The sequence below is a fragment of the Tenacibaculum litoreum genome (assembly GCF_964513915.1).
In the GTDB taxonomy this organism is placed as follows: Bacteria; Bacteroidota; Bacteroidia; order Flavobacteriales; family Flavobacteriaceae; genus Polaribacter; species Polaribacter litoreum.
This window is the reverse complement of the sequence record NZ_CAZEQS010000002.1, coordinates 807,401-922,743: the sequence shown is the minus strand read 5'-3', so window position 1 is coordinate 922,743 and position 115,343 is coordinate 807,401. Positions and strand designations below refer to the sequence as shown.

Annotated in this window: 114 protein-coding genes and 1 pseudogene (1 of these 115 cut by a window edge); 73 read left to right on the top strand and 42 right to left on the bottom strand. The window is 31.7% G+C overall.

From position 1 onward, the window contains the following. The 6 genes from ACKTTR_RS05710 to ACKTTR_RS05685 form a co-directional block, all read left to right on the top strand. Positions 1-260, top strand: the 3' portion of a protein-coding gene (locus ACKTTR_RS05710; RefSeq protein WP_408026915.1) for an acyl-CoA thioesterase. It extends 160 nt beyond the left edge of the window; only the last 260 of its 420 coding nucleotides appear in the window; the start codon falls outside the window, past its left edge; its stop codon occupies positions 258-260. 6 nt (positions 261-266) lie between these two features. Next, a complete protein-coding gene (locus ACKTTR_RS05705) occupies positions 267-839 on the top strand; it encodes a cob(I)yrinic acid a,c-diamide adenosyltransferase (protein WP_408026914.1) in 573 nt (190 codons plus the stop codon). Positions 840-939: 100 nt separating this feature from the next. Beyond that, positions 940-1,161: a DUF2795 domain-containing protein gene (locus tag ACKTTR_RS05700; RefSeq protein WP_047789198.1), complete on the top strand. Its 222-nt coding sequence runs from the start codon at positions 940-942 to the stop codon at positions 1,159-1,161. A gap of 127 nt (positions 1,162-1,288) precedes the next feature. Further along, positions 1,289-4,639, top strand: a complete 3,351-nt coding sequence (gene secA, locus ACKTTR_RS05695) for a preprotein translocase subunit SecA (protein WP_408026913.1) — start codon at positions 1,289-1,291, stop codon at positions 4,637-4,639. A 167-nt stretch (positions 4,640-4,806) separates the two neighbouring features. Then, a complete protein-coding gene (locus tag ACKTTR_RS05690; protein ID WP_408026912.1) occupies positions 4,807-5,679 on the top strand; it encodes a UDP-2,3-diacylglucosamine diphosphatase in 873 nt (290 codons plus the stop codon). A 97-nt stretch (positions 5,680-5,776) separates the two neighbouring features. Continuing rightward, complete coding sequence (locus tag ACKTTR_RS05685) at positions 5,777-6,793, top strand: glycosyltransferase family protein (protein WP_408026911.1); 1,017 nt, start codon at positions 5,777-5,779, stop codon at positions 6,791-6,793. On the opposite strand, the gene ACKTTR_RS05680 is transcribed toward ACKTTR_RS05685, so the two are convergent. Continuing rightward, on the bottom strand, positions 6,780-7,445 hold the full coding sequence (locus ACKTTR_RS05680) for a uracil-DNA glycosylase (protein WP_408026910.1): 666 nt from the start codon (positions 7,443-7,445) through the stop codon (positions 6,780-6,782). The genes ACKTTR_RS05685 and ACKTTR_RS05680 overlap by 14 nt on opposite strands. A gap of 37 nt (positions 7,446-7,482) precedes the next feature. Here ACKTTR_RS05680 and ACKTTR_RS05675 point away from each other — a divergent pair, with 37 nt between their 5' ends. Both ACKTTR_RS05675 and ACKTTR_RS05670 read left to right on the top strand, forming a co-directional pair. Then, positions 7,483-9,690, top strand: coding sequence for an endonuclease MutS2 (locus ACKTTR_RS05675; protein WP_408026909.1), 2,208 nt, complete (start codon positions 7,483-7,485; stop codon positions 9,688-9,690). Positions 9,691-9,786: 96 nt separating this feature from the next. Then, entirely contained in the window at positions 9,787-10,131 is a 345-nt protein-coding gene (locus tag ACKTTR_RS05670) for a 5-carboxymethyl-2-hydroxymuconate Delta-isomerase (protein WP_408026908.1), read from the top strand. 69 nt (positions 10,132-10,200) lie between these two features. Here the strand turns inward: ACKTTR_RS05670 and hutH are convergent, their stop codons facing one another. Further along, positions 10,201-11,706: a histidine ammonia-lyase gene (gene hutH, locus ACKTTR_RS05665; protein ID WP_408026907.1), complete on the bottom strand. Its 1,506-nt coding sequence runs from the start codon at positions 11,704-11,706 to the stop codon at positions 10,201-10,203. Between the two features lie 168 nt (positions 11,707-11,874). Between hutH and ACKTTR_RS05660 the strand changes: the two genes are divergently transcribed. After that, the gene (locus ACKTTR_RS05660; RefSeq protein WP_408026906.1) at positions 11,875-13,263 is read left to right on the top strand and encodes a TlpA family protein disulfide reductase; all 1,389 of its coding nucleotides are present in this window, start codon (positions 11,875-11,877) and stop codon (positions 13,261-13,263) included. Between the two features lie 70 nt (positions 13,264-13,333). Here the strand turns inward: ACKTTR_RS05660 and ACKTTR_RS05655 are convergent, their stop codons facing one another. After that, positions 13,334-14,134 carry a TIGR00266 family protein gene (locus ACKTTR_RS05655; RefSeq protein WP_408026905.1) on the bottom strand — a complete coding sequence of 267 codons (801 nt, stop codon included), beginning with the start codon at positions 14,132-14,134 and terminating at the stop codon, positions 13,334-13,336. Positions 14,135-14,178: 44 nt separating this feature from the next. After that, a complete protein-coding gene (locus ACKTTR_RS05650) occupies positions 14,179-14,634 on the bottom strand; it encodes a DUF4442 domain-containing protein (RefSeq protein WP_408026904.1) in 456 nt (151 codons plus the stop codon). Positions 14,635-14,788: 154 nt separating this feature from the next. Between ACKTTR_RS05650 and ACKTTR_RS05645 the strand changes: the two genes are divergently transcribed. From ACKTTR_RS05645 to ACKTTR_RS05525, 25 genes are all read left to right on the top strand, one after another. After that, positions 14,789-15,217, top strand: coding sequence for a DUF4870 domain-containing protein (locus ACKTTR_RS05645; protein ID WP_047789418.1), 429 nt, complete (start codon positions 14,789-14,791; stop codon positions 15,215-15,217). A 17-nt stretch (positions 15,218-15,234) separates the two neighbouring features. Then, positions 15,235-15,579: a PadR family transcriptional regulator gene (locus ACKTTR_RS05640; protein WP_028890785.1), complete on the top strand. Its 345-nt coding sequence runs from the start codon at positions 15,235-15,237 to the stop codon at positions 15,577-15,579. Beyond that, positions 15,572-17,545 (top strand): PspC domain-containing protein, encoded by a 1,974-nt coding sequence (locus ACKTTR_RS05635; protein WP_408026903.1) that lies wholly within the window; start codon positions 15,572-15,574, stop codon positions 17,543-17,545. The genes ACKTTR_RS05640 and ACKTTR_RS05635 overlap by 8 nt, the downstream gene beginning before the upstream one ends. 19 nt (positions 17,546-17,564) lie before the next feature. Continuing rightward, positions 17,565-18,071, top strand: a complete 507-nt coding sequence (locus tag ACKTTR_RS05630) for a nuclear transport factor 2 family protein (protein ID WP_408026902.1) — start codon at positions 17,565-17,567, stop codon at positions 18,069-18,071. Between the two features lie 169 nt (positions 18,072-18,240). Then, entirely contained in the window at positions 18,241-18,858 is a 618-nt protein-coding gene (locus ACKTTR_RS05625) for a MarC family protein (protein ID WP_408026901.1), read from the top strand. 55 nt (positions 18,859-18,913) lie between these two features. Next, the gene (locus ACKTTR_RS05620; protein ID WP_408026900.1) at positions 18,914-19,342 is read left to right on the top strand and encodes a GNAT family N-acetyltransferase; all 429 of its coding nucleotides are present in this window, start codon (positions 18,914-18,916) and stop codon (positions 19,340-19,342) included. A 125-nt stretch (positions 19,343-19,467) separates the two neighbouring features. Further along, positions 19,468-20,760, top strand: a complete 1,293-nt coding sequence (locus ACKTTR_RS05615; protein WP_408026899.1) for a short-chain dehydrogenase — start codon at positions 19,468-19,470, stop codon at positions 20,758-20,760. A gap of 62 nt (positions 20,761-20,822) precedes the next feature. Further along, a complete protein-coding gene (locus ACKTTR_RS05610; protein ID WP_408026898.1) occupies positions 20,823-21,224 on the top strand; it encodes a hypothetical protein in 402 nt (133 codons plus the stop codon). Between the two features lie 50 nt (positions 21,225-21,274). Then, complete coding sequence (locus tag ACKTTR_RS05605; protein WP_408026897.1) at positions 21,275-22,225, top strand: hypothetical protein; 951 nt, start codon at positions 21,275-21,277, stop codon at positions 22,223-22,225. Continuing rightward, entirely contained in the window at positions 22,225-22,800 is a 576-nt protein-coding gene (locus tag ACKTTR_RS05600; RefSeq protein ID WP_408026896.1) for a Crp/Fnr family transcriptional regulator, read from the top strand. The genes ACKTTR_RS05605 and ACKTTR_RS05600 overlap by 1 nt, the downstream gene beginning before the upstream one ends. Before the next feature lie 61 nt (positions 22,801-22,861). Next, positions 22,862-23,632, top strand: coding sequence for an MBL fold metallo-hydrolase (locus ACKTTR_RS05595; RefSeq protein WP_408026895.1), 771 nt, complete (start codon positions 22,862-22,864; stop codon positions 23,630-23,632). Between the two features lie 49 nt (positions 23,633-23,681). Next, a complete protein-coding gene (locus ACKTTR_RS05590) occupies positions 23,682-24,509 on the top strand; it encodes an alpha/beta hydrolase (protein WP_408026894.1) in 828 nt (275 codons plus the stop codon). Positions 24,510-24,538: 29 nt separating this feature from the next. Further along, positions 24,539-24,883, top strand: coding sequence for a nuclear transport factor 2-like protein (locus ACKTTR_RS05585; RefSeq protein WP_408026893.1), 345 nt, complete (start codon positions 24,539-24,541; stop codon positions 24,881-24,883). A 175-nt stretch (positions 24,884-25,058) separates the two neighbouring features. Continuing rightward, complete coding sequence (locus ACKTTR_RS05580) at positions 25,059-25,826, top strand: hypothetical protein (protein WP_408026892.1); 768 nt, start codon at positions 25,059-25,061, stop codon at positions 25,824-25,826. Positions 25,827-25,885: 59 nt separating this feature from the next. Then, positions 25,886-26,452, top strand: coding sequence for a cysteine hydrolase family protein (locus ACKTTR_RS05575; RefSeq protein WP_408026891.1), 567 nt, complete (start codon positions 25,886-25,888; stop codon positions 26,450-26,452). Between the two features lie 128 nt (positions 26,453-26,580). Beyond that, entirely contained in the window at positions 26,581-26,754 is a 174-nt protein-coding gene (locus ACKTTR_RS05570; RefSeq protein WP_408027000.1) for a YciI family protein, read from the top strand. A gap of 231 nt (positions 26,755-26,985) precedes the next feature. Continuing rightward, a complete protein-coding gene (locus tag ACKTTR_RS05565; RefSeq protein WP_408026890.1) occupies positions 26,986-27,717 on the top strand; it encodes a helix-turn-helix domain-containing protein in 732 nt (243 codons plus the stop codon). A 98-nt stretch (positions 27,718-27,815) separates the two neighbouring features. Then, positions 27,816-28,472, top strand: a complete 657-nt coding sequence (locus ACKTTR_RS05560) for a peroxiredoxin-like family protein (RefSeq protein ID WP_408026889.1) — start codon at positions 27,816-27,818, stop codon at positions 28,470-28,472. Positions 28,473-28,790: 318 nt separating this feature from the next. After that, positions 28,791-29,495 (top strand): hypothetical protein, encoded by a 705-nt coding sequence (locus ACKTTR_RS05555; RefSeq protein ID WP_408026888.1) that lies wholly within the window; start codon positions 28,791-28,793, stop codon positions 29,493-29,495. A gap of 643 nt (positions 29,496-30,138) precedes the next feature. Then, a complete protein-coding gene (locus tag ACKTTR_RS05550; protein WP_408026887.1) occupies positions 30,139-31,299 on the top strand; it encodes a YCF48-related protein in 1,161 nt (386 codons plus the stop codon). A 421-nt stretch (positions 31,300-31,720) separates the two neighbouring features. Beyond that, positions 31,721-32,419, top strand: a complete 699-nt coding sequence (locus ACKTTR_RS05545; protein ID WP_408026886.1) for a hypothetical protein — start codon at positions 31,721-31,723, stop codon at positions 32,417-32,419. 538 nt (positions 32,420-32,957) lie between these two features. Further along, complete coding sequence (gene hglS / locus ACKTTR_RS05540) at positions 32,958-34,388, top strand: 2-oxoadipate dioxygenase/decarboxylase HglS (protein WP_408026885.1); 1,431 nt, start codon at positions 32,958-32,960, stop codon at positions 34,386-34,388. A gap of 122 nt (positions 34,389-34,510) precedes the next feature. Continuing rightward, on the top strand, positions 34,511-34,969 hold the full coding sequence (locus ACKTTR_RS05535; RefSeq protein ID WP_231128388.1) for an Lrp/AsnC family transcriptional regulator: 459 nt from the start codon (positions 34,511-34,513) through the stop codon (positions 34,967-34,969). A gap of 37 nt (positions 34,970-35,006) precedes the next feature. Beyond that, entirely contained in the window at positions 35,007-37,904 is a 2,898-nt protein-coding gene (locus ACKTTR_RS05530) for an FAD-binding and (Fe-S)-binding domain-containing protein (RefSeq protein ID WP_408026884.1), read from the top strand. 63 nt (positions 37,905-37,967) lie between these two features. Next, positions 37,968-38,420: a hypothetical protein gene (locus tag ACKTTR_RS05525; protein ID WP_377475811.1), complete on the top strand. Its 453-nt coding sequence runs from the start codon at positions 37,968-37,970 to the stop codon at positions 38,418-38,420. Here the strand turns inward: ACKTTR_RS05525 and ctlX are convergent. Beyond that, positions 38,417-39,352 (bottom strand): citrulline utilization hydrolase CtlX, encoded by a 936-nt coding sequence (gene ctlX / locus ACKTTR_RS05520; RefSeq protein ID WP_408026883.1) that lies wholly within the window; start codon positions 39,350-39,352, stop codon positions 38,417-38,419. The two genes, ACKTTR_RS05525 and ctlX, sit on opposite strands and share 4 nt — an antisense overlap. 147 nt (positions 39,353-39,499) lie before the next feature. On the opposite strand from ctlX, the gene ACKTTR_RS05515 reads away from it, so the two are divergent. Continuing rightward, complete coding sequence (locus tag ACKTTR_RS05515; protein ID WP_408026882.1) at positions 39,500-39,985, top strand: DUF2938 domain-containing protein; 486 nt, start codon at positions 39,500-39,502, stop codon at positions 39,983-39,985. 96 nt (positions 39,986-40,081) lie between these two features. Here ACKTTR_RS05515 and ACKTTR_RS05510 read toward each other — a convergent pair whose 3' ends face one another. After that, the gene (locus tag ACKTTR_RS05510) at positions 40,082-41,125 is read right to left on the bottom strand and encodes a flavin-containing monooxygenase (RefSeq protein WP_408026881.1); all 1,044 of its coding nucleotides are present in this window, start codon (positions 41,123-41,125) and stop codon (positions 40,082-40,084) included. 330 nt (positions 41,126-41,455) lie between these two features. On the opposite strand from ACKTTR_RS05510, the gene ACKTTR_RS05505 reads away from it, so the two are divergent. The 7 genes from ACKTTR_RS05505 to ACKTTR_RS05475 all read left to right on the top strand — a co-directional run bounded on the left by ACKTTR_RS05505 (position 41,456) and on the right by ACKTTR_RS05475 (position 47,429). Continuing rightward, the gene (locus tag ACKTTR_RS05505) at positions 41,456-42,184 is read left to right on the top strand and encodes a DUF4272 domain-containing protein (protein ID WP_408026880.1); all 729 of its coding nucleotides are present in this window, start codon (positions 41,456-41,458) and stop codon (positions 42,182-42,184) included. Between the two features lie 67 nt (positions 42,185-42,251). Next, complete coding sequence (locus tag ACKTTR_RS05500; RefSeq protein ID WP_408026879.1) at positions 42,252-42,830, top strand: Lcl C-terminal domain-containing protein; 579 nt, start codon at positions 42,252-42,254, stop codon at positions 42,828-42,830. A 10-nt stretch (positions 42,831-42,840) separates the two neighbouring features. After that, positions 42,841-43,395, top strand: a complete 555-nt coding sequence (locus ACKTTR_RS05495) for a GNAT family N-acetyltransferase (RefSeq protein ID WP_408026878.1) — start codon at positions 42,841-42,843, stop codon at positions 43,393-43,395. Positions 43,396-43,949: 554 nt separating this feature from the next. After that, the gene (locus ACKTTR_RS05490; RefSeq protein ID WP_408026877.1) at positions 43,950-44,966 is read left to right on the top strand and encodes a TQO small subunit DoxD; all 1,017 of its coding nucleotides are present in this window, start codon (positions 43,950-43,952) and stop codon (positions 44,964-44,966) included. A 194-nt stretch (positions 44,967-45,160) separates the two neighbouring features. Further along, a complete protein-coding gene (locus tag ACKTTR_RS05485; RefSeq protein WP_408026876.1) occupies positions 45,161-45,604 on the top strand; it encodes a DUF6892 domain-containing protein in 444 nt (147 codons plus the stop codon). Between the two features lie 35 nt (positions 45,605-45,639). Beyond that, positions 45,640-46,902 (top strand): hypothetical protein, encoded by a 1,263-nt coding sequence (locus ACKTTR_RS05480; protein WP_408026875.1) that lies wholly within the window; start codon positions 45,640-45,642, stop codon positions 46,900-46,902. Positions 46,903-46,916: 14 nt separating this feature from the next. Beyond that, entirely contained in the window at positions 46,917-47,429 is a 513-nt protein-coding gene (locus ACKTTR_RS05475; RefSeq protein WP_408026874.1) for a M23 family metallopeptidase, read from the top strand. 3 nt (positions 47,430-47,432) lie between these two features. On the opposite strand, the gene ACKTTR_RS05470 is transcribed toward ACKTTR_RS05475, so the two are convergent. The 3 genes from ACKTTR_RS05470 to ACKTTR_RS05460 form a co-directional block, all read right to left on the bottom strand. Continuing rightward, complete coding sequence (locus tag ACKTTR_RS05470) at positions 47,433-47,657, bottom strand: hypothetical protein (protein WP_099216474.1); 225 nt, start codon at positions 47,655-47,657, stop codon at positions 47,433-47,435. Then, positions 47,644-49,032 (bottom strand): MATE family efflux transporter, encoded by a 1,389-nt coding sequence (locus tag ACKTTR_RS05465; RefSeq protein ID WP_408026873.1) that lies wholly within the window; start codon positions 49,030-49,032, stop codon positions 47,644-47,646. The genes ACKTTR_RS05470 and ACKTTR_RS05465 overlap by 14 nt, the downstream gene beginning before the upstream one ends. A gap of 127 nt (positions 49,033-49,159) precedes the next feature. Then, the gene (locus ACKTTR_RS05460; protein WP_408026872.1) at positions 49,160-49,723 is read right to left on the bottom strand and encodes a fasciclin domain-containing protein; all 564 of its coding nucleotides are present in this window, start codon (positions 49,721-49,723) and stop codon (positions 49,160-49,162) included. Between the two features lie 157 nt (positions 49,724-49,880). Here ACKTTR_RS05460 and tpx point away from each other — a divergent pair, with 157 nt between their 5' ends. From tpx to ribB, 6 genes are all read left to right on the top strand, one after another. Next, on the top strand, positions 49,881-50,378 hold the full coding sequence (gene tpx, locus ACKTTR_RS05455) for a thiol peroxidase (protein WP_408026871.1): 498 nt from the start codon (positions 49,881-49,883) through the stop codon (positions 50,376-50,378). A 6-nt stretch (positions 50,379-50,384) separates the two neighbouring features. Continuing rightward, complete coding sequence (locus ACKTTR_RS05450; RefSeq protein ID WP_408026870.1) at positions 50,385-50,765, top strand: diacylglycerol kinase family protein; 381 nt, start codon at positions 50,385-50,387, stop codon at positions 50,763-50,765. 27 nt (positions 50,766-50,792) lie between these two features. Continuing rightward, positions 50,793-53,261, top strand: coding sequence for a DNA translocase FtsK (locus tag ACKTTR_RS05445; protein WP_408026869.1), 2,469 nt, complete (start codon positions 50,793-50,795; stop codon positions 53,259-53,261). Between the two features lie 39 nt (positions 53,262-53,300). Then, on the top strand, positions 53,301-53,954 hold the full coding sequence (locus ACKTTR_RS05440; RefSeq protein ID WP_408026868.1) for a LolA family protein: 654 nt from the start codon (positions 53,301-53,303) through the stop codon (positions 53,952-53,954). Between the two features lie 93 nt (positions 53,955-54,047). After that, complete coding sequence (locus tag ACKTTR_RS05435) at positions 54,048-55,520, top strand: LptF/LptG family permease (RefSeq protein ID WP_408026867.1); 1,473 nt, start codon at positions 54,048-54,050, stop codon at positions 55,518-55,520. Then, positions 55,498-56,640, top strand: a complete 1,143-nt coding sequence (ribB, locus tag ACKTTR_RS05430) for a 3,4-dihydroxy-2-butanone-4-phosphate synthase (RefSeq protein WP_408026866.1) — start codon at positions 55,498-55,500, stop codon at positions 56,638-56,640. Before ACKTTR_RS05435 ends, ribB begins: the two co-directional genes overlap by 23 nt. A 95-nt stretch (positions 56,641-56,735) precedes the next feature. Here ribB and ACKTTR_RS05425 read toward each other — a convergent pair whose 3' ends face one another. Beyond that, positions 56,736-56,918, bottom strand: coding sequence for a hypothetical protein (locus ACKTTR_RS05425; RefSeq protein WP_408026865.1), 183 nt, complete (start codon positions 56,916-56,918; stop codon positions 56,736-56,738). A 577-nt stretch (positions 56,919-57,495) separates the two neighbouring features. Between ACKTTR_RS05425 and ACKTTR_RS05420 the strand changes: the two genes are divergently transcribed. After that, complete coding sequence (locus tag ACKTTR_RS05420; RefSeq protein ID WP_408026864.1) at positions 57,496-57,771, top strand: hypothetical protein; 276 nt, start codon at positions 57,496-57,498, stop codon at positions 57,769-57,771. A gap of 89 nt (positions 57,772-57,860) precedes the next feature. Here ACKTTR_RS05420 and ACKTTR_RS05415 read toward each other — a convergent pair whose 3' ends face one another. From ACKTTR_RS05415 to ACKTTR_RS05400, 4 genes are all read right to left on the bottom strand, one after another. Next, positions 57,861-58,784, bottom strand: a complete 924-nt coding sequence (locus tag ACKTTR_RS05415) for an AraC family transcriptional regulator (RefSeq protein WP_408026863.1) — start codon at positions 58,782-58,784, stop codon at positions 57,861-57,863. Next, positions 58,771-59,304, bottom strand: a complete 534-nt coding sequence (locus ACKTTR_RS05410) for an alpha/beta hydrolase (protein ID WP_408026862.1) — start codon at positions 59,302-59,304, stop codon at positions 58,771-58,773. Before ACKTTR_RS05410 ends, ACKTTR_RS05415 begins: the two co-directional genes overlap by 14 nt. 360 nt (positions 59,305-59,664) lie before the next feature. Continuing rightward, on the bottom strand, positions 59,665-59,973 hold the full coding sequence (locus ACKTTR_RS05405; RefSeq protein ID WP_408026861.1) for a hypothetical protein: 309 nt from the start codon (positions 59,971-59,973) through the stop codon (positions 59,665-59,667). Further along, positions 59,960-61,273 (bottom strand): NAD(P)/FAD-dependent oxidoreductase, encoded by a 1,314-nt coding sequence (locus tag ACKTTR_RS05400; protein WP_408026860.1) that lies wholly within the window; start codon positions 61,271-61,273, stop codon positions 59,960-59,962. Before ACKTTR_RS05400 ends, ACKTTR_RS05405 begins: the two co-directional genes overlap by 14 nt. Before the next feature lie 114 nt (positions 61,274-61,387). On the opposite strand from ACKTTR_RS05400, the gene ACKTTR_RS05395 reads away from it, so the two are divergent. Next, positions 61,388-61,822 carry a DUF7738 domain-containing protein gene (locus tag ACKTTR_RS05395; RefSeq protein WP_408026859.1) on the top strand — a complete coding sequence of 145 codons (435 nt, stop codon included), beginning with the start codon at positions 61,388-61,390 and terminating at the stop codon, positions 61,820-61,822. Here ACKTTR_RS05395 and ACKTTR_RS05390 read toward each other — a convergent pair. The 4 genes from ACKTTR_RS05390 to ACKTTR_RS05375 all read right to left on the bottom strand — a co-directional run bounded on the left by ACKTTR_RS05390 (position 61,817) and on the right by ACKTTR_RS05375 (position 65,495). Beyond that, complete coding sequence (locus ACKTTR_RS05390) at positions 61,817-62,344, bottom strand: hypothetical protein (RefSeq protein ID WP_408026858.1); 528 nt, start codon at positions 62,342-62,344, stop codon at positions 61,817-61,819. The two genes, ACKTTR_RS05395 and ACKTTR_RS05390, sit on opposite strands and share 6 nt — an antisense overlap. Continuing rightward, on the bottom strand, positions 62,345-62,767 hold the full coding sequence (locus tag ACKTTR_RS05385) for a secondary thiamine-phosphate synthase enzyme YjbQ (RefSeq protein ID WP_408026857.1): 423 nt from the start codon (positions 62,765-62,767) through the stop codon (positions 62,345-62,347). Between the two features lie 78 nt (positions 62,768-62,845). Next, on the bottom strand, positions 62,846-64,753 hold the full coding sequence (dnaK, locus tag ACKTTR_RS05380) for a molecular chaperone DnaK (protein ID WP_408026856.1): 1,908 nt from the start codon (positions 64,751-64,753) through the stop codon (positions 62,846-62,848). 136 nt (positions 64,754-64,889) lie between these two features. Then, positions 64,890-65,495 (bottom strand): NUDIX hydrolase, encoded by a 606-nt coding sequence (locus tag ACKTTR_RS05375; protein ID WP_408026855.1) that lies wholly within the window; start codon positions 65,493-65,495, stop codon positions 64,890-64,892. A gap of 7 nt (positions 65,496-65,502) precedes the next feature. Here ACKTTR_RS05375 and pyrE point away from each other — a divergent pair, with 7 nt between their 5' ends. Further along, the gene (gene pyrE / locus ACKTTR_RS05370; protein WP_408026854.1) at positions 65,503-66,153 is read left to right on the top strand and encodes an orotate phosphoribosyltransferase; all 651 of its coding nucleotides are present in this window, start codon (positions 65,503-65,505) and stop codon (positions 66,151-66,153) included. A gap of 10 nt (positions 66,154-66,163) precedes the next feature. After that, positions 66,164-66,553, top strand: a complete 390-nt coding sequence (locus ACKTTR_RS05365; protein WP_408026853.1) for an SRPBCC family protein — start codon at positions 66,164-66,166, stop codon at positions 66,551-66,553. Here the strand turns inward: ACKTTR_RS05365 and ACKTTR_RS05360 are convergent. Continuing rightward, on the bottom strand, positions 66,548-67,285 hold the full coding sequence (locus tag ACKTTR_RS05360) for a biotin--[acetyl-CoA-carboxylase] ligase (protein WP_408026852.1): 738 nt from the start codon (positions 67,283-67,285) through the stop codon (positions 66,548-66,550). The genes ACKTTR_RS05365 and ACKTTR_RS05360 overlap by 6 nt on opposite strands. A gap of 86 nt (positions 67,286-67,371) precedes the next feature. Here ACKTTR_RS05360 and rsfS point away from each other — a divergent pair, with 86 nt between their 5' ends. Genes rsfS through ACKTTR_RS05330 form a run of 6 tightly spaced genes read left to right on the top strand, consistent with a single transcriptional unit; the run spans position 67,372 to position 72,014 of the window. Further along, positions 67,372-67,740, top strand: coding sequence for a ribosome silencing factor (gene rsfS / locus ACKTTR_RS05355; protein WP_047789323.1), 369 nt, complete (start codon positions 67,372-67,374; stop codon positions 67,738-67,740). A 25-nt stretch (positions 67,741-67,765) separates the two neighbouring features. Further along, complete coding sequence (gene ftsH / locus ACKTTR_RS05350; RefSeq protein WP_408026851.1) at positions 67,766-69,691, top strand: ATP-dependent zinc metalloprotease FtsH; 1,926 nt, start codon at positions 67,766-67,768, stop codon at positions 69,689-69,691. 10 nt (positions 69,692-69,701) lie between these two features. After that, on the top strand, positions 69,702-70,292 hold the full coding sequence (locus ACKTTR_RS05345; RefSeq protein WP_408026850.1) for a hypothetical protein: 591 nt from the start codon (positions 69,702-69,704) through the stop codon (positions 70,290-70,292). Between the two features lie 3 nt (positions 70,293-70,295). Further along, positions 70,296-71,090, top strand: a complete 795-nt coding sequence (locus tag ACKTTR_RS05340; protein WP_408026849.1) for a phosphatidate cytidylyltransferase — start codon at positions 70,296-70,298, stop codon at positions 71,088-71,090. A 28-nt stretch (positions 71,091-71,118) separates the two neighbouring features. Beyond that, complete coding sequence (locus ACKTTR_RS05335; protein ID WP_408026848.1) at positions 71,119-71,376, top strand: acyl-CoA-binding protein; 258 nt, start codon at positions 71,119-71,121, stop codon at positions 71,374-71,376. A 5-nt stretch (positions 71,377-71,381) separates the two neighbouring features. Continuing rightward, the gene (locus tag ACKTTR_RS05330; RefSeq protein ID WP_408026847.1) at positions 71,382-72,014 is read left to right on the top strand and encodes a YceI family protein; all 633 of its coding nucleotides are present in this window, start codon (positions 71,382-71,384) and stop codon (positions 72,012-72,014) included. 57 nt (positions 72,015-72,071) lie between these two features. Here the strand turns inward: ACKTTR_RS05330 and ACKTTR_RS05325 are convergent, their stop codons facing one another. After that, positions 72,072-73,619, bottom strand: coding sequence for a peptide MFS transporter (locus tag ACKTTR_RS05325; RefSeq protein WP_408026846.1), 1,548 nt, complete (start codon positions 73,617-73,619; stop codon positions 72,072-72,074). Between the two features lie 188 nt (positions 73,620-73,807). Here ACKTTR_RS05325 and ACKTTR_RS05320 point away from each other — a divergent pair, with 188 nt between their 5' ends. Genes ACKTTR_RS05320 through ACKTTR_RS05305 form a run of 4 tightly spaced genes read left to right on the top strand, consistent with a single transcriptional unit; the run spans position 73,808 to position 78,937 of the window. Continuing rightward, a complete protein-coding gene (locus ACKTTR_RS05320; RefSeq protein ID WP_125068018.1) occupies positions 73,808-74,494 on the top strand; it encodes a TetR/AcrR family transcriptional regulator in 687 nt (228 codons plus the stop codon). Continuing rightward, entirely contained in the window at positions 74,478-76,148 is a 1,671-nt protein-coding gene (locus ACKTTR_RS05315; protein WP_408026845.1) for a peptidase domain-containing ABC transporter, read from the top strand. The genes ACKTTR_RS05320 and ACKTTR_RS05315 overlap by 17 nt, the downstream gene beginning before the upstream one ends. Before the next feature lie 6 nt (positions 76,149-76,154). Beyond that, positions 76,155-77,516, top strand: a complete 1,362-nt coding sequence (locus ACKTTR_RS05310; RefSeq protein WP_408026844.1) for an HlyD family secretion protein — start codon at positions 76,155-76,157, stop codon at positions 77,514-77,516. Positions 77,517-77,539: 23 nt separating this feature from the next. After that, positions 77,540-78,937 carry a TolC family protein gene (locus tag ACKTTR_RS05305; RefSeq protein ID WP_408026843.1) on the top strand — a complete coding sequence of 466 codons (1,398 nt, stop codon included), beginning with the start codon at positions 77,540-77,542 and terminating at the stop codon, positions 78,935-78,937. Here the strand turns inward: ACKTTR_RS05305 and ACKTTR_RS05300 are convergent. The 12 genes from ACKTTR_RS05300 to kynU form a co-directional block, all read right to left on the bottom strand. Further along, positions 78,932-80,035 (bottom strand): hypothetical protein, encoded by a 1,104-nt coding sequence (locus tag ACKTTR_RS05300; protein WP_408026842.1) that lies wholly within the window; start codon positions 80,033-80,035, stop codon positions 78,932-78,934. The two genes, ACKTTR_RS05305 and ACKTTR_RS05300, sit on opposite strands and share 6 nt — an antisense overlap. Then, positions 80,036-81,121: an amidohydrolase family protein gene (locus ACKTTR_RS05295; RefSeq protein WP_408026841.1), complete on the bottom strand. Its 1,086-nt coding sequence runs from the start codon at positions 81,119-81,121 to the stop codon at positions 80,036-80,038. Positions 81,122-81,246: 125 nt separating this feature from the next. Next, positions 81,247-81,777: a 3-hydroxyanthranilate 3,4-dioxygenase gene (locus ACKTTR_RS05290; protein WP_408026840.1), complete on the bottom strand. Its 531-nt coding sequence runs from the start codon at positions 81,775-81,777 to the stop codon at positions 81,247-81,249. Positions 81,778-81,919: 142 nt separating this feature from the next. After that, positions 81,920-82,696 carry an SDR family oxidoreductase gene (locus ACKTTR_RS05285; protein WP_408026839.1) on the bottom strand — a complete coding sequence of 259 codons (777 nt, stop codon included), beginning with the start codon at positions 82,694-82,696 and terminating at the stop codon, positions 81,920-81,922. A gap of 18 nt (positions 82,697-82,714) precedes the next feature. Beyond that, the gene (locus ACKTTR_RS05280) at positions 82,715-82,915 is read right to left on the bottom strand and encodes a DUF6500 family protein (protein ID WP_408026838.1); all 201 of its coding nucleotides are present in this window, start codon (positions 82,913-82,915) and stop codon (positions 82,715-82,717) included. Beyond that, positions 82,908-84,350 (bottom strand): aldehyde dehydrogenase, encoded by a 1,443-nt coding sequence (locus ACKTTR_RS05275; RefSeq protein ID WP_408026837.1) that lies wholly within the window; start codon positions 84,348-84,350, stop codon positions 82,908-82,910. The genes ACKTTR_RS05280 and ACKTTR_RS05275 overlap by 8 nt, the downstream gene beginning before the upstream one ends. 80 nt (positions 84,351-84,430) lie before the next feature. Then, positions 84,431-85,087 carry a hypothetical protein gene (locus ACKTTR_RS05270; protein ID WP_408026836.1) on the bottom strand — a complete coding sequence of 219 codons (657 nt, stop codon included), beginning with the start codon at positions 85,085-85,087 and terminating at the stop codon, positions 84,431-84,433. Positions 85,088-85,111: 24 nt separating this feature from the next. After that, entirely contained in the window at positions 85,112-85,522 is a 411-nt protein-coding gene (locus ACKTTR_RS05265; RefSeq protein WP_408026835.1) for a RidA family protein, read from the bottom strand. A gap of 64 nt (positions 85,523-85,586) precedes the next feature. After that, on the bottom strand, positions 85,587-86,108 hold the full coding sequence (locus ACKTTR_RS05260; RefSeq protein WP_408026834.1) for a DUF1697 domain-containing protein: 522 nt from the start codon (positions 86,106-86,108) through the stop codon (positions 85,587-85,589). Then, positions 86,109-87,503, bottom strand: a complete 1,395-nt coding sequence (locus tag ACKTTR_RS05255; protein WP_408026833.1) for an FAD-dependent oxidoreductase — start codon at positions 87,501-87,503, stop codon at positions 86,109-86,111. Next, positions 87,496-88,695: a S41 family peptidase gene (locus tag ACKTTR_RS05250; protein ID WP_408026832.1), complete on the bottom strand. Its 1,200-nt coding sequence runs from the start codon at positions 88,693-88,695 to the stop codon at positions 87,496-87,498. Before ACKTTR_RS05250 ends, ACKTTR_RS05255 begins: the two co-directional genes overlap by 8 nt. Then, a complete protein-coding gene (gene kynU / locus ACKTTR_RS05245) occupies positions 88,696-89,955 on the bottom strand; it encodes a kynureninase (RefSeq protein ID WP_408026831.1) in 1,260 nt (419 codons plus the stop codon). 147 nt (positions 89,956-90,102) lie between these two features. Between kynU and ACKTTR_RS05240 the strand changes: the two genes are divergently transcribed. Genes ACKTTR_RS05240 through ACKTTR_RS05230 form a run of 3 tightly spaced genes read left to right on the top strand, consistent with a single transcriptional unit; the run spans position 90,103 to position 91,984 of the window. Then, positions 90,103-90,879: an IclR family transcriptional regulator gene (locus ACKTTR_RS05240; protein ID WP_408026830.1), complete on the top strand. Its 777-nt coding sequence runs from the start codon at positions 90,103-90,105 to the stop codon at positions 90,877-90,879. A gap of 3 nt (positions 90,880-90,882) precedes the next feature. Then, a complete protein-coding gene (locus tag ACKTTR_RS05235) occupies positions 90,883-91,449 on the top strand; it encodes a Crp/Fnr family transcriptional regulator (protein WP_408026829.1) in 567 nt (188 codons plus the stop codon). Between the two features lie 58 nt (positions 91,450-91,507). Next, positions 91,508-91,984: a DoxX family protein gene (locus ACKTTR_RS05230; protein WP_408026828.1), complete on the top strand. Its 477-nt coding sequence runs from the start codon at positions 91,508-91,510 to the stop codon at positions 91,982-91,984. Positions 91,985-92,045: 61 nt separating this feature from the next. Here ACKTTR_RS05230 and serA read toward each other — a convergent pair whose 3' ends face one another. Next, positions 92,046-93,938 (bottom strand): phosphoglycerate dehydrogenase, encoded by a 1,893-nt coding sequence (serA, locus tag ACKTTR_RS05225; protein WP_408026827.1) that lies wholly within the window; start codon positions 93,936-93,938, stop codon positions 92,046-92,048. A 169-nt stretch (positions 93,939-94,107) separates the two neighbouring features. After that, positions 94,108-94,917: a UbiA prenyltransferase family protein gene (locus ACKTTR_RS05220; protein ID WP_408026826.1), complete on the bottom strand. Its 810-nt coding sequence runs from the start codon at positions 94,915-94,917 to the stop codon at positions 94,108-94,110. A 131-nt stretch (positions 94,918-95,048) separates the two neighbouring features. On the opposite strand from ACKTTR_RS05220, the gene gcvP reads away from it, so the two are divergent. Next, positions 95,049-97,904: an aminomethyl-transferring glycine dehydrogenase gene (gcvP, locus tag ACKTTR_RS05215; RefSeq protein WP_408026825.1), complete on the top strand. Its 2,856-nt coding sequence runs from the start codon at positions 95,049-95,051 to the stop codon at positions 97,902-97,904. Positions 97,905-97,946: 42 nt separating this feature from the next. Here the strand turns inward: gcvP and ACKTTR_RS05210 are convergent, their stop codons facing one another. After that, on the bottom strand, positions 97,947-98,234 hold the full coding sequence (locus tag ACKTTR_RS05210) for a hypothetical protein (RefSeq protein WP_408026824.1): 288 nt from the start codon (positions 98,232-98,234) through the stop codon (positions 97,947-97,949). 909 nt (positions 98,235-99,143) lie between these two features. Between ACKTTR_RS05210 and ACKTTR_RS05205 the strand changes: the two genes are divergently transcribed. Both ACKTTR_RS05205 and ACKTTR_RS05200 read left to right on the top strand, forming a co-directional pair. Further along, positions 99,144-99,521 carry a DoxX family protein gene (locus ACKTTR_RS05205; protein WP_408026823.1) on the top strand — a complete coding sequence of 126 codons (378 nt, stop codon included), beginning with the start codon at positions 99,144-99,146 and terminating at the stop codon, positions 99,519-99,521. Between the two features lie 631 nt (positions 99,522-100,152). Continuing rightward, entirely contained in the window at positions 100,153-101,022 is an 870-nt protein-coding gene (locus tag ACKTTR_RS05200; protein WP_408026822.1) for a zinc-dependent peptidase, read from the top strand. Between the two features lie 308 nt (positions 101,023-101,330). Here ACKTTR_RS05200 and ACKTTR_RS05195 read toward each other — a convergent pair whose 3' ends face one another. Then, a complete protein-coding gene (locus ACKTTR_RS05195; protein WP_408026821.1) occupies positions 101,331-102,962 on the bottom strand; it encodes an ABC-F family ATP-binding cassette domain-containing protein in 1,632 nt (543 codons plus the stop codon). Between the two features lie 711 nt (positions 102,963-103,673). Between ACKTTR_RS05195 and ACKTTR_RS05190 the strand changes: the two genes are divergently transcribed. Next, positions 103,674-105,677 (top strand): ATP-dependent nuclease, encoded by a 2,004-nt coding sequence (locus ACKTTR_RS05190; RefSeq protein WP_408026820.1) that lies wholly within the window; start codon positions 103,674-103,676, stop codon positions 105,675-105,677. Beyond that, positions 105,670-107,517: a UvrD-helicase domain-containing protein gene (locus ACKTTR_RS05185; RefSeq protein ID WP_408026819.1), complete on the top strand. Its 1,848-nt coding sequence runs from the start codon at positions 105,670-105,672 to the stop codon at positions 107,515-107,517. Before ACKTTR_RS05190 ends, ACKTTR_RS05185 begins: the two co-directional genes overlap by 8 nt. Positions 107,518-107,581: 64 nt before the next feature. Here the strand turns inward: ACKTTR_RS05185 and ACKTTR_RS05180 are convergent. The 6 genes and pseudogenes from ACKTTR_RS05180 to holA form a co-directional block, all read right to left on the bottom strand. Next, positions 107,582-107,806 (bottom strand): annotated as a pseudogene (locus tag ACKTTR_RS05180) (DNA polymerase III subunit delta); the annotation flags it as partial. Then, entirely contained in the window at positions 107,807-108,169 is a 363-nt protein-coding gene (locus tag ACKTTR_RS05175; RefSeq protein WP_408026818.1) for a hypothetical protein, read from the bottom strand. A gap of 138 nt (positions 108,170-108,307) precedes the next feature. Then, complete coding sequence (locus ACKTTR_RS05170; RefSeq protein ID WP_408026817.1) at positions 108,308-108,952, bottom strand: hypothetical protein; 645 nt, start codon at positions 108,950-108,952, stop codon at positions 108,308-108,310. Positions 108,953-108,955: 3 nt separating this feature from the next. After that, positions 108,956-109,534: a hypothetical protein gene (locus ACKTTR_RS05165; protein ID WP_408026816.1), complete on the bottom strand. Its 579-nt coding sequence runs from the start codon at positions 109,532-109,534 to the stop codon at positions 108,956-108,958. A 6-nt stretch (positions 109,535-109,540) separates the two neighbouring features. Continuing rightward, a complete protein-coding gene (gene tssD, locus ACKTTR_RS05160; RefSeq protein WP_408026815.1) occupies positions 109,541-111,421 on the bottom strand; it encodes a type VI secretion system tube protein TssD in 1,881 nt (626 codons plus the stop codon). Positions 111,422-111,782: 361 nt separating this feature from the next. Then, a complete protein-coding gene (gene holA, locus ACKTTR_RS05155; protein WP_408026814.1) occupies positions 111,783-112,784 on the bottom strand; it encodes a DNA polymerase III subunit delta in 1,002 nt (333 codons plus the stop codon). 364 nt (positions 112,785-113,148) lie between these two features. Here holA and ACKTTR_RS05150 point away from each other — a divergent pair, with 364 nt between their 5' ends. The 3 genes from ACKTTR_RS05150 to ACKTTR_RS05140 all read left to right on the top strand — a co-directional run bounded on the left by ACKTTR_RS05150 (position 113,149) and on the right by ACKTTR_RS05140 (position 115,194). Continuing rightward, on the top strand, positions 113,149-113,592 hold the full coding sequence (locus ACKTTR_RS05150; RefSeq protein WP_408026813.1) for a type I restriction enzyme HsdR N-terminal domain-containing protein: 444 nt from the start codon (positions 113,149-113,151) through the stop codon (positions 113,590-113,592). Positions 113,593-113,597: 5 nt separating this feature from the next. Then, positions 113,598-114,146, top strand: a complete 549-nt coding sequence (locus tag ACKTTR_RS05145) for a nucleotidyltransferase family protein (protein ID WP_408026812.1) — start codon at positions 113,598-113,600, stop codon at positions 114,144-114,146. A gap of 418 nt (positions 114,147-114,564) precedes the next feature. Continuing rightward, entirely contained in the window at positions 114,565-115,194 is a 630-nt protein-coding gene (locus tag ACKTTR_RS05140; RefSeq protein ID WP_408026811.1) for a hypothetical protein, read from the top strand. The last annotated feature ends 149 nt before the right edge of the window (positions 115,195-115,343 follow it).

Genomic DNA, 115,343 nt, shown 5'->3' with positions numbered 1-115,343 from the left:
TGTTGCCTGTTATTTCTTTATCTTGTAACTTTAAAAAATCGGCATTATACGACGATGAATTAACCATTACAACCATTTTAAAAAAAACACCTTCGGTAAAAATTGAATTCGACTATGAAATCACCAATCAAAATAACGAACTAATTTCAACTGGAAATACTGTTTTAGCATTTATTAACAAAAAAACAAAAAAACCTATGCGTTGTCCTGATTATATTTTAGATAAATTAGCTATCTTAAATAGTCAATCAAACAAGTAAAAACATATGAAGATATACACTAAAACAGGTGACAAAGGTACCACTGCCTTATTTGGTGGTACTCGAGTACCTAAACACCATTTAAGAATAGAAAGCTATGGAACTGTTGACGAACTTAACTCTTACATCGGATTAATTAGAGATCAAAACATTGATGATACTTTAAAAAAGAAATTAACAAAAATTCAAAGCGATTTATTCACATTAGGTGCCATGTTAGCTACACCACCTGAAAAGGAAACTTTAAAAAGTGGTAAAGAACGCTTAAACATCCCTAAAATTAATGAAGAGTCAATTAAGTTTTTAGAAGACGAAATTGACCTTATGAATAAGGACCTACCCCAAATGACACACTTTGTATTACCAGGCGGTCATCAAACCGTGTCATTTTGTCACATAGCACGCTGCGTATGCCGTAGATCGGAACGATTAGCTGTGGCTTTAAACGAAGAAGAAACAATTAGCGATACTGTTTTAAAGTATTTAAACCGACTTTCTGACTACCTTTTTGTGTTGGCACGGAAGTTGACCCAAGACTTACAAGCTGAGGAAATTAAATGGATTCCTGAAAAGCTTTAACTAAGTTCTTTAATTATTGATTTCACATTTTTTAAAAAAAACTTGACTTTTTACAAAAAAAAATTATTTTTGCGGAAAATCTTATTAAACAGATAAAGAAATGTATTGGACACTTGAATTAGCATCTTATTTAGCAGATGCACCCTGGCCTGCAACTAAAGACGAATTAATTGATTACGCTATTCGTACTGGAGCACCGTTAGAAGTGGTAGAAAACTTACAAGATATCGAAGATGAAGGTGAGGCATACGATTCTATTATTGAAATCTGGCCAGATTACCCTACAGAAGAAGATTATCTTTGGAATGAAGATGAATACTAGAAAAAATAAATCATAAAAAGTCTCTTTTACAGAGGCTTTTTTTTTGCTTACTTTTAAGCATTCAATAAAAAACACAAAAAACGCTAATTAAAAACAACTTAATTAGCTATAAAACAATATTTTACAAATGAGCGTTTTAAATTCGATTATAAAACTATTTGTTGGAGACAAACAACAAAAGGATCTAAAATCACTACAACCGATCGTTGAAAAGGTACGATCTTTTGAAAATTCATTAAGCAGTTTATCAAATGATGAATTACGGGCAAAAACAATTGAATTTAAATCGAAAATTAAAGACGCTACAAAATCTTTTAACGATAAAATAACTGAGCTTGAGGAAGAAGCTAAAAAAGCAGACATCGATCGTCAAGAAGAAATTTATACTGAAATTGACAAATTAAAAGACGAAGCTTACGAAGCGTCTGAAGCTGTTTTGTTAGACATTATGCCAGAGGCTTTTGCTGTTGTAAAAGAAACTGCTAAACGTTTTACTAACAATACAGAAATAGAGGTAACTGCGACTCCTTTTGATAGAGAATTATCTGCTACTAGAGAACACATTACTTTAGAAGATGACAAAGCTTTTTGGGCTAACTCATGGGATGCGGCTGGTAAAGAGGTAATTTGGGACATGATTCATTACGATGTACAGTTAATCGGTGGATCTGTATTACACCAAGGTAAAATTGCCGAAATGATGACTGGTGAAGGTAAAACCTTAGTTTCTACACTTCCTGTATACTTAAATGCCTTAACTGGTAATGGAGTTCACGTTGTTACTGTAAACGACTACTTAGCAAAACGTGACCGTGCGTGGATGGCTCCTATTTTTGAGTTTCACGGATTGAGCACTGACTGTATTGATTTCCATCAACCAAATTCAGAAGCACGTAGAGAAGCTTATAATGCTGATATCACCTACGGAACTAACAATGAGTTTGGTTTCGATTACTTACGTGATAACATGGCTAACTCTAAGAAAGATTTAGTACAACGTGCACCAAACTATGCTATTATTGATGAGGTGGATTCTGTTTTAATTGATGACGCTCGTACGCCATTAATTATTTCTGGACCAGTACCACAAGGAGGTGATCATGAATTTAATGAATTAAAACCTCTAGTTGCTGATTTAGTTTCACTTCAAAATAAATATTTAGTAGGTGTTTTAGCTGAAGCTAAACGTTTAATTAAAGAAGGAGACACTAAAGAAGGTGGTTTCTTGTTATTAAGAGTTTACAGAGGTCTTCCTAAAAACAAAGCCTTAATTAAGTTTTTATCTCAAGAAGGAGTTAAACAAATCCTTCAAAAAACTGAAAACTTTTACATGCAAGACAACAACAAGCTAATGCCTGAAGTTGATGCTGAATTATGGTTTACTATTGAAGAAAAAAACAATCAAATTGATTTAACTGATAAAGGTATTGCACACCTTTCTGATATCACAAAAAATGAAACATTCTTCGTTTTACCTGATATTAGTGTAAAAGTTGGTCAAATAGATAATAGCAATGCTACTCCTGAAGAGAAAGCTGACCAAAAAGAAGAATTATACCGTGAATTTAGTATAAAGAGTGAGCGTATTCATACCATGAATCAACTTTTAAAAGCATACACTGTTTTTGAAAAAGATGTGGAGTATGTGGTTATGGATAACAAAGTGATGATTGTAGATGAGCAAACAGGTCGTATTATGGACGGTCGTCGTTACTCTGACGGGCTACACCAAGCAATCGAAGCTAAAGAAAATGTGAAGATTGAAGACGCAACACAAACTTTTGCAACTGTTACTTTGCAAAATTATTTTAGAATGTATCGCAAATTATCTGGTATGACAGGTACAGCGATTACAGAAGCAGGTGAGTTCTGGGAAATCTATAAATTAGATGTAGTTGAAATTCCAACGAACAAACCAATTCAAAGAGACGATAAGCAAGATTTAGTATATAAAACTACTCGTGAAAAATATAATGCAGTAATTGAAGATATCGTTAAATTAGTTGGAGAAGGAAGACCTGTATTAGTAGGTACCACTTCTGTTGAAATCTCTGAATTATTAGGAAGAATGTTACAAATTCGTAAGATTCCTCACAATATCTTAAATGCAAAATTACACAAGAAAGAAGCTGATGTTGTTGCTGAAGCAGGTAAACCAGGAGTTGTTACTATTGCAACAAACATGGCTGGTCGTGGTACAGATATTAAATTATCTAACGAAGTTAAAACAGCAGGTGGTTTAGCCATTATTGGTACAGAACGTCATGATTCTCGTCGTGTAGACCGTCAGTTACGTGGTCGTGCAGGACGTCAAGGAGATGTAGGTTCTTCTCAATTCTATGTGGCTTTAGACGATAACTTAATGCGTTTATTCGGTTCAGAAAGAATTGCGAAAATGATGGATAGAATGGGATTAAAAGAAGGTGAAGTAATTCAACATTCTATGATTTCTAAATCTATTGAAAGAGCTCAGAAAAAAGTAGAAGAAAACAACTTCGGTATCCGTAAGCGTTTATTAGAATACGATGATATTATGAACGCTCAACGTGAGTTTGTATACAAGCGTCGTCGTCATGCTTTAGACGGAAAGCGTTTACAGATTGATATCGCAAACATGATTTACGATACTTGCGATTCAATTGTAAGACAAAACAAGGATGCTAAAGACTTCCAAAATTTCGAGTTTGAATTAATTCGTTTCTCTGCAATGACCTCTCCTTTTTCTGAAGAAGAGTTCAATAAAACATCAGAACAAGAATTAATTGACAAATTATACAAAATAGTAACTGAACACTATAAAAACGATGCAGAAAGAAATGCAGAAAATGCATTCCCTGTAATTAAAAATGTTTTTGAAAATGAAGGTGACCGTTACGAGCGCATTGTAGTTCCTTTTACTGATGGTACTAAAACACTACAAGTAGTTACCAACTTAAAAGAAGCTTACGAAAGTGAAGGAAAATCATTAGTTAACGACTTTGAGAAAAACATCACTTTAGCAATTATTGATGAGAACTGGAAAGATCATTTACGTAAAATGGACGAGTTAAAACAAACCGTTCAAAATGCTACGTATGAGCAAAAAGATCCGTTATTAGTTTATAAGTTTGAAGCTTTCGAATTATTCCAAGAAACCATTGATAAGATTAACAAAGAGGTGTTATCATTCTTGTTTAAAGGAAAGTTACCTAGTCAAGAAGCTTCACAAGTATCGGAAGCTCGTGAACAACAACGTGAGCAATTAGATTTACGTAAAGACGAAGTTCAAAACTCAACACAGCAAGCCATTAGCAATGCACGTAATCAACAAACACAAGAACAACAAGCTGTAGAGACTATTGTGCGTGAACAACCAAAAATTGGTCGTAACGAAAAAGTTACCATCAAGAATGTAATGTCTGGTGAAGAGAAAGAAGTTAAGTACAAGCAAGCCATTCCTTTATTAGAAAAAGGAGAATGGGTACTTTACAATAAGTAATCTTGAAACAAATTATATAAAAAAGCTCGGTTTTTACCGAGCTTTTTACTTTTACATAACCTTTACCACACTTTTTAGTAAAGATTTTATTACCAATAATTTATAATTACTTCACTTTATAAAAACATTCAAAAAGTAACTTTGATAAACATCGAAGTATACTTAGAATGAAAAAACACAAAAAACGTAAATTAGATATTGCTGTAATATCAGATGTACATTTAGGAACTTTTGGTTGCAGAGCTACCGAGCTTAACAATTACCTAAAAACCATCAATCCTAAAATATTAATTTTAAACGGAGATATTATTGATATTTGGCAATTTAACAAACGTTACTTTCCTAAACCACATATGAAAGTCATCAAGCAACTGATGAATTTTATCACTTCTGGAACAAAAGTTTACTACATCACAGGAAATCACGATGAAATGTTACGTAGGTTTAAAGGTTTTCGCTTAGGAAGCTTTGAAATCGTAAACAAAGTAGTACTAGATATTGACGGTAAGAAAGGATGGTTTTTTCACGGAGATGTTTTCGATGTCACCATGCAACACTCTAAATGGCTTGCTAAACTAGGTGGAATGGGCTATGATTTTTTGATTTTAATCAATACGATTGTAAACTGGGTAAGTCATAAACTAGGATACGGCAGACTATCCTTCTCCAAGAAAATTAAAAACAGCGTAAAAAGTGCCATTAAGTTTATTAATAATTTTGAAACTACTGCTGCTGACATTGCAATTGATGAAAGGTACGACTATGTAGTATGTGGACATATTCATCAACCAGAAATAAGAACTATCGAAACTGAAAAAGGAAGCACTGTATACTTAAACTCTGGCGATTGGATAGAAAACTTAACTGCTCTGGAATACAAAAACAAAACGTGGTCTTTATACGAATATGAAAAAGATGAGATCGCAAAAAACATTCATTTAGAATATCCTGTAAAAGATTTAGAACTCATCAGTTCTGAACACAATAATAGCGAGCTTTTTACAGAGTTACTTAAAGAATTTAATATTAAAACCCAATAATGATGAAAGCCCATAATGGGCATTTAGCTAGGAAATAGTCAACACCTATTTACATGGTAAAATTTCTAAAAACAAACAATTACGAAAATTTAAAAAGATGAAAATATTATATGCTTTTCAAGGAACAGGAAACGGTCATGCTAGCAGAGCATTAGAAATTATTCCACATTTACAAAGGCGTGGTGATGTAGATGTATTGGTTAGTGGTTCACAATACGAAATAGGACTTCCTTTCGATATAAAATACAAATTACATGGTTTGGGATTCGTTTTTGGTAAAAAGGGAGGAATCGATCTAATTAGTAGCTTAAAAGACTTAAACCTGAAGAAAGTTTACAAAGAAATTAAAACACTTCCTGTAAAAGAATACGATTTGGTTATTAACGATTTTGAACCTATTTCTGCTTGGGCATGTTTATTTAGAAATATTCCTATTATTTCTTTAAGTAACCAAAATGCTTTATTAAACGAGAAAAACTCTGCCTTTAAAAGGTTTAGATTAGAGCGTTTAATTATTAAATACTACGCACCTGCAAAAAACAAATTCGGATTTCACTTTAAAACACATTCCTCTTCTACTTTCTTACCTATTATTCGTAAAGAAATTCGTTATCGAAACATTACAAATAAAGGTCATTACACTGTGTATTTACCATCTTATAGTGACGAAAAAATAATCAAAGTACTTTCAAGCATAAAAGATATAAAATGGCAAGTCTTTTCTAAAAAAACTAAAGAACATCAATTCTTCCATAACATTACCATCTTACCAATTAACGACGATGCTTTTATCCGTAGCATGGCTTCTGCTAAAGGAATAGTTTGTGGTGCTGGTTTTGCAACACCTACCGAAGCTTTGTATTTACGTAAAAAATTATTGGTTATTCCTATGAAAAATCAATACGAACAACAATGTAACGCTGTTACCTTAAAAGAAATGGGAGTTACAGTCGTAAAAAAACTAAGCAAAAAACAGCTTCCTAAAATCGAAAAATGGATACACTCTAACAAAATAGTTGAAGTTCACTACCCTGACGTTACAGAAGATATGTTAGATGCAATTATTTTACCCTATTACAACAAAACCATTTTACCAGAAATTACCATTGAATAGTCTTTGAACCTATACTTTGTAAAAAATCGTTGGTTTTAGAAAAATGTTTGTTCTCAAACCAATAACCACGATTGGCACTTAACGGTGATGGATGCCCTGAAGTTAAAATGTGATGTTTGTTTTTATTAATAAGCTTTGCTTTTTTCTTGGCAAAACCACCCCAAAGTAAAAACACTACATCTTCTTTTTCTTCGGATATTTTCTGAATTACAGCATCAGTAAATTGTTCCCAACCTTGTTTTTGATGGCTTCCAGCCTCTCCTGCTCTAACAGTTAAAGTAGCATTTAACAGTAATACTCCTTGTTTTGCCCAACGAGATAAATCGCCATTTTTAGGATAAGGAATATTTATATCTTTTTCTATTTCTTTAAAAATATTAATAAGTGATGGCGGATGCGCAATACCATCATGTACCGAAAAACACAATCCGTTAGCCTGCCCTACTCCATGATATGGGTCTTGGCCTAAAATTACCACTTTTAAATCATCCAACGCACAAAAATCAAACGCAGCAAAAATGTCTGTTCCTTTTGGATAACAAGTATGTTTTGAATATTCATTTTTAACAAAACTGGTAAGATTTTCAAAATACGGTTTCTCAAATTCAGGTTGTAAAATATTTTTCCAGCTATCATTAATTTTTACTTGCATTGTTTGTTATTTTTGTCGTGGTTTCAAATATACTATTTTGACTAAAAATATTACAGAAAAAACACTTCAAGATTTAGAATTCACAACGGTTTTAGAACAAGTTGCAACGCACTGTATCTCTAATTTAGGAAAAGAGAAAACAATGCTAATTCAACCTATTTCAAACAAGAAAAAATTATTTTTTGAGTTGAATATGGTAAACGAATATGTAGCCTCTTTTGAAAATGAAAATCGAATTCCGAATCATTATTTTGAAGATATTTCTGAAGAAAGTAAGCGACTTACTATTGAGAATAGTTTTTTAGAAACAGACGGTTTCTTAAAAGTTTCAGCTGTTTCAGAAACTGTAAATGAACAAAAGAAGTTTTTAAAAAAGTTTCAAACCTACTACCCTACGCTATTTGCTCTGAGTGATGAAATTGAGTTTACAACAATAATTGTAGATAGTATAAAGAAAATAATTACTCCTTATGGTGAAGTTGCAGACAATGCCTCTAGTGCATTAAAACAAATACGAAAGGAAATTGGCTCTGTACGAGGTAAAATTTCTGAAAGTTTTTCTCGTGCATTGAGTAAAAATATAGCTAGCGGATATTTAGATGATATAAAAGAAACAGTAGTAGATAACCAACGGGTACTAGCTGTTTTGGCAATGCACCGTCGTAAAATTAAAGGGAGTTTATTAGGATCATCAAAATCAGGAAATATTGTATATATCGCTCCGCAAGCTACGTTAGCTTATAGTAGAGAGTTACAAAACCTGCTGTATGAAGAAAAACAAGAAGTTGTACGTATATTACGAGCTTTAGCTACTGAAATAAGACCTTTCACTCCGTTACTAACTGAATACATCTCTTTTCTAACACACTTAGATATGGTAGGTGCCAAAGCAAAATATGCTAAAAGCATTAACGGGCTACTACCTAAAATTACTAAAGAGAAAAAAATATTTTTAAAAAATGCGTTTCACCCTATTTTATGGCAAAAAAACAAGGCTAAGAATATTGAAACCATTCCGCAGACTATTCAGTTAAGTGAAGAACAACAAATTATTGTTATTTCTGGTCCGAATGCTGGAGGGAAAAGTATTACCTTAAAAACCATTGGTTTGTTACAGGTTATGCTTCAAAGCGGATTGTTAATACCTGTACACGAACGTAGTGAAACTACACTTTTTAATACGATTTTAACAGATATTGGCGATAACCAATCTATCGAAAACCAATTAAGTACCTATAGTTATCGATTAAAAAACATGCGCTACTTTTTAAGAAAGTGTAATGACAATACATTGTTTTTAATTGATGAATTTGGTACAGGTTCTGACCCTGAGTTAGGAGGTGCTTTGGCTGAAATTTTCTTAGAAGAATTTTACGAGAAAAAAGCCTTTGGAATTATTACCACACACTACGCAAACCTAAAAGTATTGGCAGATGAATTAGATAATGTTACTAATGCCAATATGCAATTTGATGAACGTACTTTAGAACCGCTTTATAAACTATACATTGGACAAGCTGGAAGCTCTTTTACTTTTGAAGTAGCACAAAAAAACGGAATTCCGTATAGCTTAATCAATCGTGCTAAAAAACGTGTTGAAACTGAAAAAATTCGTTTAGATAAAACGATTTCCAAACTTCAAAAAGAAAGAAATCGATTGCAAAAAACTTCTGAAAGTTTAAATAAACAAAAATCTAAAGGACAAGAACACATTGAAAACTTACAGGAAAAAGAGCTTAAAATACGTGAAAAGCTAGAAGGTTTTCAAGAATTATACGATAACAACCAACGTATGTTATCTTTAGGAAGGAGTATTAATGAAATGCTTAATAAATACTTCCAAACAAATAATAAAAAAGAACTTTCTACTAGTTTTTTTAAATGGGCAATGGCAGAAAAGACCAAGTACATAAAGAAAAACCCACCTAAAAAGAAAACAAAAATAGAAAAGAAACAAGATAAAGTTGAGGCTCAAAAACAACAAGAAGCTATAAAAAAAGTAGAGAAAGAAGTGCTTCAAAAGGTTGTAAAGGTTCGTGAAGAAAAGAAAAAAGAAGCAGAAAAAATTGCCAAAGAAAAAGCGGCGTATGTTTTTAAAGTAAACGATAGAGTTCGTCTAGTTGATGGTAACGCAGTAGGTACTATTGATAAAATAGAAAAGAAAAAAGCCTTTATCAATTATGGTTTATTTACTACGGAAGCTAAAATTGAGCAATTAGAGTTAGTAGAACGTGCAAAAAAATAATTTTTAAGTTATAAAAAAATCATACAGCAACCTCTACTATTAGAATTTACAAAGAGTTGCTATACTTTAACCAACAAAACAACTAAATAAAAAATTATGCCACATTTTGTGATTGATTGCTCTGAAAACATCATTAAATTAAAGTCTCCTAAAGAAATTATACAAAAAGTTTATGATACTGCTGAATCAACTGATCTTTTTGACAAGCGGGATATTAAGGTAAGAATTAATCCTTTTGAATATTATATTACGGGAAATACTAACGATGATTTTATCCATGTTTTTGCAAACATTATGGAAGGAAGAAACACTGCACAAAAAAAGAATCTTTCAGAAAAAATCATTACTGAATTAAAACTTATGTTACCTGAAGTTCCTATTATTTCTATTAACATAAGAGACTTTGAAAAGGCTACTTACTGTAATAAATCTATGGTATAAACGTACAAACAAAAAAGCTCAAATTGTAAGTATACAATTTGAGCTTTTTTTAGTTATTTCTATAACTATTTAAAACAATTCGTCAACTTCAATAGTTAAGTTATTGATAAAAGTCTCTGCATTCTTTATATCATTATGTAGCACCCTATCATCATTTACTACAGATACATCTTGCCTAAACATATTTACAAAAGAAGTTAAAAACTCAGAAGTATTATGAGTTCTAAAAGAAAGCCCTTGAGAAGCATTCATTAACTCAATAGCTAATACTGAACACACATTATCTATTACTTTTTTAGCTTTTACAGCCGCATTAGCCCCCATACTTACATGGTCTTCTTGTCCATTACTCGATACAATAGAGTCTACACTAGATGGAGTACAGAATTGTTTATTTGCACTTACAATACTAGCCGCAGTATATTGTGGAATCATAAATCCACTATTTAATCCTGGGTTAGACACTAAAAAGTCAGGTAATCCTCTTAAACCAGAAACTAACTGATAAGTTCTTCTTTCAGAAATATTTCCTAATTCTGCAATCGCAATTGCTAAATAATCTAATGCTAAAGCTAGTGGTTGCCCATGGAAATTTCCTCCTGAAATAATAATATCTTCATCAACAAAAATGTTTGGGTTATCTGTTACCGAATTAATTTCAGTAATAAATGTTTTTCTTACAAACTCTAATGTGTCTTTTGTTGCTCCATGAACTTGTGGCATACATCTGAAAGAATAAGGATCTTGCACATGCTCTTTTGGTTGTTGTATTAGCTCACTCCCTTCTAACATTTCCTTAATACGTTTAGCTGTAGCTAATTGTCCGTTATGAGGTCGTACTAAATGTATCAATTCGTTAAAAGGCTCTATTCTTCCATCAAAAGCTTCTAAAGAAACCGATCCAATAACATCTGCTAAGTAAGAAAGTTTGTATGCTTTTAACAAATTATGTACACCATAGGCACTCATAAATTGAGTTCCATTTAATAATGCTAGTCCTTCTTTAGACTGTAGATTAATTTTCTCCCAACCGAATTTTTCTAATAAACTCTCTCCTGAAATTCGCTCTCCTTCAACATACACTTCTCCTAAACCAATCAATGGTAATGAAAGATGTGCTAACGGTGCTAAATCACCAGATGCTCCCAACGAACCTTGTGTGTATACAACAGGTAAAATATTATTGTTATAAAACTCAATCAAACGTTCAACAGTAGCCAACTGAACCCCAGAATGACCATAACTTAATGATTGTATTTTAAGCAACAACATTAACTTTACAATTTCTTGAGGAACTTCATCTCCTGTTCCACAAGCATGACTCATTACTAAATTTTCTTGAAGTTGTTGTAGGTTATCTCCACTAATTTTAACGTTACATAACGAACCAAATCCTGTATTAATTCCATAAATAGGATCGCTATGGGTTTTCATTTTCTCATCAAGATAAGCGCGACATTTTAATATCTTTTCTTTTGATTCTTCTGATAAAGAAAGCTTTTTATCTAGTAATACAATACTATGAATATCTTCTAAACCAACTGGTTGTGAATTTATTATATGTGTAGTATCCATTTTAATATTTTTAAGGTGTACAAAGAACCAAAAAAAAGATAAAACTTCAAGGTGATTTTTTGTAAAAAATAGAGTGTCGTTTAAATAAACTGTTAATTTTTTTGATAAAAAAGTTAAAAAAAGTAACTTCGGCGCCTTAAACACCATATTCTCACTAAACATTAAACAATGAAAAAACTAGTACTTTTAGTCCTCATAGGAGTTACCATAATTTCATGTAAAAAGGAAGAAAAACCTGTTAAAGACTACTTGATCTTAACGGGTAAAATTGACAACTTCAAAAAGAGTAATATTACTTTAAATGGCTTTCGTTTTGAAAAGAAAATTAAATTTGATAAAAAGACTGGTTCTTTTATTGATACCCTTAGAATTAATAGAGATGGTTATTACACTCTAGTTTGTGATAAAAAACCTATTAATTTATACTTAACAAAAACTGATGATGCAGGTATTGTATTTGATTACAAGAATGCTGACTTCATTAATTTTGAAGGTACTAATAAAAACATCAATAGTTACCTTTATGAAAAGCAAAAAACTTGGCCTGAAATACTCGTTAGTGCCAATAAATACTTTGCCTTAGAAGAAGAAGATTTCTTAAACAAAACTAATGAGTACAAAGATGCTGTAACTGAACTTTCTATTTCTAAGCAGTTACCTGCAGACTTCTTAAAACAAGAAGTAAAAAATATTGACTATGAATGCTTAAGAAACTTATATAACTATCAAGATTTTCATGCTACCTTAACTGGTGACAAAGATTTTAAAGTTTCGGAAGATTTCCCTGACCCATTAGAAAACTTTAACTATAGCAGCGGAGCAGATTATGTTAACTGTTACTTCTACAGAGCAATGTTAGAAGCCGAGTTAAAAAATATGGCAAAAGGAAATAATAAAGAAGGTGATGATTATTATTTAACTTATTTAGAAACTGTACAAACTGAAGTTACTGACACAATTGCTAAAAACGATTTGTTATATAACAGTGCTCAAAATAGTATTACATATGCTAGTGACTTGAAAGAATTTTACAGAAAATTCATGGCATATTCAACTAATGAAACACATAAAAAAGAAATTACTGAAGATTACAATTTATTAAAAACCACTGCTAAAGGACAACCTGCTCCTAAGTTTAAGGATTATGTAAACTATGATGGTGGTACAACTTCTTTAGATGATTTATTAGGCCACGGAAAGTACTTATACATTGATGTTTGGGCTACTTGGTGTGCTTATTGTAAAAGAGAGATACCTTTATTAAAGAGATTAGAGCAAGAATACCATGGTAAAAACATTGAGTTTGTAAGTATTAATGTTGATGCTAAAGGTAATGACGAAAAATGGAAAGAAACCATTCAAGATAGAGAAATGACTGGTATACAATTAATGGCTGGAGATAGCCACTTAAATTTAGATTGGGCTCAAAATTTCTTAATTAAAGGTTTACCAAGATTTATCATCATTGATCCTGAAGGTAATATTGTAAGTCCAAACGCTCCAGCACCATCAGAAGGAGAACGTTTAATCAATATGTTTGAAGAATTAGGTATCTAATTTACCTACATCATAAAATAAAAAAGACCACTAATTTTTATTAGCGGTCTTTTTTATTTACTTCTTATTTCTAAAACCTATTATCTCCATCTAAGATATCTCCTAAGCCTCCTAAAACACTTCCTTCTCCTCTATCTCCTTTTCCTGTTTGCGGAGCCATTGCTAACACTCTACCTGCTAACCTACTAAATGGTAGTGATTGAATATATACAGTTCCAGGTCCCTTGAGCTTTGCAAAGAATAATCCTTCTCCTCCAAAAATGGTATTCTTTATACCTCCTACAAACTCAATATCATAATCAACGTCTTGTGTAAAGCCTACAATACAACCTGTATCAACTTTTAAAACTTCTCCTGGTTGTAATACCTTTTTTGCCATAGTACCACCTGCATGCACAAAACCTATACCATCACCTTCCATTTTTTGCATGATAAATCCTTCTCCTCCAAACAACCCTCTACCTAAACGTTTTGAAAACTCAATTCCGATAGAAACACCTTTAGCAGCACATAAAAAAGCATCTTTTTGACAAATAAACTTTCCTCCGAATTCTGTTAAATCAATTGGAATTATTTTTCCTGGATATGGTGAGGCAAAAGAAACCTGCTTTTTACCCTGACCGTCATTTGTGAATACAGTCATAAACAAACTTTCTCCTGTTAAAATTCTTTTACCTGCTGAAAAAATCTTTCCTAATAATCCTTTTTCTTGATTTGAACCGTCTCCAAAAATCGTGTTCATTTTCACATCAGCATCCATCATCATAAAGCTACCACTTTCGGCAACTACTCCTTCTTGCGGATCTAATTCTATTTCTACATACTGCATTTCTTCTCCAAAAATGCGATAATCTATTTCGTGTGCATTCATAAGTTTTTATTTTTTATCTATTAGACATCAAAATCTTCTTTTTGTTACGACTTTACCTTTAAACTCCATTCATATTCAAATTTTGAAACAGAAATCCCTTCTTCATTAAAACCTTCTGAAGTAACAGTAACTGTTTGCCCTTCACCTGTATCAACTGCTTTTTGTATAGTTTCTCTTATTAACTTACCATCGTTACATTCAAAACGAATTTTCCCTGTAGCCTTTTTAGTAAAAGTTCCATTCATGTTAGTAACCAACATAGAAATTTTTTTATTCGATGCATCTATTTCTTTCATCACCAAAATACCTGTAGATAGTTCTGATGCCATTCCTTGCACTGCCCAAAACATCGATTTAAACGGATTTTGATTTACCCATTTGTGGGTTACTTTAACCACTGCTGTATCGTTAGTAAGTGACTTTAACCGCACTCCAGTAAAAAAAGCCGAGGGTAACTTAAATAATAAAAAGGCATTAACTTTTTTAGGTGTAAACTTCATTTTTTCAGTATTTACAGGCAATGTACAGCTTTTTCTTTAATTATATTACTTGAGCCAAATGTTAAATTTTGTTAATTTTTAGTACTATGTATTGCATAATACCTTTTAAAAGATATATATTTGCATTGTAAAGTATTATATAAATCATTTCACTATGCAACACAACAATCAAAATACCAATGCTTTTTTAATACACATTTCTGCTTTTGCAGGGTACTTATTTCCTTTAGGAAGCATTATTACCCCGCTCATATTATGGCAAACTTTAAAAGAACGAAGTCCTTTTTTAGATGAACATGGTAAAGAAGCTGTTAATTTTAACATTAGTTATAGTTTATACATTTTTATACTAGGCCTTTCTTTTATTCCTTTTTTCTTCGGAAGAATTTTCAACGGATTTGATGGTATAGATATCGACTTTGGTGGATACCATGGACATGGAGGATTGTTTGGCATTTTTGGATTTGCTTCTGTTGTAAGTATTGTTGCTCTTATTAAAGTAGCTCTAATAATTATAGCAGCTATGAAAGCTAATAAAGGTGAAATGTATAAATATCCGCTTACAATAAAATTTATAAAATAACCCATAAACCGCATTACATGAAGATTGAAAACACAAAAGCACAAATGCGTAAGGGCGTTTTAGAATACTGTATCTTATCTATTTTACAAAAAGGAGATGCATACACCTCTGAAATACTCTCAAGTCTTAAAAGTGCTGAAATGATTGTGGTTGAAGGAACCATATATCCGTTACTTACCCGCTTAAAAAACGCAGGATTATTAAGTTACAGATGGGAAGAATCAACCTCTGGACCTCCAAGAAAATATTACGTACTCACAGAAAATGGCGGAATGTTCTTGAAAGAATTAGACAAAACATGGCATAATTTAGTAAACGCAGTAAACCAAGTAACAAGTACAAAATCAACTAAAGATGAATAAGACAATAAATATAAACCTGGGCGGATTTTTCTTCCACATAGATGAAACTGCCTATCAGAAATTAAAACGATACTTAGACGCCATCGCTCGTTCATTAAGCGATGACCCACAAGGAAAAAATGAAATTATAGCTGATATTGAAGCTCGTATTAGTGAGTTATTATCTGAAAGAATTACCGATGCTCGTCAAGTAGTAAATGAAAGCGATATTGAAGAAATTATTGCTATCATGGGGCAACCTGAAGATTACGCAGAAGCTGAAGAAGCATATAACGAAAATACTTCTTACAGTTACAATAGAAACACCTCTAGTAAAAAAATGTTTAGAGATGGTGACGACAAGTTTTTAGGTGGAGTTTGCTCTGGACTAGGACATTATTTTAACATAGATGTTGTTTGGATTCGTTTAGCCTTTCTAATTTTAACATTGGCTGGGTTTGGTTTCGGAATTATAGGCTACATCATTTTATGGGTTATTCTGCCAGAAGCTAAAACTACCTCAGAAAAATTACAGATGGAAGGTGAAGCTGTAAATATTGATAATATTGAAAAAAAAATTCGTAATGAGTTTGAAAACCTTTCATCTAAGGTAAAGGAAGGCGCCCATGATTTATCGGATAAAATTTCAAATGCTGATTATCAAAAACTACGCAACCAAACTAAATCTGGTTTTCAGGATTTCATAGACACTATGGGTAAAATTTTACTAGCCGTATTCAAAGTGTTTGGTAAATTCATGGGCGTTTTATTAATATTTATCGCTGGTATTACAATCATTTCATTGCTACTAACCTTATTTTCTGTAGGAAGCTTAGAAATCTTAAATTTTGATGGAGATATGATTCACTATCCTCCCTTCTTTTACGATTCGGCAATGCCTAAATGGTTATTAATGACATTTGTATTTTTCTTGATAGGAATTCCTTTTGTTGTCCTATTTATTTTAGGATTACGAATTTTATCTCCTAATGTTAAAAGACTTGGTATTGCAACCGTTTTAACATTATTCGGACTTTGGTTGGTATCTTTATTGGCAATAGGGTTCTCTGGTATTGAATATTTTACCACACATGCTTATGATGGTGCACATGTTTCAAAACATAGTATTACATACAATCAAGAAGAGCCTTTAAAAATACGAGTAATAAATGACGATAATATTTACTATCAACACAATTTACGTAATAGAGATAATTCAGTATCTGTTCATGTAAATGATAAAGAAATGAAGTACTCTAATGATATAAATATTGATGTTCGTAAGAGTGAAACTGGTAATGCTTATATAGAAATAAAGAAAACTTCTGAAGGAAGAAAGCGTCATAATGCCAATAACAATGCAGAAGCTATTCTGTACAACTTTAAAACAGCAAACAACACCATTGTTTTTGATGCCTTTTTTATTAGTGAATACAAAAACATGTGGAAAGATGAAGAAATTGACGCTATTTTATACATTCCTGAAGGAACAACTGTATATTTTGAAGGTTCATCTCGTAACTTTTTAGATGATGTAAAAAACGTCCAAAACGTATACGATCGTGATATGGCTAATCATCATTTCAAAATGACTTCTAAAGGTTTTGACTGTTTAGATTGTGATGAAGAAGATATTAATAATGAAGATTCTGACGATTGGGACTCTGATAATGATGATGAAGTAAGCTTTTTATTTGACAGCACAATTAATGATGCAAAAGCTGAATTTATCATTTCTAAAAAAACTACTGAAGATGAACTTAACAAATTAATTGACTGGTTTAAAGATCGCAAAAACATAGATATTGATATTGTTGACTCAAAGTTTAATAGTGACAAAACAATTAGTAATCTCGTTTTAGAAATTGATTGTAACGATGGATATGTAGGTAGTATTAAAATTTCAAACGGTACATTAGATAATATATCTAAAGGTTTCCGTAGACTGTATAATGAAGAAGGAGTTTTGAGCTTTAAAACTTGGTAAACGCATAAACTGAAAAACTATGAACGATTTATTTGACTTCTTCTTTAAGGGTAACTTTTTTATGAAAATAGTTACCCTACTATACACACTTTTACTGTCATGGGTAATGAACGGACAAGTGCAAGAAATACCTAACTACAAACCTGTTGACATCGACTTGCATAATCAAATTGTAAAAATGGATAGCATTTTCTTTAACGCTTATAATACTTGTGATATGAAAACACAGTCTGATATTTTAAGTGATAATATTGAGTTTTTTCATGATAAGGGAGGTTTATCTAACTCTAAAAGTGAAATTATAGCTGCCACTAAAAAGAACATTTGTGGTAAGGTTACTCGCACTTTAATAAAAGGAAGCATTGAAGTATATCCTATTAATAAATATGGGGCAGTGCAAATAGGTTATCATAAATTTTTTAATAATAGAGAACCTAATGCTAAATCTATTCCTAGTAAGTTTATTGCCATTTGGAAAAAAGAAAACGCAAAATGGTTAATGACAAAAGTAATTAGCCTACATTAAAAATATAGTTGATACTAACAACATTAGTCCATTGGTTTAGCTAACTCCGATGACACTAATACTTGGTTTTATTAGTTAAGCCAAAGCTTTACAGCTTTGGCTTTTTTTCTTTTTTATATTTGATACTACATTCAAAAAAAGTAACTTCGTTATCTAACAAGTTTTAATAATGGTAGCAGAAATAATTACAACTATTCTATTTTTAATTGCAGTTATTGATCCTTTAGGAACAGTTCCTGTATATTTAGAAGCTACCAAACAATTAGATACATACCACAAGAAAAAAGTAGCTATCCGTGCATCGTTCATTGCTTTTTTAATTCTACTATTCTTTATTGTCGTAGGACAAATTATTTTAGAGGGGATGAAAGTTACTCTAGATGCTTTTCAAATTTCTGGAGGTGTTATCCTTTTTCTTTTTGCTTTAACAATGATTTTTGGTGAAGGAAAACCAGAATCTGAAAAACATTTAATTTCAGACTACAAGCATGTTACTATTTTCCCTGTAGCAATTCCTTCAATTGCTTCACCAGGAGCTATCATGGCAGTAGTATTATTAACTGATAACCATATATATACTATTCAACAACAAACCATTACTACCCTACTCGTTCTTTTTGTAGTAGCACTCACTATGATAATTCTTTTATTGGCCAGCCGTATACAAAAAAGGATTGGCGAATATGGTATTACAGTTATTAGTAAAGTAATGGGGCTTATCTTGGCTTCATATGCTGTACAAAGTATTTTAAGCGGATTAAAAGGTTTCTTTTTTACTGCGGGTTAAACTTTATTATCCTTTTCTGTTTTTATTATATTTGGAAATTGAAAAAGAATAAAAAATGACTATAGAAATTACTACAACTCCAAATGAACAAGACCCCAAAACTATAAGCCAAGGAATTATAGATTTTAATCATTCAAAAATTCCTGATCTTGAACCAATAGAAGAGGAAATCAAGTTTTTTACTTTTGCTAGAAATCAAGTAGGAAAAGTAGTTGGTGGAATAAGAGCTGTGTGCTTTTGGAACACTTTACATATTGAGTTACTTTGGCTATCTGAAGATTGTCGCGGAAAAGGTGTAGGTAAAAAGTTAATTGAATCTGCCGAAAATTATGCGAAAGATAATGGTTGTGAAAAAGTCTTTGTTGAAACTACTAGTTGGCAAGCTAAACCTTTCTATGAAAAAGCTGGCTACAAGCATATAGCAACAATTAACGATAGACCCAAAGGACACTCTTCTCACTATTTAACAAAAGAGTTAAGTTAAAAGATATCTATTACTCTTAACTTAAAACAAAAATCTAATAACGAAAAGAACTAGTCAAAAGTCTAACTAAAAAAGCTTACCAAAGCTTCACTATTATTCTTTCACCCATACTAAATGCCTCATAAATGGATTTAAAATACATTCCTCTATTATTATCATTCTTTTTGATAACTAGTTGTTTCAACAAAGAAAAAACAGACGAGGAACTACTTGAAAAAGACAAAATAGAATTAAAAGAAAACTTAGATTCATACAAAATAACCACTTATAAATTTGGTAAAATACTAATTAGATCTTCTGCCGAAAAAGACACCATTTCAACAGAATTTCTATCTTTTAAAAAGGATCTCGATAAGATTTTTAACAAAGTGGTAAAATATGATGTTAAAAATCCTGAAAACTTATCATTATTAGACTACATTTTAATATACCGAGATTATAAGAAAATGGAAGACTTTATTATGAAAACTGATGAAGATGTTTTTCCTACTTTAGTAGATGCCTTTAATGTAATTTACGGAGATTCTATCAGTAAAAAAAGAGAGTACTATAAAGGAAAAGAAAAAGAATATGTTCAAAATATAGAACATGCTATTTTAAGTGCTGTTGTAATATTAAGTAAAGATTTAGGAAAAGAAGTATCACTTTACGAATGTACAAAGACGAACCCTGAATTACTTCCTGATTCTGAAATTAAAACTCTGCTACAATATTTTAGAGGTTTCTTGTTTTTTGAAAAAGGCCTTTATTATTTATCAGAAGATGAAATTTCAAGAAATATTAATTGGCTAAACAACAATAAAAATGTGGATTTACCTTATACTAGAGCTTTTTTTCAATGGGGAAATTTAGATAATGAAAGTACTCATTTAGGTCTTCATTCATTAAATCATTTATTCAGAGGTTTTGACCGATTGATGATGGATAGAGAAATTGATGAAAAACGTGCTCTTGAAGATTTTGAAGCATTTTTAAAAGATGCTAATAAAATTGGATTAAATAATGAAATTACTTGGTCAATAGAAACTTATTTATATTTAAAAAACGAAGAAAACGAAAAAGCTATTGCTACATTAACCAAACTTAAAACAAGTACCCTACTCTCTTCAGAAGATAAAAAAAGAATAGATGAATCTATTGAATATGTTAAGAATAGAGAGCCAGGTAAGGTGTTAAATGGTTTTTATGATAAATTCTTTTTAAGTAAAATAGCTACGAAATACATGTATGTAATTTTATCTAAGGTAGACTGGGAAAAAGTAATGAAAAAGCAAAACGTACCACATACCGATGAAATTTTTAAAACTATTGATAACCTTAAAAGCTTTATTGACAACTTAAAAAAATATGGTAGTACAGAAGAGTTAAAAAACAAAGGAAAAAGTCTTTGGAGCAAAACAAAAGAATTAGCTAAATAATATTAGCTATAATTCTCTAAAAAAGAAACACATAACATATCAAAACACTTAAAAAAATTAAAATGGGAAAAATTAAAATTGAAAGCACCGTTGGAGCTAAAATATATGCTAACGAAAAAGAATTAGGTTTAATAAAAAAAGAAGATAAAGAATATGAATTAGATAATGGCAAATATGAAGTTTACGCTAAGGCTTCTTGGTGTGGTAGTCAAAAAATCAATATAAATGTTACTGATGATAAAATCGTAACCTTAACTTTAAACAGTTTTAAGTATGAGGGAATTATAAGAGCTGTTATGATGTTACTTGTTGCCTTATTTATGTTTTCTAAAAATCTTATTTTTCTAATTTTTGCGGGTATCATCATTCTATACCCATTATACTATATATCATTCGGAAAAGATAATTACTTAGAATTGACTGAGAAGAATGAAAATAGTCTAGCTAATACAAACAACATTTAATTTTTACTTTAACAAACCACAACCTGTTTAGTCCCCCAAATACAATAGCCATGAATTACAAAATAATAAAATTACTATTTGACCCTAGAGAAACTATTAATAAGGAAGAATTTTTATTTGGGATAATAATTTTATTCTTTTTTGCTTTTAGTTTCATTAGTGATTTTACTATAAATGCTAGTATCATGTCAATTATAAGCTCAAAAAGTGCACACTTACTAACTACACATCAACTTATAAAACCATTTACTATACCTAATTTGCCTGTAAGTTTTATTTTATTTTACAGCGCTGTAACTTTAGCTATTAAAAGAATAAAAGATTTACAATCTAAATTATGGATAGGTGTTGTGGTGGGAATATTCATATTTCTTTTTTTTGATGCTATCTTTTTAAAAACAACTACTAGTACGGGAATGTTTTCTAATTTATTAGGATTCGAGATTGATAATCAAATAAAGATTTTTCATATATCAAGTATGCTTTTTTATGTTGTTTTGGGAGTAGGTTCAATACTCTTCCTTTCAGTTCTTAATGGAACTAAACCTTGTATAAAAGATGTTTATAAAAAAGGAAGTTTAACTATTAATCAATTTATTAAACAGTTAGGTATATGGTGCGTAGCAACATTTTTGGGTCTTATCATAATTACTCTATTACTCAACATTAACAAAAGTATAACTACTTTAAGTTACGGTAGTTTTTTACCTCCCTTAATTGTAATATGTATACTTTTTATATGGTATTTAAAACTAGTTTATATGAGATTAAAAAATACTACTTTCTCTTTTCTCAATTATCTCCTTTGTTTAATAGCTTATGTTATTGGCCTTATTTCTGTAATCACAATAACTTTTAAAGTTGACAATTTAAATTATATAAACATGTCTTTAACTTTTTTCTCAGTTATCAGTATAATATTTTCATTTGTAAACCTTTCTTTATTTTTGTTAGATAAAGATTCTAAACCATTCGAATTTGGAATCGAAAAACACGATTAATGAAACTATTCTCTGAGATCTCTAAATTCTTCGAAACAGAATTCCCTTTAAATCAACATGGACTTGATGAACTGTTTACTTTATTTAAAATTGAAAAACACACTAAAGGAACTATTTTACTTCAAGAAAACTCTAAAGAAAAAAAACTCCGCTTTTTAAATAGTGGAGTTGTAAGAGAATATTACGCAAACGAAGACAAAGAAGTCAATATCAACTTTTATGTAAAACCTCAGTTTATTTCCGATTTACTAACTTTTAGTCATAATACTAAAACAAAGAAAAATCAAGAATGTCTAACTTCTGTAGAAGTTTTAAGTATTGAAAGACAACCTTTTTTTGAGTTACTAGAAAAATATCAATGTGGAAAAACCTTTGTTGAAGCTTCTTTTCAAAAGCTTTTAAAACAAAAAGAAAAACTAGAGTTTAATCGTATCACAAAATCCCCTGAAGAATTATACAACGAGCTATTTATTTACAAACCCGAATGGATACAAAATATCCCCCAATACCATCTAGCTTCGTACTTAAACGTAACACCAGAAACGTTAAGCAGAATTAAAAAACGTATTTCTTGATTTGAATCAATGAAAATAAATAGTGTAAAAAAGACATTTGCATAACTAAAAGCGTTATACAATGTTACACATACACCAAATAAGAAATGCCACTATAATTATTGAAACCGAAAAAGAGGTTATACTTGTAGATCCTATGTTAGGTAACCAAGGAATTATGCCTCCATTTACACTATTTAGACATAAAGCTAGAAAAAACCCAACTGTTCCACTTCCAAAAAACACTTATTCACTACTTAATAAAGTAACTCATTGTTTAATTACTCATCAACACCCAGACCATGTAGATAATGCCGGTGTACAATTTTTAATTAAAAATAATATTCCTGTTACCTGTAGTGTAAAAGATGAAAAAGCCTTAAAAAAACGAGGATTAAACATTGTGCAAAGTTTAAAATATTGGGAGAAACAACCTTTTTTAGGTGGAGTGATTGAAGGAATACCTGCCAAACATGGTTACGGATTTGTCGCAAAACTTATGGGAAATGTTCTCGGTTTTTACATACAACTACCCAATCAAAAATCTATTTATCTCAGCTCTGATACCGTTTATACCAATGCAGTACATAAAGTACTAACTAACTACAAACCTAAAATTAGTGTGTTAGCATGTGGAGCTGCTCAGTTTGATATTTTTAAACAACTTATTATGAGTGTAAAAGATATCTTAAAATTTATAAAAAACTCATCTGGTTCAGTCATTGCTAATCATATGGAAGCTATTAACCATTGTCCTTTAACTCGAGAAAAACTTAAAACTATATTGAAACAAAATAATTTACATCATAATGTTTACCTTCCTGAAGATGGAGAACTTGTAACTATTGAATAAAAGTCTCTTATATTTACATAACTGTATGATAACCATTATTATTAGTAATATGAAACAGAAAACTTTAGTACTTGTTACTCTATTAATCGCTTTTTCAAGCTTTGCTCAAAATATTCCTGAAAAAATTAATGAAAGTGATTTTTCCATCGGAAAAACTGTTCAAATAAAGTCGGCTATTTTAAAAGAAGATCGAACACTAAATATTTATTTTCCTACAAGCTATTACATTAATAACTCAAAAAAATACCCTGTTATTTATTTACTAGATGGCTCTAAAGATGAAGATTTTATTCATATTGCTGGAATTGTACAATTTGGCTCTTTTCCATGGATAAACATGCTTCCTGAAGCTATTGTAGTTGGTATTGGAAATGTAGATAGGAAAAGAGATTTCACTTACCCTTCTACTCTTGAAATTGATCAAAAAGAATTCCCTACTTCTGGAAAATCTAAAAAGTTCATTCAGTTTCTAAAAAAAGAACTTCTACCCTTTATAAATACTAACTACAGAACAACCGATAACAAAACATTAATTGGACAATCGCTAGGAGGCCTTTTAGCTACAGAGGTTTTATTTAAAACTCCCAACCTTTTTAACAACTACATAATTGTAAGCCCCAGTCTTTGGTGGGATGCTGAAAAACTTTTGACCTTCGCCCCTGCTAAATACAATACTAAAAAACATATTTATATTGCTGTTGGTAAAGAAGGGCCGGTTATGGAGCGAACTGCCAAAGAACTATACAACAAACTACTTGGCAAAGCAACAGAAAACTCAAAAATTTACTTTGAATTTTTAGAAGATAAAACTCATGGCGATGCACTACACGAAGCCGTGTACAATGCTTTTGAAAAAATGTTTAAAGTAGAAAAGTAACCTATACTACTCCTTAAAAGACTAATATTATGCTAAAGATTATTTCAAGCCCTAGCTGCGGAAATTCACCTAAAATGACACTCTTAAAAGAATTTAATATCGCCTTAGCAAAAGGAGATTTGGAATTTCTTACCGAAAGTGTTACTGATGAAATAGTTTGGAATATAATTGGAGATAGAAAAGTTGAAGGGAAGGAAGAGTTCATTGAAGAACTTAAAAAAATAAAAGAGAAAGAGGTAATCGAATTAACACTAGAACAAATCTTATCTCACGGAAAAGAAGGTGCTGTAAATGGAACTATTAAAATGCGAAACGGAAAAAACATTCTTTTTCAAACTTTTATTTTTTCAAAGGAGCAAAAGGTGCTAAAATAAAATTAATAACATCATATATCATTGAAGTTGATCTACAATAAAAACAATTTTTTAACACTTATAAAGAACCTAATCTTTGTAAATTTAGCTTTTCAATTTAATAGAAAAAGTTATATAGGAAAGCCTCACTACTTTTTACTTACAAAAACATTAACAATAACTAAAAAACAATACTATGGGTTGGGATATAAGTTATCATCCTATATCAGAAAAACAAATAAACGATTGGTATTTTGATGTATTAGATAATCAAAGTTTACTTGAAAAAGTAATCTCAGAAAATACCTTTGAAAATTTTTACAAAGACCATTATAAAGAAGTCATTGAAAATGGCTTAAACATTAAAGAAGATGATATTTTTGATAAAAGCCATGGATTTAACATAGCTGTTACGCAAGGTTTCTTTCAAAAGTTCTTTTATACAAGAGGTTCAGCTCTTTCTCTTTCAGAAAATCCTTTGCTAAAAAAGTACTATAAAAAATGGCAAGAAATAGTGCCAAATGAAAAGTTAACCAAAAGTGTAAATAATCAAATTATTGAGAATTATTGCTCTGGTGTTTACATTCCTCAAAATAAGGTTATTGAATTATTAAATGATTATGAAAGCGATTCTGAAATTAAAAAAGAATTAAACTATTTGTTTTCACACGATAGAATTAACGTTTTCCTTAAAGCTTTAAACTTTTCAAAAGACAACAAATTAGGTTTACTAGAAGCTACGGAAGTTATAGAACCTAATCCGATGGATTTAAATAATTCGTCATGCTTTTCTAACTTGTTTAACTGTGATCCTGAAGGTGCACTACTATATCAACAAGCTGCTATGGAACAAATTACAGCTATTAAAAAAAATGATAGTGTAAATGAAGAAACTTCAAAAACGAAACCTCAAGAAAAAAAGAGTTTCTGGAAAAAACTATTTGGAAAACAAATTAAGAACTAGTTATCCTAAGTATTATTCATATTTAAAACCTTTATACTGTATTAAATAATAACTTAAGCATGAAATTAAGAGAAAAAAATCCAGCTTTAATCCTTGTAGATATCCAAAAAGCTTTCTTAAACGAAGAATATTGGGGCGGTAATAGAAACAATAAAGATGCTGAAATTATTTGCGGAAAAATATTAAACAAATGGAGAAAACTAGATTTACCTATTTTTCATATAAGGCATAGTTCTACAAACCCAAATTCAAAACTTAATAAACAAGATGATGGTTTTAATTTTAACGAAAATGTAATACCGTTAAAAAATGAACCTATAATAACTAAAGAAGTGAATAGTGCTTTTATTGGAACCGATTTAAAAGAACTATTAGATGAACAAACCATTACAACTCTTGTTATTGTTGGGATAACAACCAACCATTGCGTATCAACAACTACTAGGATGGCTGGTAATTTTGGATTTGAAACTTATGTAATTTCAGACGCTACTGCTGCTTTTGATAGAATTGGTATTAATGGAGAAAAATATGATGCTAAAACAATACACTTAACCTCTCTTGCTAATTTAAATGAAGAGTTTGCTACAGTAATAGATTACGAAAAGTTAATACATAAAATTTAATTTTTTATATTTATAATAAACCTTACTTACAAAACTGAACTCGAAAAAATTGACCGCTTTTTAAACGAACAACATGAATTGGAAACTTCCTTGCTTCTGGACGATAAGCTCCAAAAACTGGTGGCTTCATATTAGCGAAAGCTGAAAGCAAATCTGAACTAGAAAATATTGTTAAAAAAGATCCTTTCAAAGCAAACGGATTAGCTTATTATCAATTAACTGAATTCATTCCAAGCAAAACCTGTGAAGAACTAAAGTTTTTAATGAAAAAAGAAAATACATATAACAATTTAGAACTTTAAAATAAAACCCCACTTTTATAGTTATTTTACTTTAACAAAAGTTTGAATATTATCTCTCCTGTTTCTCTTAACAAACACTTTTTTTCCTATAGCAAGCCTCATTCAAAATTGATTACTTAGACTTCTAATCTAGAATTAACATATTTTTGCGCATAGCTTAAGGATTATATAAATTTCCCGACAAATTTGGAGCTGAATAATCAATTTAGAGCTCTGTTTTAAAGAAGTACAATGGTATACCCTATAAAAAACAACCAAAAAATAATTCCAAATAAAGAAAACCTATTTATCCTTTTAAATGGAAGTATAACCATAGAAAAAGACGGAAATATTAATCCTATTCCTTCAAAAAGCTACTTCTTTTTTGATACTGAATTTGATATTGTAGCTGCTTCTCCTTTTGTAGAAGGGTTTGTAGCTAAGCTAAATGAGCACGATCTAAAAACATTCCCCGATTTGGAGAAAGAACTATCAAATATTAATAATTCATTTGAAGTGTTGAAAATTAAAAATTATGACAATAAAAAAAGTAAGATACACTCGTTGTTAAAGGCTAAAAACAATAGTCGTCTTTTAGAAAGCTATACTCATGTTTTATGGAGTGAATTTATAGGTGATTTTAAGAATAACTTAAAAGAACAATCCATTACAGCACAATTTTCAGAATTAATTGATCAAAACATAGAACACAATTATTGTGCAGGCACCTATGCAGAAATGATGGAAATACCTCTTAAAAAACTAATACATGAAATTAAACAAACTGAGAATAAAACACCTTGTAAGTTTATTACTGAAAAAGTAATTAATAAAGCAAAACACAAATTACTCAATACCAAAGACACCAGCCAAATGATTGCTTATCAATTAGGTTTTAATGATCCGTATTATTTTATCAAATATTTTAAAAAACATACAAAATTCACTCCCACACAATTTAGAACACAAAACTCAGTAACTTAATAGGTTGGGAATTTATTCCATCATTTTATAATTTATTCCATTTTTTGACGTAGCAGATTCATTGACTTTTGTAGCATTAAATAAAATCTTTTACTAAAATGAACTTATCAAAAAGTCTTGCCGAAAGAAAAGCAACAAATAAACAAAACATACCAGCCGAAAAATGGGCTATTATGGAAACCAGCACAAACAAACTAAAAGAGCAATCGTTAAGTACAAAAGCGTTACAAACAGGAGATATACTTCCTACATTTATTCTACCTGATATAAATAATAAAAATAGATCGCTTTCCGATTTTAAAGAAGGTTTTCTAGTTATTTCTTTTTACCGAGGTGGATGGTGTCCTTTTTGCAATATGGAGTTACGTGCCTTACAAAACATTCTACCACAACTTAACAAGTTAAATACTGCATTGGTAGCTATTAGCCCAGAAACACCCGATAATTCATTAACCACATCAGAGAAAAACAAATTAACTTTCAGTGTACTGAGTGATCTTGAAAACCAATACGCAAAATCATTAGGACTAGTTTTTCAACTACCTCAAGACTTAAGAAGTGTATACCATTCTTTTAATCTTAACGTAGATAAGCACAATGGAAACAAAGATTATGAGTTACCAATGCCTGCAACCTACATTGTTAATAAGGAGAGAGAAGTTATATACAATTTTACACCAGAAGATTATACAGAAAGATTAGATCCAGAAAAAGTACTAGCAATAATATCAGAAGCTACTTTACAAAAGCAATAACACCTTTTGTAACCACAACATTTTAACCTCCTACTTAACAAACATTTTTCTATAGTAAAGTTTGTATACAATGCTTCTCGCTTAAGGAGAATAACGCTCCCTCTTAAGCAAGGAGTATTGTTCTTGTTACCTATGGAGAGTCATTCTCTTTAGGCTTGAGGCATCCTCCTGATAATAAAGAGATTCTTTTTCCTTATTTATTTCCCTATATTTGAGAGAATAAAAATTGCTAAAAATTAAGTTATTCCGTAAAAAATTCAACACAGCATTTGAAGCTTTACTTCTATGGTTAGCTAAATTGACTATAAACTCAAAAAAATGATTAAACTTATATTTAAGTTAAGCTCTATCCAAATTGGACTCCTTTTATTTTTCATGCCTTTTTTTGTTGGAATATTAGAAGGATTAATATCTTTAATTTCTTTTTTCTTAAATTTTGACTTTAACTTCCCTTTATTTGAAAGTGCTCTTTTAATAATGCATTTTCTTTTTCTTATGTGGATTTGGTGTATTGCTGTAACGATAAATGAGAAAAAAATTAAGATTAAAAACACCTTATTTAAAGTTTGTTTTTTATTCTATTCTACACATAGACTTCTCGACTTTCTACTTAATTTAAACTTAGATATATTTAAGGAAGGATGGTTTCTTGATAATAAAACTATAATTTTAATAGAACTTTTAGTACTTCTTTACGGAGTACTTGTCTTTGCCTCATATATATACATAGCAGTTTTCACAGGCAAGATAATATCTAAAATACCCATTAATAACTCTAGATTTAAGTTTATTAATGATTTTCCTAACTTTTTACTTATTCTTGTTTTTCCTTTGGGTATTCCCATTTTACACTCAAAAATTCAACTTTTCTTAAAAGAAAATGAATTATTTTATTTTACAAAATCAAAAAATAAGTACCCAGTTAACTTTAGTAAAAAGCCTTCCAAAAAAAACAAAAATAATGTCATAGCTAATAAAGAAAAAATCGACAAAGAAGACCATACTAGATTTATGCCCAAATAAATAATTTTATACAAACACAAAACCATTACTCTTTTATTTTGTATCGTTTTAAGCAAACTAATCCAAAATATAAAAAATCAATATGCAAAATCATTAGGACTAGTTTTTCAACTACCTGAAGACTTAAGAAGTGTATACTACTCTTTTAATCTTAACGTAGATAAGCACAATGGAAACAAAGATTATGAGTTACCAATGCCTGCAACCTAAATTGTAAATAACGAGAGAAAAGTTATATACAACTTTACACCAGAAGACTATACAGAAAGATTATATCCAGAAAAAGTACTAGCAGTAATATCAGAAGCTACTTTACAAAAGCAATAACACCTTTTGTAACCACAACACTTTAATCTTCTACTTAACAAACATTTTTCTATAGTAAAACATTGTATATAATTACTTGCTTAAGGGGAACTAAATTCCCCTTAGTTAGAAAACAACATCTCAATTAAGCCTGAAGTGTTGTTTCCTTATTATTGTAGTATTACCCCTAAGCTTAAATTATTACAAATAACTAAAAAAGAAAAGTTCTATTACAAAGGCTTTAATCCTGTTTTGTTATGTTTGTATAACACAAACTATACAAAACTTATATAGCTGAAATGTACCTAGTACAAACAGACAAAAATTACTTAGAATTATGAAAATAAACCTATTCCCTTTACTTTTTACAATTGCTCTTTTCTATTCATGTATTAATAATCAATCAAATAAAAACGACCTTACCCCAAAACCATACAAGGTTAGTAAAAACTTTATACCAATAAATAAGGCTCCAAGAATAGAATACAATACGTTTAATAATATTACACAAAATCAATATAGCTTTACCAATACAACTTCTAACCAAGAGGTTTCAATACTACACCATTTAGATGAAACTGGATTTCATTTTTATCAAGGTCTTAAGTTTAAAGATAATAACCTTGGTGTTATAGTTGGTGGAACCCGATTAAGAGCTAGAATTACCCTAAATGGTGGAAAAAACTGGAAAGAAGTTAGTTTTTCTAGGTTTGCTAACTCTTTTCAGTCTGTAGATTTTTCTGGTAATAATATTTTTATAGTTGGGGCTAGTAACTATATATATAAAAGTGAAGATTTTGGAAAAAATTGGAGTGTTTTTGATACTAAATACTTTTTTAAAGAAAATCAAAGTAGATATCAAAAATTCAAATATTACAAAGTTAGATTTTTAACAGAAAAAATAGGCTTTATTATTGGAGAACATGAACGCCATTCCGTTATATTAAAAACAATAGATAGAGGTGAAACCTGGAAAATAATTAAAAACAATAACCTTCCTAAAAATGAAAAAGGCATATCAGATATAGCTATAATTTCTGCTGATGAACTAATAATAACCACGTTATCTGGGAAATGTTATAAAAGTATTGATGGAGGAGTTAACTGGCAACTTCTCTACTCTGGAGAAAATACTACATTATCATCTATTGCCTTTTTTAATTCCAGAACTGGTTTTATTGGTGGTTCAAACAATGTATTAATGTATACAAATGACTCAGGGAAAACTTGGAAAAAAATACATATGCCTTATGGAGAAATATCTGATATAGTTATTCATGAAAATAATGCATTTATTACAACCTCTTTTCAAGCTTTAGATGAAGCTAAATCATTTATATTTAAAATTGACAGTAAAGGAACAAATACTCCTCTCCCTTTTTTAACAAAAAAAGATGACTCTGTGTTTTTTGAAGCAAACTCATACGCTATTCAGACACTGAATAATCATATTTATATTCTAGATAAAAATAATTTATATCGAACAATTATAAATTAAAAAAACAACTTCTTTTAGACAAGAAACATCAACCTCTATTAGGCTTGGGTATTGTCCCAATACTAATGGAATACCTTTTTTATATTATATAGTTAATCTAGCATATACTACTCACAAACAAGGCTTATCTGTATCATATATATTAACGTTAATTTGAAAAATAACTTCGTTAATACTTGTTCTTTTCATCTCTTTCATTATTATTAATTCTCAAAATAAAGGTTCAGGTTTTATTCATTTAATTAATGGTTTAGAAGGTGCTTTATTTGATGTTTTCACAAAAAATATAGTTTGAAGATGTACAAGAAAAAATCGCTATCTTGCCCATTATTGATAATCACACAAAACCTTTAACAGTAATATTGAGAGAGTTATTAGCTTCAAATAACTTTACACTAATTCAGATTAATATAACTACATTATGACTACCAAAAATATTATTAAATTAATATTAACTCAATTACTGATTCTTATTTCAATAGAATCATTTTCTCAAGATATTCATAAGCCCTATGACAACCAAAAGGCAACAGTTGAATTAAACGGTATAGCTAAAAAAATTAAGAATGGATTACCGTATAAAATTAATCCAAACTTAGTCCAGTATATTTATACACAACAAGATAAATTTCCAGAAATACCAGCAAATTCAAATTCTAGAACCAAGATGGGAATTCTAGCGCCCACCTATGCGAAAATTAACTTAATTCTAAAATCTCAATTGAATCAACCTCAGGATTCAATTTCTAAAGAACAGGCAATGTTAGCTGCTAGTATTGGGTATCAATCTATAAAAATAATTTCCTTATCAAATGATTTTATCAAATCGCTAAGTAAGGATTCTTATAATTACAAAACTCGGGTAAGAGGATATAATCAAGGAATCAAGGGGTTACAAGAGTTACTTACAGGGTATATTACTATGACATTTTTAGAAAATAAAAATCAAGAGGTAGATGACATACTAATTTCAAGTCTTAGAAATTTCGCACCCAAAATAATTAATAAATTTCCTGAAGATAAAAAAGAACATACAATCGAATTGCTTAAAGCATTAATTAAAGGGAAAGAGGATATAAGGTTAAAAAATGAGTTTACTAATTTTATGGAACTCCTATAAAAAAATAAACCTGCCAACAACAGATAAAAAACAATAGGTATAAACCTTTAAGAAATAAGAGTCCTTAAAATAGAACCTCTAGGTGTTAAAAATATGTAGTACAATAAGCTGCTGTACTTATCCAGAAACGTTACGCCAATATAAAACCCCAAAATTTCGGGGTTTTATTATCATATATAGCCATAAAACTATTCTAATTCCATATTATTACTTTCAAACTGAAACTCTATTAAAATGCTTATTTGCTATTATTCTTAAGATTAAGAAACTTTTAATTTGTTGTTTATAATATGTACTCCATTGTTTATTCTCTAATAGAATTAAAAACGCTGAAATATTTTACTAAGTCTTATATACTAAAACAAAGTCAAATTGACTTTTAAAAAATACTTTTTTTGTAAAAATTATCTTTTTAGTTAAAAAAAGCACATCCTCAAAAGTAAATTAACTCAAAATAAATACTAATAAAACAAAATTCACTTTTATGTATACTAAAAAAAATTAAATTCATTTAATTTGTAGCAAATCTCAATAAACTATGTCATCAAAAAATAAACTAGAAAGTTTTACTAATACAACTGAAGAATTTGTCTCTCCAGAGTACATTCGTAACCGCTTCTCTAAAATTATGTCTGATATGTACAAAAAAGAGGTGCCACTTTATGGTGAGCTACTTGATTTGGTTCATGGCATTAATGATAATGTTCTTTCAGAGTCTAAAGAAGTTGAAGAGCAGTTAGCACATACTGGAGAATTAACTCGGCTAAATATGGAACGCCACGGAGCAATTCGCTTAGGTAAGCCCTATGAGCTATTTACAATGAGGCGTCTATTCAAGGTTATGGGAATGTATTCTGTTGGTTACTATGATTTAGCCCCAGCTGGTGTTCCTGTTCATTCTACGGCATTTAGAGCTATTGAAAGCACCGCTCTTAATCAAGCTCCATTCAGAGTTTTTACCTCTTTATTGCGTATCGATTTAATTGATGATGCTCAGCTTCGTAACAATGTTGAAACTATTTTAGAAAAACGTCAAATTTTTACAGAAAAAGTTTTACAACTCATTGATAAATCTGAAAAAGAAGGAGGTTTAAATAAAGAAGATGCAGAAACCTTTGTTCTAGAAGCGTTAGAAACTTTTCGTTGGCACGATACTGCTACCGTAGATTATGAAATGTACGAAGCTTTACTAAATCAACACAGATTAATTGCTGATGTAGTTGCTTTCAAAGGACCTCACATCAACCACCTAACCCCTAGAACTTTAGACATAGATAAGGTGCAAGTAAGCATGGAGGCTCGTAATATTCCACCAAAAGATAATATAGAAGGACCTCCTGCTAGAAAATGCCCTATTTTACTACGTCAAACAAGTTTTAAAGCATTGACTGAAAAAGTAACTTTTAAAAACAATGTTGAAAAAGAAGAAATAGGCGAACACAAAGCTCGTTTTGGTGAGATTGAACAACGTGGTGCAGCATTAACTCAAAAAGGACTTGACTTATATCACGAGTTGTTAGGCAAAACACGTAAAGCTATTGGTGGATCACCAACTGCCGAAAACGCCTCAGAATACAATGAATTATTAGCAGAAAATTTTAAAGTTTTCCCTGATAACTACGAAGAGTTACAATCAAAAGAATTGGCATACTTCCATTACTTTACTACCGATAAAGCAAAAACGTTATCTAAAGATAAAGTCTATACAAAAGTAGATGTAAACCAATTATTAGAGGATGGTTATTTAAGTATAGAACCTATGGTCTACGAAGATTTCTTACCTGTAAGTGCAGCAGGAATTTTTGCTTCAAACTTAGGAACAGATGATGCTAAACGTGAATATCAAGGTACATCTAATCAATCATTATTTGAAAAAGATTTAGGTGAACCTGTTTATAAGTTAACAAAATGGTATGAAGATATGCAAGATGAGAGCATACAAAACTGCTTGGCAGTAATAAATGCTTAATCATAAAATTAAGTATTGAAAAAGTGTAGCCGTATATTTGTATTTTCGGCTACACTTTTTTCGTTAAAAACGATTGTTTATCTTGTAGCTTATATTAAGTTTATCCCAACAAAATTATTCTTTTGGAAAATCAATTTGATTATATAGACAAACAAATACTATCAAAACTTCGTTTAGATGCTCGTAAAGCCTATTCGCAAATTGCTGATGAATTAAAGGTTTCTAACTCCCTAATTCATCAACGTATTAAAAAATTAACTGCAGAAGGTGTAATTAAAAATGCGGAGTTTGTTTTAGAGGAAAAAAGCTTAGGATATAAAACCAAATCATATACAGGTATTAGATTGCGTGAAGCTCGCTTTGCTAAAGAAGTAATGCATGAATTGGAAAAAATACCTGAGATAACCGAATGTAATTTTGTTTCTGGTTACTACGCTATTTTTATTTTAATATTTGCTAGAGACAATGAACATTTACAAAAAATACTATACGATAACGTACATTTGATTAAAGGAGTGGCAGGAACCGATACTTTTATCTGTTTCGATACCTGTTTTAAGCGTCACATTCCAATAGAATAATTAACAACAGCACCCACCTTTTTAGGTATTTAAGATAATGACACAAACAACACAACTTGAAGCGTTCAAAAAATCATTAACTGGCGAATTATTTTTTGACGATTTACATAAAAATATTTATGCTACCGATGCTTCGGTATATCGTAAAATTCCATTAGCAGTTGCCTACCCTAAGAATATACAGGATATTCAACTGTTAATTGATTTTGCTACTAAAAATAATATCACCTTAATTCCGCGTACAGCAGGAACTTCGTTAGCTGGACAGTGTGTAGGAGATGGAATTGTGGTAGACGTTTCTAAACACTTTACCAACATATTGGCTTTTGATGAAATTAACAAAACCATTACGGTAGAGCCTGGAATTATTCGTGACGATTTAAACCGTTTCTTAAAACCTTTCGGATTGTTTTTTGGTCCGAATACCTCAACCTCTAACCGTTGTATGATTGGTGGAATGGTAGGTAACAACTCTTCAGGAAGTACTTCTATACGTTACGGAGTTACTCGTGATAAAGTCATTGCTATCCAAGGCTTGTTAAGTGACGGTAGTAAAGTTACTTTTTCTGAAATTACTTCGGCAGAATTCAATCAAAAGAAAATAGAAAATTCGTTAGAAGGAAACATCTATCGAGCAATTTATACTGAACTTTCTCAAGAAGCTGTTCAGCAAGAAATAAAAAAAGAGTTCCCAAAAGAAAGTATTCACCGAAGAAATACAGGATATGCAGTTGACGAGTTTTTAACTTCCGATTTATTTGGTGGGACAGAACCAACTATCAATCCTGCTAAATTTTTATCAGGAAGCGAAGGAACCTTAGTCTTTTCAACGGCTATTACAATTCAACTAGACGACCTACCTCCTACGCAAAGTATTATGGTATGTCCGCATTTTACTAGTGTAAACGAAAGCTTAAAAGCTACTGTTACTACCATGAAACACACTCTCTATGCTTGTGAATTAATGGATAAAGTAATTTTAGATTGTACTAAAAACAACCGTGAACAAGCTAAAAACCGTTTCTTTTTACAAGAAGATCCTGAAGCTGTTTTAATGTTAGAAGTTTCGGCAAATACTATAGAAGAAGCTGAAATATTAGCCGATAAACTTATTGAAGATTTAATAGCAAACAATTTTGGATACCACTACCCTAAAGTATATGGTGAAGACATTGCTAAAGTACATCAATTACGAAAAGCAGGTTTAGGGTTATTAGGAAATATTGTTGGTGATGATAAAGCGGTAGCTTGTATTGAAGACACTGCTGTAGCCTTAGAAGATTTACCCACCTATATTGAGGAGTTTACTAAAATTATGGATAAGTATCAGCAAAGAGCGGTGTATTATGCACACGCAGGAGCTGGTGAACTACACTTACGCCCTATTTTGAATTTAAAGAAACAGGAAGATGTGGTACTGTTCAGAAAAATAACTACTGAAACTGCTGAGTTAGTTAAGAAATATCAAGGATCTTTTAGTGGTGAACATGGTGATGGTATTGTACGTGCTGAATTTATTCCGCTAATGATTGGTGACAAAAACTACCAATTATTACGAAGAATAAAAAAAGCATTTGATCCGAACAATGTGTTCAACAAAGGAAAAATTACCGATGCTTTTCCGATGGATCAAAGTTTACGTTATGAGGTTGACCGAAACGAACCTGATATTGAAACTATTCAAGATTTTTCAGATAGTGAAGGTATTTTAAAACTAGCTGAAAAATGTAACGGTTCAGGTGATTGTCGTAAGTCTCCCGAAGCTGGTGGAACCTTGTGTCCGAGTTATCGAGCAACTCGAAACGAAAAAGAAACTACTCGAGCTAGAGCCAATACATTACGTGAAGTTTTGACTAATAACACCGCTCAAAACAAATTCGATTCAAAGGAATTAAAAGAAATTCTCGATCTGTGTTTAAGCTGTAAAGCTTGTGCTAGTGAATGTCCGAGTAATGTAGATATTGCTTCTATGAAAGCAGAATTCTTGTACCAATATCAAGAAACAAATGGATATTCTTTCCGTAGTAAGTTATTTGCTAACAATGCTAAGTACAACAAATTAGGAAGTAAATTTCCTGTACTAACAAATTTCTTTACCAATACTACTCTAGCTAAAAAGGTTATGGGAGTTGCTACAGAACGTTCTGTTCCTAAGTTAGCAAAACAACCTTTAAGCGCTTGGTTAAAAAAGTATCAATCAATAGCTTCAAAAAAAACAGTGTACTTATTCAATGATGAGTTTACGAACTATTACGATGCAGAAATTGGAAAAGACGCAATTGTTGTATTAGAAAAGTTAGGATATGAAGTAAAAACCGTGAACCACGAAGAAAGTGGACGTAGCTATATATCAAAAGGATTTTTAAAAGAAGCTAAAGAGATTGCTAATAAAAATGTAGACACTTTTAAAGAATTAATTTCTGAAGAAACTCCATTAATTGGAATAGAACCTTCGGCTATTTTAACCTTTAGAGACGAGTACTTACGTTTAGCGGATGATAAAACATCAGCCAAAAAACTTTCTGACAATTCTTTTACTATTGAAGAGTTTTTAGCTAATGAACATGCTAAAGGTTCTATAGACACCACCAAATTTAGTAATGAAACAAAAGAACTTAAAATACATGGGCATTGTCACCAAAAAGCTTTGTCTAGTACACACGCTTCTTTTTCTATTTTAAACATTCCTAAAAACTACAAGGTAACCATTATGAACACTGGTTGTTGTGGTATGGCAGGCTCTTTTGGGTATGAAAAAGAACATTATAAAGTAAGTATGCAAGTGGGTGAAGACACGTTGTTTCCTAAGGTCAGAAACTGTTCGGTTGATACAGAAATAGTTGCTGCTGGTACTAGTTGTCGTCATCAAATTTATGATGGAACAAAACGTTTAGCAAAACACCCTGTGACAATTTTAAGAGAAGCTTTACTATAAATAATTGATTTTCATTTCTTTATTTTGTACTTTTAAGACGATTAACTCTTAAAATGTACTATTATGGCGAGCAATAAAATTATATTCAGCAATGCGTTGCTAATTTTTGCAGGCATTGTTGGCTTCTTTCTAGTTATGAAAATTTTTGGATTAGAAGATGTTTCCGAACTACGTTTCTTAAACTTTGCTTTCGTTCTTTATGGTATTAACAGAGCTATAAAAACCAATATTGTTAAAAACCATGAGTCGTTATATTTTAGCAATTTTTTATTAGGAATTGGAACCTCAATAATTGCTGTAGCCTTAACCATTTTGGGGCTAATTATATATGTAGATTTTATTGATGCTGGTTTTATGACAATACTTGAACAATCTTCTTTTTGGGGACAAAATTTAAGTTTACCTCTAGTAGTTTTTGCATTAGCTATTGAAGGGATTGCATCTTCTGTAATCTGCTCTTTTATTTTAATGCAATACTATAAAAATTATAAAGTTTCTAACACAATGGTTACTTAGGCTTTTGGTAAAAAAACCTCAGCCATCATACAACGAGCACTTCCTCCACCGCAAGTTTCTATAGTTTCTAGAGAGCTGTGTATTATTTTGCAATGCTTTTCTATAGCTTTAATTTGATTTGGATTTAATGAATTAAAGGCGGAAGAACTCATTATTAGGTAACGCTCATCATTTGTTCCTTTAACTTGTAGCATATTTCCTGCAAATTGTGACACTTGTTGTTCTGAAATAGCAATAACTTCCTTTCCATCCAACTTCAAATGCTTTAATACGTTTTTCTTTTCTTTTTTATCATCTATCGAATCTAAACACACTACCGCAAAAGTTTCTGCAACGCACATCATCACATTTGTATGGTAAATAGCTTCTCTCCTCCCTTCAACTGTTTGATTCGCTGTAAAAATTACAGGTGTGTATTCAAAATCTTCACAAAATTCAATAAATAGTTCTTCATCAGCACGAGGAGACAAAGCACAATAGGCTTTTCTATTATGTCTATCTAAAATCATACTTCCAGTTCCTTCTAAAAAAATTTCTTCCTCTTCTGCTTCTGAATAGTCTACAACATTTTCAATTACAAAACCTTTCTCTTCTAGTATTTCCAACACGTCTTCTCTACGCTCAAAACGTCTATTTTCTGCAAACATCGGATAAATAGCTACATCTCCGTTTTCATGAAAAGAAATCCAGTTATTTGGAAATAATGCATCTGGTGTATTAGGCTCTTTAGTGTCTTCAACAACTACTACAGTAACTCCCACAGCTCGTAATTTTTCTACAAAAGCATCAAATTCTTCTTGTGCCTTAGCATTAACTGATGCAGGTAACATTCCTGACAACTCTTGCTGGTAATAATTATTTACTGCTGTTTGCTCATTCATCCTAAAGTTTGCGGGACGAACCATTACTATTGTATTTGTTGTTTGTTGCATACTGCGAAGGTAATAAGATTTTGGATTTTTATTACAGCAAAAGGGAACAACTAAATTTTAATTATATTATGTTAATTCATCCTATCTTTTCTCTGATTTGTCCTATCGCAACCACCTTCTCTCATTTTACTTTTGTTATAAAAAAACATGAATCATTTATTCCAAACAATTTTAGTAGGTATTGGTGCTACAGTAACCATGGATGTTTACTCTATAATTTTAAATTACTTTGGTATCAATACTCTTAATTACAAATTTTTAGGTCGTTGGATTGGATATTTTTTTGACGGTAAGTTTTCTCATCATACAATATTTACCTCTGCCTCCATAAAACATGAACATCTAATTGGTTGGGTTGCACACTATATTATTGGCATTATATTCGCTTTTCTCTTGGTCTTTGTTTTTGGTAAAAAATGGCTTGAGCACCCTACACTTTTACCAGCTTTAATTATAGGAATTGTAACAGTTGTAGCACCTTTCTTTTTTATGCAACCTGCATTTGGATTAGGAATTGCTGCTTCTAACACTCCTGACCCAATCAAAGCAAGAATAATGAGTTTAATAACACATACCGTATTTGGTTTTGGATTATTTTTAAGTGCTAAAATTTTAAGCTTCCTAATTAAGTAATTAAGCTTAGTTTATTAGATATAACATTTTATCTCTTATGCAACAAAACCACTAATACTATTAGTTATTAGTGGTTTTGTTTTTTACATACGAAGTTTATTTTTCACTAATTACATTAGCTAAATAACTAGCATCTTTAGATACACCTCCTAAAGTGGCCGAACCACGAGTATACATCCAAGGTAAGCCTATAAAATATAACCCTTCAATATTACTAACTCCTCTATAATTTTTTGGGTAATTATCTGCATCTAACTCCAAACCTTCTATCCACTTAAAGTTTGGACGATATCCCGTTGCCCAAATAATATTTTTTATTGATGTTACTTTCTTGTTATCAAAAACAACTTCATTATCTAAAGCATCCTTAGTTCTTCCTACTGTAACTACATTTTCACGAGATAGAATTTCTTTTACATCCGTACCAATTACAGGCTGTAAAGAAGTGCTTATTTTTTTCCCTATCCAACTGTATTTGTTAAATTTTAAAAATCCAATTAAAGTAAACCACCACCATAAAGTTTTTCCTAAAAACTGCTGGGGTAAGGTTTTTACTTTAGTATCTCCCGAAAAATAAACTGTATTTGATTTCTTATCCTTAGATATCTCATCTAGAATTTGATATCCTGAATCTCCTCCTCCAACAACTAGCACATCTCCTTCTTGTAACTGTTCACTGTTTTTATAGTAATTACTATGCATTTGTAACACCTCATCTGATAATTTTGTATGACAGGGAGGCGTATATGGTATGTGAAATGGCCCCGTTGCTACAATTATATTTTTTGCTGCAATTTCTCCTTCATTATATAATGCATGAAATCCTTTTGCTGATTTTTTTACAGAAGTTACCAATGTATTCAGTTGTACAGGAATATCAAATTTCTTTACATACGATTTAAAGTAATTGCTAACCTCGTATTTAGAAGGATAATGACCTTTTGGAGCATTAAATTTTAAACCTGGTAAGTGATTATATTCAGTTGGTGTAAATAGTTTTAAAGAGTCCCATCTATTGAGCCAAGAGGCTCCTATTTCTTCTTCTCCGTCTACTACTATAAAGCTTTTTTCCATTTTTTTTAAGTGGTAAGCCATGGATAAGCCTGCTTGCGCACCACCAATAATCACAAAATCTAACATCTAAAATCATTTTCATTAAGGCTCAAATATAGATACTTTAAACAAGCACATCAAACTTTTCTTGGAACTGAAGACTTTCTTAAGAATTAAAAGACCAATCATTTACAGCATACTAAACTTAAGATGAGCAAAGTAACCTAAAACAAATTACACACATAAAAAAACATAAACATCATATAATCAATCATTTTCTATTTCAAAAAGTAATAACAGCATAAAACACTTATCAACCTTTCATATATTTTAACAAATTTCATATCAATACCTGTTGCTTTTATAAATATTTTCACCAAAAATAAGCTGTAAGTTTACAAACCTAAAAAAAACACTATGGGATGGTTTAAAAGAAAAAAGACTTCAAAGAATATTACCCCTAAAACTGAAGCAACTCAAAGAGATTCTTCAATTGTAAGATCTCAATCAATTACTATTTGTCATGATGCTGGATTTCAGCCTGCAAGTTCTCTTCCTACAATTAGAGAAACAAAATTAAGACCCACAAACGAAATTGCAGGAAGACTCCACGCCATAAAAGCTCTTGTTTTATGGTTAATGGTACCTACAGAGAATTTACCTGATGAAAAAATTATAAATTTTATTAATCAGAATAAACTTCTTGATTTTATGACTGAAGAAGAAAAAGAAATACTCAATGCATCTAGAAATAATATAGAATTGAGAAACTCCATTGGATGGAAATTTGAAAACGCATGGCCACTTGCATGGTACTTTGGTTATGACGAGCCTGAAATTTCTGGTCAAATGATGACTGGTGAGCAAATGCAAGAAATTTTAATAAATCATACATGCTCACTTGATTCTTTAATTAGTGAATGGCTTCCTAATCAACATACCCTAGAAGAGGAAAAATTAGTAGAAAAAGAAGATTTATTTTACTGTTTGCATAATGCTGTAAGAAGTGCCCAATTAGGAGGAAATACTGTTCCTGATGGCTTTGACCCTATTGGAAATGGCGGAGTTATTCATGAACGTAGACACTCACTAACATGGATGATTTCTAGTGATACTGAATGGGAAGATACCGATCTCAGTACATAAACTTGAGAAATAAAGGAAAAGTCAATTATAGACTACATAAATTTGTAAAAATTGAAATTTTAAGAAAATGAGAATACTTACCATAGTTGTTTTACTACTTAGCTTTTCATCATGTAAAAAGGCTCAGAAAGAAAATAACACCCCTAAAAAGGAGCCTGAAGTAAAAATAGAAATAGTTACTCCTAACAACAACCAAAAAACTATTGACTCTACTTTAATTGTGTTAGACTCTACCACAAACTTAATTTGGATGAAGAAAGATTTTAGTGTCATTGAAAAAAGGTTTTTAAATAAGTGGGACGAAGTATTTGAATGGCAAGAAAAAATGAATTCTGATAACTATGCTGGATTTAACGATTGGAGAGTTCCAACTATAAAAGAATATCGATCTATTAATAAGAATAAAAAAGATAGAGTTTATTATAAACAATGTTTTATAGAACTCGACTCTACTTTCTTCTGGGGAAAAGGAGCTTATGCTTTTTGGAGTTCAACAACACCTAATAAAAACACTGCTAGCTACATGAGTTTTAAAGAAGGATTTGCTGTATCTGGGAACAGAGAAAGAAATATAACATACATGAAAGGTCATAAAGGCAAATCATTGGGTATGAGTGTTAGACTAGTTAGAAATAAAATCAATTAAAAGATTTACAATGATTATTAGAAAAGCTACTACTAAAGACTCCCAAGAAATTGCTTTTTGTATGCTATTAGCAATGGAAGACATTGTTTATAAATTTATTGGAGAAAATTCTACAGAAAAAGCACTTACCCTTTTAGAATCATTAATTATTCAAAAAAGCAATCAGTACTCTTACGAAAACTGTTGGGTTATAGAAAATGACAATAAAACTATTGCTGCAGCTAACATATATGATGGTGCAGATTTAAAAAAACTTAGAGAACCAGTAGCTGCATTAATAAAAACCATGTTTAATAAAGAACTAACGTACGAATACGAAACGCAGTCTGGTGAGTATTATATTGATTGTATTGGTGTAAATCCTAGCTACCAAGGTAAAGGTGTTGGTTCTAAAGTACTAAAATTTTTAATTGATGAGTATGTCCATAAAAAGAATGAGACATTAGGTCTTTTGGTAGATAAAGAAAACCCAAATGCTAAAAAGCTATATTTAAAACTAGGCTTTAAAGTTATTGGGAACAAAATATTAGCTGGTAAAGAAATGGAACATTTACAGATACAATAACTTTATTAAGAAAATTATAACAAACTATACTCCTTTTATTTTATAAGTTTACGATGTGAGAAAACTTAACAAAATACTAAACACTTCTTCTCTATTCCCTATAATAGGTCTAGTTGTTTTATTGCTTTTTTCTCCTTGTAAAGTTAGAAACTTTATACAAGTAGAACTGAACCTTCCGCTCACCGAAGTTTCAAACAAAAGTCAAACCACCACGAGCAACCTTAGCTGTTATAGTAGTGAAATTACAGATATTTCTCTACTACAAATAATACCTTCTGTTAAAGTTTTTCCTGTTTTTATAAATAGTTTTTTTAACACCTCTTTTCAGTTTGCTGAAGTTTTTCCTAATAAAATAAGAACTAACTATCAAAAAAAGAGACATGTAACATCTTCAGTTCCTCTTTATATTTTATTTAAAAACTTTAAAGGCCACCTTTAGTCCTCCCTCTTCTTAAGAATTACAAATAAAAATAATAACCTACATAATACTTACTTATGTGGCTATCGCTTGTACTATAAACTACGGATAGTATAAGTTTTAATACAAAAACATAATGATTAACAACAATATAAAAAACGATTCAGGGCTTTTGGCTCTGGCAATACGATTAGTTATTGGTTGGACCTATTTCTCTGCTTTTTGGAGAAGAACAATTTTAGCCAATAAACTCGACCCTGAAGTAGCAGGATACATTGGAGAAAAATTCAACCATTTCCTTCCTAATGCATTAGGTATTAAACCTCTTATTCAATACTTAGTTGAAAACCCTGACATTCTTTGGCTAAACATGGTAATATTTACTATTATTGAAGGAATTGTAGGACTATTCATCATCTTTGGTTTATTTACTAGAATAATGAGTATCGGTGTATTCGGTCTCGCTATGGGAATTCTTTTGGGTTCTGGTTGGATAGGAACAACATGCCTTGATGAGTGGCAAATTGGTGTGCTTGGAATAGCAACAGGATATGTACTTTTTTTAACAGGAAGTGGTAAATACTCGCTAGACAACTACTTTATTAAAAATAATCTTTCTTTTACAAAAAAGAAATGGTTTGCATGGTTAGGATCAGGGATCTTACCGATTAAAAACAACATTTTCCCAAGGTTTGTTTTAATAGGATCCTTAACTATTCTAGGAATGACTTTATTCACCAACCAAGTATTTCATGGTGGTGTTTGGGGAACACTTCATAACAAATCGGTTAAACCTAAATTAGAAATAACAGAAGGCAAGATTAATAACGATATACTTTCTTTCAACCTCTTTAGAAGAGAAGGTGTTGATGTATATGGATCGTGGGTTATTGCTATCGAGTTATTTAATCAAAATGGTAATATTGTTATTCAGTACTCACAAAAAGAATTAGCTTCATTAACCGATCAAAACATCTCAAACTACTATGTTGCTAACATAAAATCTAGTAAACATAGTTTGGTTGTTCCTTTAGGAGCCAAAGCAAAAATGACTTTTAGTGATCAAACTTTTTCACAGGTTTCTAACGGAACATATACCCTAAAAATAACAGATATTAGTGGTGCTTTTTGGACACACCAAATAACTAAATAAATCTAAAACGCAATAGTATTGAAACACTATTGCGTTTCTTTCAAAACTTCAATTATTTCCCAAAAACCAACCTTATACTTTTTTTAACAAATTTCATATCGATTGCTTTTTCTTTTATAAATAATTTCACCCAAAAAAGCTATAAAGTGTTTCTTACACTTAACTTCTCATTAAATAAATATAAAAAGTAGACTATGAGCAATCAATTAAATTTTAAAGAATTAAACTTTAAACTAGCTGTAATTAACGAGTTAATGTACGTTCAAGAAGTGTTACAACCTAAATTAGATGTATATGAGTTTATAGAAAAACAACGGGACTTAACTTCTTCAGAAGCTTATGATATTATTGAAGAAGAAGGCTATGAAATAATTCCTGAAGTACTGGAATACTTTAAAAACTTAGAACTTACTTCTGAAATGGTTGAAAACATTGAAGAACTAAACATGGATGGTGGTGACGAAATCTATGGTCAAATTACCCCTTTTTGGAACGGTGAAGATGATGTGTTTAGTGTGAACTCTGCTGTTGATTCTACATTACTACCGAACCTAAAAAGGATTTCTCTTCTTTATAGCGAAAATGATTCTTTATTAGAAGAATTTCAAGAAAAAGGAATTGAAGCTGATTGGCTTTAAGAAAGTAAAAACATATTTAAAAGTAAAAGTATATAATGGAAACTAGTAAAGCAAACGACAAAGAAATACAACAAGAATGGTGTAACATCGGCGAAACATACGCTACTGAGGTTAACAAAATGGTTGCTTTTGATGAAGAATACGGTTGGGAGAATTGGAAAGGTAAAGAACCAGAAGACAATCGCGACCATTTAGCTGATGTCGTGGTACAAAAGTTAAGAGAAGCCAATAAAACTGGACATATTGAAGAGTTCAGAAAACAATATCCGCCCGCTCATACTCCGTTAATAAAATATTTTAAAGAGAAAGGACAAAGCATTGAACAACTATGTTTTATTGAAGACGAAAAAATTATTTTCATTGTTGGTAGCTCATATCAAAAGAGACAAGCATATATTCTAGACAATAAAACACTAATCAAATTAGACGATACTATTGAAGTTATTGGAAAGTCTCATCAAAATAACATTTTTGCAGTTAAAACACCTGGTATATTAATTACTCGTAAAGAATGGGATGGAGAGATTATCGAAACATTTGAATTAGGCGACATAAATAAAATAGGTATTTCAAATATGACTCCTTTTAACGATGGCAAAAAAGTACTTGTCACAACCTCTGAAGGGATATATCTTATTTCTAAAAACAAGACACATATGATACATCCTGAACCTGATTTAGAAGATGAAGAATGGGATTCGTATATAGCTATGGAAAACGCTGCTTTATCAAACGATAATCAATATATTGTAGTAGGCGATCAATCTTTTGACCATCGAGTAATGGACAGCGAAGGAAATCAAATTGGAGAAATAGGTCCACAATCTTCTTATCCTCATTTTTGTATTTTTTCTAAAGACGACAAACAACTTATTACAAATTCTTGCCATTTTTATAACGGAATTACTATTGGCGTAGACGCTGATAACTTAAATGGAATAGAAGTTGAATCTTATGTAGATGAAGCCGATAACTTTAAAGTTATTGATGATGAAATGAGAGTTTATGTTGGTACAACCACTAAAGATTACTATATCTTAGGAGATGCATACGGGTATATTAAAGCGTTTGACAAAAACGGAAATTGTATTTGGAGGCATTTTTTAGGATCTACCATAAGTGGTATTGCAATTTCTGATGATGAACAAACTTTATGGGTAGGTTCTTACACTGGGTTTGTTCACAAATTAAGGCTAGGTAAAGGACATAGAGATACACACACAATAGGTAATGGAAATCATTACGAAGATTTCAGATTAATTCTTTGGAAAGGAGAAGAAACAGAACTTTGGTGGTAAAACTATAAAACAACATGTTTAAAATAAAAAAGAAACTACTTACTCTTTTAATAATTCTATTAACAGGCTTTTTAATTCCTCAAAACTTAAAAATGCCTGTTAATGGAGCTACCAAATCTGATTATAATCCAAAATCATTTTGGTATTACCCTTGGGGAAAATCAGTTACCCATAAAGGGGTTGATATTTTTGCTAAGAAAAATACTAAAGTCACCTCTTCTACTCTCGGAGTAGTTTTATTTTCTGGAAAAATAAGTATGGGCGGAAATACCGTAGTAGTTCTAGGTCCAAAATGGAGGTTACACTACTATGCACATTTAGAAGATGTAAAAACAACTTCTTTAACTTTTGTAAATAACAATTCGGTAATTGGAACTGTTGGTACGAGTGGAAATGCCGCTGGAAAAGCTCCACATTTACACTACTCTATATTTCCTCTAATACCTTATGTGTGGAAGATTGATTCAGACAAACAAGGATGGAAAAAAATGTTTTATCTAAACCCTATTGATTATTTAGAAAATTAGTTCTTATTCTAATCCTTCCATTTCAGCATCATAAAACAATCCTGCTGCTTCAATTAACCCTTCTAACTCATTAGCTAAGTCTTGTTCATTTTCGTTAGACAAGTCTTCAAACCACTCAATTTCATCATCTTTTAAATTGATTAAAAAACGAGGGTACTCAGTATGTAAAACAAAAATATCTTCTGGATGTTCGCTATTATCAGCTAATAAAAATTTAGGTAAGTTCATGGTGTTTTGTTTTAATCAATTGTAAAGTTAATTTATTAAATCGTATAAAAAGTAAAATTGATGCTGTGGTTAACCCTGCTAGTAAACCTAACCAAATACCAAAGCTACCATACATTTCTTCTGAGCCGAAGAAAAAACTAATAGGAAAACCTACTACCCAATACGATATAAAAGTAATTAATGTAGGTATTTTTACATCTTGTAAACCACGTAAAGCTCCTAACATTACCACTTGTATACTATCACTAATTTGAAAAATTGCCGCAGCAATTAATAAGTTTGCTGCTATACTCATTACTTCCATATTATCTGCATAATTTTCAGCATCGCTTAAATCAACATATAAATTTGGTAATGATTTATGGAAAACAAAGAAGAAAGTAGCAAATACAATCGCCAATATAGTTCCTAAGAAAAAGATTGAAAATGCTATTCTTCGTAATTCTTTATAATTTTTTAACCCTTTTTGATTTCCTACTCTAATCATAGAAGCTACGCTTAAACCTGTTGCTACCATAAACGTCATAGAAGATAAATTCAATGCTATCTGATTTGCTGCTTGAGGGTTTTTACCCAACAATCCACTTAACCAAATTGCCGCTGTAAAAATTGCTACTTCAAAAAACATTTGCATAGCACTTGGTGTTCCTAAATTTATGATTTTTCGAATCATCAAAGTATCTAAAACAAAAAACTTGATATTAGTAACCAAACGTTTTGAACGTTCCTTTTTACTTAACAACCACCATAAATATACTACCATTACAAACCTTGATAGTAAAGTTCCGTATGCAGCTCCCACGATGCCTAATTGAGGAAAACCAAACTTACCGTAAATCAGTAAATAATTCAGTAATACATTCAACACATTAGCTATCAATGTTGCATACATTGGATAACGTGTCATTGACATTCCATCACTAAACTGTTTAAATGCCTGGAAAACAATCATAGGAATCAATGAAAAAGCAACCAAATCTAAATAAGGAATCGCCAATTCAACCACTTCTATAGGTTGTTTCATTAAATACATTAATGGTTTAGAAAAAAACACCACTAAAAACAGCATAATTCCCATCATAGTACATAAGAAAAGTCCATGTTTAAATGCAGATTTTGCTTGCGTAAAATTATTAGACGAATCAGCCTCTGCAACCAAAGGTGTTATTGCTGTAGAAAACCCAATACCTAACGACATTGCTATAAACATAAAGCTGTTACCTAATGAAACCGCTGCTAACTCAGCAGTTCCTAGTTGACCTACCATTATATTATCTATAAAACTCACAAAAGTATGACCTAACATACCTAGCATTACTGGAGCAGCAAGTTTTAAGTTGTATTTAAACTCTGAAGTGTATTGTTTAATGTTCAATTTAGTATTCTTTTCAGCTTGCAAAAATACAACTGTTATCTAAAATAATGTAGGGTTATAACAAAATAAAAACCGCTTAAAAAAGCGGCTTCTATAACATCAAAATAATTACACTTTATTCTCGTGCTTACGATTTAGGTAATAAAACACTATTAATTACATGAATTACTCCATTAGATTGGTTTACATCTGCAATAGTAACCTTTGCCTTTCCTCCATTTACGTCAGATATATAAACACTTTCCCCTTTAATCCATGCAGTAATTTTACCACCACTAACTGTTTCTATAGAAGCTTTACCTCCTTTATCTTTTATTAATTTCACTAGTTCGGTTGCACTCCATTTACCAGCTACAACATGGTATTTTAAAATAGTTTGTAATTTCATTTTATTTTCTGGTTTCAATAACATTTCGACTACTCCTTCTGGAAGCTTATCAAAAGCTTTATTTACAGGTGCAAAAACTGTAAAAGGTCCTTTATTTGATAAAACATCTACTAAGTTTGCTGCTTTTACAGCAGCTACCAATGTTGTATGGTCTTTAGAATTTACAGCATTTTGTACAATATTTTTTGATGGATACATTTCTGCACCTCCAACCATTTTTGTTTCTTCTTGTGCCGTAATACTATAGCTGGTAAATAAAGCGATTGCTAAAACGGTTACTTTTAAAAAGTTTAAGGTTTTCATAAATAATGATTTTTAAATTAATATTTCTATTTAATCATACCTACGAAAAAGATTGTCTCTTGGTTTTATAAGAAATTAAAATGCTAAGGAAAACTTAGAATATTCTTATAAGTTATTTAATTATTCTTATTTTTGATTTTCCTAAAACACATATAAAATGGCTTCAATAACTCTAAAAGGTAACACAATAGAAACAATAGGTAACTTACCTGAAACTGGAACTAAAGCAATTGATTTTTCATTAGTTGCAACTGATTTATCTGTTAAGAATTTAGGTGACTTTAGTGGTTCTAAATTAATTTTAAATATTTTTCCAAGTGTCGACACAGGTACTTGTGCTACATCTGTTAGAGAATTCAACAAAAAAGCAGCCAATTTAGAAAACACTAAAGTTTTATGTATTTCTAGAGACTTACCTTTTGCTCAAGGTCGTTTTTGTGGCGCAGAAGGTATTGAAAATGTAATTATGCTGTCTGATTTTGCCGCTGGTCGATTTGGTAAAGACTATGGTTTAGAAATTGTTACAGGACCTTTAGTAGGTTTACACTCGCGTTCTATTGTTATCATTGATGAAAATGGTAATGTAACCTATACAGAACAAGTAAACGAAACTGTAGATGAACCAAACTATGAAGCTGCATTAAAAGCTCTTTAAAAATATATGAAGAACCCGAATGACGGCTTTTTAAAAGGACGCATACGTAGTGTTAAATTTGCAGTAAAAGGAATGTGGTTATTAATAACTACAGAAGATAGCATAAAAGCTCAGCTTACATTTGCTTTAATTGCTACTATCTTCGGATTTTACTTTAATATATCTGCAACAGAATGGATGATTCAAACTTTAGCTATTGGTATTGTTTTAGTAGCCGAAGCCTTAAACACAGCTATTGAAAAAGTAGCTGATTTTATTCATCCAGATTATCATAAAAAAATAGGTTTTATTAAAGATATTGCTGCTGGTGCTCCTGCATTTGCTGCAGTAATATCATTAATTATAGCTGGTATAATTTACCTTCCTAAAATAATAGCTATATTGTAGCGTTCAATTTATTTCTAACAAAAATACATGGCAAAAAAGAAGACAACTGTTCAAAAAAAACAGCCAAAAAAATCTATTATTAAAAGGTTTAAAACCTTTTTTTCAAACAGACAAAACCAAACTATTCTTGGTTTTTTTCTGTTACTGTTTTCTATATTTTTAACTGTTGCTTTTATTTCATTTTTCTTCTCTTGGCAAGAAGACCAAAGCACATTAAATCAATTTGCTGACAGAACGATTCCTACCAAAAATTTACTAGGAAAAATAGGCGCCAAACTAAGTAACTTTCTTGTATATAAAGGTTTTGGCTTAGGAGCCTTCATAATCCCTCTAACATTATTTTTAACAGGTGCTAGAATTTTACTACAAACCAACCTAAAAAAAATTATCACTTCTTGGAATTGGGCTATTCTTATTATGCTTTGGTTTGCTACAGCTCTTGGTTTTGTAGAAAAAAAGCATGCACTATTGTCTGGTGTCATTGGTTTTGAATTAAATGAATATCTACAAACTTTCTTAGGTAAAACAGGACTAGCTATTTTACTCATCTTCTTCTTAGTTGCATACCTCATCATCCGTTTTAGTATTACTCCTGAAGCAATTAGCGAAAAAGTAAAAGTTAATAAAGAGAAAAAGGCTAATGCTATAAAAGACACTCCAAAAGTTAACAGAAACGACTCTACTATTGTAAATGATACTGATGTTAACACCAATTCTGAAGTTTCTAAAACAGAAGAAGCTAAAAAAGATAAATCAGACTTTGAATTATCTCTAGAAAATTTACAGCCAACTATTTCTAACTATTCTGGTGTTGATGAAACTTCAAATAAAGAAAAGAGGGAAGAGATTTCTTTAGATATTACTCAAAATAGTGAGCCTATAACAAATATATCAGAAGACAGCAAAAAAGAAGTAGAAGTTGCTATTGAAAAAATTGCAGAAGAAAAGAGTGTTTCTGAAAACTTATCTGATCAATTAATAAAAGATTTTGGAGAATTTGATCCTACTTTAGAATTAGGAAATTTTAAATTTCCTACTTTTAATTTACTAAAAGAATACAACGAGAGTATTTCTGTTGACCCTAATGAACTTGAAGCTAAGAAAAATCAAATTGTAGAAACTTTAAAAAACTACAAAATTGGTATTGCACAAATAAAAGCAACAGTTGGTCCAACCATTACCTTATATGAAATTGTACCTGAAGCAGGAGTTCGTATTTCAAAAATTAAAAACTTAGAAGACGATATTGCTCTATCACTTTCAGCTTTAGGAATACGTATCATTGCTCCTATCCCTGGAAAAGGAACTATTGGTATTGAGGTACCAAATAAAAAAGCAACTATCGTATCTATGCATTCGGTAATTTCTTCAAAGAAATTCCAAGAATCACCAATGCAACTTCCTATTGCTTTAGGTAAAACTATTTCAAACGAAACTTTCGTTATCGATTTAGCTAAAATGCCTCACTTACTAATGGCTGGTGCTACAGGGCAAGGTAAATCGGTAGGGTTAAATGCTATTCTAACATCACTACTATACAAAAAGCACCCTGCTGAAGTAAAATTTGTATTGGTCGACCCTAAGAAAGTAGAATTAACACTATTCAATAAAATAGAACGTCATTACTTAGCAAAATTACCAGATGATTCTGAAGCTATTATTACCGACACTACTAAAGTAGTCAATACATTAAACTCTTTATGTATTGAAATGGATAATCGTTACGACTTGCTTAAAAATGCTATGGTTCGTAACATTAAAGAATACAACGCTAAGTTTAAGGCTCGAAAACTAAATCCTGAAAACGGACACCGCTTTTTACCATATATTGTATTAGTAATTGATGAATTTGCTGATTTAATTATGACTGCTGGTAAAGAAGTAGAAACCCCTATTGCTCGTTTAGCTCAATTAGCGCGAGCCATTGGTATCCATTTAATTGTAGCAACACAACGTCCTTCGGTTAATGTAATTACAGGTATTATAAAAGCAAATTTCCCTTCTAGAATTGCTTTTAGAGTAACTTCAAAAATTGACTCTAGAACTATTTTAGATGCTCCGGGGGCAGATCAGTTAATTGGTCGAGGTGATTTATTATATTCAGGAGGAAATGATATTATACGTATTCAATGTGCTTTTGTAGACACACCTGAAGTAGAAAAAATTACTGATTTTATTGGCTCTCAACGTGCATATCCAGAAGCTTATTTACTTCCAGAATACGTGGGCGAAGAAGGTGGCACAAATCTTGATGTTGATATTGCGGACAGGGATAAACTGTTCAAAGAAGCAGCTGAAGTTATTGTTACTGCACAACAAGGTTCGGCATCGTTATTGCAACGTAAATTGAAGTTAGGTTACAACCGTGCAGGTAGGTTGATAGATCAATTAGAAGCTGCTGGTATTGTAGGACCTTTTGAAGGTAGTAAAGCACGACAAGTACTTGTACCAGATTTAATTGCCTTAGAGCAATTGTTAGAGAGTGAAAAGAATTAATAATTATAAACTATTCCGAAAGTGGAAATAAGAAAGACGATGAAAAAAATAGGATTATTATTTATTGGATTATGTATTAGCATTAGTGCTATGGGACAAACAAATTCTTCTGAAGCAAAAAAATTGCTAGACGAAGTTTCAAATAAGATGGGTACCTACAGAAACATGGTTATTGGTTTTAACTCTTCTTTAATAAATAGAGAAGCTGGTATTACTAACGACCCACCAATTAGAGGAAAGATTACCTTATCTGGGGAAAAATACAACTTAGATTACCTTGGAAATACCTTTATTTTTGATGGAGAAAAATTAGTTGTTATTAACCAAGACGAAAAAGAAGTTAGTATTAACAATGGTAATTTAGATGAAGAAGACGGTTTTATTTACCCTTCTAAACTATTAACCTTTTACAAAGAAGGATATAATTACCAAATGGGAGCATTAAAAAATAGTAACGGACGTAAAGTTCAGTACATAGATCTTACTCCTATTGACAGTAACTCTGATATTGTAAAAGTACAATTAGGTATAGATGCTAAAACAAAGCACATATACAAGTTAATACAAATAGGTTCTAATGGTGCTGAAACTACCTTTACTATTACTAAGTTTAAAAGTAACCAACCTATATCTGCTCAACTTTTTTCTTTCGATAGAACTAGGTATGCTAAGCAAGGGTACTATATCGACTAAAAAATTACATAAAAGTTTTGTTACTGGTTTACTTAAAAAATCATTAACAAAACTTTTGTGTTTATATGCCACTAACCTACTACCTTTGCATCTGTGAAAACATTAGACAGATATATATTAAAAAGATTTTTAATTCCCTTTTTAGCAACCTTCTTTATCATCTTATTTGTACTGGTAATGCAGGCATTATGGTTGGCTTTTGATAATTTTGCCGGTAAAGGTATTGGTATTGGAATAATTTTAAAATTCTTGTGGTATACCACTCTCCTTGTAGCTCCTCAAGCCTTACCTATTGGTGTTTTACTGTCTTCTATTATGACACTGGGTAGTTTATCTGAAAACTACGAGTTTGCAGCCGCAAAATCTGCAGGTGTTTCCTTACAACGTATGGTACGCCCTATTATTTTTTTAGCTATCTTTTTAAGTGGTATCAACTTTTTGTTTCTTAATTATGTATACCCATATGCAATGCTTAAGCAATTGAACATGAAGGTAAACATTAAAAAGAAGCAACCTGCCATTGCTTTAGTTGCTGGAAGTTTTAATACTGAGATACCTAACTTTCAAATAAAGTTTAAAGAGAAATATGGTGAAGACGACAACCTTTTAAAAGAAGTAATGATTTATGACTTATCTTCAAAAAAAGGAAACAATAAAATTATTACCGCAAAAAGTGGTGAAATTCTTTCAGAAGAAGGCAGTCGTTATATGACTTTAGTTTTAGAAGATGGTTACTACTTTGAACATCATTTAAAAAATGGAGCTTCCTTTAAAGAGAGAGAAAAAATGCCTGCTTCATATGCCGATTTTGAAAAGTACACCATTAATATTGATATTTCTTCTTTTAGTAATGACGACTTAGAAGAAGAGAAATATAAAACAAACTACAACATGTTAAGTTTGGCTCAATTAAAAGATACTTTGCCAACCTTGAAGCAAAACTATGATGCTTTTGTTCACAGTAGAGCTAAAAACTTATTTTTAAGTATTGATGTAGAGGATTTACATCAGTATCCTGACTCATTGATTAATAAGGACCTTTCATTAGATATTCTTGAAAACTTTGAATTAAAAGAAAAACGAAATATTCTCTCTGTAGCTACTTCTAAATTAGAACGTACAATAAACAACAACAAGTCTAATAAAGACACCTTAAAAAACAAACGAAAGTATTTAAACCTATACGATATTGAGTTTTACAATCGTGTAGCCTTTTCACTTTCTTGTTTATTACTCTTCTTTATTGGAGCGCCTTTAGGTTCCATTATAAGAAAAGGAGGAATGGGACTGCCTATGATTTTGGCTATCGGTATTTACGTTTTATACTTCTTCTCCAACACTTTTGGAAGAAACTTAGCTGAAGAAAGTTCACTTACAGCTATTACTGGCTCTTGGCTAAGTGTATTTTTAATGCTACCTTTGGCTATAACTTTAACTGTTAGAGCTACCAAAGACAAAGGACTATTTGATATTAATAGTTTTCTTGCTCCAATACGAAACTCTGTAAAAAACTTATTCTCTAAAAAGAGAAAACCACAACATAATGACAACACAAACTCCAACTAATATTCAATTAAACACAATTGAAGAAGCTATAGAAGACATTAAAAACGGTAAAGTTATTATCGTAGTTGATGATGAAGATCGTGAAAATGAAGGTGATTTTTTAGCTGCTGCTGAAAAAATTACTCCTGAAATGATCAACTTTATGGCAACCCATGGTCGTGGATTAATATGTACCCCATTAACTGAAACTCGTTGTAAAGAGTTAGAGTTAGGAATGATGGTTAATAACAACACCGACCCTATGGAAACTGCTTTTACCGTATCAGTGGATTTACGTGGTAATGGTGTTACTACTGGTATTTCTGCTTCAGATAGAGCCAAAACCGTACAAGCTTTGATAAATCCTAACACTAAACCTTTTGATTTAGCTAGACCAGGACATATCTTCCCTTTAAAAGCTAAAAATGGAGGTGTATTACGTAGAACTGGACATACTGAAGCTGCTATTGATTTTGCACGTTTAGCTGGTTTAGAACCTGCAGGAGTTATCGTTGAAATCATGAATGAAGACGGTACTATGGCACGCTTGCCTCAACTAATGAAAGTTGCTAAAAAATTCGATTTAAAAATCGTTTCTATTGAAGATTTAGTAGCTTATAGAATGGAGCATGATTCGTTAATTGAAAAGAAAGAAGACTTTAATATTCAAACTCGTTTTGGTGATTTCCGCCTTCGTGCTTATCAACAAACTACCAATAACCAAGTGCACATTGCCTTAACTAAGGGTACTTGGAGTAAAAACGAACCTATTTTAACTCGTGTAAACTCTACTTTGGTTAACAACGATATTTTAGGAACCTTAACTAACAACGCTGATAAAAAGCTTGACCAAATGTTTAAGGTTATTAATGATGAAGGAAGAGGTGCTATTTTGTTCATTAATCAACAAATGCAAGCATTGAACTTATTAAATAGACTTCGCATTTTAAAAGAAAACCAAGCTAAAGGAGAAATGAAAGCTCCAAATGTAGTTATGGACAACAAAGATTTTGGTATTGGTGCACAAATTTTGCACGATTTACACATTCACAAACTACGTTTAGTTTCTAACACCAAACAAACCAAACGTGTAGGAATGATTGGTTACGGACTAGAAATTGTTGATTATGTAAACTACTAATCACGTAATAATACAAAAAACTAAAAAAGTCACCGTTTTAAAACGGTGACTTTTATTTTAATACATATTTCTATATTAAAATATTATTCTCAATATTAACATTCACAGTGAGACCAATCTAAACCATATTTTTCCAATTGATCCTGTATATAGTAATTTCTATCTCTCCAACTAGAACGGCAAAAATCGTTGCAATCTAAAAACATTCTCCCTCCTTTAATTTCTTGTTGATCTTTTCTGTTTAATCTTTTTCCTAAATTTAAAACTTGTTTTTTCATAATAATTATAATGATTTAATTAAATTGATTAAATCCTTGAACATTTTTATAGACACTCAAGGTTCATGTCTATCTTCTCGCGAAAGAATTCTTATTAGGTCTAAAAATAACATTTTTTTTTAAACAATTTACTCTTAACTATTTAAATATAGTAAAGATAAATTTCAATAATTACAGATCTAAATGACCTAGTAATAAAGTTTTTTTTAAAATAAGGTCTATAAAACTACTACTAATCACAGCATAAAAACAAAAATCACAAAAGGTTACTTCATTTTCAATCAATCATATTAGTTAACTAACATTAACTATACAACAAGTAATTTATTTACACCTATTCTTATTAAATAGTGATTCTTACTCCTCTTACGCAAGAAAAGATACTCGGTTTGAGGTATCATCTCGATGATAATTAAACATCTTTTATGTTTATTTTCTTATATTTGACTCAATAAAAATTGCTATAAATTCCTTCCTATTTGTTATTAAAGAATATAATAGTAGTTTTTATTATGCTCGTATGTTAGTAGTATATGAGAATAAAAAATGAAAAGAAAATTTAATCAAAACAAAAAATATGTTAGAAATATTAGCAATCGTTTTTTTAGGTAAAAAAATAGCTGAATTAGCAGAAGAAAAAGGAGAAAACCCTAAAAAGTGGAGAGGTATAATGATTGGCTCTTGGTTTGGAACAGAAATCTTAGGCTTAGTAATATTTGCCTCTACTGTTGGAATAAGTGATGATACTATTTTTCCTTTGGCTATTACAGGCATAGCTTGTGGTTTAGCTAGTTATTTTGTTGTTAGAAGCATCTTAGCTTCAAGACCCAATGCTTTGAAAGAATTATCTTAAAAACAAAAAGGTTAAACTTTAACTGTAAAAAACTTATAATTCGTAGCATCCTGAAGGATGCTACGAATTATATATAACTATGACATTTTCTATTCCACAGGAATACAAATATCTACTATACATTTACCTTCTGGGTGTTCATTAGGGTTATTGTAAAAAATCTCATACGGATCTTGGTCAGCTTTTTTAAAACCATGTTCACTCATCCACACAAAACTACTTTCCCATGCTTGCTGAAATTCTGACGGAGTAATTTCTAAACGAGATACTACGCATTTTGCTTCTGGTATATCTTTTATACTTACTTCTCCTTCAGTTTTCACCTCTGTGTTTAAAGTTAAACAAACACTCATTCTTATTTTGTCTTCATCAGTAATTTTCGGACTATCATGATATACCGTTAACATTCTTAAATTTTCCTGCTGCATTAACCCTTTAGGATAGGCCCACTTCATTAGTTTGTCATAAGCATTTTCTACTGCATCCATTTTTCCTTGATGTGTTAAGTAGGCCACTTTTAAGGTTGGCATTTTTTTTACTTCAGTTTTAGCTTTCATTTGCATCCATTTTAAGTTTGTATGTATGTTACAAATGTATTGCTCAAACTGTGTTTCTATTTTTCCATTCTTGCTTTCTGTTTTACAAATCTTGCTATATTTAGATGGGCTTTCTTTTTTAAATTCAGCAGGACTCATTCCGTAAAACTTTTTAAAAGCCCTTGAAAATGATGACAAGGTTGCAAAACCTACTATTTCGGATACTTCTGTTACCGTTTTATTTTTTTTATTTAGTAAAAAAGAAGCTGCCTTTTCTACCCTCTTTCTTGTTATAAAATCATTAACCGTTTCTTTAGTCACGGCTTTAAAAAGTCTATGAAAATGATATGGAGAGAAATAGGCCTTTTCCGCTATTTCTTCTAAAATAAGTTTCTTTTCTAAATTCCCTTCAATAAAATCAATTGCTTTACTTATACGTATAGCTGTTTTGTTAGGTATTTTTTCAGACAATTTCATAACTATTCTTTATTTGTAAACATAACTTTATGGCAAACTCTTCTTCCTTATACATCTCATGAGTTTTCTGTGGAATTATATTATAACTTACTTTTATATTTTTAAGCCAGTTATCATTTGGCTTGTAAATATCTTTTCCTCCATAAAAAAGTGCTATTTCCCCTTTGGGCTTTTCTGTTTCATAACGTAATCTAGTAGCAGAAACCGCATACAATCTCTCAAAATTCAATCCTTTTAAACAGGCTTTCCAAGCTATAGTTCCTCCTATACTAAAAGCTAAAACTGTAAGTTGTCCTTTTTCTAGCTCTATTAAATTTTTAACTGCCTTTTCTATTCCTCCATTTAGAAAAAAATTATGTCTTTCTACTTCTGATAAATCTTTTTTTGACATTTCAGCTAATTCACAACTACTATAAAATGTAACCTTAAAATCATTAGACAACATATCTACATACAAAGAAACCCAACTAACATCTTTAGCTCCCCAAATATCTGATAAAATTATTAGTCGATTTTTCATGTGCTGCTATTCTTTTTTTGCAAGACTAAAAATACAAAGCCTCCTGTAAAATATAAAACAACATCTAATACATCTGCTGTATACCTTACATAATATTTAGGCAATATAAACTCAAATAATACAGAATATAATACACATATATAAAGTATTAATCCTAAAGAAATTTGATAACTCTTATCGCTTCTGCTCCACTGTAAAATGAATAAACATATTGTTAATACAATAGGTATTATTAAAAAATCGTTCACATAATTATTAATGAAAGAGGGAAGTTTTACACTAAGCTTTTGTGCAGTGTAAATTAGACTTCCTATTACTATCGAAACTATAAAATAATATGTAAGTATCTTTTTCTGCACACTATCCTGCTGCCACCATAGCTATAAACCATGCTATTAAAGCACCAATAGCACTGACTAATAAATATGCTGAATATAAAACCCAACCAATAACACGATACAGCCAAAATGGATGTTTTTTAAATCGTTCTGCCAAATTAGGATTCTCTATTTCATGTTTCGCTTTTTTAAGTTCTTCTTGTTTATATGCTACAACTTTTTGTTCTTGTTTTTTTTCAAAAGAAATTAATGTATTGCAATTTTTACAGTAATCTCTATTCTTATTAAAAACTCCGCAATTTGGGCATTTAACATTTCTAGTAACTGCCATTTTCCTGTTCTTTAAAACTATACTTATTTTTCTTTTTATAAGGACGAATAATAAGCCTTGTTTCTCTATCAAATCGCACGTAGTTATACACCCAATTCATAAACACAACTGCTTTATTTCTAAATCCGATAAGTGAGAATAAGTGTACAAACATCCAAATAAACCAAGCAAAAACGCCTTGAAATTTCCAACTCGGTAAGTCTACTACTGCTTTATTTCTTCCAATAGTAGCCATGGAACCTTTATCGTTATACACAAATGCTTTTTGTTTTTTATTCTCTAATTTCGCTAAAACGTTTTCCCCTACTAACCTACCTTGTTGAATGGCTGGTTGCGCCATCATAGGATGCCCTCTTTCATAGTCTTTGGTTTCCATACATGCTACATCTCCAATAGCATATATATTATCATAACCAATTACTTTGTTGTATTCATCTACTTTAAATCGATTAGCTCTTTCAACTACGCATTCTTCATTTAAACCATTAACAGCAGCTCCTTTTACTCCTGCTGCCCAAATAACTGTTTGTGCTTTAAAATGATCTTCTCCATTTGTAGTAACAGTTTCTCCATCGTAATTAATCACACGAAGGTCTTTCCATACATCTACACCTAACTTTATTAAGAAGTCTTCTGCTTTTTCAGAAGCTTTATTACTCATTCCTTTTAATAACTCACCCGAGCTTTGAATAAGGTTTATTTTCATTTGTCGAATATCCAAATCTGGATAATCTTTAGGTAAAATACCTTTTTTCATTTCTGCTAAAGCACCAGCTAACTCTACACCTGTTGGACCACCTCCTACAATAACAAAATTCATTAATGCTCTTCGCTTTTCTAAATCGGTAACCAATAATGCTTCTTCAAAGTTTTCTAAAACTAAACTACGAATATTCAATGCCTGCGGAACCGATTTCATTTCCATAGCGTGTTTTTGAATATTTGTATTTCCAAAAAAGTTTGTTGTTGATCCGGTGGCGATAATCAATTCATCATACTCTAAGTCCCCTATCGTAGTTTCTATATAGTTTTTTTCTGCGTGTATTTGAGTAACTTTTGCCAACCTAAAGAAAAAGTTTTCTACATCGTTAAATCTTTTTCTCAGAGGAAACGCGATACTATCAGGTTCCAATCCACCTGTGGCTACTTGATATAGTAAGGGTTGGAAAGTATGGTAATTGTGTTTATCTATTAAAACTACCTGTAATTCTTGGTTTTCTAAAGCTCTTGCGGCTGCCAATCCTGCAAATCCTCCTCCTATAATTATTACTCGGGGAAAACTTGTTTGAGGTATGTTCATTATTTATTAGGGTTTTATATCTAATTAGCAAATTTAACTAAAAGAGAAAGGAGTTAGTTAAAATTTATTTTTTAGTTTTACGTTAAACCCCCGTTAATCAAATCAGGAACTGTTATGTTTAATTTTTTTAAGAAGAAAAAAGTAGCGAATTTAACTATAGTATGTGATACAGACATTATTCATATTAATAGTAAGCCTCTTACATTCCCCACTAATTATAGCACTTTGGTTGAAGTTTTAGGTCAACCTAGTAGAGAGTTAAAGAAAAGTAATGACTATATTATTTGGGATACGCATGGTATTTTTTGCGGGTATACTGAAAAAGATAATATTTTATCTATAAATATTTATCAGAATAAAAAAGATAGAAGTGAGTACAACACCAAAAAACAGTTTAAAGGAAGACTTTTTTTAAATAATGAAGAAATCACAAACAATGAGTTCGGCAAAATTCCTCTAGGTAAAGTAGCCATTCACAGACTTGGTAGGGAGAGTGACACCCGTTTTGGATTTAGTATTGGTGTTAACAGGGATTACAAAGATTTATAATTCTAACTTTACTTGTTGTAGAGTTTTGTTGGTTGTTATTAGTTTATTGATTATTTTTTTTCTTAAAATATCAATATCCTCTTCATAATAGCGTGCCCACTTATACTCTTTAAATAAAGTTTGAATTTGCTTTAAACGCTGATGTGCAAACTCTGAGGTCATTAAAAATTGATTGCTTTCAACATCACTTCGAACTCTTTTTATACTTGCCTTAGCTTTTGTATAATCTACTTCTAAATAGAATACCTTGTCAGTACTATTTAGTGGATAAAAGCTTGACCAATTTGCGTATCCTACATAATACTTTTGATTTTTATAATTTTCTATTCCCTGAATCTTCCAGCGACAATTGGCAACTCTACCCCAGTGATTTGAATAACGAAAAACTCCATCTTCTGTATAATAGTAATAGCTTCCTGATTTACTTTGAAAATGAGCTTTCATATCATCAAAAAAATTGATTTTTTGCATTTCAAACTCACAATACGTACTTCTGTAAAAGTTGAATTTATGATACTTCATTTAATTTCCAAAAGCTGTTAATACTATTTTTCTTCTTCCTCCATAATTTCTATGCTCTCCTAAATACACTCCTTGCCAGATCCCTAAATTGAGTTTACCGTTGGTTATCGGAATTTGTACCTGACATCCTAACATAGAACTTTTAATGTGTGCAGGCATATCATCTGCTCCCTCATAATCGTGTTTATAGTATGGCATATTTTCAGGAATCATTTTGTTGATATGTGATTCGAAATCCATTCGAACAGTAGGATCTGCATTTTCGTTAATAGTTAAACTTGCAGATGTGTGCTTTATAAACACTTGTAACTGCCCTATCTCAATATTTTTAAGTTCAGGAAGAGCTTCTAACAAAATGTCTGTAATTAAATGATAGCCTCTATCAAATAATGGTAATTGAATTTCTTTTTGGTAAAACTGCATAGTACAAAAGTAAAAAAGCCACTGAACATATTCAGTGGCTTTTTATTTTATCTAGTTTTAGAAATAAACTTTAGAAAATTATTTTACTTCTTCGAAGTCTACATCTTCTACATTATCTCCACTTTCTGATGAAGCTCCTGCATCAGCACCACCTTGCGCACCAGCTCCATTAGCTTGTGCATCTTGCTGTGCTTTGTACATTTCTTCAGAAGCTACTTTCCAAGCTTCATTAATCTTTTCCATTGCAGCATCAATAGCAGCAATATCTTTAGATTCGTGTGCTTTCTTTAATTCTTCTAAAGCAGCTTCGATTGGTTCTTTTTTATCTGCTGATAATTTATCGCCAAACTCTTTTAATTGCTTTTCCGTTTGGAAAATCATAGAATCTGCTCCGTTAATTTTATCTGCAGTTTCTTTTGCTTGCTTATCTGCTTCAGCATTTGCTTCAGCATCAGCTTTCATCTTTTCGATTTCTTCATCTGTTAACCCAGAAGAAGCTTCAATACGGATGTTTTGAATTTTCCCTGTTGCTTTGTCTGCTGCAGATACGTTGATGATTCCGTTTGCATCGATATCAAAAGTTACTTCAATTTGAGGAACTCCTCTTGGTGCTGGTGGAATATCTGTTAATTGGAAACGACCAATTGTTTTGTTATCTGCTGCCATCGCTCTTTCACCTTGTAATACGTGAATATCTACCGAAGGTTGGTTATCTACTGCTGTAGAGAATACTTGCGACTTTTTAGTTGGAATAGTTGTATTTGCATCGATTAACTTTGTAAATACGTTCCCCATAGTTTCAATTCCTAATGATAAAGGTGTTACGTCTAATAATAATACGTCTTTTACATCACCTGTTAACACTCCTCCTTGAATTGCTGCTCCTAATGATACAACCTCGTCTGGATTTACACCTTTACTTGGCGCTTTACCAAAGAACTTCTGAACTGCTTCTTGAATTGCAGGAATACGAGTTGAACCTCCTACTAAGATAATCTCATCGATATCAGAAGTTGATAAATCAGCATTTTTTAACGCTGTTTGACAAGGCTCAATAGTTCTTTTTACTAAATCGTCGATTAATTGCTCAAACTTAGCTCTACTTAACGTTCTTACCAAGTGTTTTGGTCCACTAGCTGTAGCAGTAATATATGGTAAGTTAATTTCTGTAGAAGTTGTACTTGATAATTCAATCTTAGCTTTTTCAGCAGCTTCTTTTAAACGTTGTAATGCCATAGGATCTTTACGTAAATCCATATTCTCTTCAGCATTAAACTCATCTGCTAACCAGTTAATGATTTTTTCATCTACATCATCACCTCCTAAGTGAGTATCTCCATCAGTAGCTAATACTTCAAATACTCCATCTCCTAATTCTAAAATAGAAACATCATGTGTACCTCCACCAAAGTCAAATACTACAATTTTCTTATCTTCACTTGCTTTGTCTAATCCATAAGCTAATGCCGCTGCAGTTGGTTCGTTAATAATACGACGAACTTTTAATCCTGCAATTTCTCCTGCTTCTTTAGTTGCCTGACGTTGTGCATCGTTAAAGTATGCAGGTACTGTAATTACAGCTTCAGAAACTCCTTGACCTAAGTAGTCTTCAGCAGTTTTTTTCATTTTCTGTAATATCATTGCAGAAATTTCTTGAGGTGTATACATACGATCATCAATCTTAACTCTTGGTGTATCGTTATCTCCTTTTACTACCTCATAAGGAACTCTATCTGCCTCTTTTTGAGACTCAGAATATTTATTTCCCATAAAACGTTTAATAGAATAAACTGTTTTAGTTGGGTTTGTTACAGCTTGACGCTTTGCAGGATCTCCTACTTTACGCTCTCCTCCTTCAACAAATGCAACAATAGAAGGGGTTGTTCTTTTTCCTTCTGCATTTGGAATTACTACTGGCTCATTACCTTCCATTACAGACACACATGAGTTCGTAGTACCTAAATCTATACCTATAATTTTACTCATAATCTTTATTTATCTTTTTTAAAGTTTTAAATTCAATTTTACGAGTAGTATTAGTCAAAGTGTATGCCAATGGTTTTTTACCTATATTTTGACAGAAAAAGATGTAAAACAAGTCGTTTTTTATGACAGAGTGTCATTAATCGATATTATTTAGATGAGATTCATAGACCATTATTATGTTAGCAAATGTATTCTGTAATGCTTCATTTGTTTCTTTCTTATCTTTAAACTCTGCTTTTGTAATCCCCTCTTCTAATTGAGGAATTAAACTTCCTTCATAATTAGAAAACATTAAATACCAATGTGTTTCTTTTAATCGATATTCATTTTGTTGCATGAATAAATGATAAGTAACGAGTAGTTTTCGGTTAATAATTAGTTTTTCAATACCACATTCTTCTTCAACTTCTCTTATAGCTGCTTCCTCTAAATCTTCTCCTTCTTCTACACGTCCTTTAGGTAAATCCCATTTATTTCCTCTGTAAATAAATAGTATTCTTTTGTTTTCATTTAAAACTAATCCTCCAGCTGCAGTAATTACTTTAAACTTAACTTTAAAGCCTATCCAGTCTTCAATTAAGTTATTAGAATAGATATAAACACCATCCAATTTACCTACTTTTAACTTGTAAATAAGTTCTTCAATAATTGTATTTTTGTAGATATAAACTGAAAAATCTTCTTCATTTTTAAGTGAAGTTGTAAAGATTATTGGTTTATCATTAACAAAAACTTTATACATTTGCGCTATGGATTTTAACAAAGATACAGCAAAAAAAACTGCCGAGCTTCTTTTGCAAATTAAGGCTATAAAATTGAGCCCTCAAGAACCTTTTACGTGGGCTTCGGGCTGGAAATCACCTATTTATTGCGATAACAGGATTACTTTATCATACCCTCCTGTTAGAAACTTTTTAAAACAAGAAATTGCTAAACTAGTAGAAGAAAAACACGGTAAACCTGATGTTATTGCAGGTGTTGCTACTGGTGCTATTGCTATTGGTATACTAGTTGCTCAAGAACTAGGAGTGCCTTTTGTGTATGTTAGACCCGAACCTAAAAAACATGGTAGACAAAACCAAATTGAAGGACATATAGAAAGCGGTCAAAACGTAGTAGTAATTGAAGATTTAATTAGCACAGGAAAAAGTAGTTTAAATGCTGTAAAAGCATTGAAAGAAGCACATGCCAATGTAAAAGGAATGATTGCTATTTTTTCTTACGGATTTAATATTGCCACAGAGAATTTTAAAAACGATAAAGTAGAACTTACTACTTTGAGTAATTATGAGCATTTATTAGAACAAGCTTTAGATAGTAAATATATTACTGGCGAAGAACTTCGAACTCTAGAAGATTGGAGAATTGCCCCTAGTGAATGGAACCAAAACGATAAATAACAGCACAATAATGAATATAGAAGGAAATACAGTTACTGTAAAAAAATCATCTAAAGATTTATTTGAATTTCTAATCAAATTAGAAAACTTTGAACAACTAATGCCTGAAAACACTCAAAAATTCGAGGTTGATGGTGATAGCTTTATTTTTGGTTTAAAAGGTATGCCAGAAATTCGTTTAATAATGAAAGAAAAGACTGAGTACTCTAATGTTACTTTAGGTGCTGCAAGTAGCAAGTTACCTTTTACATTAGCTGCTGATATTAGTGAAATTAGCGATAATGAAAGCCAAGTTACTTTAAAATTCAATGGTGAATTTAACGCAATGATGGCAATGATGGTTAAAGCTCCATTAACTAAGTTTATTGGTACCCTAACTGAAAATTTAGAAAAACTATAAAGTAGCAAACGAAACTTCTTTCAAGCCAAATTCTTGAATTGTTTCGTTTTCTAACTCAATTTGGAGGCTTCCACTTTTTGAAACTCCAATAATTTTACCCATAAATAAAATGTTCTGGCTGTTTTTAAACATTGTTGGAACATTTTTTTTATACAACACTTTTAAATAAGCTTCTTCTAATAAATCATATTCTTTTTTTTCTAGAAACGTAAAGTAATCTTTTAGCTTCTTTAAAATGCTTTCTAGCAATGTCTCTAAGTCAAACTCTTTGCCCAAAATCTTTTTCACGGAAGAAGCATTAGGTAAATTTTCGGGAAATAAATCTTGGTTTACATTAATTCCAATCCCTACTACTGACGACACAATCTTGCTCCCTTTCAAGGTATTTTCAATTAAAATACCTCCCAGCTTTTTATTTCCTGACAGAATGTCGTTAGGCCATTTTATCGCCAAACTTGGTAAATCCAACTCTTTTAATGCTTCAAAAACACTTAGTGAAACACAGAAATTCAAATACTTATGATTTTCTACATCTAAGCTTGTAAAGCTAGAAAACACACTAAAAGTAAGGTTTTTTCCTTCTTCAACAACCCATTCAGAATTCATTTGTCCTCTACCCTTTGTTTGAGTTTTAGCAACTACAATTGTAAAATCATCAACTACCACTTTTGACACCATATTCTTCAAAAAAGTATTGGTAGAGTCGATGGCATTAAGTTTGATTATTTTCATGTAGATTTAGCGTGTAAAACAAGTATCAATATTACATAAATTACTCGCAAAAAAATAATAACTTTGCTAAAACTTAATTTTTTTTAATGACAATAAAACAAACAAACACAGACGATCTTTTAGCTGTGATTATTAAAGGGATTGATGATGTAAAAGGAGAGGATATCCAATTACTAGATTTAAGGGAGATAGAAAACACTGTTTGTGATTATTTTGTAGTTTGTTCTGCCAACTCGAACACACAAGTTAATGCCATTTCGGGCTCTGTACAAAAAATAGTAAGTAAAGAACTTAAAGATAAACCTTGGCATATTGAAGGACAAGGAAACTCTGAATGGGTTCTTATGGATTACGTAAACGTTGTTGTACATATCTTTCAAAAACAAGTTCGTGAATTTTACGACATTGAAAGCCTTTGGGGAGATGCAAAAATTACAGAAATCAACCCAGCATAATTGCTAACACTTTATACACCTTTTTATGAGTGATAATAAAAAAAACGCGCCAAAATTTAGTTTCAGTTCATTTTGGCTATACATACCAATAATAGTTATCTTACTAGGATTAAGTTTTTTTAATTCTGGCAACTTAGGTTCTCGTAATATTACAAAAAACGAGTTTACAGAAATTCTTCAAGCAAACGACATTAAAGAAATTGTTGTAGAAAACAATAATGTTGCACAAATTTTTTTAAAGCCTGAAGCAGAGAAGAAAGAAAAACACAAGAAACTAGCGGACTCTCCTTTTTACAGAAAAGGATCTCCTCTTTACACATATAACTTTGGTGATTTACAAAACTTTGAAAATGAAATCAACAAAGAAAAAGAAGAAAAAAATCTTGATTTCGACAAGGTAAATGTAGAAAGAACTAGTATGATGGATACCATCATTAGCTTCCTTCCTTTCATTTTATTGATTGTTATTTGGCTTTTCTTTATGAGAAGAATGTCTGGAGCTGCTGGAGGCGGTGGTGCTGGAGGACAAATTTTTAACATTGGTAAATCTAAAGCTAAACTTTTTGACGAAAATACTAAGGTTAAGACTACATTTAAAAATGTAGCAGGTTTAGAAGGTGCAAAAGAAGAAGTTCAAGAAATTGTTGACTTCTTAAAAAGCCCAGAAAAATACACCAAATTAGGAGGTAAAATTCCTAAAGGTGCTTTACTAGTAGGACCTCCTGGTACAGGTAAAACTTTATTAGCAAAAGCTGTTGCTGGTGAAGCTGGAGTTCCTTTTTTCTCTTTATCTGGTTCAGATTTTGTTGAAATGTTTGTTGGAGTTGGTGCCTCTCGTGTACGTGACTTATTTAAACAAGCACAACAAAAATCTCCTTCAATTATTTTTATTGATGAAATTGATGCTATTGGACGTGCCAGAGGTAAGAACAGCATGACAGGTGGTAATGATGAGCGTGAAAATACTCTAAATCAATTATTAACTGAAATGGATGGTTTTGGTACTGATACAAATGTTATTGTATTAGCTGCAACTAACCGTGCAGATGTATTGGACAAAGCCTTAATGCGTGCTGGTCGTTTTGACCGTCAAATTTATGTTGACTTACCAGATTTACACGAACGTAGAGAAATTTTTGAAGTTCATATTAAACCTTTAAAATTAGCTGCAAATGCCGATTTAGAATTTTTAGCACAACAAACACCAGGTTTCTCTGGTGCTGATATTGCTAATTTATGTAACGAAGCTGCCTTAATTGCTGCTAGAAATGGTAAAGAAGCTATTGAGCATCAAGATTTCTTAGATGCTGTTGATAGAATCGTAGGTGGTTTAGAAAAGAAAAATAAAGTGATTACTCCTAAAGAAAAGAAAGTAATTGCTTTTCATGAAGCAGGTCATGCAACCGTTAGTTGGATGTTAGAACACGCGGCTCCATTAGTTAAAGTAACTATTGTTCCTCGTGGTCAATCATTAGGAGCTGCTTGGTACCTTCCTGAAGAAAGAAAAATTGTTCAAACAGAACAAATGCTTGATGAAATGTGTGCTACTATGGGAGGTAGAGCTGCTGAAAAATTAATTTTTAATAAAATTTCAACTGGAGCGTTAAGTGATTTAGAAAAGGTTACTAAACAAGCTCGAGCTATGGTTACTGTTTATGGTTTAAATGACAAAGTAGGTAATGTTACTTATTATGATTCATCAGGAAACGATGCCTTTGTAAAACCATATAGTGAGGCAACTGCACAAAAAATTGATGAAGAAATTTCTGAAATAATAGAAAACCAATACAAAAGAGCCATTAATATACTAGATCAGAACAAAGATAAGTTAACTGAACTAGCTGATTTATTACTGGAAAAAGAAGTTATCTTCAAAGATGACTTAATAAAAATCTTTGGTGACAGACCTTTTGGAAAGGAAGAAAAACCTCAAGTTACAACAGAAGAATAGTTTTATTTTAATGAATTTTTTCAAAAAATTATTTAAAACATATCAAGAATCATCTAAAGAAAAAAAAGTCAACGAACAAGAAGTTCATTTGTCTTTAGATGATTCTTTTGTTCATCATTTTATTAATAAAGGAGGAAAGTTTTTATACTGTACATCAATAAACGAAGTAAGTAATCATTTAAAAAACATCTTACAAGAGAATAATTGGCGTAAAATTACTTGTACTGATTTTGATTTATTAAAGATTACTGAAAAAATTGATATCTCTGTACAAAACCATTCCTCAGAATCTGTACCTTTTTTTACTTCTTGTGAACATTTAATTGCTGATAAAGGAGAAATTTTATTTTCATCCAATCAGTTAGGCAGTCATAAACTAGCATCATTATCTAAACACTTTATTGTTTATGCTACTACAAGTCAGCTAGTAAAAAACACTGGAGAAGGATTAACAGGTATAAAAACACATTTTAGCGGTAACATACCAACTAACATTAGTTCTGTTAAGAATTATACGTTTGAAGTTGAAGATGATAATTTTTTGAGTTATGGTAATAATAACACAAAAGATTTATATTTGCTGCTCTTTGAAGACCTTTAAAATATGTCTAACCTTTTTGTAAGAAGTCTTTCTGCACTTGTTTATGCTACTCTATTTATTTCTGCTATTATTTTTTCAGCAGAAACATACATAGGATTGCTTGCTTTGTTTGCTACTGTTTGTATTTGGGAACTTTCTAAAATTATACAAGCAAAAAACATTGTTCCATATATACTTTTAGCAAGTGTTGTTTATCTAACTTTTCAGAGTACAACTTTTAAGTATACTGATTATTTATTTGGTATTACTATAGTTGGATCTATCGCTTTGCTTTATTTGCTTATAAGCTCTAAACCTATTAAAACAGACACTTTAGCTAAAAAACTATTTTTACAAGTTATATATTTAGTATTGCCGTTTTACTTCTTAATGAACCTTCCTTTCCTGAATGGTTCTTATTATCCAAACATAATTATTTATATAATTTTAATCATTTGGACTAATGATAGTTTTGCCTTTTTAGTCGGTAAAAATTTTGGAAAACGAAAATTATTTGAAAAAGTATCTCCTAAAAAAACAATAGAAGGTTTCATTGGTGGTTTATTATTTTCTATAATCGCTGGTTTTTCAATAGGTCAATACTCTGGAATCTTTTCTATTTTAGACTGGGTAATCGTGGCTATTATCGTGGCTATTTTTGGTTCTTTAGGAGACTTAGTTGAGTCCAAACTTAAAAGACAAGCTAAAGTGAAAGATAGTGGAACAATTATGCCTGGTCATGGAGGCTTATTAGATAGGCTAGATAGCTTGTTTTTCCTTGCACCCTTCGTATATTTGTATATACATTATATAATGTAAACTATCTATATAAATAACTGTCCACCCCATGGAAGATGATTTAGATTTAAAGTTTAAAGAAGCTTATAAAATAGCGTCTGATTTAGAGGAGAAACTTCCTCCTGATGTTATGCTACGTTTATACGCATACTATAAACAAGCTGTAAAGGGAGATAGATTTACATTTAATGACAATAGTGATTTACGAAATGCCTTTAAATTTAATGCATGGATGCAACTTAGAGGTATGAGTGAACGAGAAGCCAAAAAAGAATATATTAAATTAGTAAATTCAATCATAAAATAAACCTCATGAAAAAAATCGTTTATTCTTTAGTTATCTGTTTTACAGTTTTTCAAATGACATCTTGTAAATCAGAAGCAAAAAAAGAAACAGAAACCACAAAGGAAGAAGTTAAAACAGAAAAGAAAGCTGCTTTTGTATTACAGGATGCTGACAATGTAATAAACTGGACTGCTTATAAGACTACTGAAAAAGTACCTGTAAATGGACAATTTCAAAAAGTAAACATTACTGCTGGTGGTGAAGCTGATACAGCTAAAGACGCTATTAACAATGCTGAGTTTTCTATTCCTGTAAGTAGTATTTTTACAAAAGATACTAGTAGAGACTTTAAAATTAAAAAGTTTTTCTTCGGAGTAATGGATAATACTGAGTTACTTTCTGGTAAATTAGTTTTAGAAAATGATTCTATTGGTCATGCTAACTTAACCATGAATGGAGTAACTAAAAAACTTCCTTTTAAATATACTTTAAACGGAAAAGAATTCAGTTTAAATACAACGATGAAAATTACCCACTGGCAAGCTGAAAATGCTTTAGACTCTTTAAACACTGCTTGTAAAGATTTACACAAGGGTGCTGATGGTGTTTCAAAAACTTGGGATGAAGTAGCTTTAAACATTACATCTGTTTTTAAATAAAAATAGATTAAAATATATTTTTAAAGCCTCAGAGTAATTTCTGAGGCTTTTTTATTTTTAATGTACTTCAAACATCCATTTTTTTACTGGCTTATAGAAAGCAATTACCAACAAACCTATTATTACTGAAATTACTCCTAAGTTAGCATACACAGAAACATATGAGTACAATTGATGAAAAACCTCAGATTGTCCCATAACTGTTTTTGATGATAAACCTGTAAACAATTCAGTTACTTTTCCAAAAAAGCCTTTAGAAAACACTCCTAAACTACCGTTAACAACTGTAGTTAAATTGGCTATCTTACCTGCAAAAAAATGGCCATAAAAGTTTGCTGAAAACCATACCCCCATTATAAAAGCAATATACTTTACTGGTGATAACTCTGTCATTTTAGACAACCCAATGGGAGACAAAAATAGTTCTCCTGTTGTTAGTATAAAGTATCCCAAAATTAAATACATCATTGGAGTTTTGGCTAATTCATCAACTTGATAACCTGACAAGCCAAAAGTTATAAAGCCTACACCTAAAAACAACAAGCCTAATCCAAATTTCACAACAGAGTTTGGATTTTTGTGTATTCTGTGTAAGTATCCCCATAACATTGAAAATGGGATTGCCATTAGAATTATAAAAGTAGAATTAATACTATTAGTTTGAGCAGCATTTATACCTACTAAGTTGACATTTCTGTCTGCAAACAAAGTCAATGAACTACCAGCTTGTTCGAAAATTGCCGCAAACAATGTATACAAAACAGTAAAAAATATAGCTACAGAAAGTTTTTTTCGCTCTTTTGAAGTTACAGTTCGTAAAATCTTAATTAAAAACAATATCAGAAATAACGAAACAATCCAAACCAAGTAATGCTCAAACTCATGATAATAAACTATCAATGCAAATACTGGAACAGACAAAAGTGCTCCAATTGTTACTAAGTTTCCTTTTTTTACTCCAAATTGTTTTTCTTCAAATAATTCTTGATTTGGTACTACTCCTTTATCTTCAAAAACATTTTTCTTAAGCCCTCCTTTAAAAACTAACAATCCTAACAACATTCCTATTCCTGCCAAAACAAATCCATAGTGCCAACCATATAACTCAGCTAACCATGCACACAATAACGGGGCTACCGCTCCACCAATATTAATTCCCATATAAAAAATAGTAAATCCTGCATCTCTCCTATTATCTCCTTCAGCATATAGTTTACCAACAAATGAAGATATATTGGGTTTAAAAAAACCGTTTCCAACAATAATTAAGGATAATGAGCCATAAAAAAATATTGGATGTTCAAATGTTAAAAAAAAATGCCCTAACGCCATTAACACACCTCCTAAGACAATTGCTTTTCTAAACCCTAATATTTTGTCAGCAAGCATCCCTCCTATCATAGGAGTTACATACACTAACGACATATATGCTGCATACACGCCAAAAGACATCTCATCAGAAAACAACAAATGCTTCGTCATGTATAATACCAATAAAGCTCGCATTCCATAAAAAGAAAAACGTTCCCATAATTCAGCAAAAAATAAATATAAAAGTCCCCTTGGATGCCCTAAAACATCAGTTCTTGAATTCATATGTTCCATAAATTTTAAGTTTATGCGAATATATTTTTCAACATATAAAACCTGAAGACATGTAGTTAATTGTAGTAAAAAATAAGCTTTTGTAAGTTTTTGTAACTCTTATAAAAACAAATATTAACATGTATTTAATACTATTAGATTCTTTTATAATAGTTTTACTATTATATTTGCGCTATTAATTTTTATTTATGAAAAATTTACTATCAAATTTAAAAATAGAGATCCCTTCAGGAATATATATTAAAGACCCTGAAACCTCTGATTTGGGTAAAAGAATAATAGAGAATAGTATTATACTTATTGAAGAAATTGGTTTTGAGAATTTCAATTTTAAAAAATTAGGTAAGCTAATAGGCTCTAACGAAAGTTCTATTTATCGTTACTTTGAAAGTAAACATAAACTCTTAGTTTACTTAACTTCTTGGTATTGGGGATGGATTCAATATTTATTGGTAATCGAAACTTACAGTATTAGTAACCCAAAGGAGAAATTAATTAAAGCTATAGAGGTTTTAGCTAGAAAAGCTGAGAAAGACAATAACTTTTCACATATTAATGAGGCGTTACTTAACTTAATTGTAATTAACGAGAATTCAAAATCATACTCTACTAAAGAAGTAGACACTGAAAATAAAGAAGGATTTTTTAAATTGTACAAAGAAGTAGTAAAACGTTTTGCTGAAATAATTAGTAATTATAACAATAATTACAAACATCCATTAACACTTGCAAGTACTATAATTGAAGGAATATTACATCAGCAATTTGTAAAATCACATTTTAAATCACTAACTAATTGTGATGAAAGCACAACTACTACCTCCTTTTTTATTGAACTAACTTTAAACGTACTTTCTAATGAAAGAGAAAAATAAACTAACTCCATGGCAACGATTTCTAGGATTAATAAACCTAGAAAAAAAAGACACACTACAAATAGCTTATTATGCTATTTTTGAAGGTATTGTTGCTTTATCACTCCCCTTAGGAGTACAAGCCATTATAAACTTACTACAAGCTGCACAGGTTTCTGCCTCTTGGATTGTTTTAGTTATACTAGTAACTGCTGGTGTTGCTTTTAGTGGAATTTTAAAACTAATGCAGTTTAGAATTATTGAAACTATTCAGCAGAGAATTTTTACTAGAGCGTCAATAGAACTTAGTTATCGTTTTCCAAAAATTAAAATGATAGAACTAAGAAATTATTATCCTCCTGAACTTGCCAATCGTTTTTTTGATACATTAACCATTCAAAAAGGTATTTCAAAAATATTGATAGATGCACCTTCTGCCCTATTACAAATTATTTTTGCTTTATTACTCCTTTCGTTTTACCATCCTTTTTTTATCATTTTTGGATTGTTAGTTTTACTATTAATCTATGTTGTTTTTAAGTACACCGCAGAAAAAGGATTAGAAACAAGCTTAAAAGAGTCAAAAAACAAATATAAAGTAGCTCATTGGTTACAAGAAATTGCAAGAACTATTATAAGTTTTAAATTATCAGGAAAAACAAAACTAGCGCTTGAGAAAAGTGATATTTTAGTAGATGATTATTTAAAATCTAGAGAGAGTCACTTTAAAGTACTTGTTATGCAGTATATTCAAATGATTAGTTTTAAGGTAATTATTACTGCAGGTTTATTACTTATAGGTGGTTTTTTAGTACTAACGCAACAAATGAATATTGGTCAATTTGTAGCTGCTGAAATCATTATCATCCTAATTATGAATTCTGTAGAAAAATTAATATTAGGACTTGAATCTTTTTACGATGTACTTACATCTATAGAAAAACTAGGAGAAGTTATTGATAAACCCATAGAGCCACAAAACGGAAGTAATATTAATAGAGATAAACCATTTAGGATAGAACTTCAAGATGTTTCGTATGTTGTTAATAACAGACATAAACCTGTAATTAATAATGTTTCTTTTGAAATTAACCCTAACGATAGGGTTTTGATTCAAGGAAGTAGCAACTCTGGAAAATCTAGTTTAATCCAACTAATCTCTGGTTTAATTGAACCAACATCTGGAGATATTTTTGTGAATGATTTATCATTAAAAGGTATTTTTACTAATAATTATAGAGCTAACTTAGGGCTGTCTCTTTCTGAAGAAACTCCTTTTGAAGGAACCATTAGAGAAAATATAACCTTTGGAGATTCATCAATAACTGATGAAGAGGTATACGATATTTTTAAAATTACAGGACTAACAGAATTCTTAAAACAACAACCTAAAGGTTTAGATACCTATTTAAAACCTGAAGGAAAACTTATTGCTTATACTGTAGCTAAGAAAATTATTCTTTCCAGAGCAATAATCAAAAAACCAAAATTACTCATATTAGAAGACCCTCTTGATCAATTTGAAAAAAATGAAGCAAAAAATATAATTGATTTTATTACTGATGCTTCTCAACCATGGAGTTTAATTATAGTAAGCCGTAATGAACACTGGAAAGAGAAATGCAACAAACAAATTACCCTTGAAAAAGGTAGTATAACTAACTTTAAATCCTAGGTAATCATGTTAAACATATCAAAAAACACCGTTTCAGATCAAATAGACATAACAAAGTTCAAGTCTGGAAAAGACATTTTTACAAAAGAGTACCACAAGTTATTTAAAAGATTTTTACTGGTCTTTTCTGTTATCTTAGTAATCATCTTATTTTTACCTTGGACTCAAAATGTATCCAGCGAAGGACAGGTTACTACCCTTAAACCCAATCAACGTCCACAAACACTACAATCTCAAATACCTGGACGTATAGAAGAATGGTTTGTACAAGAAGGAGATTTTGTAAAGAAAGGAGATACTATTTTAAGGATTTCAGAAATAAAAAGTGGATATTTTGACACTAAACTTGCTGAAAGAACTGGTAAACAGTTAAACTCTAAAACGCTATCCGCAAAAGCATACAACAATAAAATCAATGCTTTACAAAATCAGATTATCGCGATTAAAAAAGAGCGTAAACTAAAGCTAGAACAAGCAAAGAACAAACTAAAGCAAGCTTACTTAAAGACTAAAAGTGATAGTATTGATTTTGAAGCTATTAAAATAAAACAAAAAATAGCACAAACTCAGTTTGACAGAACTGTCACTTTAGAAAAAGAAGGTTTAAAAGCAGTAAAAGATGTTGAAGAAAAAAGAGCGAAACTTCAAGAGTTGTCTGCTAAATTGATTTCTCAAGAAAATAAATTCTTTACTTCTAAAAATAATATCATCAATGCTCAATTAGCTATTAGTAGTACACAAGCTTCTTATGCTGATAAACTTTCTAAAACAGAAAGCAGCTTATATAGTGCTCAATCTGGTGCTTATGATGCAGAAGTTCAAGTTTCAAAACTTGAAACTAGTTTAGCTAATTATAGTAAACGAAGCTCTTTATTATTTATTACAGCTCCACAAGATGGGTATATTAATAAAGCTATAAAGTCTGGTATTGGTGAAACTTTTAAAGAAGGTGAGCAATTAGTAAATATTATGCCTGCTGACTACGACTTAGCAGTTGAAATGTACATACAACCCATAGATTTACCATTGATACACATTGGTGAGGAAGTTCGTGTTCAGTTTGACGGTTGGCCTGCCATGGTATTTAGTGGTTGGCCTAATGTATCATACGGAACTTACGGTGCTAAGATTGTAGCTATCGAAAATTTTATTAGTAGTAACGGGAAGTATCGTGTTTTAATTGTTCCAAATAACGAGCAAGAGCCTTGGCCAAAAGCCATTAGAGTAGGTTCTGGTGCAAAAACCATTGCCTTATTAGAAAATGTGCCTATATGGTTTGAGTTATGGAGACAGATTAACAGTTTCCCTCCTAACTTCTATCAACCAAAGAATAAAGAGAGTGGTAAAAAGTCAAAAAAAGAAGACTAAAAAACACTTAATAAAACAAATAGATGAAAAGGTTAAATATCCTTTTTTTGTTACTAAGCTTTATAGCTACAGCACAGAATAATTTAAGTACTCAACTTAGTTTAGAAGAGTATCTGGGGTATGTGAAAAAGTATCATCCTGTTATTAAACAAGCTGAACTTATTACAAGTACTAATGAGGCTAAATTATTAAAAGCTAGAGGTGGTTTTGATCCTAAAATAGAAGTAGACTATGACAGAAAAGAATTTAAAGGCAAAGATTATTACAAAAAGTTAAATTCAACCTTTAAAATTCCAACCTGGTATGGAATAGAATTAAAAGGTAGTTATGAAAATAATTCTGGTCAGTATTTAAACCCAGAGCATAATACTCCAGAAAATGGCTTATATAACGTTGGTATATCAGTTTCTCTGGCTAAAAACTTATTTATTAACAAAAGAATGGCTACTTTAAAACAAGCTAAACTCTATACTCAACAAGGTGAATTAGAACAACAGCTATTGGTTAATGATATTTTATTTGAAGCTATCAACACATACTTAAATTGGTTACAATACTACCAGAGCTATAATGTTTACAAAGATTATTATACTAATGCTGATACCAGACTAAAAAACATAAAGAAAAGCTTTAAAGCTGGTGATAAACCAGCTATCGACACTTTAGAAGCTAATATAAATTTAAAAAACAGGAAGTTAGATCTAGAGAAAGCGAATATTAAATACATTAAATCTAAATTAGAACTTTCTAATTATTTATGGATTGGTAACAATATTCCTATGGAAATAAAGGAAGAAATAGTTCCTGACATTACTACTTTTTCTAATATTGATACTATTCTAAATACTTCAGTAACCACCTTATTTGATAATGAGTTTGAAAACCATCCTAAGTTAAAGTTACTAGAATTAAAGAAAAGAAACCTAGAAATAAATAAGCAACTAAAAGTAAACAATTTATTACCTAAAGTAGATTTCCAGTATAACTTTCTTGCTTCAAAAGTGGATAATTTTGATGCTTTTAGCACTGCTAACTATAAAAACTCTCTTCAGGTTAGTATTCCTCTTTTTCTTCGTAAATCTAGAGGGGATTTAAAACTTGCTAAGCTAAAACTACAAGATATCGATTTTGAAATTGCGTCAACTAAAGTCTCTTTACAAAACAAAATAACGGCTACCGAGCAAGAAATTACATCATACAAAAAACAAAATGATATTTTAAAAAATCTTGTAAATGATTATAATACAATTGTAAAAAGTGAAGAGCGTAAATTTTCTTTGGGAGAGAGCTCTATTTTTCTAATTAATTATAGAGAAGTAAAATTAATTGAGAGTAAATTGAAAGAAATTAAAAATGAGTATGAATACGCTAAGACAAAAGGAAAGCTTGTAAAACTATTAGGTAAATTAAATAGTTTATAACTGTTGTTTATACTCTTCTAATAATGCTTCATCAATAATTATATATTCAGGAAGAATTCGCAAACGATATTTACTTTCGCCTATAAATGTAATTAGATCTTTACGCTCTAATTTTTCCTCTTCTAGATTCAAAATTGAATTTATATTATCAATAATTCTAGTAACGTATGTTTGACTTTTAATATCGCCTCCTGAATTTACTATAATTGATTGTTTTTCTGCCTCTAAAAACTTTCTTCTATAAGCAAATGTTAGTAGGTTTTTGTATTGTGTTGTTTTTGATCCAAAATCTATTTTAGCATTGACTATTCCTTTAGATGGAATGGTCAATTTTATCAGTGACCAGTCTAAGAACTGAATTTTCATTTCATTAGGCTTTGGTGTATGAGCCAGTTGTATTACCCAACTTGTCGCTAACACTAAAAAAACCGATATTAATGATGTTTTGGCTATAACCCTAATTAATTGATTAGTAAACTCATTATCAAAACCAATTAAAACATCTGATAATTGAGAAACAAATAACAATACAATTGCTATAACCGATATAAAAGCTACCAACTTTAAATCCCTATACATAAAAGTTCTATAAAAAGAAACTCCCATTAAAAAACATAAAAAAGTTGTTAGCAAAACATCTGGAAGCGCCGCTATCTTTATTCCATAATAAAAATCATTACCATACAAAAAAGAGAGTGATAAAGTTATGGAAGCCACAATAACAATTATTATTGCTATAACTTTTACATTCTTTTCATTTCTATAAATAAACTTTGGGGCATCATGTACATAATAAAGTGCCATTAACCAAAACAAGTTATTTACTGTAGATAAAATGTTTATTCCTACTTGATGAATTGTTGTTTTTTCAAAAGTGAAATAGCTTGCAGAAAGTGCCCAAATACCAGAAACTACCCAAACCAACATACCAAAACTGAAATACAATAAACCTTTATCAACTCTTTTTATTGAATTTCCTTCTTCTAGAACTTCTTTAAATCGCTTTGTAATATTATAGTAGATTGCTAATAATAACACAGCTCCAATAAAAGAAATACACGTATGTAATAAGTTATGAAACTGTGTTACTTCAGCCATTTATTGTAAGATTTTAGATACTAAATCTTTTTTTGCTTTTTTATCATCTCCAAACAACCACTGTAATACATTATCCTCCCACATTTCATCTTTCTCTTGCTCATTAATAATGTTTCTTTCGATAGCTAAATCTAAGATTTTCCCTGGATATGATGACTGAATTTCACTTTCCATTTCTCCTAACGGATAAGGGTCATCTAATCCTATTAACACCTGCTTTGATCCCTGATTTTTAATCAATAAGCCTAAAGAACCTGTATCGTGAACCAGTGTATCAAAGAAAATATTTTTATGCCCTACAGCTTTACGAGGATGTTGTTTTCCTTCAAACAAATCAGGTCTTCCGTCAAATCCTTGTATACGACGTCCTAAATTCATTTGTGCTAACTGACCTCCATGAGCAAAACACACACGCATATTAGGATACTTTTCATAATATCCATTTAAAGTTAAGAAGTGATATGCATCTGCACATTGCGCCAACATCCAAATTAAGTGGAAGCGCCAACTGGTATTTTGCAGTTTGATAAATTTCTCTCCATCATATGGATGAATTTCAACCGCTAAATTGTATTTATCAGCTAATTCAAAAATAGGTTCGTTCTCTTCATCAAAAATACAACGCCAAGTACCAATGGTATCCATATAGTGTGTTGGCAAACACAACAAACGCATTCCCAGTACCTCAACACATCGTTCTATTTCCCATAAAGCACCACGAACAAACCCTGGATGCACCACGAAACCAGTTGTAAATTTAGATGGGTTTTCATGTTGTACACGCGCATTAAAATCGTTTTGGAAACGTAAGGCTTGCTTCATCTCTTCTAAGCGCAAACCATTTCCATATAATTGAGATAAGTTCAATACTACCGCATGGTCAATTTTAAAATGATCCATCCATTCTAGCTTTTCATCCAAGAAAAAACTAGAATCAGTTACTGGTCTACTCCAATCTTTTTGAAGCATAAATTTTCGATCCTTATCTACCCAAAAGATCCCTTTGTCTTTCATAAACTGTGGAATCTGTTCTGGATATGGTAATAAGTGTGAATGTCCGTTTATTCTTAGTTTACGTTTTTCCATTTTTATTGTCATTGCGAGGCTTTAGCCGTGGCAATCAGTTTTTTTAGTTTGAGATTACTTCGTCATTCTTCCTCGTAATGACGATTATATTTTGATTAAATTCCGACCTTCTCAGAAACAATAAATTACTTTATCTTATTAGGAGCCTCCATCACGGTACCACATTTATCACAAGTACATTTCTCTTTATCAGAATAATACTTATCAAATATTATTGGCATATCCGTTTCAATATTATCTAAAGCAAATTCTTCTCGGTATAATTGATGTCCGCAATTTTCGCAATACCATTCTAAAGCATCCATCATTCCTTCATCACGTGGATATTCTATAACCAAACCTACCGTATTCGCTTTACGTTGTGGTGAATGTGGTACCTTTCCTGGCAACAAATAAATATCTCCTTCATTAATTTCAACATCAATCATTTCACCTTTATCATCAATAATTTTCAGCACCATATCTCCTTCTAATTGATAGAAAAACTCTGGTGTTTCGTTGTAGTGATAATCCTTACGATTGTTAGGTCCTCCAACAACCATTACGATATATTCACCATTATCCCAGACTTGTTTATTTCCTACTGGTGGCTTTAATAAATGACGATTTTCATCAATCCACTTTTTGAAATTCAAAGGTTGTACTAACTTGCTCATTTTATTTAGATTTTGTCATTGCGAAACAAATTTCAATTTGCTGTAGCAATCCGTTATTTTATTCTTGAGATTATTTCGTCATACTTCCTCATAATGACGGAAACTTTATAAAGTTACTTAAATTTGTATTGATTCTATATGCTTACAAACTTTTTGTTCTTCCTCCATCTACAGGAACATTAATTCCATTGATAAAGCTTGCTCTTTCGCTTGCTAAAAACACAATAGCATTAGCTACTTCTTCAGGTTTAGCAAAACGTTTTGCAGGCGATGCATTTTTCATCATTTCGGCAACTTCTTCAACAGTTTTTCCTGTTTTAGCAGCTTTATTATTGATGATTTCTGTCAAACGTTCTGTAGCAGTTGCCCCAGGTAATACGTTATTTACCGTGATTCCGAATTGACCTAATTCATTCGCTAAAGTTTTACTCCAGTTAGCAACTGCTCCACGAATCGTATTCGAAACACCTAAGCCATCTAAAGGTTGTTTTACAGAAGTAGAAATTACATTTATAATTCTACCATAATTTTCTTCTTTCATAAACGGTACTACAGCTTGTACTAACACATGATTACATTTTAAATGCATCGTAAAAGCACGTTCAAACTCTTCTAATTTAGCATTGAATACTGGACCTCCTGCTGGACCTCCTGTATTATTTACCAAAATATGAAACTGTAAATTTGTTGCCTCTAACTTCTCTTTTAAGTCTACGGGATTGGTAAAATCAGCAACTAAATAACCGTGATTTTGATTGTCATTAGGTAACTCAACTAACACAGCTTTAAGTTTTTCTTCACTACGAGCTACTAACGTTACATTTACTCCTTCTTGAGCTAATTGTATTGCTGCTGATTTTCCTATTCCTTGTGTACTACCACATACCAAGGCGTTTTTATGTTGTATATCTAAATTCATTTTATTCGTTATTCTGAATCATTTGTTAATCTTAACCGCTTTCTCAAAATGATCTAATTGGTGTGTCTGAATCCACCAAGTAGCCACTTCCATCAGTACTTTCGGATTATCATTTTTATTTTTGAAAAATGCATAAAACGAAAGCCCTACGTTTTCTCCTTTTTTAGCAATTTTCTCTTCACAAACAGCAATTATTTTTTCCTTTATTTCCTTATTCATATTTTATACATACATTTTTGGGTTCTGTAAAAAAGCGTAAAGCTTCAAAACCACCTTCACGTCCTACTCCGCTCGCTTTTTGACCTCCAAAAGGAGTTCTCAAATCACGCAACAACCAAGTATTTACCCAAACAATTCCTGTATGCAATTCTTTAGACAATCGCATGGTTCTCGTCAAATTGTTAGTCCATAATGTTGATGATAATCCATACACCACATCATTTGCTAACTGCAAAGCTTCATCTTCTGTTGTAAAAGACATAATAGTAACTACAGGACCAAAAATCTCTTCTTGATTTAATCTACATTTGTTACTGGAAACTTCAATAATAGTAGGCTCTAAATAATATCCATTCTCACTACCCTCTACCGCTACCGCATTTCCTCCATAAAGGATTTTACCACCTTCTTCCTCTGCAATATCTATATATGATTTTACCTTTTCTAAATGTGGTTTCGATACCAAGGCTCCAATATTTGTATCTTCATCAAAAGGATTTCCTATTTTTAGTTCTGATACTTTCTGAACAAAATCTTTTTTGAATTGCTCATAGATACTTTCTTCTACAAAAATTCTACTTCCGCACAAACAAATCTGACCTTGATTGGCAAATGAAGAACGAACTGTAGTTGCCAACATATTTTCATAATCGCAATCCGCGAAAATGATGTTTGGATTTTTACCTCCTAACTCCAACGATAACTTCTTAAACATAGGTGCTGCTGTACGAGCTATGTGTGCTCCTGTAGCAGTTCCTCCTGTAAATGAAATCGCTTTAATATCTGGATGTTCTATAATAGCTTGTCCTGTGGTAGTTCCTAATCCGTGAACTATGTTCAACACCCCTTTAGGTAAACCTGCTTCATTACAAATCTCACCTAATAAATAGGCCGTCATTGGTGTAACTTCACTTGGTTTTGCTACGACACAATTTCCTGCAGCTATTGCTGGAGCAATCTTCCACGTGAATAAATAAAGTGGTAAATTCCACGGAGAAATACACCCCACTACACCAATGGGTTGACGTAACGTAAAATTCATTGCTCCTAAGCCAACACTTTCATGAGCTTCAGATGAAAATTGCGTGATTGCATCTGCAAAATATTGGAAATTAGATGAAGCTCTCGGAATATCAATCGCTGTAGCTAAACTTAAAGGCTTTCCATTATCTTTAGCTTCAGCTTTTGCTAATTCAGGTAATCTCTGTTGAATTAACTGTGCTATTTTAGAAAGAATATCTCTACGTTCGTTTAAGGTAGTATTCGACCACTGCTTAAAAGCAGATTTAGCACTTTGATATGCTTTTTCTACATCTTCAGTAGTAGAATTAGGAATTTGCCCATACACTTCTCCAATAGAAGGATTGTAGTTATCTATAAACCCTCCCTTAATTGGATTAACGAATTCACCGTTTATGTAATTTTTAATATTCATTTCATTTACAGATTAAAAAAAAGGCTAATAAATCAAGACTCTTTTATTTTAATAACCAACAATATTATAAAAACTCAACTTTAAGGAGTCACAATAATTTTAAAGTGTCCTTCATTAATTTCGATTTTATCAGACAAATCATTCTCATTGTAAAAAACAGCATCGAATTCTCCTTCTAATACTCTTCCTAATGATGAACCTTCATATTGAGTACTACTTGTAACTTTAAAAGAGCTTCCTGTTTGATCTCCATTATAAGTTGTATAACCATAAGTAGAATTTGCACTTGAATAATAATATAATCCAATCTTTCCTGCATTCTTATCTACATCATTGTTATTTATAGCAAAATCATAACTTTTTTCGTCAAATAAACTATTGAATAAATCGCTTTGTTCTCCATCAGAACAAATATGCATTCTATTAAACTCTATATCCATTGTTGGAAGTGTATCATCAAAACTAGGGTAAATACCAGAATTATATGAAAAACCATTATCAGATGAATATACACAAGTTGAAGGTTGTGTGTTCGTTGTACCAATTTCATAAGTTACCATTGATTCATTAACTTTTTGACCATAAATAAATGATTCTCCATTTAACTTGCCTGAAAAATACCATAGATATTCTGACTCTTTTATTTGACTAGAAACATCTTCTTCATTACTACTGCATGATACTATAAATAAAAAAGCAATTGTAAAAGCGAATAGATTGATTAATTTATTTTTCATTTTAATTTTTTTGTTTTTGTCTTTTTATTGTTTCTTATATGCCACCACTTTAATCTCAATCAATAAATGTGGGTGTGGTAATTGATGTACAGCAACTGTTGTTCTCGTTGGTCCGTTATAGTCAAAGTATTCAGCATATACTTCATTATAGCCTCCAAAATCATTCATATTTACTAAGAATGAAGTTACATCTACAATATCAGATAAATCAGCCCCAACTTCTTGTAAGATATCACGAATGTTTTCTATAACTGCTCGTGTTTGTTTTTTAATATCTAAGTTGGTTGTTCCGAATTCATCTACCTCAACTCCTTCAAAAGAATTATCAGGTCTTCGAGAACTTGTTCCTGATACATAAATAAAATCTCCTACTTGTTTTACATGTGGAAATTTCCCTCTTGGTATTGCTTTTCCTTTGATTACTTTACTGTCCATGTTTTATATTTTTTGCTTCCAAACACATTTTTCATGAGATTTCTCCCTTTGGTCGAAATGACGTTTATGAAATTGCTAATTCTAATAGTTTTATCGTTGTTTTTAAATTGCGTGTAGTTGCTGTTGCCTTCAACTTCTTTTCGATTACACTGTTTGTCAATTTAGTTTTTCCAAAACCAGACGGACAATACAAATACACCACATCATCAACTATTTTATATTTGTCTTCGTTAATTCCTTTAACTTCAATAACTGATTCTTGAGTTACTTTATCTAAAAAAGTAAAAGCTACTATTTTTTCATTTTCTTGTGAAAACGGATAATTTTCTAGTGTACTTTTCCATTCCTCTGGTGTTCTGGCTAGCACAGGCACATCATATCCAAATTTAGCAGCAACCGCCTCTTTAATTTTCTGACAAACGATCTCTTTTCTTTCTTCTGAATCTAAAATAATATTACCACTTTGAATATAGGTCTGTACATTTTGAAACCCTAATTCATTTAAGATATCTCGTAAATCTGCCATTGGAAGTTTATTTTTCCCTGAGACATTGATTCCTCTTAGTAATATTATATATCTATTCATTTACAGTCCCGCTATTTTATCTTCTTCTAAAATCTCATTAGTTTCTTTTTGCACCTTTTTTAATACCTCATTCAAATCAGTGATGGTATCTAAATCGTGATGAGCTACCATATTTAACAAGGCTTTATCTTGCGCACGTCCTTTTTTCATCGCTTCTGCATACGGAATCTCTTCATTAAAGGTTACCATCGAGTATTTCGAGAAATACTCTTCAGGGAATGTTTTTTCTAAATCCATTTCTAACTTTCTCTTTTGCTTAAATAATGGATTCGCTACATGATCGCGCATTTCATAAAAATTATCAATCGCTAAATCTGCAATCGCATCGGTATCTTCTTTACGTGCTTTTTCATAAGCTTTAAAAGTCGCTTGCCAATCTCCTTCGTGCGCATCTAAAATTGTATCAAATACAGTTACATCCTCAAACGACGCATTCATTCCTTGTCCGTAAAAAGGAACAATTGCATGTGCTGCATCTCCCATTAACAAGGTTTTGTTTTGATAATGCCAAGGTGAACATTTTACCGTTCCTAAAGCTCCCGTTGGGTTATTTAAGAATTCGTCTTTTATACTTGGTATTAAAGCCAACGCATCTGAAAATTCTTTTTCAAAAAATTCAGTTATTTTTTCTTCGGAAGTTAAATTATTGAAATTGTATCCTCCTTCGTCGTAACTTAAGAACAAGGTTACCGTAAAACTTCCATCTAAGTTTGGCAATGCAATTAACATATACTCTCCACGAGGCCAAATATGTAAATGGTCTTTACTTATTTGATGGTTTCCTAACTTGTCTGCAGGAATTTCTAATTCTTTATATCCATGCGTTAAGAAATTCTGTGAATAACTAAACAAGAATTTTCTTTCTAAATAGTAACTCTTTCTCAATGAAGATCCAGCGCCATCTGTTCCAAAAATCACATCTCCATCTACAGAAAACTCTTCCTTGGTATTGTAATTCTTAAAATATGCTACCGTATTTTCAATATCTACGGAGGTACATTCAGTATTAAAATGTATGGTTACATTTTCATGTTTCTCTGCTTCGGTTAGTAAAATTCCGTTTAAATCACCACGAGAAATAGAATTTATATACTCTCCTTCTCTACCCGAATAGTTCGATGCAAACGTATTCCCTTCTCTATCGTGCATTAAACGTCCATACATCGGAATACAAATTTCACGTGCTTTTTCTTCCACACCACATAAACGTAAAGCTTTAAATCCACGATCAGATAATGCTAAATTGATAGAGCGTCCTGCTGAAATATCGGTAACTCGTAAATCTGGACGACTTTCATACATCGCTACCTTATATCCTCTTTGTGCTAAACGAAGTGCTAATAAACTTCCGCATAAACCAGCACCTATGATTACTATGTTGTCTTTTTTACTCATTTATTATTTGAATCGCTTTTTTATATGTTTCTTCACTTGTTTTAGTGTGAATTTTAGGAATAAATTTTTCTCTTGGTGTACCGTTTGGATGAAACAGTTTTTCAACAGGAAAACACAAATTGATCTTAGTGTTTGGTAATCTATCACATTCAATAGCTCCTAACAGTTTTGCCATCTCAGTTCCCACTACTGTTGCCGACTTTATATTATCAAAACCTTGTGCAATTGCTTCACCTACACTCCCTGTCCATCTTCCTGCTAATACAATAACTGGTTTTTTATATGGATTTTTTAAAGGTGTTAATAACTCAATCCAACTTCTTTTTATACCAAACTCTCTTTCTAAACTTACTCTTTCATGTTTTTGATATGGAATTGTTTCCGATATAAACTTCCCCATAATACTTTTAGCTACTTCAGCATTACCTCCACTTGGTGTATCTCTTAAATCTACAATTACAGCTTTGGTGTCTCTAAATTCATCTACCTTTTTTGGAAAAGCTTTAATTACTTCATTGTTACCTAAAGAATTATTTAGTTTTATATAACCTATATTCCCTTTTATAATTTTTGAACTTAAAGTTCCCTCTTCTTTTTTTGAAGTTGTAGGTTTGTTTAGTTTATATTCTTTTTCTTTTCCATTTTCTAGCACTAGAATTACCCTTTCCTCATTATGCTTTCCTGCAAACCATAAATTAGCAAAAAACTCTTTTACATCGTCTTTTGGGTTTTTAATAGATTTTGGTAGCACTTCCTCTACTAAATCTTCAATTTTACGATTGTTAATACGAAGTAATTCATCTCCAACTTTTAATCCTGTTTCTTCAATTTCAAAACCTGATCTAATATCCGCTATGTAATATTTCCCTTCTTTTATTTTTATCCATGCATCAGTTGATGTTGGAATTAGTCGGAATGAAGATTTTAAATTTCGATTAATACCAGTATGAGGATCATATAGTTCGTACGTTATATTCTCTACTAATCTAATAAACTGAGAATCATCCGAAACATTTTCTACCTCTTTTTGATAAATCTTTTTTACCTCATCCCAATTTGTTTGTTTTTGATCAAAGTAGGCATAGAAGCCATCAAACATACTCCATAGATAATCAAAATCTTTTTGATACTTAGTTTGAGCTATACTACTAAAGCTACATAGAACTAAAAGAACAATAAATACTTTTTTCATTTATAGCAATGTTTTTAAAATCTCAACCATTCTGTATACATCTTCAAAACTGTTATACATTGGCACTGGTGCGCAACGAATTACATCAGGTTCTCTCCAATCGGTTATAATATTGTTTTCGGTTAGTTTTTTATGTAAGCTTTTATCTGCATTCTTCACTTGAATAGATAATTGACATCCTCTTTCTTTCGGATTCGACGGCGTAATTATTTTAATGCTGCCCGTATCAATCTGATTGATTAAATATTCAAAATAACCCGTTAATTTTTCCGATTTAGCTCTTAACGCTTCCATTCCTACTTCTTCAAACATATCTAACGAGGCTCTAATTGCTGCCATCGATAAAATTGGTGGATTTGATAACTGCCAACCTTCTGCTCCCGGCATCACATCAAACGGTTGACGCATGTTGAAACGAGTTTCTTTATTATGGTTCCACCAACCAGCAAAACGAGGTAACTCTTTATTATGTGCATGCTTTTCATGTACAAACAACCCAGCTAAACTTCCTGGACCTGAATTCAAATATTTATAGGTACACCAAGCTGCAAAATCTACTCCACTATCATGCAATTCTGGAGATATATTTCCTGCACCGTGTGCCAAATCTATACCCACCATACAGTTTTTTGCCTGTCCTATTTCTGCAATACGTTTGATATCTAAATACTGTCCTGTATAATAATTTACCCCACCAATCAATAGCAAAGCTATTTCATCACCTTGATCATCTACTATTTTCTCTAGATCTTCAATACGCAGCAACTCTTCTCCTTCACGAGGTTTCCATTCTATCAATCCTTCTTCTGTATCAAATCCATGGAATTTTAATTGCGATTGTACCGCGTATCTATCCGAAGGAAAAGCATCGCTTTCTATAACAATTTTATACTTTGTTTTAGTCGGTTGATAAAACGACACCATTAACAAATGTAAGTTGGTTGTTAAGGTATTCATCACCACAACTTCTAGTGGTTTTGCTCCTACTATATTTGCCATCGAATTTGTCAAAAATTCGTGATATGGCATCCATGGATTTCGAGCTTCAAAATGCCCTTCTACTCCATATTTTGCCCAATCGTCTAATTCTTGTTGAATATATTGTTGCGTTTGCTTAGGTTGTAGCCCAAGAGAATTTCCTGTAAAATATAACCAGTCATTCCCTTTTGTATCTTTTGGAATATGAAACTGCGCTCTTAAATGCGCTAAGTTATCTTCTTTATCTAGTTGTTGTGCGTAATCGAGTGTTGGTTTATACATACTTATTATATTTCTAAAAACCATTTCTAAAACACTAAAGATACTTCATTTTCACTTCAAAATAAAACCTAAAGCGTTTCACATAATAAAACGGTGTTTTATAAATCTACACATTTTTATTATATTAGTCAATAATTTTTTGAGAAAATGAATGCAGATTCTAAAAATTTAAATCAATCCATTATCAAAGCGTTTGCTGTTTTAGATGCTTTTACAAATGATAAAAAAGAATGGGGAGTTAGAGAATTAGCCACTAAAACTGGCTACAACAAAAGTACCGTATACCGATTACTAAGTACTTTAGTTTCATTAAATGCTGTACAACAAAACGACAACGAAAAGTATCAATTGGGAAGTAAGTTGTTTGAATTAGGCAATCGTGTTTCTATATATAAATCACTAAGAGATTTAACCAACGAACCAATACAAAAGGTAGCCTTAGAAATTCAAGAAACTGTTTTGTTGGGTATTTTAAAAGAGCAACAAGCATTTCATATTAATAAAGCTGATAGTTTACAAGGGCTTAAAATAAGCACCTCTATTGGTTCTTACGCGCCTGTTAACGGAAGCGCCATTGGAAAGTTACTCTTAGCTTTTTCTTCAATAGAAACTCAAGAAACTTTTTTCAACTCGATTTCTTTAGAATCGTTTACCAAAAACACGATTTCATCTGTTTCAAAATTCAAAAAGGAATTATTACATATTCAACAACAAAAGTTTGCGTTAGATATTGAAGAATCAGAATTGGGTTTAGTTTGTATTGCCATTCCTATTTATAATAAAAAGGGAAAAGTTATTGCTGGTATTAGCGCATCAGGACCTTCTAGTAGATTTAAAATGGAAAATGTATCTAGTTACATTCAGATTTTACAAAAAGGAGCCAATACTATAGAACAAAATTTAAGTGACTTTGATAGTTTATAAAATATGGAACAAATAAAAACACTTTTACAATCTTTTGCTGACATCTCTGAAGAGGACTCAGATTATTTTTGTTCTAAGCTCGAAAAAGTAGTACTTCAAAAGAAGGAAATCGTATTAACCAAAGGAACAACAGAAAACTATCTTTCTTTTGTTGAAGCAGGGATTTTAAGGTTATTTATTCCTAAAATTGAAAATGATGTAACTTTTGGATTTGTTTTTAAAAATAGTTTTATCAGTGCTTATGATTCTTTTTTAACACAAACTCCTTCCGAATACAGTATCGAAACGTTAACCCCTACGGTTTTATGGAGACTATCTTTTAATGATTTAGAAGACATCTACCGAAGCACTGCTATTGGTCATGAAATTGGAAGGAAAAATGCAGAGAATTTATTTTTACTAAAATCAAAGCGAGAGCTATCCTTATTAAACAATACACCAGAAGAAAGGTATCTCAACCTATTTCATGAGAGACCCGAATTAATTCAACATATCCCTTTAAAATATATAGCGTCTTATATCGGAGTAACTCCACAAGCACTAAGTAGAATTAGAAAACGAATTTATTAACCCAAGTTCATTGACTCTATCTAAAAGTTTCTTCAGTTTTGAAAAAACTTTTTAGGCAATGAAACCATTATTTATTTTACTTCTAACTTTTATAATTTCTATAGGGATACAAAAACTTATTTTAAAAGACATCAATTACTTGCTTTCGGCTAGAATAGCCATGTGCGCTATGCTATTATTTACCGCTTTAGGGCATTTTCTATTTACTGAAGGCATGAGCAAAATGATACCGAATTTTATTCCTTTAAAACCAACTCTGGTATTAGTAACAGGAGTTTTAGAAATTATATTAGCTATAGGCTTATTATTTCCCAGCTATCAAAAAACTACAGGTTGGATTCTTATTGTTTTCTTATTACTTATGCTTCCTGCCAACGTAAAGGCTAGTTTAGAAAACTTGAATTACCAAACGGGAACTTATGACGGAAAAGGACTTTCTTATTTGTGGTTTAGAGCTCCATTACAACTCTTTTTTATAGCTTGGATTTATTTTTCTACCATTAAAACTAATACAGCAATAACTAACAGTCTATAAAAAAACAAGGTCTACAGTAAAACGTAGACCTTGAATAATATAATTTATTTAGAACACCGTTTTAGTACAATACTCTAAACTTAATGGTTCCTTCTACCTTTTTAAGCTTTGTTATTACTTCTTGGTTATATTCTTTATCAACATCAGTAATTACATATCCTACTTTTTCATCTGTAGATAAGTATTGTCCTGTAATATTCAATTCATATTTTGCTAACACCTTATTGATTTTCGCCATCACTCCAGGTACATTCTTATGAATATGCAAAAAACGGTGTGCATTTTTATGCTTAGGCAAACGAATATTCGGGAAATTAACCGCATCTACCGTGTTTCCTGAATTGATATATGCCATAATTTTATTCGGAACAAAATCAGCAATATCTCTTTGAGCTTCTTCCGTGCTACCTCCCACATGCGGAGTTAAAATCACATTATCTAAACCTTTTAACTCAGTATAAAACTCACCATTTTTTCTTGGCTCTTCAGGATACACATCTACAGCAGCACCTGCAAGTTTACCTGATTTCAACGCTTCAACCAATGCTTCAATATCTACTACAAATCCGCGAGAAAGATTTACCAAATGCGCTCCATCCTTCATTTCAGCTAACTCTTCCTTTCCTATATAGTTTTTGTTTGCCGAATTATCATCAACATGCAAGGTAACTACATCTGAAATATTCAATAATTCTTTTAAAGTATCTAGTTTTGTTGCGTTCCCTAAAGCTAATTTGTCTTCTACATCATAATAATATACGTCCATTCCCAAAGCTTCTGCTAAGACCGATAATTGCTTTCCAATGTTTCCGTACCCTACAATACCTAGTTTTTTACCACGCACCTCTCTTGATCCTTGTGCTGTTTTATTCCACTGACCGTTGTGAATTTCTGTACTTCTTTGGAACACACTACGCATTAACATAATGATTTCTCCAATTGCTAATTCAACTACCGAACGTGTATTACTGTATGGCGCATTGAAAACTACTACTCCATTTTCTTTACAAGCCTCTAAGTCTATTTGTTTAGTCCCAATACAAAAAGCAGAAACCACCATTAATTTCTCAGCAGCTTCAATCACTTTACGCGTTACTTGTGTTTTAGAACGGATTCCTAATACATGAACGTCTTTTAATTTTTCAATTAATTCATCTTCTGATAAACTTCTTGAAATAGTTTCAACAGAAAATCCATCACCTGTTAGCTTTGTAAAAGCATTAGGATGCACGTTTTCTAATAATAATATTTTAATTCTGTTCTTTGGGTATGATAGGTTTCTTGGCAACTTGTTTACGTATAAAAATTCATCTAAATTTGGTGTAATATGGTCAGCATTTGCTATTGTTTTATCTCTTGATACATTTTCTGTATAAGCAAAAAAAGTATCAGCAACACCTGCTTCTTTAGTTACAGCATCACTATAACCATCTCCTATTACTTGTACTTCACCTTCTAAATTTAAGGATTTTAAACAATCTATCTTTCCATTATGTTTAGATAATGGATTTTGAGTATCAAATCCAACAATAACTCCGTCTTTATCAAACTCAAAAGTATTTGCAAATACTCTTTCCGACGGAATGTTATACTCAGCAACGATTGGATCGATAAACTCTTTAAAACCTGCTGAAATCACATAAATATCATCAGAAAAGCTTTCAAAAAACTCTTTATTTCTCTCTATAGAAGGAGATACTTTTTGTTTTAACTCCTCTATTAATAAAGGTAAATCAGACTTTTTAGCACTTAATAACTGAATACGTTTTTCCAAGGACTCTGTAAAAGAAATATCTCCATCAACTCCTTGATTAGTGATATGGATTACCTCTTGAATAATCTCATCTTTTTTTGGACTCCCATTTAAGGTGATTTCGGCTAAAACATCTAATGCTTCCACACTGGTAAGTGTGCTATCGAAATCGAAAACGAAATTTCGTTTTACTAAATTCATGTTACTTTATTTGTGTTTTTGTTGTTGTGTTGTTAAGCCAACGAATGTACAAAGGTTTTCTTAAAAACACATATTACAAAACCCTTAAGTTTCAGTTTTTAACTATAAAAAACACGCTGCTTATAAGCTATTACTTTTTAGATTTCAATACCTACTAAAAGCTTCAATCTTAAACTAACAAAAACAACCACCAAAAAATCGGAATTGCCTCAACCCAAAAAGAACTATAGTATTTAGACTGATTTACTCTTGCTCTCATCAATAAAATTAACAATACGGAAAACACCATTAAAAAAGCTGTACGATAGTTAGCATTAGGACTAATCATAAACTCCAACGCTAAACACAACCCCAACAAAACGACTCCAAACTTTTTAGTATTCTCTATACCTATCTTTTTAGGAATTGTTTGTAAAGAAATAGCGTCATATTGCACATCTCTAATATCAAAAGGAAGAATTAATACTACCACCAATAAAAAACGCTGTATTACACACAAGTACACCTCAGTTGTAATAGAAATTTCACTGGCATATATTGGCAATAATACCGTAGTTGCTGCCCATACCAAAGCCACTACTATTATCTTTAAATAACCAATACTTCGTAAGTTTTTTTGAAATCCACTTAAAAAAGGTACTGCATATAAAAAAGTTAAAACCCCTAGAGGTACGAAAAACAATAACGTTCTTAAAGGTAGTAACCACGCATAATAACACATCAATAAGAAACAAATCAGCGAAAATACTTGAATGATTTGCAAATTTTTAGTCAAACTTCGATGATGGAGTTTAGCTACTCCTGCATATTTAACAAAATTATACCCAGTAATTGTCGCAAAAAACACAAAAAAACCAAGTGATTCATCATACGAAAAACCAAAATATAATTCCGTAATTCTAAACAAAGAAAACACTGCTAAGGCTACATGAATACTAGAGTTTATATAAAAATCGAGTACTTTTTTAAAAAGGTTCATCTAACAAAAATAACTTTTCTGTTTATAACCAGCTGTTTTGGTTAATAAAATATTGTTTTTAACAAAAAAATATGTAGTATCAAATCAACCAATTTCACTATTTTTGAGGCACGAAAAACAACAACACAATAATGAACACAAATTCATTTCAACTTAGGCATATAGGTCCTCGTGTTAAAGATCAGGATCAAATGCTTCAAACAATTGGCATTGAGAGTTTAGACCAATTGATTTACGAAACTATTCCCGACGATATTCGTTTACAAAAAGAGCTTGATTTAGCTCCTGCCATGAGCGAATATGAATACCTAAATCACATTAACAAATTAGGTGCAAAAAACAAAGTTTTTAAAAGTTATATAGGTTTAGGATATCACGAAGCTATTTTACCTAGTGTCATCCAACGTAATATTTTAGAAAACCCAGGATGGTATACTGCCTATACCCCTTACCAAGCTGAAATAGCACAAGGACGTTTAGAAGCCTTGTTAAATTATCAAACTATGATTTGTGATTTAACAGGAATGGAATTAGCTAACGCTTCACTATTAGATGAAAGTACTGCAGCTGCAGAAGCTATGGCTTTATTATTTGATGTTCGTGAAAGAGCACAAAAAAAAGCTAACGTAAACAAGTTCTTTGTTTCAGAAGAAATTTTACCACAAACCTTATCAGTATTACAAACACGTGCTATTCCTATCGGAATTGAATTAGTTGTTGGTAACCACGAAGAATTTGATTTTTCAGAAGAGTTCTTTGGTGCTATCGTACAATATCCTGGTAAGCACGGACAAGTATATGATTATACCGATTTCGTTGCTAATTGTAACGCAAATAACATTAAAGTAGCTGTTGCTGCTGATATTTTATCATTAGTAAAGTTAAAAGCTCCTGCTGAATTTGGTGCTGACGTTGTAGTAGGTACTACACAACGTTTTGGTATTCCTTTAGGATACGGAGGACCTCACGCTGGATATTTTGCTACTAAAGAAGCTTACAAGCGTAGTATTCCTGGTCGTATTATTGGAGTTACAAAAGATGTTGACGGTGGTCGTGCTTTACGTATGGCATTACAAACACGTGAGCAACACATTAAACGTGAAAAAGCAACTTCAAATATTTGTACTGCACAAGTATTATTAGCTGTTATGGCAGGTATGTATGCTGTATACCACGGAAAAGATGGTTTACAATACATTGCAGATCGTGTACACACAAGCACTGCAACCTTAGCAAAAGCTTTAAACGATTTAGGCTTCAAACAAAAAAATAGTGCTTATTTCGATACTATCTTGGTTGAAGTTGAAGCAGACAAGTTACGTCCAGTAGCAGAAGCAAACGGAATTAACTTTAACTATATCGATGCAGAACATATTTCAATTTCTGTAAACGAAACAGTAGGCTTAAAAGAAATCAACGAAATTGTTGATTGTTTCGAACAAGCATTCAATATCAAAGATATTTTAGTTACTGAATTTACAACTGCAGACGTAATTCCTGCAGACGTAAAAAGAGCAACTACTTTCTTAGATAACGACATATTCAATACGTATCAATCAGAAACTGATATGATGCGTTATATCAAAAAATTAGAACGTAAAGATTTAGCTTTAAATCACTCAATGATTTCTTTAGGGTCTTGTACCATGAAGTTAAATGCTGCTTCTGAAATGTTACCATTGAGCAATCCTCAATGGGGAAATATTCACCCATTTGTACCATTAAATCAAGCAGAAGGGTATCAAATCATGTTAAGTAACCTTGAAAACCAATTAAACGTGATTACTGGTTTTGCAGGTACTTCTTTACAACCTAACTCAGGTGCACAAGGTGAATTTGCTGGATTAATGACTATTAGAGCATATCACGAAGCAAATGGAGACACCAACAGAAACATCTGTTTAATTCCTGCATCAGCTCACGGAACTAACCCTGCATCAGCTGTTATGGCAGGTATGAAAGTGGTAGTTACTAAAACTGACGAAAGAGGAAACATCGATGTAGAAGATTTACGTGCTAAAGCTGAAAAACACGCTGATAATTTAGCTGCTTTAATGGTAACTTACCCATCTACTCACGGAGTATTTGAAAAGGCTATTAAAGAGATTACTCAAATTATTCACGATAATGGTGGGCAAGTTTATATGGATGGTGCAAACATGAACGCACAGGTAGGATTAACAAATCCTGCAACCATTGGTGCCGATGTTTGTCACTTAAACTTACACAAAACATTTGCTATTCCTCATGGTGGTGGTGGACCAGGTGTTGGACCAATTTGTGTAGCGCCACAATTAGTTCCGTTTTTACCTACTAACCCAGTAGTAGCTACTGGTGGTGATAATGCCATTACTGCTATTTCAGCAGCTCCTTGGGGTTCTGCATTAGTATGCTTAATCTCTTACGGATACATTACTATGTTAGGTGCTGACGGATTAACAAATTCTACTAAGAATGCTATTTTAAACGCAAACTATATTAAAGAGCGTTTAAAAGGACACTTTAGCACTTTATATACAGGAGAAATGAACCGTGCAGCTCACGAAATGATTTTAGACTGTCGTGAGTTTAAACAAAACGGAATTGAAGTTACTGATATTGCGAAACGTTTAATGGACTACGGATTCCACGCGCCTACTGTATCTTTCCCTGTAGCGGGAACAATTATGGTAGAGCCTACCGAGTCTGAAGGTGTAGCAGAATTAGATCGTTTTTGTGATGCATTAATCTCTATTAGAAAAGAGATTGCTGAAGCAAGTAAGGAAAACCCTAACAACCCGCTTAAAAACGCACCACATACACAAGAAATGTTAACCGCTGATGAATGGGATTTACCATATTCACGTAAGCAAGCAGCATTTCCTTTAGAGTATATTGCAGACAATAAGTTTTGGCCTTCTGTACGTCGTGTTGACGATGCTTTTGGTGACCGTAACTTAATTTGTTCTTGTAATCCTATTGAAGATTATATGGAAGCAGAAGCTTAATTATAAACAACAAAAAAGCCCTCGAAATTTCGAGGGCTTTTTTTATGCTACTTTTACAATTCTTTCTAGTGGAATGATGGTAGATTCTTTTAAAATTACCGAGGCATCAGTAATACCCCAAACGGTTGTTTCTACTCTCTTTAAACCATCCACATCCATAAAAAATATTTTTACCTTTTCTCTTTCTAAATTTCCTAGAGACAAAGCCCGCTGTAAATCTAAAAAACGATTTACCATTGCTTTCTTCTTACTCAACACTTCTTCTTTTGGAAATTTTAAGAACTTGATTTGTTCTTTTGCTACAGTTATAAAACCTGTTTTTGTAGTCATATTATTGGGGAATTAAAGGTTACTACTTTATAAAATAAGATGTAAGTTATAGAACTAAAATCTCATTGCCAATGTATCTATTAAAAAAACCAATTGCAAATATTTTAAATAAATAATATAAAATTTAACTTTTTAACATAACCACACCTCTTTAATTATTCAGTCATCAATAAAATACCAAAAACCATAAAAACAACATAAATCAGAAACCTGATTAACATTTGATATTTAAGAGTTACTCACTTCATGAGATTTAGCTCCGCTGAATCTTACGGTTTCTCACATCCGTTTGGAATGACATTTACCTAACGTCATTACGAAGGAGGTTACGACTGAAGTAATCTCTCCGTCGACTGAAAGATTGCTTCGTTTCACTCGCAATGACGAAATATACAGTCATCTCGAACTGGAGCAACGCGGAATGTGAGAGATCTTAACAATAGAAATAACTATACCTTATAAGATTCCTCCCTCTGGTCGGAATGACAGTTATCAAACGTCATTACGAAGGAGGTACGACTGAAGTAATCTCTCCATCGATTAGCAGATTGCTTCGTTCTACTCGCAATGACGAGACATACCGTCATCTCGAACTGGAGCAACGCGGAATGTGAGAGATCTTAACAATAGAAATTACTATACCTTATAAGGTTCCTCCCTCTGGTCGGAATGACAGTTATCAAACGTCATTACGAAAGAGGTACGACTGAAGTAATCTCTACATCGATTAGCAGATTGCTTCGTTCTACTCGCAATGACGATAACCTAGACGTCATTTCGACAGAGCGATTTTATGAGTGACGAGAAATCTCAACAATGCAAGTTACTCACCTTCATTTTGTTATCAATCTTATATTTTCATATATTTAAAGAACTAAAAAACAAACTACTAACCCCAAACTAACCATTATGAAACAAAAATTTTTATTAGCACTAAGCCTACTATTCGGATTAATGTTTATCAATTCAGGATTAAACAAATTCTTTAACTACATGCCAATGCCTGAAGACTTACCTGAAAAAATGATGAGCGCCATGACTGCCATGATGGAAATTGGCTGGTTAATGCCTTTGGTTGGAATTGTGGAAATTATAGGAGGAATCCTATTCATCATTCCAAAAACTAGAGCCTTAGGAGCTGTTGTTATCTTTCCTATAATGATTGGCATCATGCTTACACACATTTTTCAAGCTCCTTCCGGACTTCCTATTGCCTTAGTTTTATTTGCAATTAACCTTTGGGTGATTTATGAAAACTGTGATGTTTATAAACCTATGGTAAAATAATAACCATCGTCATAGCGAGGAAACTCATTGAGCGAAGTCGAAATAAATGACGTGGCTATCTTTTTCTCAAGTACACGATATACAGATTGCTTCGTTTCACTCGCAATGACGAATCATTCTGTCATCTCGAACTGAAGCAACGCGGAATGTGAGAGGTCTTAATAATAGGAGTTACTCACTTCATGAGATTCCTCACATCCGTTCGGAATGACGATAATCGAGACGTCATAGCGAGGAAGCTCATTGAGCGAAGTCGAAATGAACGACGTGGCTATCTTTTTATCGGTACACAATAAACAGATTGCTTCGTTCCACTCGCAATGACGATAACTTAGACGTCATTTCGACAGAGCGATTTTATGAGCGACGAGAAATCTCTACAATGGGAGTTACTCATCTCGTGAGATTTAGCTCCGCTGAACCTTACGGTTTCTCACATCCGTTCGGAATGACGATAATCGAGACGTCATAGCGAGGAGGCTCATTGAGCGAAGTCGAAATGAACGACGTGGCTATCTTTTTATCGGTACACGATATACAGATTGCTTCATTCCATTCGAAATGACGTTTCCACTCTACCCTATTTTTATATATTTGAAAAAAATTACTAGTAGTCGCAACGCTATTTTAAATGACTTATTTATCTATAATTATACTCGTAGGTATTTTTCTTGTATTCAAAAAAAGCACCTCAACAACTAAATGGAAACAACCTACAACTCCTTTTCCAAATAAGTGGAAAGTTATTTTAACTAAAAAAGTTGCTTTTTACAATGCGCTCACTTCTGATGAAAAAGAATTGTTTGAGTTTAAAGTTTTTGAATTCCTATTAAATCACGAGGTTATTGGTGTTGATGTTACTGTTACGATCACGGACAAACTACTAATAGCTTCTAGTGCTGTAATTCCTATTTTTAATTTTCCTGAATGGCGCTATCCTAACATCAAAGAAATCATTTTATATCCTGCTATGTTTAACGAACATTTTGAAACCGAAGGAGACAACCGAAGAATTTTAGGAATGGTAGGTAACGGGTATTTAGAAGGAAAAATGGTTTTATCGAAACCTGCTTTACACCTAGGTTTTGAAAATGAAACTGACAAAAAGAATACTGCTATCCATGAGTTTGTGCACTTAATTGACAAGTTAGATGGAAATATTGACGGAGTTCCGCATGTATTATTAGAAAAACAATACAGCATTCCCTGGGTAGATTTAATCAACAAAAAGATTGAAGAAATTTACAACGATACTTCCGATATCAATCCGTATGGCGGAACTAACAAAGCGGAATTTTTCTCAGTAGCTAGCGAATACTTTTTTGAGCGTCCGAAATTATTAGCTAGAAAGCATCCTGAACTTTATGCGTTGCTAGAACAAATCTTTAAACAAGATATGGACGACATGAACTTACACTTAAAACGTTTGGATATTTCCAGAAACGATCCTTGTCCTTGTGATAGCGGTGTGAAGTATAAAAAGTGTTGCGGAGTAAACTAACCACCCCCTATACTCGTCATTACGAAGGAGGTTACGACTGAAGTAATCCCTCCATCGACTAACAGATTGCTTCGTTCCTCTCGCAATGACGATAACTTAGACGTCATTTCGACAGAGCGATTTTATGAGCGACGAGAAATCTCAACAATAGGAGTTACTCATCTCGTGAGATTTAGCTCCGCTGAACCTTAGGTTTCTCGTTACCACTCGAAATGACACTTACCGAACGTCATTACGAAGGAGGTTACGACTGAAGTAATCTCTCCATCGACTAACAGATTGCTTCGTTCTACTCGCAATGACGTTTTTTATAAATCAATTTCCTTTAACGCTTTGATATTATTACGCTCTAAAAACGCATCAATCGTTTCAAAGTGTTCTATGACACGTTGGTCTTTAAACTCAAATACTTTTTGAGATAGTCCTTGTAAGAAATCACGGTCGTGTGATACTAAGATTAACGTTCCGTCGAAGTGTAATAAGGCTTCTTTAATTACCTCTTTTGATTTTAAATCTAAGTGGTTCGTAGGCTCATCTAATATCAACACGTTTACAGGTTCTAACAACAGTTTTACCATTGCTAAACGGGTTTTCTCTCCTCCAGAAAGTACTTTTACCTTCTTTTCTAAATCATCGCCCGAGAACATAAAACGTCCTAATATATTTTTGATTTGCGTTCGGATGTCTCCTTCGGCAACCTCATCTACAGTTTGGAAAATTGTTAATTCAGGATCTAACAACGACGCTTGATTTTGTGCAAAGTATCCCACTTTAGCGTTGTGTCCTAAACCACATTCACCTTCAAAATCAATTTCTCCCATAATTGCTTTAATCATGGTCGATTTTCCTTCTCCGTTTCTTCCTACAAACGATACTTTTTCGCCACGAGCTATGGAAAAACTTGCATCTTTAAATACTGTTAAGTCTCCGTATTGCTTCGTCAATCCTTCCACTTTTACAGGATAGTCTCCCGAACGTGGTGACGGTGGAAAACGTAGTTTTAATGCTGAAGTATCTACCTCATCTATTTCTACAGGGACTAATTTTTCTAACATTCGTTCACGCGAAGCTACTTGATTCGTTTTTGAATAGGTTCCTTTAAAACGTTCGATAAATGCTTTGGTATCGGCAATAAACTTTTGTTGTTCTTGATAAGCTTTTAACTGATGTGCACGACGCTCTTTACGTAACTCTAAATAATGTGAATAGTTGGCTTTGTAATCGTGAATAGTTCCCATCGTTACCTCAATGGTACGGTTGGTAATATTATCTATAAACGCTTTATCGTGCGATATTACTACTACTGCCTTGGCTTTGTTTAATAAGAAGTTTTCTAACCAAATTACCGATTCGATATCTACGTGGTTGGTAGGCTCATCTAACAAAATTAAGTCGGGTTTTTGCAGTAAGATTTTCGCCAGCTCTATACGCATACGCCAACCTCCACTAAACTCTGAGGTTGCTCTTTCAAAATCTTCTTGTTTAAACCCTAACCCTTTTAAAGCTTTCTCTACTTCAGCTTCGTAATTTATTTCTTCTAACGCGTAGTACTTCTCCCCTAAATCTGATACGCGCTCAATGATTTTCATATAATCATCCGATTCGTAATCGGTACGGGTTTCTAACTGTTTGTTGAGGTCGTCCATTTCGGCTTTCATAGCAAAAATAGATGCAAATGCTTTGGATGCTTCTTCTTTTACCGTGCAGTTATCTTCCATTAACAAGTGCTGCGGTAAGTAAGCGATTACGGTATCTTTCGGACTACGAACGCCTCCTTTAGTAGGTTTAGAAACTCCCGCAATAATTTTCATCATGGTGGATTTTCCTGCACCATTTTTACCCATTAAGGCAATTTTATCGTTTTCATTTATTACAAACGAAACGTCACTAAACAGGGCGTTACCACTAAACTCAACCGTTAATTGATCTACCGTAATCATACAAAATATTTTAAGCGGCGAAATTAGCAAAAATGGTGTATACCTTTGATAAAATTTTGGTATATCCTGAGTTTTATAAATTAACTAAAATCAATAGGGTGTCATGTTGATAGCATAAAGTATGAGTGATGAGACATCTCAACCATAGGTGTTACTCACTTTAATGAGATTCCTCTTTTCGGTTGGGATGACGCTTTCTAGTGTTCTTTAATGGTAAAAACCAATACTGTTTACAGCTGCTAACTCATACTACAACTAACAAAATTCTACTTTTAAGTATTGGTTGATAGCTTTTTCTTAAGCTCTTTTAATGTTTTCTCCGAGAGCTTTTATGAAATCTGTTGGGATTTGAGGCTACGGCTTGCAACGTTGTCAGCTTTTTTACGTGTGTTATTAATTTATCTATAGCCGTGATATCAGCGACCCGTGCCGTGGTGTCAACGGAGCATGCCGTGGTGTCTTCGGAGCATGCCGTGATATTAGCGACCCGTGCCGTAGTGTCTTCGGAGCATGCCGTGATATTAGCGACCCACGCAAGCTTTTATGATAGCTAAAACTACTTTTATTACCTAAATAATTAGACTTATGGGATTCCGTAAGAATATGTTCTTGTCTTTTTTTAGGTTCGTAAAAGTATAAACCTACTAAAAGGGTTTTATAACGATGTATTATACATCTATATAAACAAGTTATGCGCAATAAAAAACAACAATGAATAGCCCATACATATCAAGAGTTCAAATAGAAAATTTCAGGAATTTCAAAAAAATTGATGTCAACCTGACCCATAAACAAGTGATTATTGGAGAGAATAATGTAGGTAAAACAAATTTATTGAGAGCTATCCAGTTAATCCTCGACCGAAATCTATCTGATCTTGATCGTGAGTTAAATGTAAGTGATTTTCACGATAGCATAGAGGATCCCATAGGAAATGGAGAGGTAATCAAAATAGCTATAGAAATACAAAATTATCAGCACAATAGACAATTGATAGCCCAATTTCAAGATGCTGTTATATCCACTACACCTCCAACACTGAGATTTACATATAAGTACTTTCCATTAAGAGACGAAGGCGGAGAAATCCTAAGCTACCAATATCAGATTTATAAAGGAGCAACAGAAGATAAGTTTTTCAGAAGTGAAGATCGAAACTTTTTGAATATAAAAGTAATTGGCGCTTTACGAGATGTTGAAAGGGAACTGAGTGCTAATAAGCGTTCACCTCTATTCAAACTTGTCAAACAATATAATATTGACCAAGAAGAGTTGGATGAAATTTCTGAAGCTATGCAGGAGGCTGCTGAGGACATTCTCGAATTAGATGAAATTAAGGATATTAAAAACATCATCGAGGATAAGTTCAAAACGCTAGCAGGTTTACAACACGATAACAAAATAAACTTGCGACCTTATGATATAGATACAGAAAGGTTGCTTTATACAATGCAAGTGTATATGGGCCTCAAAGAACGACCAGTTTCAGAATTGAGTCTCGGATTGGCTAATATACTTTATGTAGCAATGATGATGTTATTATTGAGGGATAAAACTGTCCCTCGAATTCTTAAGAAAGAGGCTTATGATGATTTGATAACTAAGGAAAATGGGGTGTTAATCTCCGGAAATTATACAGTTAATGAAAAGGGTAATAATTACATCCAAAATGACAATATTGATACTGAGATAAAAAAGCAACTGTACGAGTTCTTCGATCAACATAATCACCAATTACATTCAGTAACAATTTTAGCAGTTGAAGAGCCTGAAGCACATTTGCATCCAGTTTTACAAAGATTGATTTATAGAGAAGTTCTACATAAAAGCGAAACCTCAGTCATATTTACCACTCACTCTCCTTATATAACTGCCGTTGCGCCTTTGGATACAATGGTGCATTGTAGACATGAGAAAGGAGAAACTAAAGTCTTCTCTACTTCCAGTCTTGTAATTGATCCCAAGGACAAAACTGATATTGAACGATACCTTGATGCCAAAAGGGGAGAAATGTATTTTGGAAAGGGTGTACTTCTTGTTGAGGGAATAACTGAAGAGTATATCGTTCCGAGAACTGCTGAGTTAACGGGAACATACTTGGATGATTTAGGAATTGTAGTTTGTAATGTACATTCAACAAATTTCAAACCTTATGTTCAGATACTCGAAGCATTGGGAATTCCATGGTGTTTGATAACAGATGGAGATTATTACAACTTAGAAATTAAAACAGAAGATAATAAAGAAAAACGGATACGTCACTATCACCAAATCTGGCAAGAAGGAACACCACAACATTTTAGAGGGTTGGAATTGATGAATAAAATGAATGTTGAATTGGGGCTTATAACCGAAGCAGAAATTCAATTGGATAATTTTCCTAGCCAATTCAATCTACACAAAAACAAAGGTTGTTTTGTGGGATTCTATACCCTTGAAATTGATACAATGATAAAAGGAGGCGCACAAGGCAAAGAAATTTTAAAAACAGTTTATTCAGAAGTTAGACCAGGCGGGGAAAAACAACAAAAGAATTTTGATGATGAATTGGATGCAAACAATTTTTGGACAGCTTTAAGTAAAATAGAAAAAAATGTAAGCAAAGGAAGATTTGCTCAGCGTTTTGCTTCTCACATAACATTAGATTTAGTACCAGATTACATCCAAAATGCGATTACTGAGATAATAAAGAAAGTAACATCTACTCATGAATGAGAAATTTTATAACGACCAAAAACTCATTCAATCTGATGAAAGTCAATGGAGTGCTTATAATTCAAAAGGAAATACTGTTGTAATCGCTGGACCGGGTAGTGGAAAAACACGGGTCCTGACTTTAAAGGCGATTAGATTATTACAGTCCGATATTCATCATCCATCTGGTTTAGCCTGTATCAGCTATAGCCGAGAAACGGTTAGGGAACTTAAAAAGAGACTTAAAGAGTATGGATACCGTTCAAGAGGGAACGATTTTATTGGGACAATGCACGGATTTTGTCTGATTCATATTTTACAGCCGTTTGCTCACCTTTTTCCTCAATACAATGTACCTGCCCCCATGAAAATAGCTTCTGATGAATTGACTTGGGAAATATATACTGGTGTTCTGGATGAACTAAAAATTGAAACTAATCAGTTGTCAAGAATTGTCCTTAATAGACAAAGGTCGCTTTCCTTTAGAGGAACTAGTGAAGTTGAAATTCAGACCAATGCCTTTGAGGTAGAAGCAGCAGAGTTGTATGAAAAGAAATTGAGTGAATCTGGCCACGTTGATTTCATAAGCATGGTTAACATCTCTACTCAAATGATACGTGAACAAGATTATATAAAACAATCATTAGAAGCCAAATTCCCATGGCTTCTGATTGATGAATATCAAGACTTAGGAAAGGCTTTACATGAAATGGTATTAGAACTTGAAGCACTGACCGATATAAAGATTTTTGCCGTTGGAGATATGAATCAATCAATTTATGGATTTAATGGTGCATATCCTGACTTTTTAGAGGAGCTAGACAGTAAAGATGATTTTGAATCTATACCGCTAACTTCAAACTATAGGAGTAATCAAGACATAATTGAAGGTTCTCTTGATATGTTAACCATTAACCCTCCTAGACCAGAATATTCTGCTAAGAAAAGAGTGGACGAAGAGGCAGAATTCACGTTTATCATTTGTGAGGCTGAAATGGGCCCACAATATGAAATCGTAGCTCAAAAGGTAATTCCCAAGTTGAAAGAAAAGGGAATTTCGTACAGTGAAATAGGGATTTTGGTTGCTTGTTCAAAAGACGTTGTTCAAATGGCAACTTCCCTTAATGACAATAATATTCCATTCTATATTGTTAAGTGGGATTTTGTCAATAGTGATGTTGTTTTCTGGTTACAAGAATGTGCACAATGGTGTTTAGATAGTAAACTTCAATCTTTTGACGAACTATTTAGATTTTGGCAATTACAACTTAAAGTTCATGAACATGAACGAGCATTGTGGGAAGCTATTCGCCAACGAGTCTTTTTTCATAGAATACTGATAGAAAGTAAAACAAAAACCACAGTATTAGAATGGTTGGAGTTTATTCTTTCAGAATTAGATTTGAAAGATTTATTGAACAATTCAGATCGTTATCCAGACGAGAATGACAATTTGGATGCCCTCTTGAATGAATCACAAAATAGAAATCTAAAAGATTCTCCCTTAAGAAGGTTTGCATTTTTGGGTGAACCAGAGAACGAAGTTACAGTTACAACGCGACATAGTGCAAAGGGACTTGAGTTTGAAGCGGTGATCATGCTAGGAATGGAAGAAGGACGATTTCCATACACATATAAAGTTGAAGAAGGTTCAAGGCAAATGCAAGAAGCTCATCGCCTATGCTATGTAAGTGTTAGTAGAGCCAAAAGAGAATGTTATCTTTTAAGATCTAAAAAGCATACTCTTATTAAACGAGATGGCGGCACTTGGTTAAAGGATTTTGCGCCCTCTCGCTTTTGGAACCTACTTTATAATAGATTCGGTAACAATAACAACTTGTACAATTCTAGTGAATACTAAAATAAAAAGCGCATAACAAGGTGTATAGTGAATACCCTTCGGGGTACGCACCATACACAAACCGTTAATGCAAAATCTTAAACAGTAATTCTTTTAAAATATCAGCATGCGTTTGGTTGGCTCCTACTCCTTTACTTTTTACATCAGCATCACGTAGTAATGCTATAATTTGTGATACTTTACGCATCGGGTAGTTACGAGCTGCGTTAACGTAGTCGTCCACAAAATAAGGGTTTACTCCTAAGTTTTTAGCTACAGAAGCTTTTGATTTGTCTTTTAATCCGTGGTATTAAAATTCATATATAGAAAAACGATTACTTACTCTGTTAATAAACTTTTTAAGAGTGCTATGAATTAACAAGTAAGAAAAAACTAAAATAACAGGATATATAACAACTCCCATTCCTAAATATAAGTGGTCGTATTTATCATATTCTAAATTGTGATTATACCAACCGAAAAAATTAAATATCGTATAGCTAAATTCATGATTATAAGTATAATTACGATCAATGTAATAAAATAAACCCATAAGTATCATACTTAAAAAGCCTACCAAACCAACATAAACCACTACCTTTTTCCATTTAGAAAAAGATAGTACCATAAAAGAAACAAAAAGAAGGATTAATAAAGGTGTAAAAATTGCCATTTCATTATCTGAATTTATAATTTTTTTACTTTGAAGAGCTTTAGAACAATTAATAATATTAATTATTAGTATTGTGGAATAAATACTGGCTATGATGGATGAAATTATATTTACGCTATTTTTTTTCATAATACTTGATTACCACTTTACAGGTACTTTAATACGTTCGTGCTTACTTTCTATTGATGTAATGGTTTGAGGTTCTCCTGTACTAGGGTTAACAACTGTCATTTTTTCTTCTCTGCTTCCATGTCTTAGAAAAAATCTAGTAAAAATAGTATCATTACTAGTTAGCTTGTTAAATAGTTCTTGATTGTTTTTCTTGAAATCAACAATGCTTATATGAATAGTATCTTTGTTTTTCTTTTTATCTAGTAATGGTCTTAATAATTGTTGAGTAACAGTACTTGTATCTATAATGTAATTGACATAATAGGTGTAATTAAGACTTTTCTTACCAAATATTATTTTTCTATTATAATTTCCAGCAGACTTTAGAGAGCCTCCTTCTACCGAATATAAATACATTTGAGGGCGGCTATAAGAAGATTTATAGTTTGATTCATAGGTTATTCTACTTAAGTTTAAATTGACATAAGAAGTATTCTTTAATTCAATTTGATTAGGTAACTTAATATAAGCTATCTCTTCTATTTCTGACTTGTATGTTCCAAAAATTACAGGAAAATTAACCGATTGAGATTGTTTTACTACAAGATCTTTTTTAGGGTTGGCACAAGTAAATGTTGTTAAGATTATAAACAAGTAAATAGTTAACTTCATTAATTAGTTAATTTTAATAGGTACTTTAATTCTTTTAGGAGGAGAAGTTGTTTTATCAAAATTTGTAAACTTTAAAAAGATACTATCATTTAATAATAATTTCCGTGTCAATTCAGGTAGTTTATTTTTGAAGCTTTTAAAGCTACTCAAATGTATTGAGTCATTATTTAAGTGTTTGTTTTGAAAGGCTGAAAGAATTTTATTAGAATCCGTCAAGTTATTGATAAGATGTTTTGAGTAAACGACATACTCTTTTTTTTGTTTTGGAAGTATCTCTTTTTTGAGCGTGCTACTCAGTTTTATTAAATCCTTATTATCATTCTCCTTATACAAAAAAGCGAAAGCACCTTCACTAGGTTTTTTATAGATATATTGATGAAAAGTAAGCTCTTCCTTTTGATTAGCTGATTTATTATTTATACTTAAAATAAAGGGAAAGCTAATAGCCCAAATATCTTTCTGCTCTTTATCATACCAAGCAATAACTTTCTGTTTATTAGAAGGATAATTATCCACTTCTATTTTACTGACAGTTTTACAAGAGATACATGCTAATAACAGTATATATAAGTATATTTTCATTTTGATTTATTTTTGAAATAAAATTGATTCGATAACTCTAGGATTTTCTTTTAGGTAGTCTTTTTTTGCTTCTTTAATTAAAAGTTCTATTTTTTTAGCACCTCTAGTATTTGCATCATAATCTAAAAGTTCGTCAAAAGTTGTAAATTCTCCTAATAACAATGCTGAGAGAGTTTTACTTGAAATAGGAATCAAATTATAATCTGTTTCATAAACATGTAAAAATGTTCTTAAAGCATTTAATCCTTTTGTTTTTGCTCTTTCAAGTTTTTCTTGCATTATTTGGTCAACCATAGCTTCTTGCTTTTCATGTTCAACTAAAGCTACATATCCTAAAAACTCAAGCCATAAACTAATACCTACTATGGGTGTTTTGGGTAAAAAACGTTTTAACAAAAAATCAGGTACATTTAAAGGTGCATCCGTTATTTCTTCTAAACTCATCATAGAGAAATCAACCAAGCTAAATATTTTACTAAATGTTTCAGATGCATCTTCGGCACTCATTAGTGGTCTTATCCGTAATGTATTAAGTATTTCTACATTAGTACCATTAGTTGCAAAATAATGTGCTTGGTTAGCTGCTGATTTTACAATACCATTATTAAAACGTCTACCTCTTTTTACAATTACCTCTTTGTTAAATACTTCTTCGGTGTATTGGTAAATTTTTCTAGACTTAGTATGTATTTTACCATTTGTGTCTACCATATTACCTTTGGCTAATTTCGCCAATGCAATGGTAGTTACTTTACTTTCAATAGCATTATTATAACCTGCTACAGCACTACTTACAAGTTTTTCAGCTTTCTTTTTAACTTTCTTTTTAATTTTTGATTTAGCAACGTCCTCAACTTCATCTATTGTAGCTTCTTTAAGTTCTGCTAAAAATAAAGGGCTTCCATCATTAGCAATAAGTTGTGGTAATTTACCCCCTGCAATAGAAGGTTTAAAAAACAGTGTTCGATCGGTAAAAGCTACATTAAGGTAAATACTTTCTCTATTAGGTAAATTTTTAGTTATCTTTTTATAAGTAACTCTCCAATAAAGTTCAATATCGTAAGCTCTATCTTCTACAAGGTTTTGTTCCCATTTTTGGTTAAGAAAAAGCTCAATAGTCGCCTTATTATTTTTTACGATAGCTTTTTTATGAACTTCTTTTTTGTTGAATTTATCGTCATCAGGATATAAATAGTCCCATAAAAACTTATCTAAATCATACAGCTTACAGTCTATCTCTTCACCGTCATTAATATTCTTAGTTTCTATGTGAAAATAAACTGTGTCTCCTAATTTTGCTTTTTTTAGGTTTAATCTGTCATTTTTATTTTTAGTCCACCATCCACTAATTATTTGAGGATTTTTTTCTGATTTATTGGTTTCTTTCGCTTTATAAGGAGTTTCTTTTATAGGGGGTATAAAACTTTCTTGCCAGTGTTTTATATAACGAGTAGGACTTTTTCTTCTCCAATCTGTACTATTATTAAAAAAACGATAGTCTTGCATCGCAGGCGATATGGTTAACGTAACATACATACCTTTTTGGTTGTCAAAAGCTTCGTAATAATTTACAAGTACACCATCTTGAAAGTTGTATTGGAATAGCTCTACTCCATCAAACTCGTCTTTGTAAAAGACTATTTTACCATCTCTTAATAGGTATAAATTAGCAGGATATTCAACTTTTGGGTTTTCTTTTCTATCGGCTTTAATCCACTCTGTAAAAGAGTCGTCATACATTCGTGATTCAAAAGTTACTGAGATAGTTCCTCCCATTAAGGCAGAAGTAGGTTTACCGTTCCAATCAGTAAGTCTGTTGTAATTTAAGTTAGTAGTAAGCAATTCTCGTTCCTCACCACATACAAAAAGCTTTGCTTTTATGTTCATAGATTTTTTTTTTGGGGTGGTACAATTTTTTGAGTTAAAGATATAAAATATCTCCAAAATCATACAATCAATGTATTGATTTTTAAGCTTTTTACCGTAAAATACTGTCTTTTAAGAAGAACCAATTTTATTTGTACGCAGCTTGTACCTGTACATACAATTTTATGTACTTAAAAAACCACTAAGTAGTGCGTATTTTTTTGCCCTTTTATTCGAGCAGTTATCCATTTGATACGTTTACTTATGAAAAGTGAGAGTGTGTGTAAGTTTAAATTGCCTCTTCATTAGAATTTTGTTTGTAAAATACATTTTTACTCGTCGTTTTTTACTTCTTCAAGAATAAGAGGTATACACAACACCATTAATGCAAAATCTTAAATAGTAATTCTTTTAAAATATCGGCATGAGTTTGGTTGGCTCCTACTCCTTTGCTTTTTACATCGGCATCACGCAATAAAGCGATAATCTGCGATACTTTTCGCATCGGGTAATTACGGGCTGCGTTTACATAGTCGTCCACAAAATACGGGTTTACTCCTAAGTTTTTAGCAACCGAAGCTTTCGATTTATCTTTTAATCCGTGGTACATTAACAGCTGTGTAAAAAAGCTATTTAGTAAGGAAATGGTCATTACCAACGGGTTGTTTTTTGGGTTCTGCGCAAAATAATTGATAATTCTGTTCGCTTTTACCACATCACGCTGCCCTACTGCTTTACGCAACTCAAAATTGTTAAAGTCCTTAGAAATCCCGATGTTTTCTTCAATATGCTTGTCGGTAATAATGGTTTCCGCAGGCAATACTGAGGTTAGTTTATCTAATTCGTTGCTAATCTTGCTAAGGTCGGTTCCTAAAAACTCTACCAACATTTGAGAAGCTTTCGGTTCGATATTAAACTTTTTTCCGCTCAACACTTGACGAATCCAATCAGCTACTTGGTTATCATACAGTTTTTTACTCTCGTAAATGAGTCCGCTTTTGGCAATCGCTTTGTACGCCTTTTTACGTTTATCTAGCTTTTTGTATTTGTAATTAAACACCAATACGGTACTCGGTTGTGGATTGGCAGCATACGATTCTATTTTGTCAATCGTACGACTTAAATCTTGCGCTTCTTTAACAATAATCACCTGCTTCTCTGCCATCATCGGAAATCGCTTTGCTGACGACACAATTTCCTCTATCGACACATCACGACCGTACATAACTACTTGATTGAATCCTTTTTCAGATTCATCTAACACATTGTCTTCAATATAATCTGAAATTTTATCAATGTAATACGGTTCTTCACCCATTAAAAAATAAATAGGTTTAATGTTACCTCCTTTGATATCGGATATGATAGATTTTATTTCGTTCATGTGTCTTTCTTCTACCTTCTTTTGGTGTTGTTATTTTAAATGTTGTAGCGAGGAGTGGCTTCGTTTCTTCGAGAAAAAGATTGCTTCACTATAGTTCGCAATGACGGTAACTGAAACGTCATAGCGAGAAGTGATAACGACGTGGCTACCTTTTTTCGACTAACAGACTGCTTCGCTTTCACTCGCAATGACGATTACTATAATCTCATTTCGAAGGAGGTTACGACTGAGAAATCTCATTCAACGGAGTAACTCCCGTGTTTAAGATCTCTCACATTCCGCGCTGCTTCAGTTCGAGATGACAATAATGTTTTGTCACAGTAAACAACGAAGAAATAACTTATAATTTTCTTACTTTTGATCTATGCAAAAGCTCAACCTTCCTAGCTATACATTCAAGCTCAAAAGTAACGAAAATAAGACGCTTATTTTTGATAATTTGAGAAAAAAATACATGGTGTTAACTCCCGAGGAATGGGTACGTCAGCATTTTGTTCAGTGGTTAATTCAAGAAAAAAACTATCCTGTTTCATTAATCGCTATTGAAAAACAATTGGTTATCAACAACCTTAAAAAACGTACCGATATTGTGGTTTTTGCTTCTGACGGACATCCGAATATTATTGTGGAATGTAAAGCTCCGCATATAAAAATTACCCAAGATACCTTTGATCAAATTGCACGTTATAACTTAAAACTCGATGCTGATTACCTCATCGTAACCAACGGACTACAACACTTTTTTTGTATGCTCGATAAAGAGAACGAAACTTATATGTTTTTAAGAGATATTCCTCAATACCAATAAGTTTTATGAAAGCAGATTTTACCACTGAATTCATAACCATTATTGAAAACGACCCTTGGATGCTACGTATTCTTGAAACCGTTCGCAACCTACACCTCCCTGATTGTTGGATTGGTGCTGGTTTTGTTAGGAACAAGATTTGGGATTACAAGCACAATAGTAAAAGAACTTCTTTAAACGATGTTGATGTTATTTACTTTGATAAAAGCAATATTACCAAGGCTCGTGAATTAGCTCTTGAAAAACAACTCAAAGCTATTAATCCCACTGTGAATTGGTCGGTAAAAAATCAAGCAAGAATGCATATTCGAAATGGTCATTCACCTTATAAAAATTGTCTCGAAGCTATTTCTTACTGGCCTGAAACAGCTACTGCGATTGCTATTCAGTTAAACTCTGATAATCAGATAGCATTTATTGCTCCTTATGGTTTGAATGATTTATTTAACCTTGTAGTGAAGCCCACTCCTAATTTTGATTTGACAACGTATCGTAATAGAATTGCGGGTAAAAAATGGGAAGATACTTGGGTGAAGTTGGTTATTGAAGAGTAAGGATTACTCTCCTCGTGAGATTTAGCTTCGCTGAACCTTACGGTTTCTCCCCTACAGTCGGAATAACGAAAATATGAAACATCATAGCGAGGAGTAACAACGACGTAACTATCTCACTCTCGACAAACAGATTGCTTCGCTTTCACTCGCAATGACGATTACTATAATGTCATTTCGAAGGAGGTTACGACTGAGAAATCTTAAACACAAGAGTTGCTCTTTTGAATGAGATTTAGCTTCGTTGAACCTTACGGTTTCTCCCCTACGGTCGGAATGACGGTAATATCATTGATGACATCCAACACACACTTCAACACAAAAAATTATGCGTTTATAACATTCGTTTATCTTTTTTGTATTCTATTTCTTAAATTCACATAACTAAACAACTCCATACCAAACTTTAAAAATTAATTTTATGAGTAATACTATTAAACTAAACTTTATAAACAGATCTAATGATGCCAATAATAGTAGCGTTGTGATTTTCCAAAAGAACGCTGCAAGCAATTTTGGTGAAAGTCATACTGCATGGAAAGTAATTAAAAACCCAAGTCATAAGGAAAGTCACCCTATCAATTACCCTACTAACTTTCAAGTTGCTGCTCAAGATAATTACGGAAACTACACTCCCCAATTAAACGCTTATGATGGAAGTGCTTTTGAAATGGTTGAAAAAGCATCTGGATATACATTACAACCATCCCAATATTTCGCGATTAATATGGATGAAGTAGAAGTAAAAAATAACTTAACACAAGGTTCCATTGGAGCTAATTGTTACAAAGACGGTAAGTTATTAGCTACTAAAAGTAGTATTGCTCCAGGTCAAAAAGCTGTTTTTAAATTTAATCCTAAAATTTACATTGGTGTTGCTTCTGAAGTTGAAGAGGGAGAAATTCTTAATTCAGCTATTGTTTCAAAAATAAACACGGAAATAAATCTATTTAAGGTTGAAAGTGCTGATATTGTAATGACTGGTGGTGGTTCTGAGCCTTTTAATTTCAGTTTGGAAAATGTAACATATGCCTCTGTAGAATCAGAATAAGAATTACGCTATTTAATGGGATTTAGCTTTACTAAACCTTAAGCATGAGAGTTACTCGCCTCATGAGATTCCTCCTCCTTTGTCGTTCGGAATGACGGAAATGTGAAACGTCATAGCGAGGAAATGAACATCGTGTTATCACATATTTA

Excerpts from the sequence above, each read along its gene's own strand:
- ACKTTR_RS05705 (WP_408026914.1), top strand. The coding sequence starts at position 267 with ATGAAGATATACACTAAAACAGGTGACAAAGGTACCACTGCCTTATTT.
- ACKTTR_RS05700 (WP_047789198.1), top strand. The coding sequence starts at position 940 with ATGTATTGGACACTTGAATTAGCATCTTATTTAGCAGATGCACCCTGG.
- secA (WP_408026913.1), top strand. The coding sequence starts at position 1,289 with ATGAGCGTTTTAAATTCGATTATAAAACTATTTGTTGGAGACAAACAA.
- ACKTTR_RS05690 (WP_408026912.1), top strand. The coding sequence starts at position 4,807 with ATGAAAAAACACAAAAAACGTAAATTAGATATTGCTGTAATATCAGAT.
- ACKTTR_RS05685 (WP_408026911.1), top strand. The coding sequence starts at position 5,777 with ATGAAAATATTATATGCTTTTCAAGGAACAGGAAACGGTCATGCTAGC.
- ACKTTR_RS05680 (WP_408026910.1), bottom strand. The coding sequence starts at position 7,445 with ATGCAAGTAAAAATTAATGATAGCTGGAAAAATATTTTACAACCTGAA.
- ACKTTR_RS05670 (WP_408026908.1), top strand. The coding sequence starts at position 9,787 with ATGCCACATTTTGTGATTGATTGCTCTGAAAACATCATTAAATTAAAG.
- hutH (WP_408026907.1), bottom strand. The coding sequence starts at position 11,706 with ATGGATACTACACATATAATAAATTCACAACCAGTTGGTTTAGAAGAT.
- ACKTTR_RS05660 (WP_408026906.1), top strand. The coding sequence starts at position 11,875 with ATGAAAAAACTAGTACTTTTAGTCCTCATAGGAGTTACCATAATTTCA.
- ACKTTR_RS05655 (WP_408026905.1), bottom strand. The coding sequence starts at position 14,134 with ATGAATGCACACGAAATAGATTATCGCATTTTTGGAGAAGAAATGCAG.
- ACKTTR_RS05650 (WP_408026904.1), bottom strand. The coding sequence starts at position 14,634 with ATGAAGTTTACACCTAAAAAAGTTAATGCCTTTTTATTATTTAAGTTA.
- ACKTTR_RS05645 (WP_047789418.1), top strand. The coding sequence starts at position 14,789 with ATGCAACACAACAATCAAAATACCAATGCTTTTTTAATACACATTTCT.
- ACKTTR_RS05640 (WP_028890785.1), top strand. The coding sequence starts at position 15,235 with ATGAAGATTGAAAACACAAAAGCACAAATGCGTAAGGGCGTTTTAGAA.
- ACKTTR_RS05635 (WP_408026903.1), top strand. The coding sequence starts at position 15,572 with ATGAATAAGACAATAAATATAAACCTGGGCGGATTTTTCTTCCACATA.
- ACKTTR_RS05630 (WP_408026902.1), top strand. The coding sequence starts at position 17,565 with ATGAACGATTTATTTGACTTCTTCTTTAAGGGTAACTTTTTTATGAAA.
- ACKTTR_RS05625 (WP_408026901.1), top strand. The coding sequence starts at position 18,241 with ATGGTAGCAGAAATAATTACAACTATTCTATTTTTAATTGCAGTTATT.
- ACKTTR_RS05620 (WP_408026900.1), top strand. The coding sequence starts at position 18,914 with ATGACTATAGAAATTACTACAACTCCAAATGAACAAGACCCCAAAACT.
- ACKTTR_RS05615 (WP_408026899.1), top strand. The coding sequence starts at position 19,468 with ATGGATTTAAAATACATTCCTCTATTATTATCATTCTTTTTGATAACT.
- ACKTTR_RS05610 (WP_408026898.1), top strand. The coding sequence starts at position 20,823 with ATGGGAAAAATTAAAATTGAAAGCACCGTTGGAGCTAAAATATATGCT.
- ACKTTR_RS05605 (WP_408026897.1), top strand. The coding sequence starts at position 21,275 with ATGAATTACAAAATAATAAAATTACTATTTGACCCTAGAGAAACTATT.
- ACKTTR_RS05600 (WP_408026896.1), top strand. The coding sequence starts at position 22,225 with ATGAAACTATTCTCTGAGATCTCTAAATTCTTCGAAACAGAATTCCCT.
- ACKTTR_RS05595 (WP_408026895.1), top strand. The coding sequence starts at position 22,862 with ATGTTACACATACACCAAATAAGAAATGCCACTATAATTATTGAAACC.
- ACKTTR_RS05590 (WP_408026894.1), top strand. The coding sequence starts at position 23,682 with ATGAAACAGAAAACTTTAGTACTTGTTACTCTATTAATCGCTTTTTCA.
- ACKTTR_RS05585 (WP_408026893.1), top strand. The coding sequence starts at position 24,539 with ATGCTAAAGATTATTTCAAGCCCTAGCTGCGGAAATTCACCTAAAATG.
- ACKTTR_RS05580 (WP_408026892.1), top strand. The coding sequence starts at position 25,059 with ATGGGTTGGGATATAAGTTATCATCCTATATCAGAAAAACAAATAAAC.
- ACKTTR_RS05575 (WP_408026891.1), top strand. The coding sequence starts at position 25,886 with ATGAAATTAAGAGAAAAAAATCCAGCTTTAATCCTTGTAGATATCCAA.
- ACKTTR_RS05565 (WP_408026890.1), top strand. The coding sequence starts at position 26,986 with ATGGTATACCCTATAAAAAACAACCAAAAAATAATTCCAAATAAAGAA.
- ACKTTR_RS05560 (WP_408026889.1), top strand. The coding sequence starts at position 27,816 with ATGAACTTATCAAAAAGTCTTGCCGAAAGAAAAGCAACAAATAAACAA.
- ACKTTR_RS05555 (WP_408026888.1), top strand. The coding sequence starts at position 28,791 with ATGATTAAACTTATATTTAAGTTAAGCTCTATCCAAATTGGACTCCTT.
- ACKTTR_RS05550 (WP_408026887.1), top strand. The coding sequence starts at position 30,139 with ATGAAAATAAACCTATTCCCTTTACTTTTTACAATTGCTCTTTTCTAT.
- ACKTTR_RS05545 (WP_408026886.1), top strand. The coding sequence starts at position 31,721 with ATGACTACCAAAAATATTATTAAATTAATATTAACTCAATTACTGATT.
- hglS (WP_408026885.1), top strand. The coding sequence starts at position 32,958 with ATGTCATCAAAAAATAAACTAGAAAGTTTTACTAATACAACTGAAGAA.
- ACKTTR_RS05530 (WP_408026884.1), top strand. The coding sequence starts at position 35,007 with ATGACACAAACAACACAACTTGAAGCGTTCAAAAAATCATTAACTGGC.
- ACKTTR_RS05525 (WP_377475811.1), top strand. The coding sequence starts at position 37,968 with ATGGCGAGCAATAAAATTATATTCAGCAATGCGTTGCTAATTTTTGCA.
- ctlX (WP_408026883.1), bottom strand. The coding sequence starts at position 39,352 with ATGCAACAAACAACAAATACAATAGTAATGGTTCGTCCCGCAAACTTT.
- ACKTTR_RS05515 (WP_408026882.1), top strand. The coding sequence starts at position 39,500 with ATGAATCATTTATTCCAAACAATTTTAGTAGGTATTGGTGCTACAGTA.
- ACKTTR_RS05510 (WP_408026881.1), bottom strand. The coding sequence starts at position 41,125 with ATGTTAGATTTTGTGATTATTGGTGGTGCGCAAGCAGGCTTATCCATG.
- ACKTTR_RS05505 (WP_408026880.1), top strand. The coding sequence starts at position 41,456 with ATGGGATGGTTTAAAAGAAAAAAGACTTCAAAGAATATTACCCCTAAA.
- ACKTTR_RS05500 (WP_408026879.1), top strand. The coding sequence starts at position 42,252 with ATGAGAATACTTACCATAGTTGTTTTACTACTTAGCTTTTCATCATGT.
- ACKTTR_RS05495 (WP_408026878.1), top strand. The coding sequence starts at position 42,841 with ATGATTATTAGAAAAGCTACTACTAAAGACTCCCAAGAAATTGCTTTT.
- ACKTTR_RS05490 (WP_408026877.1), top strand. The coding sequence starts at position 43,950 with ATGATTAACAACAATATAAAAAACGATTCAGGGCTTTTGGCTCTGGCA.
- ACKTTR_RS05485 (WP_408026876.1), top strand. The coding sequence starts at position 45,161 with ATGAGCAATCAATTAAATTTTAAAGAATTAAACTTTAAACTAGCTGTA.
- ACKTTR_RS05480 (WP_408026875.1), top strand. The coding sequence starts at position 45,640 with ATGGAAACTAGTAAAGCAAACGACAAAGAAATACAACAAGAATGGTGT.
- ACKTTR_RS05475 (WP_408026874.1), top strand. The coding sequence starts at position 46,917 with ATGTTTAAAATAAAAAAGAAACTACTTACTCTTTTAATAATTCTATTA.
- ACKTTR_RS05470 (WP_099216474.1), bottom strand. The coding sequence starts at position 47,657 with ATGAACTTACCTAAATTTTTATTAGCTGATAATAGCGAACATCCAGAA.
- ACKTTR_RS05460 (WP_408026872.1), bottom strand. The coding sequence starts at position 49,723 with ATGAAAACCTTAAACTTTTTAAAAGTAACCGTTTTAGCAATCGCTTTA.
- tpx (WP_408026871.1), top strand. The coding sequence starts at position 49,881 with ATGGCTTCAATAACTCTAAAAGGTAACACAATAGAAACAATAGGTAAC.
- ACKTTR_RS05450 (WP_408026870.1), top strand. The coding sequence starts at position 50,385 with ATGAAGAACCCGAATGACGGCTTTTTAAAAGGACGCATACGTAGTGTT.
- ACKTTR_RS05445 (WP_408026869.1), top strand. The coding sequence starts at position 50,793 with ATGGCAAAAAAGAAGACAACTGTTCAAAAAAAACAGCCAAAAAAATCT.
- ACKTTR_RS05440 (WP_408026868.1), top strand. The coding sequence starts at position 53,301 with ATGAAAAAAATAGGATTATTATTTATTGGATTATGTATTAGCATTAGT.
- ribB (WP_408026866.1), top strand. The coding sequence starts at position 55,498 with ATGACAACACAAACTCCAACTAATATTCAATTAAACACAATTGAAGAA.
- ACKTTR_RS05425 (WP_408026865.1), bottom strand. The coding sequence starts at position 56,918 with ATGAAAAAACAAGTTTTAAATTTAGGAAAAAGATTAAACAGAAAAGAT.
- ACKTTR_RS05420 (WP_408026864.1), top strand. The coding sequence starts at position 57,496 with ATGTTAGAAATATTAGCAATCGTTTTTTTAGGTAAAAAAATAGCTGAA.
- ACKTTR_RS05415 (WP_408026863.1), bottom strand. The coding sequence starts at position 58,784 with ATGAAATTGTCTGAAAAAATACCTAACAAAACAGCTATACGTATAAGT.
- ACKTTR_RS05410 (WP_408026862.1), bottom strand. The coding sequence starts at position 59,304 with ATGAAAAATCGACTAATAATTTTATCAGATATTTGGGGAGCTAAAGAT.
- ACKTTR_RS05405 (WP_408026861.1), bottom strand. The coding sequence starts at position 59,973 with ATGGCAGTTACTAGAAATGTTAAATGCCCAAATTGCGGAGTTTTTAAT.
- ACKTTR_RS05400 (WP_408026860.1), bottom strand. The coding sequence starts at position 61,273 with ATGAACATACCTCAAACAAGTTTTCCCCGAGTAATAATTATAGGAGGA.
- ACKTTR_RS05395 (WP_408026859.1), top strand. The coding sequence starts at position 61,388 with ATGTTTAATTTTTTTAAGAAGAAAAAAGTAGCGAATTTAACTATAGTA.
- ACKTTR_RS05390 (WP_408026858.1), bottom strand. The coding sequence starts at position 62,344 with ATGAAGTATCATAAATTCAACTTTTACAGAAGTACGTATTGTGAGTTT.
- ACKTTR_RS05385 (WP_408026857.1), bottom strand. The coding sequence starts at position 62,767 with ATGCAGTTTTACCAAAAAGAAATTCAATTACCATTATTTGATAGAGGC.
- dnaK (WP_408026856.1), bottom strand. The coding sequence starts at position 64,753 with ATGAGTAAAATTATAGGTATAGATTTAGGTACTACGAACTCATGTGTG.
- ACKTTR_RS05375 (WP_408026855.1), bottom strand. The coding sequence starts at position 65,495 with ATGTATAAAGTTTTTGTTAATGATAAACCAATAATCTTTACAACTTCA.
- pyrE (WP_408026854.1), top strand. The coding sequence starts at position 65,503 with ATGGATTTTAACAAAGATACAGCAAAAAAAACTGCCGAGCTTCTTTTG.
- ACKTTR_RS05365 (WP_408026853.1), top strand. The coding sequence starts at position 66,164 with ATGAATATAGAAGGAAATACAGTTACTGTAAAAAAATCATCTAAAGAT.
- ACKTTR_RS05360 (WP_408026852.1), bottom strand. The coding sequence starts at position 67,285 with ATGAAAATAATCAAACTTAATGCCATCGACTCTACCAATACTTTTTTG.
- rsfS (WP_047789323.1), top strand. The coding sequence starts at position 67,372 with ATGACAATAAAACAAACAAACACAGACGATCTTTTAGCTGTGATTATT.
- ftsH (WP_408026851.1), top strand. The coding sequence starts at position 67,766 with ATGAGTGATAATAAAAAAAACGCGCCAAAATTTAGTTTCAGTTCATTT.
- ACKTTR_RS05345 (WP_408026850.1), top strand. The coding sequence starts at position 69,702 with ATGAATTTTTTCAAAAAATTATTTAAAACATATCAAGAATCATCTAAA.
- ACKTTR_RS05340 (WP_408026849.1), top strand. The coding sequence starts at position 70,296 with ATGTCTAACCTTTTTGTAAGAAGTCTTTCTGCACTTGTTTATGCTACT.
- ACKTTR_RS05335 (WP_408026848.1), top strand. The coding sequence starts at position 71,119 with ATGGAAGATGATTTAGATTTAAAGTTTAAAGAAGCTTATAAAATAGCG.
- ACKTTR_RS05330 (WP_408026847.1), top strand. The coding sequence starts at position 71,382 with ATGAAAAAAATCGTTTATTCTTTAGTTATCTGTTTTACAGTTTTTCAA.
- ACKTTR_RS05325 (WP_408026846.1), bottom strand. The coding sequence starts at position 73,619 with ATGGAACATATGAATTCAAGAACTGATGTTTTAGGGCATCCAAGGGGA.
- ACKTTR_RS05320 (WP_125068018.1), top strand. The coding sequence starts at position 73,808 with ATGAAAAATTTACTATCAAATTTAAAAATAGAGATCCCTTCAGGAATA.
- ACKTTR_RS05315 (WP_408026845.1), top strand. The coding sequence starts at position 74,478 with ATGAAAGAGAAAAATAAACTAACTCCATGGCAACGATTTCTAGGATTA.
- ACKTTR_RS05310 (WP_408026844.1), top strand. The coding sequence starts at position 76,155 with ATGTTAAACATATCAAAAAACACCGTTTCAGATCAAATAGACATAACA.
- ACKTTR_RS05305 (WP_408026843.1), top strand. The coding sequence starts at position 77,540 with ATGAAAAGGTTAAATATCCTTTTTTTGTTACTAAGCTTTATAGCTACA.
- ACKTTR_RS05300 (WP_408026842.1), bottom strand. The coding sequence starts at position 80,035 with ATGGCTGAAGTAACACAGTTTCATAACTTATTACATACGTGTATTTCT.
- ACKTTR_RS05295 (WP_408026841.1), bottom strand. The coding sequence starts at position 81,121 with ATGGAAAAACGTAAACTAAGAATAAACGGACATTCACACTTATTACCA.
- ACKTTR_RS05290 (WP_408026840.1), bottom strand. The coding sequence starts at position 81,777 with ATGAGCAAGTTAGTACAACCTTTGAATTTCAAAAAGTGGATTGATGAA.
- ACKTTR_RS05285 (WP_408026839.1), bottom strand. The coding sequence starts at position 82,696 with ATGAATTTAGATATACAACATAAAAACGCCTTGGTATGTGGTAGTACA.
- ACKTTR_RS05280 (WP_408026838.1), bottom strand. The coding sequence starts at position 82,915 with ATGAATAAGGAAATAAAGGAAAAAATAATTGCTGTTTGTGAAGAGAAA.
- ACKTTR_RS05275 (WP_408026837.1), bottom strand. The coding sequence starts at position 84,350 with ATGAATATTAAAAATTACATAAACGGTGAATTCGTTAATCCAATTAAG.
- ACKTTR_RS05270 (WP_408026836.1), bottom strand. The coding sequence starts at position 85,087 with ATGAAAAATAAATTAATCAATCTATTCGCTTTTACAATTGCTTTTTTA.
- ACKTTR_RS05265 (WP_408026835.1), bottom strand. The coding sequence starts at position 85,522 with ATGGACAGTAAAGTAATCAAAGGAAAAGCAATACCAAGAGGGAAATTT.
- ACKTTR_RS05260 (WP_408026834.1), bottom strand. The coding sequence starts at position 86,108 with ATGAATAGATATATAATATTACTAAGAGGAATCAATGTCTCAGGGAAA.
- ACKTTR_RS05255 (WP_408026833.1), bottom strand. The coding sequence starts at position 87,503 with ATGAGTAAAAAAGACAACATAGTAATCATAGGTGCTGGTTTATGCGGA.
- ACKTTR_RS05250 (WP_408026832.1), bottom strand. The coding sequence starts at position 88,695 with ATGAAAAAAGTATTTATTGTTCTTTTAGTTCTATGTAGCTTTAGTAGT.
- kynU (WP_408026831.1), bottom strand. The coding sequence starts at position 89,955 with ATGTATAAACCAACACTCGATTACGCACAACAACTAGATAAAGAAGAT.
- ACKTTR_RS05240 (WP_408026830.1), top strand. The coding sequence starts at position 90,103 with ATGAATGCAGATTCTAAAAATTTAAATCAATCCATTATCAAAGCGTTT.
- ACKTTR_RS05235 (WP_408026829.1), top strand. The coding sequence starts at position 90,883 with ATGGAACAAATAAAAACACTTTTACAATCTTTTGCTGACATCTCTGAA.
- ACKTTR_RS05230 (WP_408026828.1), top strand. The coding sequence starts at position 91,508 with ATGAAACCATTATTTATTTTACTTCTAACTTTTATAATTTCTATAGGG.
- serA (WP_408026827.1), bottom strand. The coding sequence starts at position 93,938 with ATGAATTTAGTAAAACGAAATTTCGTTTTCGATTTCGATAGCACACTT.
- ACKTTR_RS05220 (WP_408026826.1), bottom strand. The coding sequence starts at position 94,917 with ATGAACCTTTTTAAAAAAGTACTCGATTTTTATATAAACTCTAGTATT.
- gcvP (WP_408026825.1), top strand. The coding sequence starts at position 95,049 with ATGAACACAAATTCATTTCAACTTAGGCATATAGGTCCTCGTGTTAAA.
- ACKTTR_RS05210 (WP_408026824.1), bottom strand. The coding sequence starts at position 98,234 with ATGACTACAAAAACAGGTTTTATAACTGTAGCAAAAGAACAAATCAAG.
- ACKTTR_RS05205 (WP_408026823.1), top strand. The coding sequence starts at position 99,144 with ATGAAACAAAAATTTTTATTAGCACTAAGCCTACTATTCGGATTAATG.
- ACKTTR_RS05200 (WP_408026822.1), top strand. The coding sequence starts at position 100,153 with ATGACTTATTTATCTATAATTATACTCGTAGGTATTTTTCTTGTATTC.
- ACKTTR_RS05195 (WP_408026821.1), bottom strand. The coding sequence starts at position 102,962 with ATGATTACGGTAGATCAATTAACGGTTGAGTTTAGTGGTAACGCCCTG.
- ACKTTR_RS05190 (WP_408026820.1), top strand. The coding sequence starts at position 103,674 with ATGAATAGCCCATACATATCAAGAGTTCAAATAGAAAATTTCAGGAAT.
- ACKTTR_RS05185 (WP_408026819.1), top strand. The coding sequence starts at position 105,670 with ATGAATGAGAAATTTTATAACGACCAAAAACTCATTCAATCTGATGAA.
- ACKTTR_RS05175 (WP_408026818.1), bottom strand. The coding sequence starts at position 108,169 with ATGGCAATTTTTACACCTTTATTAATCCTTCTTTTTGTTTCTTTTATG.
- ACKTTR_RS05170 (WP_408026817.1), bottom strand. The coding sequence starts at position 108,952 with ATGAAGTTAACTATTTACTTGTTTATAATCTTAACAACATTTACTTGT.
- ACKTTR_RS05165 (WP_408026816.1), bottom strand. The coding sequence starts at position 109,534 with ATGAAAATATACTTATATATACTGTTATTAGCATGTATCTCTTGTAAA.
- tssD (WP_408026815.1), bottom strand. The coding sequence starts at position 111,421 with ATGAACATAAAAGCAAAGCTTTTTGTATGTGGTGAGGAACGAGAATTG.
- holA (WP_408026814.1), bottom strand. The coding sequence starts at position 112,784 with ATGAACGAAATAAAATCTATCATATCCGATATCAAAGGAGGTAACATT.
- ACKTTR_RS05150 (WP_408026813.1), top strand. The coding sequence starts at position 113,149 with ATGCAAAAGCTCAACCTTCCTAGCTATACATTCAAGCTCAAAAGTAAC.
- ACKTTR_RS05145 (WP_408026812.1), top strand. The coding sequence starts at position 113,598 with ATGAAAGCAGATTTTACCACTGAATTCATAACCATTATTGAAAACGAC.
- ACKTTR_RS05140 (WP_408026811.1), top strand. The coding sequence starts at position 114,565 with ATGAGTAATACTATTAAACTAAACTTTATAAACAGATCTAATGATGCC.